The organism is Shewanella gaetbuli (assembly GCF_023284065.1).
Lineage (GTDB): Bacteria > Pseudomonadota > Gammaproteobacteria > Enterobacterales > Shewanellaceae > Shewanella > Shewanella gaetbuli.
Genome location: NZ_JAKIKP010000001.1, coordinates 230,687 through 346,029 on the forward strand (window position 1 = coordinate 230,687; position 115,343 = coordinate 346,029).

The following is a 115,343-nucleotide window of genomic DNA, read 5'->3' on the forward strand; positions in this document are numbered from 1 at the left end:
GCCATTCTTCGGCAATGGTGACGCCGTCAGCTTCTCGGTCTTCACCCTTAGTTAACTCGGTAAAAATAAATGCTGAAGTGCGAGAGTTTAATGCCACAAAGCTGTGTTTTACCACGCCTGTGCCGTACTCTTTTTCCATTACTGCATCCATTTTATATAAGGCATCTTCTATTTGCTGCACAGCAGTTAGCGTGTTGATTTCAGAGCTGCCTTCATCCATTTCAAGTTGCACTTGAATAAAGTCTGATGGAATATCTGGGAAAAATACCCAGCGAACCTTACCACTGGTCACTAAAGTGACTGATAAAATTAATACTCCAACAAACAGCGCGACTACGTTATATCGATGCTTAATACACTTCTGCAAGAAGTGGCGGTAGTGGTTGTGAATGAAAAATTGCAGTTTGTCATTTAACGCGACTTTAAAGCGAGAAAATACATTGGTTGGAGCCCGTTTTTTACGGACCTTCATGTGAGCCAAATGTGCAGGCAAAATCAGTTTTGACTCAACTAATGAGAAGGCTAGGCATAAAATCACAATCATGCCGATAGACTTCCAAATAATTCCCATCGGGCCTGATACCATAATCATCGGCGTGAACGCTGCAATGGTGGTTAACACGCCAAAGGTTGCCGGCATGGCGACTTTTTTGACCCCAGTTATTACATTATTAAGCGAGTGACCTTGCTCTTCTACCTCTGTGTAGGCGCTTTCACCAATAACAATGGCATCATCGACCACAATACCTAGTACCAGTATGAAGGCGAATAACGTCAACATGTTGATTGACATACCCACGGTCGGCATAAGCAACATGGCACCTAAAAAGCAAACGGGTAGACCCATCATGACCCAAAAGGCCAGTTTTAAATCTAAAAACAATGCCAAGATGATGAATACCAATAAAGCGCCGTAAAACATGTTTGACAGCATCATGTTAAGTCGGCCTTGTAGGTAATGGGTTAAATCTCCCCATGTATCTAATTCGACATTGGCTGGAAGGGTCGTTTTACGTTCAGCAATATAGTTTTTAACTTGCTCAGAAATAGCCAATGCATTTTGGTCATCAATACTGGTGACTTCAATAATCGCGGCAGGTTTGCCATTAAAGCGGGTGTACTCTAAACGTTCTTCAAAGCCATCTTTAATTTCGGCAACTTCAGACAGTAAAATACGGCTACCATCAGCACGAGTTGATACCACGATTTTGGCAAAATCATCGCCAGTATAAGCTTGGCCTTTGGTTCTAAGAAGAATGTCGCCATCTTGGGCTCTAATTGAACCACCGGGTAAATCGAATGATGAGTTTTGTACTGCTTGAGCTACTTGGGTAAAGCTTAATCCGTACTCGCGTAACTTATCTTCAGAGACTTCAATGCCAATTTCGTAGTCGCGAACACCATTCAATTTAGCTCGAGTGACTCCAGGTAAGTCAGTGATATCATCACGTATAACTTTAGCTAGCTCTTTCATGTCATGTAATGACATATCACCATAAACTGACACCCAAATTACATTGTTCTCAGGTTTTATCTGGAAAATATTGGGCTTTTCAATGTTATCAGGAAAGGTTGATATGGCATCAATGCGCAGTTTTGCTTCATCAAGAACATCTTGAACATCATAATCATCGTCAACCTCAATGGTGACAGAGCCGACGCTATCACTGGCTACAGAGGTGATTTTTTTAATCCCTGACACATCCTCAATGGCTTCTTCAATTTTGATGTTAATGCCTTCTTCAATTTCTTGAGGGGCAGCGCCAGGATAAGCAACGTTGATATTAATCAGGTTTAAGGTAAAGCTTGGAAAGACCTCTTTGTTAATCAGTAAGGCACTGAATAACCCGCCTCCAATGAGTACCAGCATTAATAGATTTGCCGCAACATTGTTGCGAGCAAACCAAGCAATAATTCCAGAATGACTTTGCATTACAGTTCTCCTGTTCCGCTATGAGTCTCTTGAGTTGCTTTGGTGCTGACGGCGTCATTTGAAATGTCATTTTCAGGTGTCGCTTCATCGCTTTCACCTAATATTTTAACTTTTTGTTTATCAGATAAGTTGGCAACGTTGGTAACTGATATACGTTCACCAGCAGTGAAACTGTCTTTAATGTAGACATGGTCGATGTCTGTTTTGACTATTTTCACTTTGCGCATCTCAATGGTGTTGTCATCTTTGACTACTGCAACCTGGTCATTACGGACTACGTGACGAGGCAGTTTAACGATACCATCGACGGTGCGTCCCTTAATAACCGCGTTGACAAAGCTGCCATATTTTAACGGCAGTTGATCGGTTGTTTGTTGCTTAATTAAGTACGGATCAACCACTTCTGCGACTAAATAAACCATGCGGTTTTGTTCATCAATCATATTTTCACTACGAATGATTTTGCCTTGCCAAGATATGTCTTTACCTGCTAGTGAGGCACTTAAAGTGACATGAGTGTCGGGGTTGTCTACGGACTCTAAATAAGCGAGATCATTATTCGTTAGCGGTAAGCGAATTTCGGCGGTGTTTACATCATATAACTCACCTAAAATGGTGCCGAGGGTGACATATTGACCAAGATCGACAATACGTTCTTTAATAATGCCGTCAAAAGGAGCGCGAATGACGGTACGCTCTAAGTTACGCTGCGCTCTAGCCAGAGCCGCTTGGGCAGATTTAACATTAGCTTGTTCTTTTTTGAGTTGAGGAATACGCAGTCCTAACTCAGGTGCAACGCCATTTTCAAAGTCTTTGAATTCAATTTTTGCCACTTCACCACGGGCAATCTCTTCATCAAGCATCGCCTTTGCCTGCGCTAGTGCCGCTTCAGCTTGCATAAGATCCGCTTCATAATCCGATGGTTCTATGACAGCCAATTTTTCACCCGCTGTTACCATTCCGCCGGCAACAAAGTGATCAGAAATACTTTGTAAACGGCCTTTTACTTCAGTGACTAATTGCGTTTTGTATTTGGGGTTAACCACTCCATAAGATGGGAGGTTTAAGGATACGGTTTGAGGTTTAACCGTCATGACATCGACAATCGTTAATACTTCCGTATCTTCTTTTTGTTCTGGAGTTTCTTTAGTACTCATTAGCAACATTGCTAAGCCAATAAATACTATCAATATGAAAAGAGGAGCGAGTCTTCTTAAAATTGTTTTTATCATTCTATATGCGTATCCATGCTGAATTTATTGTCTTATTTTTAAGCGTTAAGCACTTAACTGAATTATTATTTTTATTAAGCTTATCAATATTTAACTACGTTATCAGATTCTGTCTATATTCGAAATACCTTTGTGTAAAGCATGGGTTAAAAAATGTTAAATTATTGTTTATTTTTGAGGCTTTGAAGATTGATCGCATTTGTTGTACGAAATAAAAGGGCGAGGTGATCATTCAATATTGAATTGAGCAAAGCGGTTTATCATTAACTAAAAAGCGAACCTTTGATAGGTTCGCTTTTAAATAAGCATGCACAATATAGGCTAGCAACTCATCATTAACGTTTTGAGCACTGAGTTACTTTTTCTTAGACTTTTTGGAGCCTTTTTTAGCATCTTGCTTAGACTTATCTTTTTTCTTACCTGGAGGCTTAGCTTCTTTATGCTTAGGGCGTAACTCTTCAATCACTCTGCGCTTTAGTGGTTGTTGAATATAACGCTCAATTTTACCCACAATACGAATATCATGTGCTTCAACTAAAGAAATTGCAGTGCCTTTTGCACCAGCACGTCCGGTTCGACCTATGCGATGCACATAAGTATCGGCTGAGCGAGGCATATCAAAATTGATAACATGAGTGATATCGTCAATATCGATGCCGCGTGCAGCAACATCGGTTGCTAACAATACGTTGACTTCACCTTTAATAAAGCGGCCTAACGCTTGAAAACGTTTCTTTTGCTCCATGTCTCCGCGCATAAAGGCACAAGGTATCTCGGCTTTTAATAGTTGGCCTTCTAAGCTGGCAACCACATCGCGGGTTTTAACAAATACAATGGCGCGTTTTACTTGTTCTTGCCTTAAAATATTACATAGCAGTGCAAACTTATGATCTTTGTCATCCGCTAAATGTACCCATTGATGAATTTTGGCTTTTTCACTGCGTGGTGAATCAACATCAATATGAATGGGGTCGGTCAGAAGATCTCTGGCGAAACGGTCTACGCCACCGCCTTCTAAAGTTGCTGAAAACAGCATGTTTTGTTTGCGACCTTGAGCTTCAATGGCAATTGCTTGAACCACTGAAGAGAACCCCATGTCTAACATGCGATCGGCTTCATCAATAACCAGTAAGTCGACTTCTGTTGCGTCAAACTTTTTCTTATCTAAGTATTCCATCAAGCGGCCAGGTGTGGCGATTAAAATATCGACATTACCCGCTAATGCTTCTTCTTGTGGTGCGTAAGGTACACCACCAGTAATAATGGCAATATCTAGCTCTAAATCGGTGGCTAAATGGCAAGCATAGCGATGAATTTGGCTAGCTAATTCACGAGTTGGCGTGAGTACCAATACTCTGGCTTGACCATTAAATCGACGTGGGAAGTCTATTAAGTGTTGCAGTGCAGGTAGCAAAAAGCTGGCAGTTTTACCTGTACCCGTTGGTGCACGTGCAAGAATGTCCCGCTGTTCCATTGCCATTGGAATCGCTTCTTGTTGAACCGTGGTTGGGCTTTTATGGCCCATGGCTTTGAGTGAATCTAATAGCCTTGGGTCTAAATCAAAATCTTCAAATAACATGCACGTGGGTCTCACTTAAAAGTAGCCGAACATTATAGCTGACGAATTCATTTGGCTAAAGTTTTAAGTAAAATTCTTGGCATAAATTTATCATTTCTGCTGAGTACTGGCCTTGTTTGTCTCGAATATACAGCGAGCCAGTGATAACAGCCTTGTTATGATTTGCATGGGTTAGTGCGAGCAAGAGTCGGTTAGGCGGCTTTCCTTGTACACTGCTTACGGCAATGTTGTGCGAAACCTGAAGCCCCGCTTGTGATAATGCTTGCATAAACTCTGCTTCACTGGTGTGTGGAATAATAATACTTGCAAGCCCAAGTGGGGCTAAACATTGTTTGATTGCATTGAGTAATTCTTTAAAAGTTAAAGTATTGGTGTGTCTGGCATTGGCTCTGGCGGTGTGGGTTGTTTGAGGGCCATGATTGAAAAACGGTGGGTTGCATATGATGTGATCAAATTGATTGTGTGCAGGAGCCGTTAAACAATATTGCTGGATGCTGGTATTGAGCAGGGTGATTTTTTGCGGCCAAGGACTATTTGCAATGTTCTTTTGACTATCCTCATAAGCTTTAGCATCGAGTTCTATTGCCGTAATCGTTGTAGATGCCTTAGTGCGCTGCGCCGCCATTAACGTTAATACTCCACTACCGGAGCCAATATCTAAAATGGTGTTAGCCGTTGATAATTGAGCCCAAGCGCCCAGTAAAACCGCATCTGTACTAACTAACATGCCGCAATGGCTGTCATCTATATGGAATTGTTTGAAGGTAAATGGCATATCAATAACAAGGGGTAAAATTTGCAGTAGATTATAACCTGATTCAATAAAATGAATGGCATTTTTAAGGCTGACTTAATGGCCTATATTGGCTACTTTAAGAAAGTTGTTGTGTTGTCGGGTTTTTGTTGCGCATTTTGCAAGGTTGTTTTTGGCTTGTATCAGACTATGGGGGTATGTTTTTGTTGATAAATCTATTTTTGCTAATGTTCCTCTGAGTTCTTGTTTAATCGCTTGGTGTTTGTTATTAGTTCCCTTGTCTTTAGTGACTAAATACATCTCGATTAATCAATTTCATATTGTGTTTGATAAACATCGTTGATAGATGGGATTAATCCGGTTGTTTTTTACACGAAAAAGATGTTTTTTGTCTCTTCTTACCTGTAATTAAAAGTTTACGATTTAGGTGGTGGTGGCAAAATTAGCAGTAGCTTAATTTAATTTGATCACTTAAGTTGGTTAAATAACAAATAAAACAAAATGAGACTTCAACGTGCAAACAACTAAAATATCAATTGGCGATACCTTTGGCTTAGGTTTTATGACTTTCGCATTCTTTTTGGGTGCGGGTAACCTAATTTTTCCTCCATTTGCTGGCTTCTTAGCGGGCGAAAACATGTCACTAGCGATGGTAGGCTTTCTGTTAACTGCTGTAGGTATGCCGTTGATTGGTCTTGTAGCCGTCGCGAAAGCTAACGGTAAAATTATGTCTTATTTGCCAGCATTTGCGGCAACCAGTTTAGCGGTGGCAATTTACATTATTATTGGGCCTGCTTTTGCGGCTCCAAGAACCGGATTAGTGGCATTTGAAATTGGTGCTAAACCTTTTATTGAAAATGCTGATGCGGTTTGGGTTATTGCGGGACAGTCCATTAATATTGCTCAGTTAATGTTTACGTTATTCTTCTTTGGCATCGTGATGGTGATGTGTCTTTATCCTGGAAAGTTATTAGATAATGTCGGAAAAGTATTAACGCCAGTGCTACTTATTTTATTAGTTGCGTTAGCATTAAGTGTGATGTTTATTCCGGGGTCAACCATTGGCGCGCCTCAACAAGGTTATATTGAAGATGCCTTATCAACTGGCATTATCGACGGCTACAATACAATGGATACCTTAGCGTCAATCATGTTCGGTATGTTGATTATTGATATTTTACGTCGCAAAGGGGTTAATGATGCTGCTGATCAAACCAAGTATTTAATCCGCGCGGCTATTATAGCGGCCTCTGGTTTGGCATTTGTTTATATTTCATTATTTTTCTTAGGTATGACTGCTGGCGAGTTAGCTGAAGGCGCTTCTAACGGCGGTGCTATCTTAACTAATTATGTTGAACATCACTTTGGTACATTAGGCATTGTAATGTTGTCTACTGTAGTAGGGTTAGCTTGTTTAACTACGGCTATTGGTTTGGTGACAGCATGTGCGGAGTTCTTTAATGAGTTATTGCCGTCTATTTCTTACAAACGCTTTGTGGTTATTTTCAGTGTGGCTTGTGCCACGGTAGCTAATGTAGGTTTAGCCCAGTTAATTTCAATTAGTATTCCAGTGTTAATGACCATCTACCCAGTAGCTATTGCCTTAGTGTTGGTTACCTTTATTACCGGACGTTTTGCAAGACCTGAGTTTTCTCAGCGCCTGATATTATCTGTCGCATTGGTATTCGGTATTTTAGATGGTTTAAATGCTGCAGGTGTTGATATGTCAGTGTTTAACTTCTTGCCATTATTCTCTCAAGGTATGGCCTGGTTATTACCTAGTGCTATAGCTGCTGGTATCTGTTTGTTTTTGCCAAAAAGTAATCAAACCGCTAGCTAAGAAAGCTAATTAATCTTGATGTTAGATATGCTATCGTGACGGTGGCATATCTAACGCATTAATTGGTAATCCCTTGAAATCAAAATCATATAAACCTTCAGCAATTATTGAACAATTTTTAGATGACTTATGGTCTACCAAAGGCCTGAGCGATAATACATTGTCATCTTATCGCACTGACCTTTGTCATTTTGAACGATTTGTTTTGTCACAGTCATCCACTCTGCTTGATGTTAATGATGCACTGATCAAAGCGTACTTAGCCGAGCGGTTTGAGCAACAGTTTGCTAAAAGTAGTACCGCCAGATTATTAAGTAGCCTTAGACGTTTTTATGGTTATCTTGTGTTGTATAACCACATTCAAAAAGATCCCACCAGTTTAATAGAATCACCTAAATTAAATCGTGCGTTACCAGATGCATTGTCTGAAGCTCAAATTGATGCCTTATTATCGGAGCCTGACGTCGATGACCCTATCGAAAGTCGCGATAAAGCCATGTTAGAGCTGTTATATGCGACTGGTTTAAGGGTTACTGAGCTAGTGAGCTTAACCATGGATCAAATTAGTTTAAGGCAAGGCGTAGTAAGAGTAACGGGCAAAGGCGGCAAAGAGCGCTTAGTGCCTCTGGGAGAGTTAGCCGTTGAAGAAGTTGAGCACTATATAAAGTCTGCTCGGCCTGCATTATTGAACATGAAGCAGTCAGATGTATTGTTTCCCTCCAAACGAGGGCAAATGATGACAAGGCAAACCTTTTGGCACCGAATCAAGCTGTATGCAGTAAGAGCGGGCATTACGACACACTTGTCACCGCACACGTTACGTCATGCCTTTGCTACCCATTTACTGAATCATGGTGCGGATCTGCGTGTGGTGCAATTGCTATTAGGTCACAGCGATTTATCGACCACCCAAATTTATACTCATGTTGCAAAAGCTAGATTGCAACAATTACATCAGCAACATCACCCAAGAGGGTAGAGTTTGTTACATAAAACTCAATTAAGCTTCATTCAGCATAGTTGCGTTTAAACAATTTAATCTGTAAGTTTTGCAGGTAAAGTCGGGTCTAGTTTAGGTGTACCCGTATAATTAGGAAATTTCATGAAATTATCTACAGCCTTATTACTTGTCGCCAGCATGGTGGCTCCCGCATTGGCCTCTGCCGCATCGACAACCGAAGGCAGCAATGCACAATTAACATCAGAACTATCAAATAAATTGGGTGTACAAATTCATAGTGTTCAGCCTTCTCCCGTAGCAGGTTTGCTGCAGGTGATGACTGACCGTGGCGTGTTATATATTACTGAAGATGGATCTAAACTGTTTCACGGTAATATTTATGATATGAATGACCGGATGAAAAATCTCACTGAAGCGTCATTGGCTGGCCCGCGTTTAGAAATGATCAAACCATTAGTACCTGACATGCTGGTTTATAAAGCTAAAAATGAAAAGCATGTGGTGACGGTATTTACCGATGTTGATTGTGGTTACTGCCGTAAATTACATAATCAAATGAGCGATTATAATGATCTAGGCATTACGATTCGTTATCTTGCATATCCTCGTGCAGGTATTCCTTCTGCAAATGCTGATGAAATGCAAGCCGTTTGGTGTGCTAAAGACCCATTGAAAGCAATGACCGAGGCTAAGTCTGGTGGTAACGTAAAGGCGGCTAGTTGTGATATTGATATCAGTAAACAATACAACGCAGGTCGTGCAATTGGGATTAATGGTACACCAGCATTAATATTAGAGGATGGCACTATGATCCCTGGCTACCAACCCCCTGAAGATTTAATCAAGACATTAGATTAAGCCATCAAATAATATATTAAGGTGAGCCAATGCTCACCTTTTTCTCAACGGTTATTCAACTCATCAACCTGAATTCTGGGACCATTTATTAATCAGAGTTTGGGTTAATAAACCTAGGGATCTATTTTGTCTCACAAGATTATTCGACGCGCTCATGTTGATGACAGTCATTTACCTGCAAATCTCCCGTCACTATTAAAACAACTTTATGCTCGTCGTGGCGTTGGCCAAGATGAATGTGAACTTGTACTCGCTAAATTGCTGCGCCCAAATACCATGAAAGGTTTAGATGTCGGCGCCCGTTTAATTGCAGATGCCATTCAAGCGGAACAAAAACTATTAATTGTGGGTGACTTTGATGCCGACGGTGCTACATCAACTAGTGTGTGCATGTTGGCGTTAAAGATGATGGGCGCTCAGCATGTTGATTATTTGATTCCCAACCGTTTTGATTATGGTTATGGCCTAAGCCCTGAAATTGTTTCTGTGGCACGTTCAAAAGGCGCAGAAGTGCTTATTACCGTCGACAATGGCATTTCATCCATTGCGGGGGTCAAAGCGGCTAAGCAATGTGGCATGACGGTTATTGTTACCGACCACCATTTACCTGGCTCAGAATTACCCAAGGCAGATGCCATTGTTAACCCAAACCAGCCTGATTGTCAGTTTGCCAGTAAATCTATTGCCGGTGTTGGGGTCGCATTTTATTTAATGACCGCCATTCGTGCAGAGCTTCGCCAGCGTAACTGGTATCAACAACGTTCTATTATTGAGCCCAACTTAGCTGAGTTATTAGATATTGTGGCCTTGGGAACGGTAGCCGATGTGGTTTCGCTTGACCCCAATAATCGTATTTTGGTTCAAGCTGGTTTACAAAGGGTTAGAGCAGGGCGCTGTCGTCCAGGCATTACCGCATTACTTGAAGTGGCCAAGCGTGACCCCAGTAAAATTGTTGCAGCTGACTTTGGTTTTGCTGTTGGGCCAAGGTTAAATGCAGCAGGTCGTCTTGATGAAATGGCGCTAGGGGTAGAAACACTGCTGTGTGATGATATTTTACGTGCCAGAAGAATGGCCCATGAGCTTGATGCACTTAACCAAGACCGCCGTGATATTGAAGCCGGAATGCAACAAGAGGCGTTAAAAAGTCTGCAAAGTTTTAATTTAGATGAAGCGAGCTTACCTTGGGGCGTTGCCTTGTTTCAGCCTGATTGGCACCAAGGGGTTATTGGCATTTTAGCTTCAAGAATTAAAGACCGATATCATCGACCCGTGATTGCATTTGCTGATGCTGGAAATGGTGAAATAAAAGGGTCTGCTCGTTCAATTAAAGGCTTGCACATGCGGGACTTATTAGAGCGAATTAATTCTCAACACCCAGGGATGATTATTAAGTTTGGTGGCCATGCTATGGCCGCAGGGTTATCACTTAAAGCCGATGCTTTTGAGCTGTTTAAGCAAGCTTACGATGATGCTGTGAAAGAAGTATTAAACTATGAGCAGTTAACCGGCGAGCTTCTGTCTGACGGTGAGTTGCCTGTAGATGATATGACCCTCGACACAGCGTTTATGTTACGCAATGCAGGGCCTTGGGGACAATCATTTGAAGAGCCTTTATTTGACGGCTTTTTTAACGTTATTCAGCAACGCATAGTGGGCGAGAAGCATTTAAAACTGTTACTTGAAACCGAATGCGGCAAAATCATGTTAGATGGCATTGCATTCAACATTGATTTACAGACATGGCCAGATGCCACAATTAAGCATGCCCGTGTAGTGTATAAGCTTGATGTGAATGAGTTTAGGGGTAATCAAACTGTGCAATTAATGGTTGAGCACATTGAGCCCATGTAGGCCATTTAGCTTATTCTGCATGGTGTTTCGCTGACCTCAGTTTAAATGGAAACTTTGAGGTATACAGACTTAAATGCTTTATATTTTTAGTGACGAGTATGGTCAAATCGAAGAGACAATAATCAAGGTGTAGATGAGCCAGCGAGTATCCAAAACATGGATGTTTTGGTTAAGCCCACAGGGAAGTGCTTGCGGCGTCTCGCTGGATTATCTACACGATAGGGGCGCTCTTTCACATCTGACCCATAGGGATATGGGAAATGTCAGTGTGATGTATGGAACATCACTGACCATGTGATCGCGACATTCCGTTCATCCTGAACATCCCAGCGGCAGGCAATTGGTTAAATTGAAGCTATGGTTTTCTATGCCTGAACAGAGATAAATGAATTAAAAACTGGGTTCCTGAAAAAATAAGGGGCCAGTGTTAATTAAACAAGTTGAGATAGTTCTTTCATCTGAATGACAATTGATGATAATACGCCAGATACAAAAAAGCCTCGCATTGCGAGGCTTTTTTGTGAGATGTCGACTAAGTCAGCACCTATAATATGGTGCCCGAACCCGGAATCGAACCAGGGACACGAGGATTTTCAATCCTCTGCTCTACCGACTGAGCTATTCGGGCGACGGGCGCTATTAAACGGTTTTTATGGCCTAGAGTCAAATTATTTTTTGAAATAAACGTGATTTTAGGTTTGTTTGTACAAGATTGCTGCAAATGGATTAAAACATAGCCGAAATAAGTTATTGAACGGCAGATACAAAAATGGCCTCAATTAAGAGGCCATTTTTTTGGGGTACTGAAAATTAGTTTAATAACTCATTATCAGGAAAGTTAGCCTGCATAACCGATAAGGCATTTTGTTTCAGTTTTTCTTGGCCTAACTCATCGTAAGCTGTGGCCATAATTTCTAAAGCAGACTCTGCTTCTGGTGTATTAGGGAATTTTTCTAATACGGTTTGCGCTCGAACCGCTGCAGCACTCCACGCATTCATTTTGATATAGTAACGAGCAACATTAATAGAGTAACGCGCTAAACGGTTTTTTAAATACTGCATACGTTGTTGAGCATCGGCAGCATATTTACTGTTTGGGTAGCTTTTAATGAGGCGATCAAAGTCTTTAAATGCGTCTTCAGCGTTCTTTGGATCACGATCTGTACGATCAATGTTCATCATATCGTGAAATAAATAACTATCTGCCTGCATATTTGTTAAACCACGCATATAATACACGTAGTCAATATCTGGGTGAGTTGGGTTCAAACGAAGAAAGCGATCAATATTCGCTAATCCTGACGCCACATCATCCATTTTGTAATAGGCAAAAATAAGGTCTAATTGCACCTGGGTCTTATGGGGGCCAAAAGGATAACGAGAATCTAATGCTTCTAACGTTCTAACGGCTTTAGAATAGTTACCTAGCTCCATAGAGGTTCTTGATTGTGAATAAAGCACCTCAGGAGAGGCTTTGTTGCTTATCTCAAGATCTTCTGGACTACTACTACAAGCGGTAATGGCGATAGAAAATAATGCTAAGGCGGCGCTTTTGGCTAATTTATGCATACTTGAATTCAATTCTTTTATAAGTTGTTGTTAAGAATTTTTCCATTTCACGGTAAAATAGAAAACATCCGATTGTAACAGATACTACATTTACTTTGGACCCCATAAATGGGGTACGGTTCCTATGACACAAGAGATTAATCTAAAAAGCGAGATCACATCAACCCAAACAGGACAAAGAATCGACCAAGCATTGGCGACACTTTTTCCTGATTACTCGCGCACACGCATCAAAGAATGGATTTTATCCGGTGCAGTTACCGTAGACGGTATCATAGTAGACAAGCCTCGGGAAAAGGTTTTTGAATTACAGTTAATTGAAATTAACGCCACTTTGCAAGAAGAAGTCAAAGCAGAGGCACAAGCAATTGACTTAAATATCGTTTATGAAGACGACGATATAATTGTTATTAACAAACAAGCTGGCTTAGTGGTTCATCCTGGTGCTGGTAATGCCGATGGCACATTAATGAATGCATTATTGCATCATTGCCCTGATATTGAGCATGTACCCAGAGCCGGTATTATCCATCGTTTAGATAAAGACACCACAGGCTTAATGGTGGTGGCTAAAACCGTGGAAGCACAAACACACCTTGTGGCTGCACTTCAGGCCAGAGACATTGTCCGTGAATATGAGGCCATTGTTATTGGCACCATGACTGCGGGTGGTATGGTTGACGAGCCTATTGATCGTCATCCTACTAAACGAGTACAAATGGCGGTAGTGAATGGCGGTCGTCCGTCGGTGACTCATTATCGTGTTGCGGAAAAATTCCGTGCCCATACTCGTTTGCGTTTGCGTCTTGAAACGGGTCGTACTCACCAAATTCGTGTCCATATGGCGCATATTGGCCATGTATTAGTGGGCGATCCTGTGTACGGCGGTCGTCCTCGTCCACCTAAGGCCGCTAGCCCAGAGTTTTTTGAGCAATTAAAAAGTTTCAATCGTCAGGCGTTACACGCTGTAAGACTAGAATTAGCTCATCCTGTTACTTGTGAAATCATGAGCTGGCAAGCGCCAATTCCTGAAGACATGGTGCAGTTAACTAAAGCATTGCGTAAAGATACTGAATTAAACCCAGTCGAGTATTTATAAATGCATACTCCTGATTGGCCCTTACCTTGCAATGTTGGTTTTGCGTTTACCGACCGACATGGCGGCGTTAGCAATGCACCCTATAACAGCTTAAATTTAGGGTTACATGTTGATGATGCTCCGCAACAGGTATTGGCTAATCGGCGCATTTTAGTTGAAAAACTGCAACTGCCTAATGAGCCTATTTGGCTTGAGCAGGTTCATGGTATTGATATTCTGCCTTTGGATGACTATTCGATAGAACATCAAGCAGCTAAACATAGTGCAATTCCTATTGCCGATGGCAGTTACACCCGCCAAGTGGGTCAAGTTTGTGCTGTAATGACCGCAGACTGTTTGCCAGTGTTGTTATGTGACAAACAAGGCACACAAGTGGCGGCAGTACATGCTGGCTGGCGAGGGTTATGTGCTGGTGTTATCGAACAAGCGGTGAAACAATTTACTACTTCTGCAGATAATATCATTGCCTGTTTTGGGCCCGCAATTGGGCCTAAAAGCTTTGAAGTGGGCCTTGAAGTGCGCCAAGCGTTTATCGACCAACATCCACACGCGGCAACCTGCTTCACCGAGGTAGCGCAACAACCCAATAAGTTTTTAGCCGATATGAAAGGCTTAGCGGGTATTCGGTTATCCGCACTGGGTATTTCAACCCTTTATAATCTCGATGAATGTACCGTGTTAAACCCAAACTACTTTTCTTACCGCCGCGACCAACAAACTGGCCGTATGGCCTCGCTCATCTGGCTTAAAGCTTAAAACGCTAAATACCTAGCAGTAAAAATTTATCTACCCAGTGGTTAAAAATGTGTAAATAATCGACAAGTTTTTGTCGGTTATTGCATCACTTGTCTTGAAATTGTTTTTAGTTGTCCCCATCTTTTAAGTAACAACATATCTTTATCGATATTCAATTTTTTGTATCAGATGTAGGAGGTTATATGAGACTCGATCGTATGACTAACAAGTTTCAAATTGCCATTTCTGATGCGCAGTCATTAGCATTAGGGCGCGACCATCAGTTTATTGAACCTATTCATTTAATGATGGCATTACTCAATCAAGACTCTGGCTCAATCCATCCTTTACTCACGCAGGCTGGCATGCGAGTCAGCGCGTTACGTTCATCATTAAGCCAAGAGTTAGAGCGCTTGCCGCAAGTTGAAGGCACTGGGGGAGACGTACAATTATCCCAAGGGTTAATTCGTCTGTTAAATCTATGCGATAAATTAGCGCAAAAGCGTAAAGATAAATACATTTCATCAGAGCTGTTTATTTTAGCGGCCTTAGAAGGCAATGACACTTTAGCAAAATCACTTAAAGATGCCGGAGCCACCAAAGAGTTATTGGAAAAAACCATTGAACAGGTGCGTGGCGGCCAAAAGGTTGATGATCCCAATGCTGAAGACCAACGCCAAGCCTTGAAAAAATTCACCATTGATTTAACCGAGCGGGCAGAACAAGGCAAACTTGACCCAGTTATTGGCCGTGACGATGAAATTCGTCGCACCATTCAAGTACTTCAACGTCGCAGTAAAAATAACCCAGTGTTAATTGGTGAACCCGGTGTGGGTAAAACCGCAATTGTGGAAGGGCTAGCGCAACGAATCGTCAATGGCGAAGTACCCGAAGGCATTAAAAATAAGCGGGTATTGTCGTTAGACATGGGGTCGTTAATTGCTGGGGCTAAATACCGTGGTGAATTTGAAGAACGTTTAAAAGCTGTGCTCAACGAACTTTCGCAAGAAGAAGGCCAAGTAATTTTATTTATTGATGAATTACATACCATGGTTGGTGCTGGTAAGGGCGAAGGTTCAATGGATGCAGGCAATATGCTAAAGCCTGCATTAGCCAGAGGCGAGCTACATTGTGTTGGTGCTACAACCTTAGATGAATACCGCCAATATATTGAAAAAGACGCTGCATTAGAACGTCGTTTTCAAAAAGTGATTGTAGACGAGCCAAGTGTTACTGACACCATTGCCATTTTACGCGGCTTAAAAGAGCGTTACGAGTTACACCATCATGTAGAAATCACTGACCCAGCAATTGTGGCTGCGGCCAGTATGTCTCATCGCTATGTTTCAGACCGCCAACTGCCAGATAAAGCCATCGACTTAATTGATGAAGCGGCATCCAGTATTCGCATGCAAATTGACTCTAAACCTGAAGCACTGGATAAATTAGAGCGCAGAGCCATTCAGTTAAAACTGGAAGAACAGGCCTTAATCAAAGAGTCAGATGATGCCAGCCGGAAACGGTTAGACCATCTGCAATTTGAATTAAAAGATGTTGAGTTTAAAGCCGCTGAACTGAATGAGATTTGGCATACCGAAAAAGCCGCATTAGCGGGAACCCAACATATTAAAGCAGATTTAGAGCAAGCTCGAATGGATATGGATGTTGCCAGACGGGCAGGTGATTTAACGCGTATGTCTGAATTGCAATATGGCCGTATTCCAGAGTTAGAAAAGCAATTGGATCTTGCTTCACAGGCTGAAATGCAAGATATGACTTTGTTACGCAATAAGGTCACTGATATTGAAATTGCCGAGGTACTTTCAAAAGCCACCGGCATTCCGGTGTCAAAAATGCTTGAGGGCGAGCGAGAAAAATTACTCCATATGGAAGAGGCCTTGCATGAGCGGGTTATTGGCCAAAACGAAGCTGTAGATGCAGTGGCAAACGCCATTCGAAGAAGCAGAGCAGGGCTTGCCGATCCGCAGCGTCCAATTGGCTCATTCCTGTTTTTAGGGCCAACAGGTGTCGGTAAAACCGAGTTGTGTAAATCATTAGCTAAGTTTTTATTTGATACCGAATCGGCATTAGTGCGCATCGACATGTCTGAGTTTATGGAAAAACACACGGTATCTCGATTAGTGGGCGCGCCTCCGGGCTATGTTGGTTATGAAGAGGGTGGATATTTAACTGAAGCCGTTCGTCGTAAACCTTACTCGGTTATCTTATTAGATGAAGTAGAAAAGGCTCATCCAGATGTGTTTAATATCTTATTACAGGTGTTAGATGATGGCCGTTTAACTGACGGGCAAGGCCGCACGGTAGACTTTAAAAATACCGTTATCATTATGACATCAAACTTGGGATCTGACCGCATTCAAGAAAGCTTTGGCCAAGCCAGTTATGATGAAATGAAACGTAGCGTCATGGACGTGGTGATGCAAAACTTCCGCCCCGAGTTTTTAAACCGTGTTGATGAATCAGTGGTGTTCCACCCATTGAACGCTGAAAACATTAAACACATTGCTAAAATTCAAATTGAATTACTGCAACAAAGGCTAGCGGAAAAAGATTTTGAGCTGCAAATAGCAGATGAAGCCTTGTCATTAATTGCAGAAGCAGGGTTTGATCCGGTTTATGGCGCAAGGCCGTTAAAACGAGCATTGCAGCAAGAAGTGGAAAACCCATTGGCGCAACAGCTATTACGGGGTGATCTTGTTCCAGGCAAAGTGATCCGTGCAGAAGTGATAGATGGCCAACTCGTGTTTAATCAATAACATGTTCTAAATTAAAAAGGGGCTCAGCGCAGTTTATCGCTGAAGCCCCTTTTTTAATGGCAAACTTTTGCTTAATCGCAGCTTACTTTTGCGGTTTTTCTGAAATCCACAGTTTAATATGCCCCTGAACTACCACAACACCGTTAGTGTCATAGGCTTTAACATCCACTAGCATGTCACCCACTTGCCATTGTTCAGGCGATACTTGGGCAACACATAAAATATCGCTTCCGGCTTTGGCAGTGTAGTCTACGCTCATCCCCTTAGGTATCCAGCGCAAATGCTTTGGAATAGAGGCCTCAGCCATTGTGCCCATCGCCATTTCTAAGCCATTACAAATAGCAATAACATGCACAGTACCAATATGGTTTTGTACTCCTTTGCGTTTTTTAATGAGGCATTCGCAGCGGTTTGGCTCAAGTGACTTAATGAGCGGGTGAATAGTGCCAAAATAAGGTGCCATACGGGCGACCATTTTTGAGAAAATGTTGTGGCCAAAAGGATAGCTGGTGACCTTTTGATATAACGCCATGACTTTATTTGGTTTATTGTTATTCATAATCCGTTACGGGTTGTGGTTGTCTGGTCGGATGAGATTAACATTATTGTTACTTATGTTCTAGTCGACTCGCAAATTGACGAGAGCTTGGCTTTAGTTATCGCCAGTTAACTATTGGCAGAATATGAATAAAACTAGTGATTTCCAGCATCTTGATTGATAGGTATAATCCATAGAATTAACCATATAAGGATCGAAAGTGAATTCATTGATAACGTATTTAAAGGGCATGGCAATGGGCGCTGCTGATGTTGTGCCAGGGGTGTCAGGAGGCACAATTGCTTTTATAACCGGTATTTTAGATCCGTTATTAGAGGGGATAAAAAAAATAAACCCCAGTTTGTTTACCATTATTCGAACTCAAGGCATTAAAGCGGCATTTTTACACATTAATGGCCCGTTTTTACTGTGTGTTTTTGGCGGTATTTTAACCAGTATTTTTACCCTTGCTAAACTGATTTCGTGGTTACTGGTAACGCACCCCATTCCAGTATGGTCATTCTTTTTTGGTCTGATTTTATATTCCGTGATTCATATGCTTAAACAGGTTAGCCAGATGACGATTCTGCGAGGCATATTGTTTTTGATAGGGGCGATTTTTGCCTGGAGCATTACCATGCTTAGCCCTGTTTCAATGGACGCAACGTATATCAACTTTTTCATTGCTGGCTGTATTGCCATATGTGCGATGATTTTACCGGGTATTTCAGGTAGTTTTATTTTGTTATTACTGGGCATGTATCCTGCCGTTTTAGCCGCAGCTAAAGGCTTTGAGGTGAGTTATTTAATGTGTTTTGCTGCAGGTTGCGCAGTAGGGTTGTTAAGCTTCAGCCATGTGTTATCAGCCTTATTACGTAAGTTTCATGACGCCACCTTATTGTTTTTAACTGGTTTGATGCTGGGAACGTTAGGTAAAATTTGGCCATGGAAAGAGGTGATAACATGGCGCGAAAATTCTAGCGGTGAGCAAGTTCCATTGCTTGAGCAAAATTTAAGTCCATTTACATATCAAGCCCAAACGGGTGAAGCGCATTTACTCGGGTTAGCGGTTATTTTTGCCATTATCGGAATTGGGTTAGTTTGGTCACTAGAGTATTGGGGCAAAAAGCATCAAGGCTCAGAATAAACTAACTAACATCATCAAGTGATAGCATTTTACTTAATATTTAAACAGATCTTCGGATCTGTTTTTTTTATCGAATAAATGAACTAATGTTAAGTTTTAAACGTAATAAATAACCACAGCTGCACATAACAGATTAGCTAACCAGTTAATCTGCAAGACAGATTTATAAAAATAAAAAATATAGTAGTTTACATCGCCACAGGAGTGCGACCATGAGCGACAATCAAACATTTGTACCAGAGAAAATTCAAATAGGTATCAGCAGTTGTTTATTGGGGAGTCAAGTTAGGTTTGACGGAGGACATAAAAACTCATACTACTGCAGCACAGAAATAACCCCGTTTTTTGAATACACCAGTATCTGCCCTGAAATGGCCATTGGTATGGGGGCGCCGCGCAAAAGTATTCGCCAAGTTAAAGATGGTGACGTTTTACTTATTCAAAGTGCAGACGGCAGCCTTGATGTCACCAAAGAACTGACACAATTCAGCACCCAAAAAGTTGCAGAGTTAGATTATTTAGGCGGCTACATTTTATGTGCTAAGTCGCCCACTTGCGGTATGGAAAGAGTTTTAGAATATAAAATTGGCACCAATAACAGCACTAAAACTGGTGTAGGAGTGTTTGCCAAAGCGTTAATGGACAAATACCCTAACTTGCCAGTTGAAGAAGAAGGCCGTTTGAATGACATGGTGATCAGAGAAAACTTTTTTACTCGGGTTTATGCCTATGATGATTGGCGAAAAATGATCGCTTCAGGGTTAACTAAGCACAAGTTGATTCAATTTCATTCACGTTATAAGTATTTATTAATGGCCCATAGCCCTAAATGGTATCGCGATCTTGGCCCTATGCTGGCCGATATTAAAGATGTAGAACAAACTGCAGAAGAGTATTTTTCGGGCTTTATGACGGCGTTAAAAATTAAAGCCACTCGTAAAAACCACACCAGTACCTTGCAGCACATTCAGGGGTATTTTAAAAAGCATTTAAATGCGCGCCAAAAAGAAGAGTTAGCTGAATCGATTTTGAAGTATCGTCAAGGCTTGTTGCCATTATTGGTTCCTATGACGTTGTTCAATCACTATTTGCGAGAATTTGAAGTGCCATATATTGCAGATCAAGTGTATTTAAACCCTCACCCTGAAGCATTAAAACTGCGTTACGCCTATTAACCGAAAAGATCAGACTGACTTAGCGGTTAAGTCTCGTTAGCCGTTAAGTCCCGTTAACGGCTAAGTTGTATTTGATTTTTTGGCCAAATTCCTCAGTAAACTCAACAGCACTAGAGCAAAGTGAACATGCAAAATAGTTTGATATGGTTTAGACAAGATCTACGTATTCATGACCATCCTGCATTAGTTGCAGCTTGTGACTACGCCAAACAGCATAACTCACGGGTTTATGCTGTGTATTTTGTGACGCCTAAGCAGTGGAAACTCCATGATGTAGCAGCCATTCAAATTGATTTTATTGAACGCCATATTCAAGCGTTAAGTACACAACTTGCGGCAATTGGTATTCCATTACAAGTGGTTAATTTAGCTGACTTTGACGATATTTTACCTTGGCTAAACCACTATTGCGCTAAACAAGATATAGAGGCTATTTTTGCTGCAGTCGAGCCAGAGTTTAATGAACGACAACGGGATAAAAAGCTTATTGAGGCCAAATTACCGTTAACACTTATTGAGCAAGACTGCCTATTCCCATACGGCAGCGTGCTTAATCAATCTGGGCAAATGTATAAAGTGTTTACCCCTTTTTCTAAAGAGTGGAAAAAGCAAGCCGCGTCAAAAGCGATTACCCCGTTAAAAGCTGCAACGTTTGATAAGCCTATCTCTGAACCTTCAATAGATGCTTTTGTTTATGACCATGTTTATCAAAACAAAGTGAGCAGCGAGCATTGGCCTGTAGGAGAAGATGCTGCGCGTAAACGATTGAAAGATTTTGCCGAGTTTTTGATGGCTGACTATGGCGCCAAGCGAGACTTTCCGGCGCTTGATGCCACCAGTAAATTGTCGCCATATTTGGCAATTGGGGTACTCAGTGCCAGACAATGTGTTACCGCCATTTTGTTTTATTTTCCAGATGCGCTTATTAATGACGCTAGCCCGGCTAAAACTTGGCTCAATGAAATAATTTGGCGAGAGTTTTATCGTCATTTGCTGGTGGCCTTTGAGCATTTATCGAAAGCGCAGAATTTTAATCCATTAGGACAAGCCATTGCCTGGCGAAATAATCAACATGAGTTTGAACAGTGGTGCCAAGGGCAAACAGGTTATCCTATTGTTGATGCTGCCATGCGCCAGCTTAACCAAACCGGTTGGATGCATAATCGTTTACGTATGGTGGTGGCGAGTTTTCTCACTAAACATTTATTGATTGATTGGCGCTGGGGAGAGCAGTATTTCAGACAGCAATTAATTGATGGAGACTTAGCGGCAAATAACGGCGGCTGGCAGTGGTCGGCGGGTACCGGGTGTGATGCTCAGCCCTACTTTAGAGTGTTTAACCCTATGACTCAAAGCAGTAAGTTTGATGCCGACGCACACTTTATCAAGCAATACGTTCCTGAGGTGGCTAACTGGCCTATTAAGCATATTCACCAACCGCATTTGCATTGGCAAAGTAACAATGACGCTTCAACAGGTTTATTTAGTCAAAATGAGTCAATACTTTACCCAAAACCCATTGTGGAACATAGTGCCGCTAGGTTGCGTGCCATTGAAGTTTTATCAGCGTTGAAAAAATCGTAACTGAGCGTAGATCACATTTTTGTTAGCTATTTGTGAGTCAGTCACTATTATCATTGTACAAACATCAAATTAGGCTTAAAATCCTTAACATGTATTTTGTATGCTTGTTTTGTTTGCAAGATAATATAAGGCGCTAACAGATGCTAAATATTGATGATCCGGTCGACGTTGAAAAAACTCCTGCTATTTGGCGTTTAGGTTTTAGGCCATTTTTCTTAGGCGGAGCCGTTGTTTCTGCATTGTATATCCCATTATGGTTGATGGGGTGGTTTACCCCACAATACAGTTTATTTAATGGTGAGTTTTGGGCGAATGTTGTGCCGCTTTGGTGGCATCCACATGAAATGCTATTTGGCTTTGCTTTAGCCATAGTGTGTGGTTTTTTGCTAACAGCAGCGCAAACTTGGACCAATCAACCCACCATGAAAGGAGGCAAGTTAGCCATAACCTTTTGTTGCTGGTTAGCAGCTAGGCTGTTGTTATTACTTCCCTTTAATATTCCTCTGTGGTTACCTGCATTATTCGACAGTTTGTTTTTAGGGATCAGCGCATGGACATTATGGCGTTGCATTTATACCGTCAGGCAATGGCGTAATATTGGTTTTCCGTTATTACTTACAGTGGCGTTAATTGTTAACTTAATCAGTTATTATGCCTTGTACGAAAGAAACTTTTCGTTGTCAACGCAAGTGTGGCAAGCCATGATTTGGTGGTTAGCACTGGTTATTACAGTGGTAGGTGGTCGAGTGATTCCATTTTTCACCGCCATGAAGTTACAACATTCAAAGCCTGAACCCATTAACATATTAGAAATACTGATATTATTACTAATGGCAGCCTTGTTTATTCAATCCATGTTTCATTTATTCCCTCGAGCAATAGAACAAGGGTTATTATTTTCAGCAGGGATATTACAGTTAATTAGGGTGTCACGTTGGAAAGGCCATAAAACCTTTAAAGAGCCCATGTTATGGTCTTTGCATGTTTCATACTGGGCATTACCTGTCACTTTGTTAGCGATGGCATGGCAAATAAATAATGAGTTTGCCTATAAAACCTTACTGCATTTATTTGCTGTAGGTGGAATTGCGTCTTTATGTTTATCCATGATCACCCGGGTATCATTGGGTCACACTAGCCGAAATATTTATCAAGGCCCGAATATGCTGTTGGCTTTTATATGTTTACCTCTGGCAGGCATGTTGCGAGCCGTTATGCCGTTAGTCTGGCCACAATACACCTCAACTTGGTTATGGTTAGCGGGTGCATGTTGGTTTATCGGCTTTGGTATGTTTGTCTGGTATTTTGCACCAATTTTGACTAAACCTAGAGTAGATGGCCGCCCCGGTTAGTTTCTAAGACGATTTTTAAATGAGAGAGCAATGTTGTTACTTAAAGATATAAAACAAACAAGTTTAGCGTTATCAATGGGCCTTTTGGTGTCATTTTCTGCATTGGCAGACAATACCGTAGATGAGCAAAACCGCGCTAAGTTTGCTAATCAATATCAGTCTTGGTTGGCCACTGAAGAGCAATCTGAACGGGAAGATATGTTAGCCGCGTATCCTGCAAGTATTATTTTATGGGCAGGCTCTGCTTATGCTAAGGAATACAATAGTCCCAGAGGTCATCAATTTGCAGTTGCAGATGTAACTCATATTCTACGTACTGGTGTGTCAGTTGAAGAGGGGAAAAAGGGCTTATCAGCCAGCTGCTGGACTTGTAAAACCCCTGATGCTCCAAGATTGATGAATGAAATGGGCGTTGAAGGTTTTTCTGATGCTAATTTTGCTGATTTAGGTACTGAAATAAAATCAGTAGTGTATTGCAGTGATTGTCATCAAGAGGGGAGTGAAAAGTTAGCCCTGCCAAGGCCTCATGCACAAGATGCTATGGCTAAAATCAAACTGCCATTTGATAAACAAAATACCACAATGCAAGGTGCGCAGGTGTGTGGGCAATGCCATGTCACTTATTATTTCCAACCTGAACGTCATGATAAAGTGAATATTCCATGGATATTTGGCAGTACTGCTGACGACATTGAAAAATACTACGATACTCGTCGATTTTATGAGTGGATTCATCCTATTTCACGTACACCAATATTAAAGGCTAGGCATCCAGAGTTTGAGCATTGGAGTCGCTCTGAACACGCTGAAGCTGGGGTGACCTGTATTACCTGCCATATGCCGCCAGCAACCGATGCCAAAGGGGCTGAGTTTACTAATCATAAGGTGGGCAATGCGTTAGATAGCTTTGATAGTACCTGTAAAGCTTGTCACAGTAGTCAAAAGACCATAGAGAAAACCTTACAAAACCATAAAAAATCCATTGATGCTAAAGCCAGAGAAGTCGAAAACCTCCTGGTTAAAGCCCACTTTGAAGCAAAAGCGGCATGGGATGCCGGTGCAACTTGGCCATTAATGAATGATGCAATAATGGGGATTCGTCATTCGCAGTGGCGTTGGGATTTTGCCATGTCTTCACATGGACTTTATGCCCATAACCCGCAAGAAGGTCATGAGTTACTGGATAGAGCCATAAAACAAGTCACTATGGCGCGTCAATTATTGGCAATGGTGCTCAAGCAACTTGATGTTGAGAAAGTGGACTATCCCGATGTTAGTACTAAACAAAAAGCCCAAGCGGCTATAGGTTTTGATGAAGCCGCAGCTAAAAAAGATAAACAAGCGTTTATTAAGCAGCAAGTGGATAAGTATTGGGACCCTGTATCCAAGATTGGGTATAACAACTAGCCTGCCTACATTACTGTTTTAAACAAACTATCATTAAAAAGCGCTTAATTTATTAAGCGTTTTTTTTGATCTTTTTTAAGCAAATTAGCGTAAAAGATACCAGAAGCAAAGTGAAACAGTCACAACGGCAGTAAATTAGTCTATGTTATTGTTCTTAAAAGCTTTGTGAATTTAATTAATCCAGCTATGTTTATATAAAAACCTTTTGGGAGTCTTGTATGCAAAAAGCGTTTAATGTTGCTGAATTGCCTTTGGCCAACAAAAACACTCAGCATCCTGAAATAATAGATAAGTTTATTTCAGTTTATCAAATGCTTAATAAAGATAACTTGCATCTGTTAGAGGATATTTATCGTCCTAACATTCAGTTTCAAGATCCTCTTCATCTGGTCAATGGTTTACATGCGCTAACGGGTTATTTTGCCGATTTATATCAAAACGTCACTCATATTGATTTCGATATTCATGCTGTCAATTTAAGCCAAGATGGGCAACAGGCATCTTTGTTTTGGGTGATGAGCTACTGCCACCCGAAACTGAATAAAGGCAAAATTATTAAAGTTGATGGCACAAGTTTACTCAAGTTTGATGAAAAAATTTTTTACCATCGTGACTATTTTGATGCTGGGCAGATGCTTTATCAGCATGTGCCTCTTTTGGGTAGTTTAATTAATTTACTCAAAAAAAGGCTGGGCTAATCAATGCCGTCATCTCATCAAATAAAACAAGCCGTGTTAATTACCGGTGCCACATCTGGGATAGGTTTAGCCTGCGCTGAATATTACACCGCTAAAGGCTTTAATGTGATTGCCTGTGGTCGCAATCAGTCAGTGCTTAACTCTTTAAATGTGTCCCATACCTTAGGGTTTGATATTACTAATGCACAGCAAGTTAAACAGGCCGCAGCTGAATTACAGCAATATTTGGCCAGTGAACAACTGACCCTGCAACAAGTTATTCTTAATGCGGGTACTTGTGAGTATGTTGATGATGTTATGCATTTTGACGCCAGCTTATTCAGCCGTGTAATTGAAACTAACTTAGTGGCCGTTGGATATTGTATTGAATCCTTTTTACCTTTGATTACCGCCAAAGGTCAATTAGGGTTAATGAGCTCAAGTGCCATATATTTGCCGTTTTCAAGGGCACAAGCCTATGGAGCATCTAAAGCGGCAATTGATTATTTGGGACGTAGTTTGCGACTTGATTTAACCTTAAACCCAGCCACAAAAATTGGGGTCAGTGTTATTTGTCCGGGCTTTGTGGCAACACCGCTAACGGATAAAAATGATTTTGATATGCCCATGAGAATATCCAGTGAGCAAGCCGCGGTAGAAATTTTTAATGGCATGGCAAAAAAACAATTCGAGATACATTTCCCCAAAAAGTTTACTCGGCTATTAAAGTTTTTATCTTGGCTGCCAGAAAATTTACAACTGAAGATACTGGCTAAGATAAGCCACTAAACAGACCCTTAATGATTCAATACCCTAAAAATTATCCGTTACAGGAAGTAAAATGAAAAAAATAGCAGTGATCGGAACCGGCATTTCAGGGCTAACATGTGCTCATTTATTAAGTCAAAAACATGATGTGACTGTTTTTGAGGCGAATGATTATATTGGCGGACATACGGCCACCGTTGATGTTGAAGTGAATAATAAACAGTACGCCATTGACACTGGTTTTATTGTTTTTAATGACCGTACTTATCCTCGGTTTGAGCGATTAATGGAAAAAATTGGCGTAGAGTCACTGCCGACGGAAATGAGTTTTAGTGTTCATAATGCTTTTACTGGGCTTGAATATAACGGCCATACACTTTTTAGTTTGTTTGCTCAAAAACGCAATATTCTAAAGCCAAGTTTTTATCAATTTCTAGCGGAAATTGTTCGCTTTAATAACAGTTGTAAAGCCATTTATGAAGCCGACAATTATCCCGACATCACCTTAGGTGACTACTTAGACCAAAACCAATTTAGCGCATTTTTCTGTGAGCATTATATTTTGCCAATGGGGGCTGCTATTTGGTCTTCTAGCATTAATGATATGCGCGCATTTGCACTGCGATTTTTTATTCGTTTCTTCCAACATCACGGCTTACTGAATATTAGTGACCGGCCGCAATGGTCAGTGATTAAAGGCGGTTCGCGCAATTATATACCTAAATTAATCGCGCCTTTTAAAGATAAGATTTTATTGAATAGCCCAATAACTGGCGTAAAGCGTGAAGAAGGTGGGGTGATTATTCAGGTGGCCAATGGCGACTGGCAATTTTTTGATGAGGTTATTTTAAGCTGCCATAGTGACCAAGCTTTGGCGATGTTGCAGGATGCCAGTCAACAAGAAACCGATATTTTAGCCGCCATGGCTTACCAAAATAATGAGGTAGTACTGCACACTGATATTAACTTATTGCCTAAGCGTCGTGCAGCCTGGGCCAGTTGGAACTACAGGCTTGATGGTGAAAGCGAAGCCGCGGTTGCTGATAAACCAGCAAGTGTCACCTATAACATGAATATTTTACAGCGCCTGCCCAAAGGCACCCCCACATTTTGTGTCACGTTAAACCAAACAGACTTAATTGATGAAAGTAAGATTTTAAGGAAGTTTAACTACGCTCACCCAGTATTTAATGAAGCAAGCATGAAAGCGCAATCTAAAAGGGCATTAATTTCCGGCAAAAATCATACTTACTTCGCAGGTGCATATTGGTACAACGGCTTTCATGAAGATGGCGTAAGAAGCGCGGTTGATGTTTGCGAACAATTTGGCATTAAATTATGACCCTTGTTAATGACGGGCAAAAGTTAACACACAGCGGTTTATATTATGGTTACGTAAGCCATCGTCGCCATGTGCCTAAACGACATGCTTTTGGCTATAACATTGCCATGATGGCTATAGACTTAGATGAAGCCGCAGAGTTACTACAATATAGTGCCTTGTTCGGGGTGAAAAATAGCTTACTTACCTTTAATCCAACGGATTATTTGAATAATTTAACCCACCAATTTAACGAGCCCTTTGCCCCCATAACGCCGCTGAAAAAGTATAACCCTCAGCAATCTATTGATGAACTGAAACAGCGAGCTTTAAAAGCCATAACCTTGCTAGGAGCAACTACAAGTTGTGACCGAGTGGTTTTTTGTGGCCAAATCCGCCACTTTGGTCTTTACTTTAGTCCAGTAAATTTCTTTTTTTGTTATCAGGGAGATAGCCCCAAATATATGCTAGCAGAGGTGAGTAATACTCCGTGGAATGAGCGCCATTGTTATTTGGTCGACCTAGAAAACACCGCTCATACCGATAAGGTGTTTCACGTCTCACCTTTTATGACCTTAGATATGCATTATTTATGGCGCATCACTCCGCCTAAAAACACCCTGAAAGTGGGTATTGAAAACAGGAATGATAATAACGACAAATTATTTGATGCCACCATAACCTTAAAAAGGCAGCCCATATCAAACGCAGCAATTAAGCGCTTTTTGGTTAATTATCCGGTGATGACGTTGAAAATAATGGCTGGCATTTATTGGCAAGCGTTGAAGTTATTTATTAAGCGGGTGCCTTTTGTTAATAAACCATCGACAACATAATTTTTTCAATTAATTGAACTAAAAACCTGCAACAAACGTATTGGGTCAATAACAAAAATATATTGTAAAGAGAGTGGAGCACCAACATGGATAATACCGCAACGGGTACAAGTATTGCTCAGGCTAGTCTTTCAGACAGTTTCGCCAAAAATATACTGTTAAAAGCCTTGAAACACATGGAACACGGTCAGTTAACGATTGTTGACGCTGAACAATCATTAGTATTTGGTGACAGCAAAAGTGATTTACATGCCACGATGCAGGTGCTGCAACCCAGTTTCTATCGTCAGGTAGTCTTTGGCGGTTCTATCGGCGCAGGTGAGGCTTATATTCAAGGCCATTGGTCTAGTCCTGATTTAACCAAAGTCGTGCAAGTTTTTGCTAAAAATCTGCCATTATTGGACAAAATTGAAGGGCATTTTTCTTGGATCAGTAACACGATTAATCGGGTTAAGCACGTATTTAATCGTAATTCTCAGGCTGGTTCTAAACGTAATATTCTTGCTCATTATGATCTGGGCAATAGCATGTATCAATCATTCTTAGACCCAGAAATGCTGTATTCCAGCGCCATTTATCCCGCTAAGGATGCCAGCCTTAATGAAGCGCAGCTCCATAAATTATCGCTTATTTGTCAGCGACTCGATTTAAAACCAGGGCAAACTTTACTTGAGGTAGGTACTGGATGGGGCGCTTTAGCGATATATGCGGCTAAACATTATGATGTACATGTCACGACAACAACCATATCAGATGCACAGTACGCTTATGCTAAGGAGCGCGTAGAAGTTGAAGGGGTGGCCGATAAAGTGACGCTATTGAAACAAGACTACCGAGAATTAACAGGTGTATTCGACAGAGTTGTCTCCATTGAAATGATTGAAGCCGTGGGGCATGAATACCTCGGTGGTTTTTTTGAAAAATTACAACACTTACTAAAGCCTGAAGGTAAGTTGTTGATTCAAGCAATCACTATTGCTGATCAACGTTACGACAGCTACCGTAAGGGTGTGGACTTTATTCAACGTTATATTTTCCCCGGTGGCTGTTTACCTTCGGTTAGTGAGATGGCCCGTCATATTAGTCAAAAAACCGATATGGTGATTCATTCACTTGATGATATTGGCCAAGATTACGCTAGAACGCTTAAGCACTGGCATGAGAATTTTGATAACGCAAAGTCTGAAATTAGCCAGTTAGGCTATGGTGAAGACTTCATTCGAATGTGGAAGTTTTATCTGAGTTATTGTGAGGGTGGTTTTTTAGAAAGAACCACCAGTACCGTTCATCTTACCGCGATTAGACCCAACTACCGTTAAATTAATTGAGTGATTAATCCTGTGGGGGATTCTTTGATGGAAAATACCCTAATAAGTCGTTTCAAAGCTTGCCCCACAACATTGAAAGTTATTATTAATGCCATTAGCTTTCAATGTATTTGGTGGCTTGGGGTGTTGTACCAAAATCAATTTATTGCCCTAAGTATCGCCTTTATTGGGCTTCATTTTTTACTCACATCTCATCCCAAACGCGATTTTCAGCAGATGTTGTTAATTGGTCTAATGGGGATTTGTACTGATTTCTGCTTGATCTATTTTGACTTATTTCAGTTTAGCCAAACGCCATGGTGGTTAATGGTGTTGTGGGTGTTTTTTGCCCTAACACTTAATAGCAGCCTTAAATTTGCTCAGCAATTACCGGTGACAATTCAAGCTGTTTTAGGTGGGGTCTTTGGTAGTTTGAGTTATTTTTCTGGTTTTAAACTGGGTGCTGTGTCGTTGCCTTTAGGGACAATGTTTTCAACGGTGGCCTTGATTGTGATCTGGTCAGTGCTTTTTCCCGTATTACTCTACATTGCAAAGCATAAGTAACCTGAACCCTGACTAACAAGTTTTAAACAGGTTAAGGTTAATAAGTTTTTAACTTCGGGAGTGATGAAAATGGCGACTTACAAGCAATTTTTGACGGCACTGGCACTTACAGTTATAACACCATTGGCCATTGCAGATAACTTGGAAAACGCCCAAAATTCCGACTCTTATATTACACCAACGACTACTGTAAATACGACATCTTACCCTGTGTATCAACGTCTGGCTTTAACTCAAGTGGGTGAGGCTGATATGGACTTTTTATGGTTAGATATCTACTTAGCCAAGCTGTATTCAGCTAGCGGACAATACCAACCTGAACAGTATCCTTTGATGTTAGAAATTGAATATCACCGTGATATCAGTTCACAAGAGTTAATGTCTGCTACGGTTGAGCAGTGGCAGAAAATAGGTGTACCTGAAGAGGTTATCAACAGCATTCGTTTTCACCTTGATAAAGCGTGGCCAGATGTGAATGAAAATGATCGCTTAAGTTTTGTTATTCATGATGAGTCCAAAGCAGAATTTTTATTTAACGATCAAAGCTTTTATCAATTAAATGATCACCAGTTTAGCCAGGCTTTTGTCGGCATTTGGCTTTCTGAAAAAACCACTCGCCCTGAACTTCGTCAGCAACTGATTGGAGCGATAAAACAATGATGCTAACACCTTATAAAACGTTCTTCGCAATACTCGCTTGTTTAAGCCTTTTTTCTTGCTCATCGGCTTCAATTGATGATTACGATCAAACAACCCCTAAGCTCAACCTAGTGACATTTTTTGATGGCGAGTTAACCGCAGCAGGCATAGTGCAGGATTTTTCTGGCAAAGTGACTCGTAAGTTTACCGTCACAATGACTGGAGAATGGCAAGACTCTCCTGAAGGAAAAAAAGGCGTACTTAAAGAGTGGTTTGTATATGACGACGGTGAAAAACAAACCCGTATTTGGTACTTAACAGACCTAGGTAATGGCCAATATGAAGGCCGTGCAGACGATATATTAGGTGTAGCGGAAGGCCAAGCTAACGGCAGCGCCCTGCGTTGGCGGTATGACATGAAGTTGCCTGTAGAGGGGAGTGAGTATGAAGTTGAATTTGATGATTGGATGTTTTTAGTGGATGAGAACACCATTATTAATAAAAGTGACATTATTAAATTTGGGGTGACAGTCGCTCAAGTGACTTTAGTTATTCAAAAAAGTTAACTAACTTGTACTATGGAAACCCTATTAACAATATTAAGCCAAGCGACTTAAAGACGCTTGGCTTAATTTTTTACCCTTGCAATTTACTATGGTCGACTTGTTTGCGGTCATAGTATTCGAAAGGAAAAATGTTTCTGATCTGCTGGGTTAAGTTATCGCCAACATTGGCTGAAACATGCAATCTAACCTGGTTATTCTTCTCAGCTCTAACTGTACAGGTTAATTTATGCTTTTTGGCAATGGCTCGGCAATCTCGTTCAAATTTTTCAGGGATTTTACCTTTATGTCGGTTTAATCGGCCCTGTTTAAAATGCATTTCAAATAAGGTTAATCCTCTTTTCCCTGAAAAAATAAGCTTATAAGCGATAATGAAAATCACTAAAACAAACAATACCTTGAATACCGTTTCCGTCATTGTATATGTCCTTCTATTACCAAACCCAATGTTAGTTTTTGTCATTTTTATAGGTAGCTAAATATGACAATTTAAAGATACGCTTCTGCTGTTGCTACGCAATCAATTTTTATCAAAAAACGGTGACAAATCTAATTTTTTAAGGTTGAACATGGCGAACTATGGATTTGTGTATTACATTTTTATGACAGTCAAAAATTGATTGCAGCAGGCTCTATGGTCATTTAATAGAGCTACAGCCTAACAAACAATGGCACTTTCATTAAGGATGATGTGATGGCAACTATTTCAAATGCTAAACGCTGGAATGAGCTTTGTGAGCTACAAATTCAAGTGATGTCTAATATGGCTGAGCAGTTTCCACAACGACGAGAAAGCCTTGCTCAAATTTGCGAAGGTTGGCGCAACGTCACTGAACAATTGAAACTAGATAAAATACCCATAATAAAATAAAACTCTGATTTAATCAGTTTTTACCCACTGTTATGGGCGAGAATTGATTAACTACTGAGTAAATTATTTAAAATTACTTGGGTAAACTCTACATCAGGGTTGCTGAAATGTTGGTATTTGATGTACAGCCAGACGCAGAAAAAGCACAGCAGCATGATTAATGACACAATTCTAAACGCTTGTGCATATTCCATGACATGGGTGAAAAATCGCTGTTGTATTTTATTGGTTAAAAAGCAGGCCAATATAGCGAATATCGCTAAATACATTGCAGCATATTGTGATGAACTTGAGCCATAAAATTTTTCGTAGCATAAAATAATCATCGCAATTGCTAAAATGATGCTACGAAACCGACGCTCCGCTTTATCTGAAATATTCCATCTAGGCAATCCCATTGCCTTCCTCCCTTATTAAACTCCATGTCTAACGATACAAAATAAAAGTATCCCTTCATTTATAGAGTTAAATGGTCGGGTTTGCTACTTATAGAGACATTTTTTTATCAACTTTGTTATTCATTTTGGGCATAAGCTTTTGAATCGCTAGACCACAAAGAATAAAACACAGTCCTATGTAAGTTGAGTTTTGAATGTCTTCTTGCAAAATCCAAGAGATAAATCCAACCGATAATACCGGGGTTAAAAAGACCATGGTGCTCATATTAGCGGCTTTATCAGTGTGTTTTAACGCCATTAGCCATAACACGAAAGTAATGCCCATCTCGAATAACCCAACATACATACCGGCTAACAGGCCGTTTAAGTTTAAGGAGGGGAGGCTATCAGTAAAAAGTAAGGTGATGACAACTAAGGGGAGGCCGATGATAAAGCTCAGTAGCAAGCTAACGATAGGGTTGCCTGTATCTTTGGTGTTAATTATCCAATATAAACACCATAACACGGTGCTGAATAACCCAAGAGTAATCCCTAACGGACTATCAAAGCTCATATTGGTGATATTGCCTCCAGTGGCAATAATAAATACCCCAAGGTACGCAATAACCGCAGCTACTATGTCTGTTTTGGTCAGCTTATGCCCCAGAAGAGGCACTGATAATATTGGTAATAAAATAGCCCAAGTGTAATTAAGTGATAACGCTTGTTGCGCCGGTAATAAATCATAGGCGGCAAATAGCACGTAATAATATAGAAACGGGTTGAGTATGCCGCTCATCAAGTAAAATTGAGGGCGAGACAAAAACTGCCTACGCAACAAATTTAACTTACCTTGATAAATTAATATGCCTGAAAGTGCGATAATTGAGGTCACAACCGCTACGAATACGAGTTGTAATGGGCTAAAAAAGCCTAATGCGACTTTAAACGCCGTCGCAACAGTTGACCACAGTAAAACGGCACCTAAACCATAGATGTAAGCTAATTGATTTGATTTCAAAGGGGATTCCTTAATGATGATCACTTTGCTTTATCTTAAAAGCGTCCATCAATATATACAGTTAAGTTGTATACAATATTCAATAAGTAATGTGTGGTGCTATTTTGCCATAAGGCATATTAGCAAAACAGCATAATTTTTAATGTTAGCCCTTGTAAATGAAATTCCCGCCCCTATATAGAGTGTTAAGAGATATTCGGGGGCTTAAAAACCGCTAAGTAGATAAAGCAAATTAATGCTTGAAAAACACTTTGCCGACCCCCATATCGAAACCAGATAACAAATTTTATGGCGAATATCGTCAATTTTCGGAGGACCTCATGGGTAAAATTATTGGTATCGACTTAGGCACAACAAATTCATGTGTGGCAGTCCTTGATGGCGGTAAAGCGCGTGTACTTGAAAATGCAGAGGGTGATCGTACAACTCCTTCTATCGTTGCTTATACCGATGATGAAACAATTGTTGGCTCACCGGCAAAACGCCAAGCAGTGACCAACCCAGCAAATACTTTCTTTGCTATTAAGCGTTTAATCGGTCGTCGTTTTAAAGATGACGAAGTTCAACGTGATGTTGACATCATGCCGTACAAAATCATTGCGGCTGACAATGGCGATGCATGGGTTGAGCAACGTGGTAACAAAATGGCACCACCACAAGTTTCTGCTGAAATTTTGAAAAAAATGAAGAAAACAGCAGAAGATTTCTTAGGTGAAACAGTAACTGAAGCGGTTATTACTGTTCCTGCTTACTTCAACGATTCACAACGTCAAGCAACTAAAGATGCTGGCCGTATTGCTGGTCTTGAAGTTAAACGTATTATCAACGAGCCAACGGCTGCTGCTTTAGCTTACGGTATTGATAAGAAGCAAGGCGACAACATTGTTGCGGTATACGATTTAGGTGGTGGTACATTTGATATCTCTATCATTGAAATCGACAGCAATGACGGTGACCAAACTTTCGAAGTATTAGCAACCAACGGTGACACTCACTTAGGTGGTGAAGATTTCGATACTCGCTTAATCAACTACTTAGCAGACGAATTCAAAAAAGACCAAGGCTTAGATCTACGTAATGATCCTTTAGCGATGCAGCGTCTGAAAGAAGCGGCTGAAAAAGCGAAAATTGAATTATCAAGCACAACTTCAACTGAAGTAAACCTACCTTACATCACTGCTGATGCAACAGGTCCTAAGCATTTAGTGGTTAAAATCACTCGTGCTAAATTAGAGTCTTTAGTTGAAGATTTAATTACTCGTTCATTAGAACCGTTAAAAGTAGCCTTAGCAGACGCTGACTTATCAGTATCTGACATCAACGAAGTTATCTTAGTTGGTGGTCAAACACGTATGCCTAAGGTACAAGAAGCAGTAACAAACTTCTTCGGCAAAGAGCCACGTAAAGACGTTAACCCAGATGAAGCTGTTGCAGTAGGTGCGGCAATTCAAGGTGGTGTATTAGCGGGTGACGTTAAAGACGTTCTACTACTTGACGTAACTCCACTATCATTTGGTATCGAAACCATGGGTAGTGTAATGACTAAGCTTATCGAGAAGAACACCACTATCCCGACTAAAGCAAGTCAAACGTTCTCAACAGCTGAAGACAACCAAAGTGCGGTAACTATTCACGTACTTCAAGGTGAGCGTAAGCAAGCTAGCTACAACAAATCTTTAGGTCAATTTAACCTAGAAGGTATTGAGCCAGCACCACGTGGCATGCCACAAATTGAAGTTTCTTTCGACATCGACGCTGACGGTATCTTAAAAGTGTCTGCGACCGATAAGAAAACAGGTAAAGCACAAAACATTACCATTAAAGCGAACTCTGGTTTAAGCGACGAAGAAGTTGAGCAAATGGTTCGTGATGCTGAAGCAAACGCTGATGAAGATGCGAAGTTTGAAGAATTAGTTCAAGCGCGTAACCAAGCTGACGGTTTAGTACATGCAACCAAAAAGCAAGTGACTGAAGCGGGTGATGACTTACCAAGCGAAGACAAAGAGAAAATTGAAGCGGCAATGACTGAAGTTGAAACTGCAGTTAAAGGCAACGATAAAGAAGCGATTGAGAAATCAACTCAAGCACTTATCGAAGCTTCAGCTAAGTTAATGGAAATTGCTCAAGCTAAGGCGCAAGCTCAAGGTGGTGCTGCAGGTGCAGAACAAGCTACTGATGCTGGCCAACAGCAAGCCAACCCTGCTGATGATGTTGTTGACGCTGAGTTTGAAGAAGTGAAAGACGACAAAAAATAATTAGCCATTTGCTAATGATTTTTGACGCGGGCGTTGAGGTTCACCTTTAACGCCCGTTTGCACAATTTTAGATTATTAAATTTACGCAAACCTTCGAGAAGCAAAACACTATGTCAAAGCGTGATTATTATGAAGTTCTTGGTGTTGGACGTGACGCCAGTGAACGTGAAATCAAAAAAGCCTATAAGCGTTTGGCTATGAAGTTTCACCCGGATAGAAATCCAGGTGATAAAGAAGCTGAAAAAAACTTTAAAGATGCCAAAGAAGCTTACGAAATTTTAACTGATAGCGACAAAAAAGCCGCTTATGATCAATTCGGTCATGCCGGTGTTGATCCTAATCGCGGTGGCGGCGGCTTTGGTGGTGGTCAAGGTGATTTTGGCGATATTTTTGGTGATGTATTCGGTGATATTTTTGGTGGTGGCCGTCGTGGTGGTCAACGCCAGGCTGCACGTGGCAGTGACCTAAGATACAACTTAGAACTGTCTCTTGAAGAAGCTGTTCGTGGTTTAACCAAAGAGCTCCGTATTCCAACACTGGCATCTTGTGATAGCTGTGATGGTAGCGGTGCTAAAAAAGGCACTCAAGCAACAACGTGTGGAACTTGTCATGGCCAAGGCCAAGTACAAATGCGTCAAGGTTTCTTCGCTGTTCAGCAAGCGTGTCCAACCTGTCATGGTCGTGGCAAAATCATTAAAGACCCTTGTAACAAGTGTCATGGTGAAGGCCGCGTAGAAAAAAGCAAAACCTTATCGGTTAAAATTCCTGCTGGTGTTGATACTGGTGACAGAATTCGTTTATCTGGTGAAGGTGAAGCAGGCGAGTTTGGTGCTCCTCCAGGTGATTTATATGTTCAGGTTAGCGTACGTGAACATAGTATCTTCACTCGTGATGGCAATAACCTTTACTGTGAAGTGCCTATCTCGTTCAGCAAAGCGGCATTAGGTGGTGAAATTGAAGTGCCCACTTTAGATGGTAAAGTGAACCTGAAAATACCTACAGAAACCCAAACCGGCCGTATGTTCCGTTTACGAGGTAAAGGGGTTAAGTCAGTTCGCAGCCACGCAGTAGGTGACTTACTGTGTAAAGTGGTTATGGAAACTCCAGTTAATTTGAACGAAAAGCAAAAAGAATTATTGCGTGAGTTTGAAGCCACTTTAACGGGACAGTCAAAAAAGCATAGCCCTAAAGCAGAAGGCTTTTTCGATGGTGTGAAGAAGTTTTTTCAAGACTTAAACAGTTAATTGAAATTTTTCTAACAAAAATGCCTCGCTTATGCGGGGCATTTTGTTATTAAATAACCCTTAACTTAAAAGTTCATCTCAAGGTTTATATCAAGGAGAGTTAGATGAAAAAGTCATTATTGCTAAGTGCCATTGTTGCGGTTATTTGTTCTGGGTGTGTCAGTACGTCACCTACAGGGCGAACGCAAGCGTTGCTGTATTCCGATTCTGAAATGCAACAGATGGGGGCTCAGTCATTTGAGGCCATGAAGCAACAACAAAAAATTTCTCAAGACAAGGCTAAAACACAATATGTGAATTGTATTGCCGACAGAATTACCGCAGTTTTGCCTGATCAAAGTCAAAAATGGGAAGTGGTGTTATTTGACTCTGATCAAGTGAATGCTTTTGCTCTTCCTGGTGGACATATTGGTGTATATACCGGGCTATTAAACGTGGCGATTAATCAAGATCAATTAGCTACCGTAATGGGGCATGAAGTGGCTCACGTATTAGCGCAACATGGGAATGAACAAGTCTCACGCTCTCAGATTACCGGAATTGGTATGCAGGCTGCTGATGTGGCGTTAGGTGCCAGTGGCGTTGCTAATAAAGATTTATACATGGCTGGGTTAGGTTTAGGGGCACAAGTGGGTATTATTTTACCTTTTGGTCGCGACCAAGAAAGTGAAGCCGATATTTTAGGATTAGAGTTGATGGCAAAAGCGGGCTTTAACCCCGCACAAAGTGTCGAACTTTGGAAAAACATGGCCAAAGCGGGTGGAGAACAAGGGCCTGAACTACTGTCTACCCATCCATCTCATGGTAATCGAATTAACGAATTACAAAATGCTCAAGCCAAAGTTATGCCGTTATATACTCAAGCAAGAAAACAGTCTTTGACTGAATGTAAAATTAACGGCTGAAAATAGTGTTAATCAAGGCTATTTGAGCAGCATGGACGGAGAAATTGTGATAGACTCCGTGCAAATTTTAATTGTTAATTGAGAGAAAGAAATTATGTCAGATGTATTCAGCACAATGGAACAGCATGCAAGTTATGGTGTAGGTCGTCAAATGGGTGAGCAATTAGCCGCTAATCCTTTTGAAGGAATTGATATTCCTGCTGTTCAAGCTGGTTTAGCTGATGCATTTTCAGGTAAAGAAAGCCAAGTTTCTATGGAAGACTTACAAACGGCTTTCACTGAAATTAGCCGTCGTTTACAAGCTGCTCAAGAAGCCGCTGCAGAAGCCGCTACAGCTGAAGCTGATGCATTTTTAGCAGAAAATGCTAAACGTGACGAAGTAACCGTAACTGAATCAGGCCTTCAATATGAAGTACTTGTTCAAGGTGACGGTGAAAAGCCAACGGTTGATTCAACTGTACGTACTCACTACCACGGTACTTTCTTAAACGGCGAAGTATTTGACAGTTCTGTTACTCGTGGTCAGCCTGCTGAGTTCCCTGTTTCTGGTGTTATTGCTGGTTGGACTGAAGCGCTACAGTTAATGCCTGTAGGTACTAAGCTTAAATTATATGTTCCACATCACTTAGCTTATGGCGAGCGTGGTGCTGGTGCATCAATTCCTCCTTATACTGCATTAGTATTTGAAGTTGAATTATTAGACATCATCTAAGTTTGTCACAAACGCCTAAGTTATCTTAGGCGTTTTTGTATTAAGCTAGTTTAGTTAAATTGTAAGTTAATTCTTAGTAACTAAGATAAAACTTTCACTGGGAGAACATATGACTGCAAAAGTAAGAGTCGCCGTTGTGGGTGCCAGTGGCCGTATGGGGCGTACCTTAATTGAAGCGGCTAAACATCAAGATGTTATATATCTTGGTGCGGCAATTGAACGCTCTGGCTCTACACTAATAGGTGTTGATGCAGGTGAGCTTGCTGGTGTTGGCTCAATGAATGTTGCCATTACTGACTCACTAGATAATGTCGTAAATGATTTTGATGTGTTAATCGACTTTACCTCACCTGAAGCCTCAATTGTGCATTTAGACTGGTGTGCTCGTAATGGCAAAGCCATTGTGATTGGTACAACAGGCTTTAACCATGCTCAAAAAGAACAGATTGGCGCTTATTCTGAGCAAACACCGGTTGTGTTTGCGCCTAACATGTCAGTGGGTGTCAACTTGATGTGGAAGTTATTAGAACTTGCCGCAGAAGTGATGGGTGACTATACCGACATTGAAATTATTGAAGGTCACCACCGTTTTAAGAAAGACGCACCGTCAGGTACTGCGCTTAAAATGGGTGAAGTGATTGCAGAAACCTTAGGACGAGATCTTGAAAAGTGCGCAGTATATGGCCGTGAAGGCATTACTGGTGAACGTGACCGAGACACCATTGGTTTTGCCACCATTCGCGCTGGTGATTTAGTGGGTGAACACACCGCAATGTTTGCCGATATTGGCGAGCGTTTAGAAATAACCCATAAGGCGTCGAGTCGAATGACTTTTGCTAACGGTGCAATGCGTGCCGCTTATTGGTTATTTGATCAAAACCCAGGGCTGTATGATATGCAGCAAGTCCTTGGGCTAAATGATTAAATGAATAAACCACCATTGATTTGGTGGTTTTTTTTGAAACTTACTTTTCTGAAATTAGCATTATTGCATATAGACGAAGTGGAGATTGTCTTGTATGATCGCCCGAATTTGTCAAAATTTCGTATTTTAGCGGAAATTGGTATCTTAGTGCAAAATAAATCTAATTAATTTCAGTGGCTTGGCTCTTTTTGGAGGTCGCGTTGACACAGTCTGCCTTACTCGTACTCGAAGATGGAAGCGTTTTTTCTGGCACAGCAATTGGTGCTACCGGTGTTTCTGTTGGTGAAGTTGTTTTTAATACTTCAATGACAGGTTACCAAGAAATCTTAACGGATCCGTCATATTCACGCCAAATAGTAACTTTAACTTATCCTCATATCGGTAATACCGGTACCAATAATGAAGACACAGAGTCTGATTCAGTTCATGCTTGTGGCCTTATTATTCGAGATTTGCCTTTAGTTGCTAGTAACTTCCGCAATCAACAATCTTTAAGTGATTACTTAAAAGCAAACAACGTTGTTGGTATCGCCGATATTGATACCCGTAAGTTAACTCGCATTCTGCGTGAAAAAGGTGCCCAAGCCGGTTGTATTATGGTGGGTGACCTTGACGAAGCAAAAGCCCTAGCGGAAGCCAAAGCTTTCCCAGGCTTAAAAGGCATGGATTTAGCCAAAGAAGTGACTACCGAAAAGCCATACCAATGGCGTAATGGTAGCTGGAAATTAGTCGGTGGTTTACCGTCTGATACCCCAGAATCAGAATTAAAATATAAAGTGGTTGCATATGACTATGGCGTTAAGCGTAACATTTTACGTATGCTAGTAGACCGTGGTTGTGATGTAACTGTTGTTCCTGCTAAAACACCTGCAGCAGAGGTTTTAGCTATGAACCCAGATGGTATATTTTTATCAAATGGTCCTGGAGATCCAGAGCCATGTGATTATGCCATCGAGGCGATTCAACAAATTCTAAAAACTGATATTCCGGTATTTGGTATTTGTTTAGGTCACCAATTATTAGCGTTAGCCTCAGGTGCTAAAACGTTAAAAATGAAGTTTGGTCACCACGGTGCAAACCACCCAGTCAGTAATATTGAGCAAGGTAATGTGATGATCACCAGCCAAAACCACGGTTTTGCTGCAGATGAAGCTTCATTGCCCGCTAATATCAAAGTGACCCACAAGTCATTATTTGATGGCTCATTACAAGGTATCCATTTAACTGATAAGCCTGCGTTTAGTTTCCAGGGACACCCTGAAGCTAGCCCTGGGCCAACCGATGCCGCACCACTGTTCGATCATTTCATCGAGCTTATTGAACAATACCGTCAGCACGCTAAGTAGTTATCTGGGAGAAGACAGAAGCAATGCCAAAACGTACCGATATAAAAAGTATTCTTATCCTAGGTGCCGGTCCAATTGTAATTGGTCAGGCGTGTGAGTTTGACTATTCAGGCGCTCAAGCCTGTAAAGCACTTCGTGAAGAAGGTTATCGCGTTATTCTGGTGAACTCTAATCCAGCAACCATTATGACCGATCCTGAAATGGCCGATGCGACATACATTGAGCCGATTCACTGGGAAGTGGTTCGCAATATTATTGCCAAAGAACGTCCAGACGCTATCTTGCCAACAATGGGTGGTCAAACAGCCCTTAACTGTGCATTGAAGCTAGAAGAAAAAGGCGTTTTAAAAGAATTTAACGTTGAAATGATTGGCGCAACAGCTGATGCAATTGATAAAGCTGAAGACCGTAGCCGTTTTGACACTGCAATGAAATCCATTGGTCTAGAATGTCCTCGTGCGGGTATCGCCCACACAATGGAAGAAGCTTATGGTGTACTAGACCAAGTTGGGTTCCCTTGTATTATTCGTCCTTCTTTCACCATGGGTGGCAGTGGCGGTGGTATCGCCTACAACAAAGAAGAGTTCGAAGAGATTTGTTCTCAAGGTTTAGACCTTTCACCTACTAACGAATTATTGATTGATGAATCATTAATTGGTTGGAAAGAGTATGAAATGGAAGTGGTTCGTGACCGCAACGATAACTGTATTATCGTGTGTTCAATTGAAAACTTCGACCCAATGGGTGTTCATACTGGTGACTCTATTACCGTTGCTCCAGCGCAAACACTAACAGATAAAGAATACCAATTAATGCGTAACGCTTCTTTAGCGGTATTACGTGAAATTGGTGTTGAAACTGGTGGTTCAAACGTACAGTTTGGTATTTGCCCTAACACTGGCCGTATGGTGATTATTGAGATGAACCCGCGTGTATCGCGTTCATCTGCACTTGCTTCTAAAGCAACCGGTTTCCCGATTGCAAAAATTGCCGCTAAGTTAGCCGTAGGTTTCACATTAGATGAGCTAAGCAACGACATTACTGGCGGTAAAACACCGGCGTCATTCGAGCCATCAATTGACTACGTTGTAACTAAAGTACCGCGCTTTAACTTTGAAAAATTTGCCGGTTCAAATGACCGTCTAACCACGCAAATGAAGTCTGTTGGTGAGGTGATGGCCATTGGCCGTACTTTCCAAGAGTCACTTCATAAAGCATTACGTGGCTTAGAAGTGAGCCGTAACGGTTTCGATTCAATTGTTGATTTACAGTCAACTGAAGCCTTACAACGTATTCGCCACGAGTTAAAAGAGCCAGGTTGTGACCGTATTTGGTACATTGCTGATGCATTCCGTGCCGGTTTAAGCCGTGACGATATTTTTGCGTTAACTAACATTGATCACTGGTTCTTAATTCAAATTGAAGACTTAATTGCCCACGAAGCTAAAGTTGCTGAGTTAGGTATGTCAGGTCTTGACCAAAACTACTTACGCCAGTTAAAGCGTAAAGGTTTCTCTGATGCACGTTTAGCTGATGTATTAGGTGTGAATGAAGGCGAAGTACGCAAATTACGTCAACGCCACGATATTTACCCTGTTTACAAACGTGTTGATACCTGTGCTGCTGAATTCTCAACAGATACAGCTTACATGTACTCTACTTATGAAGAAGAGTGTGAAGCTAACCCATCTGACCGTGAAAAAATCATGGTATTAGGTGGTGGTCCTAACCGTATTGGTCAAGGTATTGAGTTTGACTATTGTTGTGTACATGCGGCGTTAGCATTACGTGAAGACGGTTATGAAACCATTATGGTGAACTGTAACCCTGAAACCGTATCAACCGACTATGACACATCAGACCGTTTATACTTTGAGCCAGTAACCCTAGAAGACGTACTTGAAATTGTACGTATTGAAAAACCAAAAGGGGTTATTGTTCAATACGGTGGTCAAACGCCACTTAAACTAGCACGTGCGCTAGAAGCTGCTGGTGTACCAATTATTGGTACTAGCCCAGATGCAATTGACCGTGCAGAAGACCGTGAACGTTTCCAACAAGCTATTGAGCGTTTAGGCATGAAACAGCCTGAAAACGCCACTGTAACCACCGTTGAAAGTGCAGTTATTGAAGCTGAAAACATTGGTTATCCGTTAGTGGTTCGTCCATCTTATGTTCTAGGTGGCCGTGCAATGGAAATCGTATACGATAAGCCAGACTTACTACGCTACTTTAATGAAGCGGTAAGTGTGTCTAACTCATCACCAGTATTACTTGATCACTTCTTAGATGACGCGATTGAAGTGGACATTGATGCAGTATGTGACGGCGAAACAGTAGTGGTTGGCGCCATTATGGAGCACATTGAGCAAGCGGGTGTTCACTCAGGTGACTCAGGCTGTTCATTACCGCCATATAGCTTAAGTGCTGATATTCAAGCGCAAATGCGTGAGCAAGTTAAAAAGCTGGCTTTCGAATTAGGCGTTGTAGGCTTAATGAACGTGCAGTTTGCGGTTAAAGACAACGTCATTTACATGATTGAAGTTAACCCACGTGCAGCACGTACAGTACCTTTTGTGTCTAAAGCCACTGGCGTGCCTTTAGCTAAAATTGCTGCACGAGTGATGGCCGGTCAAAGCTTGAAAGATCAAAACTTTACTGAAGAAGTGATTCCACCATTTTACTCTGTAAAAGAAGTGGTATTACCGTTCAATAAGTTCCCAGGTGTTGACCCACTATTAGGCCCAGAAATGCGCTCTACTGGTGAGGTTATGGGCGTAGGTGAAACCTTCGCTGAAGCTTATGCAAAAGCACAGCTTGGTGCAACGTCAGAAGTGCCTAAGTCTGGCCGTGCATTAATTTCTGTACGTAATAGCGATAAAAAACGTGTTGCCGCATTAGCAGCACAGTTAATTGAGCTAGGTTATGAAATCGATGCAACTCACGGTACAGCGGTAGTATTAGGTGAAGCAGGCATTAACCCTCGTTTGGTGAATAAAGTGCATGAAGGTCGTCCTCATATTCTTGACCGTATCAAGAATGATGAATATACCTACATCATTAACACCACAGAAGGTCGTCAGGCGATTGAAGATTCACGTCAAATTCGTCGCGGTGCACTGCGTTATAAAGTGAACTACACCACGACCTTAAATGCTGCATTTGCTACTTGTTTAGCACATTCAGCAGATGACCGTAGCAATGTAAATTCAGTACAAGAATTACATAAACGCATTACTGGCTAAGCAGTTAAGTGAGTTAATGTGAATAAAAAGCCTTCATTTAGAAGGCTTTTTTTATACCTAAAGATTTATTTATCTGAGTTATTATAGTTACAAACCTAAGTTGTAATGATAATGATTATTAATAGTATATTGTTGAAATATAAAGAAATTTTGCAATCCGGCTCCACATGTACTATCCTGTCTTAAATTGATCCAGATCAAGTTTTTATATCAAGGACATCATTATGAAAGGTCATCCAAAAGTCATTAGTCAGTTAAATCGAGTGTTAACTTTCGAACTGACCGCAATTAACCAGTACTTCTTGCATGCGCGTATGTTCAAACATTGGGGTTTAGAAAAACTCAATGAAAAAGAGTACAAAAAATCCATTCAAGACATGAAGCATGCTGATAAGTTAATTGAACGTGTGTTGTTTCTTGAAGGGCTACCAAACTTACAACAGCTCGATAAATTACGTATTGGCGAAGATGCTGAAGAAATGCTCAGCTGTGATATGCAAGCCGTCACTGAACAAATTGCTGTGCTACGTGATGTCATCAAACTGTGCGAAGCAGAGCAAGATTACGTTAGCCGTGACTTATTAGAAGACTTGCTTGAAGACGAAGAAGAACATTTAGACTGGATTGAATCTCAGCAAGAATTAATCAGTCAAACAGGTATTCAAAATTACCTTCAATCACAAATTAAAGATTAATAGGACAAGATTATGAAAGGCAATCAAGAAGTTATTGACGCACTAAACAGCTTACTCACTGGCGAGCTGTCTGCTATGGATCAATATTTCGTCCATGCTCACATGTATGAAGATTGGGGATTTGACGAATTATATACCCGTATTTTACATGAATCTGATGATGAGAAAGTTCATGCGGCTAAATTAGTTCAGCGCATTTTATTTTTAGAAGGCACACCAGATGTTGCAAGTCGTGAAGCACTTAACATTGGTAAAGATGTTAAAGAAATGCTTGAGAACGACTTAAACTACGAATACAAAGTCGCTGATGACTTACGTAAAGTGATTAAGCTTTGTGAAGAAAAAGGCGATTATCAAACTCGTGAAATTTTAGAAGTGTTATTAGATGATACAGAGTCTGATCACATGTACTGGTTAGAAAAACAACTACGTTTAATTGAACGTGTTGGTCTACAAAACTACTTACAAACAAAAATGTAAGCTAGCATTTTACCCAGTAAAAAACCCAAGCTCGAAAGAGCTTGGGTTTTTTTTAACTTATAGTTTGATAGCCATAGTTTCCATTACTCTCTTGATTGACTTATCTTTGCCTTATGAGCAGAAGCTAGAATTTTCGAATTTAAAGTATTTATTTCAATCTCCAGTTTATTTATGTTGGCTAATAGTTGCGGTGTGAGCCAATTTAGTTATCTGTTATAAAAGTATCCACTAGGAAAACATTCATTGAGTATCGGTTACAGATAAAGCAAGCCTGATATCAGGCTGTATTTCTAATGAGTAATGAACGATATGGATTAGTAGTCAAAATTTGTTGGAGTTATTGAAAATAAAACTTCTCAGGCGATACAACATAAAAGAGATAGGGCATAGATGACTCGATTATTAACATGGACACCGGCGTTATATAGCCTGTTTATTCTATTAAGCTTTTCGCTTTCTGCTCAACAAATTAATTTGGAAAAACCAGCGAACCCCTCGCAACTTTCTGCTGACTTTGTTGGAAGCCAAGTGTGTGTAACATGTCATCAGCAACAAGTTGCCGATTGGCAAGGCTCACACCATGATATGGCGATGAAGCATGCTACTGAAGATTTTGTATTAGGTAACTTTGACAATGGCAGCCTTACTTCAAAGGGGAAAATAAATCGTTTTTACCGCAAAGGTGAACAATACTGGGTTAATATTCAAGGGCCTGACGGCAACTGGAAAGACTATAAAATTAGTTATACTTTGGGCTGGGAACCATTACAGCAATACATGATTGAGTTTGAAGATGGTAGAGTGCAACTTATTCCATTTGCATGGGACTCCAGAACAAAAGCACAAGGGGGGCAACGCTGGTTTAATCTGTACCCCGATATGACTCCAACGGATGAATTTTATTGGACAAATACCGGCCAAAATTGGAACTTTATGTGTGCAGACTGCCACTCAACCAATTTAAAGAAGAATTATAATGCTGACACCAATACTTACTCGACAACCTTCTCTGAAATAAATGTGGGTTGTGAGGCATGCCATGGGTCAGCAAATCAGCATATTACATTGGCTGCAAAAGCCGAAGAATCTAACAGCACTTTCGAAAAAGTAGCACACTTTGGTTTTGACCGAGACTTATCTAAAGCCGTGTCAGAATGGAGCGGTGAACAAAACCGTCGTATTTTACAGCCAAAACAAATTAACAAAACAGATCAACTGCAAACCTGTGCTCAATGCCATAGTCGTCGAGCACAATTAAATGATACCGCAGACCATGTTAAAGGCTCGTTTTTTGATAAGTATAGGTTAAGCCTAATTACCCCAGAATTGTATTATGACGACGGGAAAATTTATGACGAAGTTTATGTATACGGCTCTTTTCTACAATCAACCATGGCAGAAAAAGGGCTAACTTGCACTAATTGCCATGACCCCCATTCAGCAAAACTGATAATGCCGGTTGAGTCATTATGCTTGCAGTGTCATGTTGCGTCGGAATATACCGCAGACAAGCATACGTTCCATGCAGCGGATTCAGAGGCTTCACTATGCGTGACTTGCCATATGCCTGAAACCACGTATATGGAAATAGATCCCCGCCGCGATCATAGTTGGCATGTTCCTCGTCCTGATTTGAGTCAACATATTGGTACACCAAATGTGTGTACTTCATGTCATAAAGATAAAGATGCGAAATGGGCAAGCGAGCAACTAGCACAATGGTTTCCGCAGTCAAAGTACCGTAATAGTCAGCATTTTTCAGTGGCATTTTATGCTGATTCCATCGGCCATAAAGAGGCGGCGAATGCGCTGGCTTATTCATCACAAAATGTGGCTTTGAAAGATATTATCCGTGGTTCTGCATTACACCGCATGGGGGGCAAGAATAATAAAAATACCACGGTAGCATTAGCTAGAGCAGTGAAAAGTGACAGTGTAATGATCCGTATTGGCGCTATTGAAGGTTCATCAGGTTATGAGTTTGCTGATCGTTGGAACATTTTAATTGCGTTATTGAGCGATCCCGTTCTGGCTGTTAGAACTGAAACTGCTGTCGCATTAGTAAGCCATTATGCCGAAATGAGCCCTAAGCAAAAAGCGCTGTTACAGCCTGCCTTGGATGAGTATATAGATATTCAAAAGTTCAATTCAGATAGAGGCTTTGGACGAACCAATTTGGCTAATGTTTATTTAAGCTTAGGCGAAACCAGCAAAGCCATTGAACAGTACCAACAAGCTATTGAAATTGAGCCAAATTATGAAGTGAGTTATGTCAATTTGGCTGATTTATATCGTAGTTTAGATAAAGAAGACCGTGCATTTACAGTGTTGAAAGTCGGAATGGCAGCACAGCCAAATTCCAGCTCAATTGCCTTTAGTGCAGGGTTATCGTTATTAAGACAAGGCCAGAATAAAGCCGCTCAGGGGTATTTAAAACAGGCTGCAGAAATCGGCAAAACTATTGCCCATTATTGGTATGTGTATGGACTCTCGTTAGAAAAAGATAATTTAATGGCAGCCAGCAAAGCCCTCAATCATGCTTTTGAAGTCAGTGGTAACTCGCAGCATAAATATGCTCAATGTGAAATATTAGCCAGAAATTACCAAAAAGGGGCAGTCGCTTTTGCCTTTGAACAATGTATAAATCAATTGGGTGAATTTGTGCCACAACAAACAGTACAGCAACTAAAATCCATTATTGATTAATAAGTCTAGTCTGAGTTTGACAGTAAAACACAAGGTTGGATATTTGTTGATATGAACAAGACTGCAATACAGTATTTAAAGACCCGCTGAAAAAGTAAATTACTTATTCTATTATTCAAAATAGGCACCAGCTACCCTGACATAGTAGTGACTAATGGTGCCTAACTTCTCTTGTTATTTTTATTCAAGCTTCATTTCTGAATATAAAATTACTTAGCTAGGGTGCAATACAATATAAAATTGTTATACTGTATAAATGAACAGTGCTTGGTGTGATTGCTGATTGAGTCAGTGTAATCCAAAACTAGCCTCAACAGCATTTAATACCTTAAAGGTGAATGCCCTTGAAGGATTTTTTAGCTTGAGAATGATATGACAAGAAAAATTATTCATATCGACATGGACTGTTATTTTGCAGCGGTTGAAATGCGTGATTTTCCTGAGCTGCAAGATAAGCCCATTGCCGTCGGAGGCAGAAGTGATCGCCGTGGGGTGATCAGCACCTGTAATTATGCTGCCAGAAAATTTGGTGTTAGGTCGGCTATGTCGAGCTATCAGGCGTTGAAATTATGTCCTCAGCTCGTATTAGTGCCTGGCCGCATGCACGTGTATAAAACGGTTTCTACGCAAATTCAGCAAATTTTTCAGCGTTATAGTGACTTAATTGAACCGTTATCATTAGATGAAGCGTTTATTGATGTCACTGACTGCCAGCAACATCATGGCAGTGCGACCTTAATTGCACAGGCAATTCGTGCAGATATTTATAACGAAACAGGGCTCACTGCTTCAGCTGGTGTCGCACCCATTAAGTTTTTGGCCAAAATAGCGTCTGATTTAAATAAGCCCAATGGCCAATATGTTATTACTCCCGAGGATATCCCGACGTTTATCAAAACACTTCCCCTTAAAAAAATACCCGGAGTGGGTAAAGTGACTGCTGAAAAGCTGTCTGCATTAGGCTTAGAGACTTGTGAAGATGTCCAACAATATCCGTCACATAAGTTATTGGCTGCATTTGGTAAGTTTGGCTCAGTGCTACTCGAGCGTGCTAATGGTATTGATCCCAGAGAGATCAGTAATAATCGCGTTAGAAAGTCAGTGGGTGTAGAAACCACCCTAGCAAAAGACATTTTTACTTTAGCCCAATGTCATCAGGTGTTGCCGCAATTAATTCAAGAGTTAGATAATCGAATTAATCGCAGTGCTAAAGATAGGGGCATTCATAAACAGGTGGTTAAACTGAAGTTTAATGATTTTAAGCAAACCACCATTGAACAACGCAGTGATGAGATTTCAGTTAATGTGTTTTATCAGTTACTTGAGCAAGCACTTACCCGAAGCCACGGACGTGGAATAAGATTAATTGGGGTCAGTGTTGGTTTAGCAGAACAAAGCGAAAAAAAACTGCAAACAAAGTCAGTTACCCAACTCGATTTGCAGTTTTAAGATTCATTTTCGCCTGACTATATAAGCCGTGGTAAATTAGGCTTTAGCAGGAATACGTTCTAATACGGCTAATAGAAGTTGCCAGTATTGTCCAACGGTTTCAATATTAACCATCTCATCAGGACTATGTGGATAACGAATAGTTGGGCCAATAGACACCATGTCCATGTGTGGATACGGCTCTTTAAATAAGCCACACTCTAATCCAGCATGAATAACCATAATGGTTGGGTCTTTTTTATAAATATCATTATAAGTATCACGCACAATAGCCATAACTGGAGAGCTATTATCAGGCTTCCAGCCCGGGTATGCACCACTGAATTCAATACCCGCGCCCGCTAGATTTGCTAATGCATTTAACATGCCTTCAACTTCATCACGGCCAGAATCGATTAATGACCGGATTAAACAAAGAATTTCAACACTTTCTTGTTCGGTATTAATCACACCCACATTTAACGAAGTTTCAGTAACGCCTTCTACTTCATCACTCATGCGTAGCACACCATTAGGGCAAGCATGTAGTAAATCAATTAAGCTGTTTTGCGCATCTTCACCCATCACTTTAGCTGGGGCCTCAATGGCTTCAAGGGTAAGCAGCATCGCTGGGTCAGCAATGGCTAACTCTTCACGTACCATCGCTTGAAACTCTGCAATAGCAGTGTTTAATGCGTCAACATTTTCAGCCGGTAGCATAAAGCTAATGTTGGCTTCACGTGGAATTGCATTACGTAGTGAGCCACCAGTGAACTCAACCAGCTCAATGGCTAAAGTGTCACTGTATTTAAACAAAAAGCGTGCTAATAATTTGTTGGCGTTACCGCGCCCTAGATGAATATTCACCCCAGAGTGACCGCCTTTTAAGCCAGACATGGTTAGCTTGAATGACTTATTGCTTAGCTCTGGTGCTTGCCAAGATAACGGCACAGAAATTTGCGCATCTACACCGCCTGCACAGCCCATGTAGATCTCACCTTCTTGTTCAGAGTCAGTGTTAATTAAGATTTCAGCGTCTAAGTAGCCTTCCTCTAAACCAAAAGCACCGGTCATGCCAGCTTCTTCGTCAATGGTTAACAACACTTCTAATGGGCCGTGTTTAATGTCGTCACTGGCTAATACCGCTAATGCAGAGGCCATACCAATACCATTATCAGAACCTAAGGTGGTTCCTTTGGCTTTTACCCATTCACCGTCAACATAGGCTTCAATAGGATCTTTTTCAAAATCATGTACTTTATCGGCATTTTTTTGCGGCACCATATCAATATGGGCTTGCAAAGCAACAACTTTGCAATTTTCCATGCCAGCGGTTGCAGGCTTACGAATAATAAGATTGCCGACTTTATCTTCAACAACACTGAGGCCTTTTTCTTTTGCCCATTGTTGGATATGACTTGAAAGAGCTTGTTCATGTTTTGAAGGGTGGGGAATTGAACAAATTTGCTCGAACCATTGCCAAAGCGTTTGCGGATATAATTGATTTAAAGCAGTCACGAAGCGTCCTCAATCTAAAAAATATGGCATTATTCTACCATAGGCTGTTTAAATGCCATTGTGACACAGCCTTTTTTTATTAGAACGATAAAGGCTGCAATGTAAATAAAAATTAACTGTCCATTTCATGTAACCCATGAATTTTTTGAAAAGGAAGAATCATGTTTCAAGTGCCCGTAATTGATGTAACCAATGAACAAGCTATTTTTGAAGGTGAGGGGTTTGATGCAGTTGTTGTGGTGACACCTAAATTAGCTGATGTTGCTCAACAAGAAATCAGTTTACTCGCGGCTCATGCACAGCAAATTGATAAGCGAGTGGGTCAACAAGCTACATTATTATTTGCTCCGGGGCTTGCTGGTGGCCGATTAGTTATCGCGCCCGTTAAAAATATTGGCGATTATACTGACGTAAGAGTGTATGCCACTGCGGCAAAAGAAGGTATTAATATCGCAAAGGAAGCGGGTGCCAATAAACCATTATTGGTGGTTGCCCATTCTCAAGAGGAGCGCTTCAAGTTCGCTTCACAAGTGGCAGCGCTAGCCTGTGGTCAAGCATTATGGCAACCATTAGAAACCCGTGAAGCGAAGCAGTTAACGGCTCCTTTAACCGGCATTGGCTTATTAGTCAGCGATCCACAAGCTGATTTAATTAATGCATTAGAAGCAGGGCGTTTATTAGCTAGAGATTTATGCGGCACTGACCCTGAACGAATGAGCGCCATTAATTTTGCTGAGTATTGTGTTGAATCATTTAAAGACAGTGGTTTAGAGGTTGAAGTTGTTGACGATAAACAAACACTATTGACTGAATACCCGTTATTGAGTGCGGTTGGCAGAAGTTCGTTTGATGTAGAAAGACATCACCCAAGAGTGGTTAAACTGGCTTATACCGGCGAGGGAGAAATTACCCGTACTTTACTATTTGCAGGTAAAGGTGTGGTTTACGACACAGGAGGTGCAGATATTAAAATTGCCGGTGGAATGGCAGGTATGAGCCGCGATAAAGGCGGAGCAGCTGCCGTTGCAGGATTAATGAAAACATTAGCGCTGCTGAAGCCTAAAGGCATAAAGGTGATTGCTCAACTAGGGCTAGTGCGCAACAGTATTGGTAGTGAAGCGTTTGTCACCGACGAAATTATTACCAGCCACGCAGGAACAAGAGTGCGCATTGGCAATACCGATGCGGAAGGACGTTTAGTGTTAACTGATTTATTATCTCACTTACGAGAGCAAGCGATAAATGCTACTGCACCGTCATTATTTAGTGTGGCAACGTTAACGGGCCATGTGGTTCGTGCTTACGGTGGCTACACTGCGTTAGTTGAAAATGTTGTTGCTAAGCAACAAAAGGTTGCAGAAAAATTGTATCAAGCTGGTCAGCAGTGGGCAGAGCCTTTTGAAGTGTCGCATTTACGTCCTGAAGACTTTGAAAAAGTGGCTGATAAAAATGGCGCCGCAGATGTGATCTCATCCAATAATGCCCCATCATCTATCACTGCTCGTGGCCATCAATATCCTGCAGCATTCTTATTGAAAGCGTCGGGGTTAGATAAACATGGGTTAAATCACAATATACCATTGAGTTTTACTCATATTGATATTGCAGGTAGTGCGACAGAAGGTGACCCGTTATACGGAAAGCCAACCGCTCAACCTTTGGTTGCTTTATTACAGTTTGCGGTGAGTTAAGTTTTTATTATTTAGATCTCTGTTAATCAATGGCTTAGCTGCCTGTTAATCAATTGTTTAAAAGATGTTAAAACCTTTATTTTGTAATGATATTACAAAATAAAGGTTTTTTATGATTTAACGCAAATTTTACTTGTAATTTAATTACAGTTTCGTATAATTGTCTTCGTTGGCTGGCGTGATGCCGTCAATGCTAGTAAATCCAGGATGGATGTTATCTCCAAGGAGTCGAGTGTAAGAAAGTTGTCTTAAAGGATTAAGAAGAGTTAGTTCCATGGACCAGAGCCACTACTAGGGTTAACAACTTTTAATCAGGAGAAATCACATGTCTTATTCAGGCGATGGTATGATTTTTTGGCAAAACACTTGGTTCAACCCAGAGGTTTTGCGTGGCGGTTTATTCGCCATGAAGTTTTAAAATAGTTTAACTTATTTCCGTTAACTATTTTCACCTTTTTCGTCTTATTGACGTTTAGACACGGGTAACGAATTTATTGATTCTTTCCCATATCACTCCCCCAAGTGATACATGCTTTCCCTTTCCCCAAATGGGATGCTTGAAACATGTCTGCCTACTCTATTGAGTAGGCTTTTTTTTTGCCTGAAATTCCACATTTATTTTGTTGCCCTATAGCAGTGGCTATTAGCCTATTTCGAAAAGTCAGTTTTCTCTATTTAGGGCGTTAAAACAGGTTAAATCTAACATTTCTAGACCCAATACAAGATATAATTCCGCGCTTAACCCCCGGGGTCAAAAAATCGGGTGGCTTGTACATAATAAATTCATTTAATTAATCATCCAAGGGAACCTAGTTCCATGTTAGAAAAACTATTTAAACTAGAACAAAATAATACCTCATTAAAGCAAGAGGTTATTGCTGGTGTTACCACATTTTTAACCATGGCATACATTATATTTGTGAATCCCATGATGTTAGCCGATGCCGGTATGGACCATGGCGCAGTATTTGTTGCTACCTGTTTAGCCGCGGCCATTGGCTGTTTAATTATGGGTTTAGTGGCAAATTATCCAATTGCGTTAGCACCTGGAATGGGGCTAAACGCTTTCTTCACATATACCGTAGTTGGCGAAATGGGCTATAGCTGGGAAACCGCGTTAGGTGCGGTGTTTATGTCAGGTATTTGCTTTTTAATTTTGTCGTTAGTCAAAATTCGCGAGTGGATTGTTAATAGCATTCCAATGTCATTACGCTTAGGTATTGCCGCCGGTATTGGTTTATTCCTCGCGTTAATTGGCCTTAAAAGTGCCGGAATTGTTGTGGCAAGTCCTGCAACTTTAGTCACCATGGGAGATATCACCTCTTTTCCTGCTGTGATGGCTGCATTAGGTTTTTTCTTAATCATTGCTATGGTTCAACGTGGGTGGAAAGCAGCGGTTATTCTCAGCATTATGACCATTACCCTATTGGGGCTACTGTTTGGTGAAGTGCAATATAATGGCCTAGTGTCTACTCCACCTTCAATCGCGCCAACATTTATGCAAATGGACCTATCTGCTGTGCTTGAGATCAGCATGATATCGGTTATTTTTGCGTTCTTGTTTGTTGATTTATTTGATACTTCAGGCACCTTAGTTGCCGTGGCCCAACGCGGTGGATTTTTGGATGACAAAGGTCGATTACCTCGCGTTAAGCGTGCACTAAGTGCCGACAGTGTTGCTACTATTACAGGTGCCGCTTTAGGGACATCAACCACCACAAGTTACATTGAAAGTACTGCGGGTGTGAGTGCGGGTGGCCGTACAGGTTTAACAGCAGTTGTAGTCGGTTTACTGTTTTTAGCGGCTTTATTTGTGTCTCCTCTTGCTGGAATGGTCCCTGCATATGCTACTTCTGGAGCATTATTTTATGTGGCTATTTTAATGATGTCTGGCTTGATTAATGTTGACTGGGAAGACTTAACCGAAGCTGCGCCTGTTGTGGTTACTTGCTTATTAATGCCACTAACATTCTCAATTGCTAACGCTATTGGTTTTGGTTTTATTTCGTACTTAGTGATTAAAGTCTTAACGGGTCGCTTTAAAGACTTAAACGCTGGTGTGGTATTTATTGCGGTACTATTTTTGATCAAATTTATCTACGGATAATATGCTCAAATTTACCTTGCGCTAAAAGCGTGTGATACGCAGTTGATTAAGGGTTATGCAATGCATAGCCCTTTTTTATGGCATATCTCAAATAATATTCATTTATAGGCAGACATTGGCAGCTTTAAGTATGAATTTAGTGAGGAATTGGGTATAAAAATAGCTCGGATAATTTGGCTAAAAATTTTGAGAGTGAGTTAAATGGGCTATCGCCGTGTAGTGGTTAAATTAGGAACCAGTGTGCTGACTTCGGGCAGTAAAAAATTAGACAAAGCCCATATGGTTGAACTTGCCAGGCAGATGGCAAGTTTAATGAAAGCCGGTGTGGAAGTGGTACTTTGTACTTCTGGTGCAATAGCGGCTGGCCGCGAACATTTAAATTACCCCATATTACCCGACACGATGGCCAACAAACAGTTATTGGCTGCTGTAGGCCAAAGCCAGTTAATTTTAGCGTGGTCGCAATTATTTGGCTTATATGGTTTGCATGTTGGGCAGTTATTATTAACCCGAGCAGACTTACAAGATCGCGAGCGTTATTTGAATGCCAGAGACTCACTTAATGCATTGTTAGCGAATAACATTATTCCAATTATTAATGAAAATGATGCCGTGGCAACCAACGAAATTAAAGTGGGTGATAACGATAATTTATCCGCTCGAGCCGCGTTGTTGTGTGATGCTGATTTACTGATTTTACTGACAGATCAAACTGGCTTGTTTGACGCAGATCCTCGTACTAACCCCAATGCTCAACTAATTAAGCAAGTATCTAATATTGATGACAGTTTACGTTTATTAGCGGGCGGCTCAGTATCAGGATTAGGAACAGGCGGCATGGCCACTAAACTAGAAGCGGCAGACATTGCAAGACGGGCAGGGGTTGAAGTGGTGATTGCTTCAGGGCATCACCCTGATGTGATTGATAAAATAGCCAATCGTGAAGCCGTGGGCACCTTATTTAGTGCCATTGACTCGCCCTTGGAAAGCCGCAAACAATGGATTTTGGCGGGCCCCGCTAGCCAAGGCAAGCTTCAGGTTGATTCTGGTGCAGCAAAGGCGGTTATTGAAAATGGTCGAAGTTTGTTGTCAAAAGGCATGGTTAATATTGAGGGTGACTTTGAGCGAGGCACCACTGTGTTGATTGTTAATCAACCAGGGAAAGTGTTAGCCAAAGGCATTACTCGGTATTGTGCTGCGGATTTACGTAAAATAGTCGGTATGCATTCCGATCAAATAGAACACATTTTAGGTTATGACTATGGTGATGCCGTTATTCATCGCAATGATATGGTTGTACTAGAAAACAAGGAGAATTAAGGTGTCAGCGAGTGAGACTTCAGCGCAGAGCGCTCAAATACAAGCTTATTTAAACCAGTTAGGTCAACAAGCTAAAGCGGCAAGTTTTCAACTTGCTAGCTTATCTTCACAGCAAAAAAATACCTTATTACAAACCATTAGCGCACGTTTATCTGCCAATGTGGCCAACATTCTCGCGGCCAATGCGAAAGATGTTGCTGCCGCTAAAGATAACGGTCTTACAGATGCCATGATAGATCGCCTGCTATTAGACGAGTCTCGTTTAGCAGGCATTATTGGTGATATTGATAATGTGATAAGTCTAGCTGACCCAGTAGGCAAAGAGGCCGCTAGCCAGCTTTTAGATAATGGATTACGCCTAACTCAGCGTAGCGTGCCATTAGGTGTGGTGGGGGTTATTTATGAAGCCAGACCTAACGTAACCGTTGATATTGCAGTACTCGCGTTAAAAACCGGTAACGCAGTTATTTTGCGTGGTGGTAAAGAAACTATTGAATCTAATAAAGTACTCAGTCAAGTGATACGCGATGCGCTGGCCAGCCTAGATTTACCTGAAGATGCGGTACAATTAATTGATTCTCCAGACCGAGCAATTGTGAGTGGTTTACTGCGGTTAGACAATTACGTGGATATGATTATTCCTCGCGGCGGTCAAAATTTACAGCGTTTATGCGCCGAGCAATCTAGCATTCCTGTTATTTTAGGTGGCATTGGTATTTGCCATTTATTTGTTGATAAAAAAGCTGATTTAAACCGAGCTATTGATGTTATTGCCAATGCAAAAGTGCAGCGTCCAACAGTGTGTAATGCACTTGATACTTTGTTAGTTGATCAATCTATTGCCGCTGATTTTTTACCCCACGTGGTCAGCCAGTTACATGATTTAGGGGTCAAGTTTTATGGCTGTGAACAATCACAAGCTTTAATTGCTTCCCAAGGTGCTGACGTCACAGCGGCTGATGATGAGTCATTTTCAACTGAGTGGTTATCGTTAACTTTAGGGGTAAAAGTGGTCGCAGATATTGATGAAGCCATTGGCCATATTCGTCAATTTTCAAGTGGGCACTCTGAAGCGATTTTAACTGACGATATTCATGCTGCAAGCTACTTTATGAACCAAGTGGACTCTGCTGCAGTTTATGTTAATGCCAGTACCCGTTTTACTGACGGCTCGCAGTTTGGCTTAGGTGCTGAGGTCGCGGTAAGTACTCAAAAACTTCATGCCCGAGGCCCAATGGCGTTAGATGCATTAACGACCTATAAGTGGTTAGCATGGGGCGACTACACCAGCCGTCCGTAATGTAAACTAGCACGCTAACTAAGCGTTAAGCTAGTGCTTAGTTAGTGCAGCAGTAGTGAGAATTGAGCTAGGTTTTAAAGTCAGTCATGTTGTGCTTTAAAATCTAGCCAAAGCTACGTAAGTATGATGAAAGCTTTAGGAGTACATTAAAGTTCGAAACTCACTTTTGGACATTTTTGAGTTAAATTATCGAATCGATTACCAGTAGCTTAGATGAAAAAAGTATCTCAACTGGTTAAATTAACTCTGACCCCATATCCTGACCCCATATCCCATGACCACTACAATCCCACTATGTTAATCCAAACGGAGTTTGGGAAACTTATTTTGGGGCATGAGCGTTTTTCAAAGCTTAGCTCTAAGCACCTTCAGTTTTGACTCTGCATGTCGGTAACTTAGTTGGTAATCAGCTGCTGCTTTTCGACATGCCTCAGCAAAGCTATCCCCTAAATTTTTATTGTTATCGTATTTAGTAAACTCATCACGATAACGTTCAACGAAGTGGTCATAATCTTTTTGATGGATTGCTATTTCATTTATGATGTTTGCTCGCTTAGATTCTGTCCACGTTTTGTAGGCAAACCATGCTGAACAAAGTGCAATAGATACTGCTAGTAAGGCTATCCAATCAGAACTTTCCATTCATGCCTCAATTAGTGGGTTGTTAATATTTTAAATTATTTGCATACTGTACTAGCTTGAGAAAAACTAAGTCAAATCCAGTCCAAGAAAGTTAGTGTAATCTATATTAAACACGTTCAGGGGTATAACTTCTTTACGGGTACTCACTTTATTAATTCATTTATCTCTGCTAAGGCACAGAAGATCATAGCTTCAATTTAACCAATTGCCTGCCGCAGGCTATCGTGCAGATAATCCAGCGAGACGCCGCAAGCACTTCCCTGTGGGCTTAGCCAAAACATCCATGTTTTGGATACTCGCTGGCTCATCTGCACCTTGATTATTGTCTCTTCGATTTGACCTTGTTTTTGACTACCAATCTAAAAATCAAAAGCATGAAGTTTATATATTGATGACTTAATTTGAATTGAGGGCATCGAGAAAAGGTCGTGAGCTTGGCATGGATGCCAAGCTAGCTTACGTTAGGCCAGGGTCACTCCTTGGCATCCCTGCCAGCGTGACATTTGTAAATCCATTTACTTCAGACGCCTATCGGAAGCGTTAGAGATATTTTGTATTAGCCGACAATGGCCGAATACGGATAAAGATGAGGTTAAAAGCTGGATCAATCCCCATCGAAAATTATGCGCTTTCTAGCCTTTTTCGTCTGGGGCGGCAGGGTGATCCAAGAGGGGATTGCTGTTGATACCCTTTTGGCCGGTGCAGGATGGAATTCTGCGATGTTAATCCAAACGGAGTTTGGAAAACTTGTATTCTATTTAGTACGAGTGAAGCGCCAAGACGTTAGTAGCGATAAGCTATATTCCAAACTCATTTTGGGGCAAAACCTTCTCAGAGCAAAAGCAAACTACGACTAAAAGCATCGAAAAGCTTCGAACTTTAAAATCATCGTTCTCGTCTTTATTGCCGAATTTCAACGTTAATTTTCAACTTTAGTTCTCAGCTTTAATTCTCAACTTTAATTCTCTACTTCAAAAGTTAAGCGTCTCTTGGCAAGCCTTTTTGAATACTGCGTACCACACGTTGGGTTTTGCGTGACAATGACACTTCATCATCTTTGGTGATAGACAGCTTAGTTTGTTGAGCCTTTATCGCCCACAAAATATGTTCTAACACCATGTTATCAATATCTTCAGCTTGCGCTTTTTGTTCAAGCGCTTGAAGTATTGCTTCATTAGCTGGGGCATTACCTAATGCCACTGCAATATTGCGCAACCAGCGTTTGTGACCCAGACGACGAATCGCACTGCCTTCTGTTTTTGATAAAAACTCGGTTTCAGTCCAGGAAAATAAGCTTAATAACTCTGGTTGTATCAAGGGCGAGCGGGTATGAAAATCTGTCTCTTGAGTGAGCGGGGCTTGGCTATTAAAGGGGCATACTAGTTGGCAGTCATCACAGCCATAAATTCGGTTGCCTATTAATGGCCTAAATTCTTCTGGTATCGCACCTTGCAGTTCGATAGTCAGGTAAGAAATACAGCGTCTAGCATCCACAATATACGGCTCGACTATGGCATCAGTAGGGCATGATTTTATGCAGGCAACACAAGTATTACAGCCTTCCTCAATAGGCACATCTGTAGGAAGTGGCAGGTTGATAAGTAGTTCCCCTAAAAAAAACCAGCTACCGGCTTCAGGGTGCAATAATAATGAATGCTTGCCTGTCCAACCTAGGCCTGCTTTGTCTGCTAGCGGCCTTTCTAGAATTGGAGCTGAGTCAACAAAGGGACGAAAATCCACATTGTCTGCTGTGAGCTCCTGACAGTGTTGAGCTATCTTGTCGCCCAGTTTTTTTAAACGTTGGCGCATGAGCTTATGGTAGTCTCGACCGCCAGCGTAACGGGAAATATAAGCTAAATTTGGGTTAGATAAATTACTGGCAAACCCCGCTTCTGGGGGGAGGTAATCCATTCTGGCACTGATCACTCTAATGCTGCCAGGGTGTAACTCGCTAGGCCGAGCACGCATCATTCCGTGGCTTGCCATGTAGTTCATGTCGCCATGAAAGTCTTTGTCTAGCCATTGTTGTAATGGTTTTTCATGTTCAGTTAAATCAACATCTGTAATGCCAATATGCGCAAAACCAAGCGCTTTTCCCCATTGCTTAATTTCTCGAGCAAGTTGAGAAAGTTGAGTTACACTTAATGTAGGCATTGAGTGTTCCTGTTTATGCTGATTGTGAACATGAATTGTCATCAATTAAGTCGTGTTGAGAAATGGACCTCGGTTATTATACGCAATCTTACCACAAGGCAAATGTCTATTCGCTCTGTGTTACGCTAGATTTGGTGATATTGGTTTGAGGTTTAAATGAAAAAACGTTGGTGGTGTTTGTTAAGCTACGTTATTAGCATTAATTCTTTGGCGAATGTGGCTGATGATTCATTAATGATACTTGCTGAAGAATGGGCTCCCATTAGTTATCAACATGAGGGAGTGCCCACCGGTTATGCGGTCGAGTTAGTGTCAAAACTGCAACAACAACTGGCTAAATCAAAGGTTGAGCTAGCCAGTTCAGTATCATTTTTACCTTGGGCTAGGGCGAATCAAATTGGCTTATCACGCAAAAATGTATTACTGATTGCGATGTCAAAAAGTGCGGATCGACAAAGCCAGTTTTCATTTGTAGGCCCAATTGCCCAAGGAAGCATGGGTATTTTTGTTAACCGTGCTGATGACATTAATATCAGTCAATTGAGTGATTTAACTAATCAAGGAAATATTGGCGTATATAGAGACGGTGGGTGTGAACAAGAACTGTCTAAGAATTATCAACAACAACTGTCAATAGCTAGCTACCCTCAACAAACCGCAAAACAATTATTGCTATCTAGAGTGAGATTTTGGTGTCAGGCAGATTTCGGTGTCCCTCATACATTAAAGCAAATAGGCAAACAAAAGTCTGATGTGAGAATGGCTTATAAAATTAAGCCGCTTGCTCTTTACTTTGCATTTTCTCAAGGGACGGAAGCTGAAGTGATTGAGCAATGGCACTTAGCGCTTGCTGAATATATGCAAACGCCCGAGTATACTGCTTTGTATCAAAAGTGGTTTGAGTCAGACTCTCATCCGAATGAACCTAAATTGTTCGCGGTTAATCAACAAGAACCCGCCAGCTAGTTAGCCGTTTTAACACAGTTTCTGCCGCTATGCTTCGCTTCGTATAAGGCATGGTCAGCTTTGAGCAATAAGGGGGATAATGTTTCTTCATCTGTTAAAGTGACGACCCCCGCGCTAACAGTTTGATGAAGTTCAGCGGATATTCCACTCCAATTATACTGGGCAATATTGTCAACTAAACGTTGTGCTATTTCTACTGCACTATTGTGAGATACGCCGGGCAGTAAGACTAAAAACTCTTCTCCCCCAACACGTCCAACCACATCAGTGTCACGCATTAACCCCACTGTTAAGGCAGCTAATTTAACCAGTACTTTATCGCCAATATCATGACCCCATTTATCATTTACTTGTTTAAAATGATCCGCGTCAAACGAAATGATCGAGAAGGGTTTGTGGGTTTGTTTAGCCTGAGCGATAAACTGTGTTGCTTGATGGTAAGTATCTCGACGGTTTGACAAGCCGGTTAGTTCGTCAGTTAATGCCAAGGTTCTAAATTTGTGCTTTCTTTTGACTTGATTATAAGCAAAGACTGACACTATCACTAAAATAATGGCAACCAGTAACATGATCACTATTTGCAAGTTTTCATTACGTTGCATAATTCGTAATTGTTGTTCTTTTTCTTGGCTGTTCTTGAGCAATAATTCATTTTCTGAGGCAATTTTATTGGTGTTAAATCTTGCTTTCATCTCGGCATTTCTGTCAGCCATTGTTTGCTTATCGAGGGCTAAATGCTTTTGGTTGTATAGGGTAAACACTTTGAATGCCTGTTGAAAATTACCCATGGCGGCATAAGTATCAGCTTGTAATTTCAAACTTTCATTTTGACTACGTTGATTACCGTTTCGGTCAAAGTCTTTAATGGCTGTTTGGGTGTAACTGATGGCTTTTTCATACTCTTGTTTTGCAAAGTAAGCTTGTGCAAGATAAAGGTTCATATAGCCGTGGACGCTATCAAATTCAGGGGTTACGATGGGTTCGACAGCCTCCAGAATGCGTAATGCCTGATCGGTTTTGTTCATTTTGAGCAAATTGCCCGCAATGCTGATTTTAGCGTCGGCAACGTAGACTTCATCTTGTTGCTCTTGCCAAAACGTTACTGAGTCTTGTAAGCGTTGATTAGATTCTTCAAATTTGTTTAACTCGGCCAAAGAATAAGCGATTTGAGTATTGATCGTATTCGCTTCAAATTTCATGGCTGATTTTTTATATGCTTGTTCTAATTTAATTTGATATTTTAAGGCCGTTTCAGGGTCGCCAAAACGGCGGTAAGTTGTGGCTAGTTGACTTAAATTTTCATTGGCCCAATAGTCCATGCCAATGTTTTCATATAATTGCTGTGCGATAATTAAGTCTTCAAGGGCCGTAGCGTAGTTTCCTTGATATGACAGCATAGCCCCACGCATATTCCGCCCGAAAGCGATTAATCGCGGATCATCTAATTCATAAGCATGTTTAATTGCCTGTTCAAAATCGCTTAATGCCTGCTCACTTTGTCCTGCAAATTGCTTGTAATATCCAGCGCAGAGTCGTAATTCGGTATTAATCTCTGAGGGAATAGGGTTTGAATGGAGTAATAACTGTCTTTCAGCATATTCAACCGCTTCATTTAGCTGTTCATTTGACTCACTGGGTACAAACCAACATTGCATAGCAGTATATTGATTTTGGCGCTGAGTATCATCTGCAGCAATGATCGATTTAAATTCACTTAGTAAGGCTCGTCCTTCTGCTTCATCTTTATATTCTGAAAAATCAATCTTACGGAAAATTTCATCTGCTCTTGGGTTGTCATAATTTGCGGCACTCACCATAAAAGACTGAGCAAAAAAGATCAGCAGGATGAATTTTTTAAGCATAGAGGTAAGTATGTTCAATGTGTGTTGACTCAGTTTAAGGTCGTGGAAATGAAGCCATCTTGCAATAATCTTAGTTGGTAAACCTAGATGATACAACTTTGATTATGTTTATTAATAGACTTAAAAAGTGTCGGTTAAGTTGCAATCTTTATCGCTGAACAGTATAAAGTCGCCATTGCTGTAGGAGACTAAAAATTTAAGGGAAATAAAATGCGTTTGTTAAAGCATAAATGGATAGCTGGATTGCTGTTATTAATGTGTGTTGCACGCCCATGTGTCGCAAAAAGTGATTTAGAAACCTCTGGTGATATTTTACATATTGCTTTGCCAGCAGCGGCATTGGCGTCAACGTTAGTGATTGAAGATGATTACCAAGGTGTGTGGCAACTTGCCAAAGCGGGGGTATCGAGCCGTTTAGTGGTTGAAGCATTAAAAGCGGGGGTTGATAAACAACGCCCAGATGGCAGCGGTGATGATTCTTTTCCGTCAGGGCACACTGCCGATAGTTTTGCTGCTGCGACTTATATTAATCAACGATACGGTTGGGAATATGGCGTGCCGTCTTATTTGGTGGCTTCTTACGTGGCTTATACTCGAGTAGCCAGTGACAAACATCATGTTGAAGATGTGCTAGCAGGTGCGGCAATTGGTATATTGGCAGGCTGGTATTTTACCGACCCTTACGAAGATATTAGTATTATTCCCATTGCTTATGATGGCACTTATGGTGTGTTTATTAGTGGAAGATTTTAAAAGGTTTTTATAATGATTGATCAAGATTACAAAGATATCGCTAAAAAAGTTAGCTTTAACGTGGCCAACAAAGTATTACCCATGAATGAACTACCCGATAGCTTGAAACAAGCTTACGACGGGATGTTCGAAGAGTTAATAGCAGATAAAGCAGGCGCGTTTGCTCAAGGGTGGGATAAGCTACCTGCCAGTGCGCAAAGGCTGATTACTCAAGCTGAGTTTCATGGTTTTTATATTGCCAATGCGTGGATGCAACTGAGTCGTGTTGCCCAAGAAATTGCCGACAGTAATGACACCGAAGAAGAAATGAGCGACAAAGAATACGATGGTGTATTTGGTCGTCTAGCAGAGCAATCATTAAAAGAGTGTTTTCGTAAGCTAAAGAAAGCCCGTACCGACAGAGTGATGCTTAATAGCTTAAATAAGGTGATGGCCGACTAACTTTTTATAAGTTGAAGTCATCCGATATTCAATGACTTAATTAAGCTAATAAAAAACCAGCAATATGTTTGCTGGTTTTTTTATGGTTAACGGCTATTACAATTTTTTAAAATTAGAATGCCGTTCTTCTGTAGCGGCGATATTCAGGTTGCCAGAAGTTATCTTCAATAGCTTGCTGCAATAATTCGTCGGTACAAGGTAGTGCAAGGCCTTGTTCTATTGCGACTTTAGCAACAGCAAAGGCAATGTATTTACTGACTTTATGAATATCTTCCAGTTTTGGCAGTAAAGAGCCTTCACCAGTTGTCCCTAGGGGGGAGCACTCAGACAAAGCACGACTTGATGCCATTAACATTTCATTGGAAACGCGATTTGCCCCACAAGACAATACCCCAAGGCCAATACCTGGGAAAATAAAGCTGTTGTTACATTGGGCTATTTCAAAGGTTTTATCACCAATCACTACAGGCTCGAATGGGCTACCTGTTGCCACAAGCGCTTGGCCAGATGTCCAATGTAAAATGTCTTTGGGTGTCGCTTCCACACGGCTTGTAGGGTTTGATAGTGGGAATACAATTGGGCGAGGGCAGTGACTGTGCATCGCTTTAATCACATCTTCAGTGAATAATCCCGGTGCTCCCGATACGCCAATTAATACGGTAGGCTTAGCGCTATTAATCACATTCAATAATGAAATATTGTCGCTATAGTTTTCCCACTGTTCAATGGTTGAAAGCTTTTGAGCCAGCTTAGTTTGGAATGGCAGTAAGTTAGGCATGTTGTCTAGCAGTAAGCCCCAACGGTCTACCATAAACACTTGTGAACGAGCTTGCTCGTCACTGATACCTTCCGATACCATTTGCGCAATAATTGCTTCTGCAATACCACAACCAGCGCTCCCCGCACCTAAAAAGGCAATACGTTGTTCACTAAGTTGAGTGTTTGCAGCTTTACAAGCCGCAAGTAACGAGCCTACGGTTACCGCTGCAGTGCCTTGAATATCATCATTAAAACAGCAGAATTTGTCTTTATAACGCTCAAGTAATGGCATAGCATTTTTTTGCGCAAAATCTTCAAATTGAATCAAGGCGTCAGGCCAGCGACGGCTTACCGCTTGCATAAACTCTTCAACAAATTCTTGGTATTCTTCGCCACCAATGCGTTGATGACGCCAGCCCATGTACATTGGATCTTCTAATAGTTGTGGGTTATCGGTTCCCACATCTAGCGTAATCGCTAAACAATAAGCCGGGCTGATACCGCCACAACTGGTATACAAAGACAATTTACCAATGGGAATCCCCATGCCACCGATACCTTGGTCGCCTAAACCTAAAATGCGTTCACCATCGGTTACCACAATGACTTTTACTTTATGACGGGTAGAGTTGTTTAAAATATCGTCAATGCGGTCTTTGTTCGGGTATGAAATAAATAAACCCCGATTACGGCGGTAGTTTTTAGAAAAACGCTCACACGCTAACCCAACAGTTGGAGTGTAGATAATGGGCATCATTTCAGAAATGTTATTACTGACTAGCGAGTAAAAAAGCGTTTCATTGGTGTCTTGAATATTGCGAAGATAAATATGTTTATCTAAATCATTATTAAAGTTTGTAAACTGCTCGTAAGCTCGGGCAACTTGCTCTTCAATGGTTTCAATTACCCAAGGCAGTAAGCCTTCTAAATTGAACGAGATACGTTCATCTTCAGTAAATGCAGTACCTTTGTTAAGCAGTGGAGATTCTAGAATGGCTGGGCCAGCAAAAGGAAGATAGAGGGGGCGTTTAATATCGTCCATGGGTAACCTTTTTTATAATTGTTTAGTTGACCTAGGCTGTAATCAAATAAATTTTCATCAAAAAGTGGTATCAAAAATTCACTTTTACAGCAGAGATGAGCGTTTAGTTTGTATAAGCCGATAGATTAACATGAGTAACAATTATTGTGGTCTGTTAAGTGATGAATTTCACGTTTTTTTTATCTTTGTGCGCCAGTAAAAATAATGGCCTGAGAATATTGGCGGTTACTCAACAAAAATGCACAGCTAAGGCTGTGCATTTTAGATGAAACATTTTATTTAAAAGGTTACTTACCGCGAAGTTTAATCGACATGCCTTTTAAGAAGTTTCTTAATACTTGATCACCACAGGCTTTATAGTTTTTATGATCAGGGTTTCTAAATAGTGCACCTAACTCAGATTTGCCCATATTGAAATCAGCCAACGCTAACGCTTCAATAATATCTTCTTCACGAAGGGTAAAAGCAATGCGTAACTTTTTGAACATTAAATTGTTAGTTAAGTTTTTAACTGGCTTAGGGATTTCTGCGCCTTCTTTTAACCCGCGATGAGTAATGATCAGCCCATCTAGAAATTGACACATTAAAGAATCATTAACGGCTTTATAGCCTTCCTCTTGTTCTTTTTTAAGGATGGCGATCACGGTATCAGTGCTAACTTCGGCATCAGCTTTAGCAAAAATAGCGCTCATTTGTGCATTAGAGTAATCGAAAATGAATCGAATACGGCGAAGAATATCGTTGTTTATCATATGGCTCTCGGGCGCGGCTGCGCATAGTTATGGATGCAATAATTTGCCGTTACAGTATAACCTAATTTACTCAGCTTGCTGCTGTATTAGTTCACGAATACGGGTTCTTATCTCGTCATGTAGGCCAAATACCCGAGACATGTCATCCAGCTCCCATGAGGTATTTTCTAAAATTACCACTGACAATTGTTGTTTTGGGTAGTAAATCATGGTGCTGATATAACCTTGTATGTACCCAGAGTGACTATATTCCGTTAGCTGTTGTTGATTGTTTATCTGTAATCCAAAACCATATCCTGTTGGGCCCCAACGGTGGTTACGCGTGCCATATGCTGTGGTCATTTTTTGGTAAAGCGCAGGGGTAAATAGTTTTTGTGAGTGTAACAAGTGCTGTAGTTTATTAATGCTTTTGGCATCAGCTTGCAGTGCCCCAAATGCGAGCATGCCAGTATCAATATCCAGCTCAGATAATTGTCGCTGTCTGTCTTGTTCATTATAGCCTTGAACTAATTTGCCTTGTTGTGCCAGTTGCGCTGTACTGCCTGTATTTGCCGATAACGCTAATTGCTGTTGCTGTGCGAATTCAGATACCAACTCTTCATAGGGCTTATTATTGATTTTAGCTAATATTTTCCCCAGCAGATGGTAACCGTAATTAGAGTAAGAAAACTGGCTTCCTGCAGGAAACTGTAATTGCGGGTCATTATTTTTCAGTGGCTGGATACCTGAAGTATGACTGAGCAAATGCGCAATGGTGACACTATTATCTATGTGAGTTTCAAGATAAACATTAGCAGGGTCATCAAGGGCGATTTTTTTATGCTCGACAGCCTGAAGCATTAAAATAGCGGTAACGGTTTTGCTTAGAGAGCCTAAAACATATTGATTATTAATTTGGTGTTTATTGCTTTTTTCGGGTTGGGAACGATTAAGTTGATAAACAAAATCTTGTGGACGATCAATTAGAATAACCCCTTCAAAAGGGCGTTTTTGCGCAGTTTCCGCGTGTTGAATATGCTGTTCTATTTGCTGATGCAATTGGTTAATGGGCGTTTTACTGTTGGGGTGCATATTAATTTCAACTTGCAGGTTGTCAGCTTCAGCGAACGCTTGAGTGCAAAAGCTTACTAAGCAAACCAGTAATAGCGTTTGCACTGTTGCCATTATATTAAACATATCTATCCTTGTATTTTTAGGGCTATTCCAATGGAACCGATTCCAATAGTACCGTTGCTAATAGTACTGTTGCTAATAGTATCATGACCTTAGCCTTGTTATTTAGTGAGATACCAGACTAAAAATAACAGCGCGAAGCCAACTAAGTAGCATAGGCCTACCCAAGATAACAGCTGCATTTTAAAGCCATACCTGTGGTGTTGTGGGATATGTTTACTGGTCATTAGGGTTAAATTAAGCCAAGCAAAAATGACTGTAGTCATAAAGGCTAGAATCATCACAAACTCGAGTAGCGGCAACAGTGCACCTTTGAAAAATAAAATTAACCCAAGGCCTAAGCTTGAAATAGTTAACATAATCAAGGTTAAGTGACTGCTGGCTAAGTTATCTTGTTTGGCGTTTAATAAGCGCCATGCCATATCTAATGTTCTGCTATACCCGTCAATGACCGTTACCGTGGTACTAAAAATACACAGTAATGCGACTAGGGCAATTAAATAGCGGCTTTTTTCTCCCATCACATTGCTATATAAATCAATTAATTGTGAAGCGAATAATGCCCCTGATTGAGAAAACTGCTCGCCAGAGCCATACATGACTAAGGCGCCTAAGGCTAAAAACACCACTGCAAGTATGGCGGTAGTGAGATAACCAAGATTAAAATCAAATACCGCTTGTTTAGCCGATATGGTTTGAGTTTTTTGTTTCTCTAATAGCCATACTGAGTTCCAGCAACTTACTTCAATAGGCGCAGGCATCCAACCCATCATTGCCACTAAAAAACCAATATTGGCCCATTGCCATGCATCAGCATTGGTCGTGACGGTTGGTGCTCCCCATTGTTGGCTTAGGGCTAAACTGACCGCAACGAGGGTGCTAATTGTTAATATCAGCATAATGACTTTGGTAATGTTATCTAGCCATCGATAATGACCTAAAATAAGTAATAACAAACAGCTGAGTAGAACTATTAGTGCCAAAATATCAATCGTTAAAGGGATGAATTGAGTAAGTAGTGCCGCAGTTAGCATACATACTCCAGCCGTACTTGCTATGGCGGCAATGGTGTTTAAGCCGGTGAATAAGAGTAAATAGCCTCTACCTTGGTTTAAGTAACCTTGCAGTAAGCTATTGTTTGTTGCTGCCGTGTAGCGAGCACCTGCGGCAAAGAAGGGGTACTTAACGATGTTAACCGCAATCACTAACCACACTAGCTGCCAACCAAACTCTGCGCCCGCTCGGGTTGCCGCCACCAAGTGTGAAGCCCCAATTGCGGCGGCTGCCATCAAAATACCAGGGCCTAAACTGGCCAGACTGACAGATTTGAGAATATTTTTCGGCATGTAGGTTTGCTCGTTGAGTTATTTTTATTATTACTATTAATCAGGTTGCCATAAGTTGCGTCACAGTAAAACTGAGATTTTTTACAACTAAGCTACTTGTAGGTGAAAGGTGTATTTAAAGGGTAATGAACATCAGAACTAAAAATCGCTGGATAATATTGGCTATTTACCCCTAAGATTAAGGGTGTTGATATTAGTGTTTCATAGCAAAGGGAAGTTATATGATTACGTTATACGGTACCCCAAGAAGTCGCGCTTTACGTGTGTCTTGGTTGTTGGAAGAGTTAGCAGTCGAGTGGCAGTTTTCATTTTTAAACTTTGCTAAAGGTGATAACCGCAGTGAAGCCTTTTTAGCGCTTAATCCTAGTGGCAAAATGCCAGTAATTGAAGATGATGGCTTGGTGGTGACGGAGTCTGCCGCCATTCAACGTTACTTGGCTGAGCGTTATGGTAACGGCAAGTTTCTTCCCACCGCAGGCACAGCTGAATCGGCAACGCATGAGCAATGGGTTAGCTTTATTATTTGTGAGTTGGAGCAACCATTATGGAGCATGGGGAAACATAAGTTTGCTTTACCTGAAGAGCAGCGATTAGCAGCAATGCTTCCTGTGGCTAAATTTGAGTTTGATAAAGCGGCAAAAATTGCTGAGTCGTGGGTGCCTGAATCGGGTTATTTATTGGGTGATAAGTTTACCATTGCAGATATTTTATTAACCCAAACTTTACTGTGGGCGCGTGCATTTGAACAAGATATTCCACCTAAACTGAGTGATTATCTTGAGCGATTATCTACTCGGCCAGCGCTCGTTTCTGTATTGGCCAAAACAGAGGCAATAGCTAAAGCAGCACAAGAATCAGAGTAACCCGCATAAGGCTCATTTAGCCACAAAAAAGGGCAAGTCACTTAGCGTGTCTTGCCCTTTATGGTTTTTAATACCAATGTGCAGCTCAGTTAACGATTAAAGCTGAGTGGCTGCCCATTTTGCACGGCTTTCACGACTCTCGCTTAAGCCATTATCTGCGCGATATGCTTTATAAGCTTCAGCGTCTAAAGGCACTAGGCTTACATCGACTTCTAGCACAAGTTTACACTCTTTTTTAATCCGCCAAGCCGCAGTATTGTATAGCTCAGTTAATGGTAAAGAGCTTAAAAACTCAGGGTTGTACATGTTGTACACCGCTTGAGTCGGGTAGACCACAAACGCTAAGCGGCGTTTAGGTTCTTTTTTGAATAACTCTTCAATACCATCTGTGGTATTAAGCACTTGCATTTCAATAATATCATCAATTTCAAGTAGCTTTTTTTGTACTGGCACAGGCGCTTCAGTTTCACCTGATTCCCATGCATTAACGGCTTCTTCAGTGGTGTTGGTGATACTGGCAACTTGAGCTACAGTTAAGCCGAATGATTGGCGTAAACACTGCATTTCAATGGCGTTTAAGCCTGTTGATTTAGACATGATTTTTCCTAGACAATAATAGTAAGCGGTATTGTTACCTGCTCACCTTTTTAATGAATCTGAGTTTTTAATGAATATGATAAGTTAGTAGGCTAGCCAAACTTCTTCAACCCAATCCCAAAATGACTCCCATACTTCATCGGTAAAGTCACCGTCTTCCCAGAACTGCACTTGGCCATTTTCTTCAATACAGTAAAAACTATCGCCAACCTGACAAATAGGGATTTGCTCTCTAGGTAAACCGATAGACCAAGCATAGCTTGCCACTTCTGGTAAATAAGTGTGGCTGTATGGATCGGCTGCGGTGACCGGTTCAAAGCTTCCGTGAATGACATTGCTAGCATGGAGCAGAAACTCTTTCAGATCAGTTGGCAGGCCAATAAGTATTTGTTCTTCAACTTCCACTAACTGTTCAAAGGTAGGCAGTTCTAGTGGAACGGGAACGGTTTCACTTATTTCTTGGAGCTGGTCGATAATTTCGTGCATGAAAATTCCTTAAGTCACAATGGTTGTCACTGCGATAATGTCGGGATTATAACAGAGATGATTTCAAATTTGCGGTTAACAAAAAAAAAGCGCTCATGTGAGCGCTAAAAGGGTGGATAGGGAACTGGGAGGTTACGCTGCTTGAGTGAAACTCGCTTCAACTGTTTGGCGTTTATAGGCCAACCAAGCTTTGTGATATTGCTTATGTGATTGTTGGCGAATACGGGTAATTTGTTGCATTTCAATATCATTTAAAGGTCGTCGAGCGGCGTAAGCCGTTGCCTCAATTTGCTGAATTTGTTCATAGTTAGCATGGTCAACACCACTTTTAATTTCAGCAATGCTATGCAGATGTAATTGCACTTCAACAATCATTTGTGATTGCGGTAATTTCACCAACACGTTTAAGTCTCTATATCCGCTAGCTTTAGGTGTAGCGAAACGGTTTTTAACTTGTATTATTTCAGTGGTTTCAGTTAACTTTTGATAGCTGGTCATCAAGTCTACAACGTTGTTTGCCACTAAACTGCCACGAGCTAAATCAGTTATACGGCTGGCATCACCGTCAAATTTATTCATCACTTTCTGGGCTGCTCTTTGTGGGCTTTTAGGCTCAGGTAAAATGGCTTCAATATTTTGTTGAATGCTTATGTTGTCTAAAATAGTGCCTAATTCTTGTTGAGCTAGATGAGCCAGTTGAATTAATTCATCTAAATTGTCACTTGTTTGCTTGGGTGGATAAGCTTGAAAGTCAGCAATCCCATTGAGTTTATCTACCGCACTTTCATTTCTGTAAGACAACCCATAAGGGGTTTTATTTACAGGATACACCACCATTGAAGCGGGTTGTGCTGTCACTTGCCTTGAGGTAAGTAAGATGACAAAAACAAACAGGGTTCTAAAAAACTTATTCAAATTTTATACTCCAAGCTGAAATCCAATACCGTTGAGCATTAATCTGTAATCATCCCTCTTAGTGCGAGGGAGTACCTCAAAATGTATAGTAAGTTTGCTGTACCCAAGCTGAACCAAACGACTGAGTTAAATAAATATTTGTTCATTTTGCAGTAGGTGTGTGTGAGTGGAAATGTTAATGACGTTGCTTGATGGGCATAAAAAAGGCGCCATAAGGCGCCTTGTTTAATGACGTAGTTTCTTACCAAATTTTGACGCGTTTTTCAGGGGCAATATACATTTTATCGCCTTCTTTTACGTCATAAGTTGAATAGAACTCTGGCATGTTTGATAACGCACCTAAGGCACGGAAGTGGCCTGGTGAGTGTGGATCAGTCGCTACACGATTACGTAGTGCTTCTTCTTTCATTTTGACTCGCCAAATTTGGCTAAAGCCCATAAAGAAGCGTTCGTCGCCAGTTAAACCATCAATAACCGGCGCTTCTTTGCCATTTAATGACATTTTATAAGCTTTATAGGCAATGGTAACACCTGATAAATCACCAATGTTTTCACCTAAAGTAAGCTCACCATTAACATGTAGGTCGTCAAATACTTGGTAACCATCATACTGAGCGACTAGCGCTTTACCTTTCGCTTCAAAGGCTGTTAAGTCTGACTCAGTCCACCAGTCACGTAGGTTGCCTTCGCCATCAAATTTTGCGCCTTGGTCGTCAAAACCATGGCCCATTTCATGACCAATAACAGCACCAATACCACCGTAGTTTACCGCGTCGTCAGCAGCTAGGTTGAAAAATGGCGGTTGTAAAATAGCCGCAGGGAACACAATTTCATTCATGGTTGGGTTGTAATACGCATTCACGGTTTGCGGTGTCATGTGCCATTCGTCTTTGTCGATTGGCTGTCCTAACTTATCGACATTACGGTTGTGTTCTACAATGGCCGCACGAGTCAAGTTACCTAGTAAGTCATCACCTTTAATCGTCAGCTTACTGTAGTCAGCCCACTTTTTAGGGTAACCAATTTTAGGATTGAACTTGGCCAATTTGTCTTGGGCGGCTACTTTAGTATCCGCACTCATCCAGTCTAAAGACTCAATACTTGAACCATAAGCTGAACGAAGGTTTTCAACCAAGTGCTCCATACGCTCTTTAGCTTCAGGAACAAAGTGACGCTTAACGTAAACCTTGCCAACCACTTCACCTAAAGTACCACTTACGGTGCTAACACCGCGCTTCCAGCGAGGTTCTTGTTCAGCTTGACCGTTTAGTGTTTTAGCAAAAAACTCAAAATTTTCTTGGTCTAATGCTTCTGACAAGTTGCTGGCTGCATGAGTCAGCGCTTGCCATGTCATGTAGGTTTTCCATGTTGCTAAATCATTTGCTTTAAGGACGTCGTTTAATCCTTGGATGTAACTTGGCTGGTTAATAATGATATCGGTTTGTTTGTCACCGCCTAATGCCGCTAAATAACCTGTCCAGTTAATGTCTGGAGCTAAAGTGGCTAGCTCGCTAACTTGATACTTATTGTAGGTTTTAGTGCTGTCCCGTGTTTCAACCACATCCCAATGCTTTTCAGCAATAGCCGTTTCAAGGGCTAATACTGTTGCTGCGGCTTCTTTACCGTTTGGCAGGCCTGCAAGGTTAAACATTTTTTCAATGTGCTCAACATAGGCTTTGCGAATGTTGACGAAACGCTCAGCTTCATTAAAGTAATAATCTTTTTCAGGTAGGCTTAAACCATATTGCCAAATATGAGTGGCATAACGGCTTGAATCTTTAGCGTCAACATTGATGTAAAACGCTAAAGGCGTTCCGCCACCGTTAACTTGGTTTTCACCAAAAAATGCCACTAATTCATTTTTATCTTTTAGTGCGGCAATTTTATCAAATGTAGCTTGTAAGGGAGTAACACCTAATTTATTTAAGGTTTCTACATCCATAAATGAACGGTATAAGTCAGCCACTTTTTGCTCGTCACTGCCTTGTTCTAGTTTTTCTGCAGCGCTGAGATCTTCAATAATAGCTTTAACATCTTCACGGGCGTTTTCACGTAAATCGTAAAATGCGCCAATACTAGTGCGATCACCTGGAATTTCTGCTGACTTCATCCAGCCACCATTAACGTAAAGGTAGAAATCGTCTTGTGGGCGAACGCTTTTGTCCATATGGTCAAAACTCACACCCGATGTTAATGCTTTTTCTACTGCGGCGGCAGTGGCTGTTTTGGTTGTTTCAGCTTTCTCAGCGGTTTGGCTTGCAGGTTTTGGATCGTCATTACAAGCTGATAAGCCCGCAATTAGTGAGGCACAAAGCCCGCTAATGAGAAGTTTTTTCATGTTGTTTCCTTTGCAGTAAATAAGCCCATCAATGGAGGGGAAATGTTGTCATTATTATTTGCTGATTAACGTCTGTTTTCAGCATACTTCTATTTTTTGTGAAGGTCATGTTAATGGTTTGCTGCATAAAAACACAAGTCATGGATAAGTTTTTGTGGTTATTTTTTGTGACGGAGTATGACATTTAAGCCATTTTGATTAGCTGTTATTTCTATTTAGAGTATTAGGCCGCATAATGTCGCTAAATTTGTGTTGTTGGTGATAACTGTGCGGTTAGATAAATTTATCTGTGAAAGTACTGAATTGACGCGTTCTATGGCAAAGAAAGCCTTGCATAGAAGTGAAGTAACCTGTGATGGGGTGGTGATTAAAGACCCCGGTTTTAAAGTATCAGAAAAGACGGAGGTCTACTTAGATGGTCAGTTGATCTCCGTTATCGGCCATCGTTATATCATGATGCACAAACCAGTGGATACTATTTGTTCGACTATTGATGAGGTGTATCCATCTGTTTTAAGCCTGATGGATATTGAAAAGCCAGACACATTACACATTGCTGGCAGGTTAGACGCTGATACAACCGGCTTGGTACTTATTACCAGTGATGGCCAATGGTCACATAAAATTACCTCACCTAAAAAAGATTGTGGTAAAACTTATTTAGTTGAATTAGCTGACCCAATTTCAGCAGAATTAATAAGCGTATTTGCCAATGGAATTGAACTGCGTAATGAAGATGGGCTAACTAAACCTGCCATATTGAACATTATTGATAGTCATAATGCGCAGCTCACCATCAGTGAAGGTAAATATCATCAGGTAAAACGAATGTTTGCTGCTGTGGGTAATAAAGTGGTTAATTTACACCGTCAAGCGGTAGGTGAAATACAATTGGATTCAGAGTTAATGCCAGGTGAATGGCGCCATTTAACCCAAGAAGAAATAGATTCAATTGATTAATTATTCCTAAACTCTGTGTAATACTGACTTGAGTTATTTTTGTTTAGTGATAAATTATACAAAATGTTGCATTCATGTTGTTATGCTGATATTTGATGGTTTGGAAGTTTAAAATTTTGAAGTTGTTAGCATTTTTAAACTATAATTTTGAAATCTCACTTTAATTAGTAGTTAATGTACATAATAAACGAGTGCAGTGAAGATTGAGCTTTGGAACGCATAATACTGACCTGCGCCTAAATTTCTTAGGAGTATATATGAAATATTCAATCTTATTTGCTGCACTATTTTTCGCTGGCTCTGCAATGGCTGTAGATTGTGTTGATTGTCACGAAAACGTTGATGTTGCAATGCACACTGAAAACGAAGCTACTTTAGCTGTATGTACTGATTGTCACGCAATTGGTGATGCACATGAAATCGACATGGAAATGCATGACGAGTCATTAACTATCCAAGAGTGTACTGACTGTCACGCTTTAGAGCAGTAATGACTGGATAGTACGATAAGCGGCAGATTTTCTTATTTGAATTTATAGCCGATTAATTATCGTAATCTGCTAAAAGGGTCTTCTTCGGAAGGCCTTTTTTGTGGGCGTTGTTTGGGGGTTTTAATAAAAAAGGCCTTCGTTATGAAGGCCTTTGAGTCACTAACAGTTTAGCGTTAGCTATTTTATTGCATTGTTACTTACCTAGATGTTTACGGCGTGATGCGCCAACTAAACTCAGTAACAATAAGCTGATGAAGCCAAGGCTACCACCTGAGCTTGTGTCTGCTTCTGGCTCTGGTGTAGGTGCTGGTGGAGTAGGTTCAACACCGTCAGAGTTAACCGTTAGCATAAAGCTTGTTGAAGCTTGGTCGCTAGGGTAGGCCATATCGTGAACGGTAACCGTTACCATGGTTTCGCCATGCCAATCAGTGGCAGGGGTGATGGTGATATTATTACCGTCAACAACGGCGCTGATGTTGTCACCTTCAACCATAATACCGTTAACAGTATTCTTTTGGTCAGCATACTGAACTGTTAACTCAAGTGTGTTGTTTTCTTCGATCATTTGATCGTTTAACGCAATCACCTGAATATTACTTGGCGCACTGACTTCAGTAGAAACAGATACTGATTCAGAATCTTCATACTGGCTTGTTACTGTTACTGCATTATCTAATCCAACTGCAGCAGCAGACACTCTGGCTGAGAAGTTAACTTTTAAGGCAGAACTTTCAGGGCCTTGATAGTTAGCACATACCATTAAGCCTTCAGAAACTTTTTCATCAACATTGTTGTAAGCAAAGCCATCATTTAACCAGCCATTTACTGGTGCAAATGTGGCACGCTCTCCCCAATAACCATGGGTACCAATTGAGCCGAAGTGGGCATTTGCACTTTCAATGGATTTATAAGCGTACATGATTTCATGTTGGCCTGGAGCAAAATCAATGTTGGTTGATATAATTGTTTCAACATCAAAGTATGCATCAGGATCTGGATTTAGGTTACCGGTAAAGAAGTGACGTAACTCTTGGCCACCTTTCCATTGGAATACATAGTAATCACCTAAAATGGCACCATATACATTATTGATAACCTCACCACGATCGTAATCAAAAGTTGCTTCAGGCATCATAACGTCACCACGCCATAATGGGGCTACAACCGTATCAGGGAAGGTTTGGAATGCGTCATTGAACTCAAAGTGATAACTATAGAACTCTGGCATTTCATCAAACTTCACATAACCAAATGGCGAGATTTCCAAGATGTCATGTAACATCTCTTTTTCTGCACCATACAGAGGTACATGCGGTAAACCGCTGCTTGACATAGGTAATGACAAGTATTGGTTTGAATAGCCCGTAATCCCCATTGCAGAGCTTGCAAGGTGCTTACTTAAGTCAACGTAATGGTCATCATCAAATTGAATTGAGCTTGGCACACGACAAGTTGCATCTTCAAGGCTAGTCGTAAACACATAGTGGCGTTTAGTGTCAGCAGATGAAGGCTGAGTGGAGTTGAAACTAATAGTGTTACCTTCAACCAACATGTCTTCTGCATAATGAGTAAGACCAGCAACTTGAATTGAATCTTCAATTAACTGGAATCCAGCAGCTAACTCAGTGTTTAAGGTAAATTGACGTTCACCACCTAACAAATTAGGTGCAACAGAGACTTCAAAGTCTACAATGTCACCAGCTTTAGCGCTGGTTTGACTCGCAGTTACTTCAGTGTCTGCGCCATTATGAACTAACTGAACAGGGATATAACCTAGGTTGGCATCATTATATGCATCGCTACCTAGCCCAACATAACCGTAGTAAATATCACCTTCTTGCGCGTCAGGTAAATCATAGTCAAGTTTGACACGATAAGGGTCCATACCGTTACTGGTGTCTGGGCCTGTAGCGGTTAAATTACCAAAATCTTGGTCACCAATAATGGCTAGCGCAAGAGTAAAGTTATCTGCTAGGTTGTCAACATCTTCACTTTCGTATTTGTAGTTTGAAGCGTATGCCCAGTAGGTACCAGGAGTTGGATTATTAATGGCACAGAAGTCATTATTGTCGATTCGAGAATAACAAATGGCTTCGTCAAACCATTGAATATCGCCATCATTATTAACGTCTTTACCTAAATCAAGTGATGCATATGCATTGTAATCAGCGTCAATGACTTCCCAAATAATACGTTTAGTGCCTTCAGGAACTTCAAAGAAGCGTACCACTTGGCCATCGGCTTCACGTGCCTCACGTCCTGCATAGTCTCTGGCGTCACTGCGATGCATTTGAACATCAATGCGTTCAGCTTTTACTAGACCATTCGCTTGGAAGTTAAATTGCTGAATTTCATCAGTGTAGATTTCAGGAGTTAATAAATGCCCTTGTTGACGATGGATATTACCCATAACATTTTCAGGCATATTGTTAGTGCTATAACGAATACTGACAGGTAAATGCTGTTCAGGCATATTCGTGTCGCTTGGAGTCAGTACCACATCGCCCAATAATCGTAGCGATGATGAGTCTACATTGGGCGCTTGTACCTCTAGTACTTTAGCGGTCAGCATAATGGTTTGAGTTTCACCAGCGGCTAAGCTAAAGCTTCTTGGTTCAACCTCAAGTGACAGCATATCTGCACCTTCCATTGACAATGTTTGCGCATCTACCGTCCAACTACCATCTGCTGTCGCGGTGAAGGTACGCATCATTGTACAAGTGCCATTGCAATCTTCGTTATAGAAGTAAGGTAAGTTTAGCGTGTTAACCGTACCACCATTTTTAGGGTTAGCTGCGCGATAGTTTTCGGCAGTTTCATCCATAATCAGGCCAGCTTTATAGGCTCTAGCAACATTAATTACCCCGCTACCCGCATCACTAAATTGCGCAGGCTCTGAGCCATCATATGGATAGGTTTCGGTCGCGCGATTAACGCCTTCTAAACTTGCCGTTGTCATTAAGGCAGACTGAATTTGTGCAGGAGTCCAGCTTGGTTGAGCTTGCTTTAATAACGCCATTGCACCAGCAACGTGTGGTGCAGCCATAGAGGTACCACTAATTGCGTGAAAATCAGTTGGAGTGCCTACGGCTGTAAATGGCATGTCATCAGCAAAGGCTGCATATACGTCAACCCCAGGTGCAGCTAAGTTTGGTGACATCACTTCAGGGTTGTCAAAGTTATGACCACGAGATGAGAAATCTGCTACGTAGTTTGCTTCACGTTCTTTGGTAACAACTTCTGAGGCGGTGATGGTTAATTGATGATCGCTACCATTAGCTAACCACTTAGATAAACCATACCAATTATTTGATGAGTCACCATTATATGCGGCATATGAAATTTGAATGCCAGGAATAACAAATGGGTCATTGCTAATGCTTTCAGACGAACGAGCATTGCGAAGAATGATTGCGCCAGCACCACCAGCGGCAACATTAATGGCTTTTTCTACACGTGGAATATCACCACGCTTACAGACTACAATTGGTGCTGTATCAAAGGCATTACCGTCTGGGTCTAAGTCAAAGAAACCTTCAGGGAAGGGTTCGTTACACTTTTCATATTCCCAACCATAGGCTTTAGCATCTACCACTGGGCCAGTGTATTCGTCTGTAATACCACCACCTTCAATGTCTGCTAAGTCTTGTTCACCACCCATAGAGTTGGTTAACATTTTACCTTCTACCCCAAACTCACGGGTATGGGTAGTTGCGGCAACAGAAGTTAGCCAAGGTGATAAATGATCAATTGCCCCGCGACGAATTTTGGCTTGAATAGGATTAAATGAGTTACCTGCTGATGCGGCAACAGAAATACCTGCTTCGCGCGCAGCTAGAAATGCCATTTCCATTGGGTCTTCCCAAGGGAATGCACCATAAGTTGTGCCGATGGAATAGTTAATAACGTCAACATTATCAGCAATGGCATCTTCAATACCGGCCAGTAAAGCAGAACCAGGACAGCCACTATACTGGTTTAATGAGCCGTCACCAGGGTGACAAACTTGATACATAATAACGTTTGCGTGAGGGGCTACACCTGAAATGCGGGGTAATTTTAGGCCGGTTTTTTTACCATCGCTGGTTTCGCCTACGTCAGGGACGGTATATTCAGTATCAAGTAAAATATTACCCGCTACGGTTGAGGCGGTATGAGAACCGTGACCATTGTAATCTTCACCATTGGTAGGTCTAAGTGGGTCGGTAATTTCCCACCAATTTTTATCTGGTTGGAAAGATGCATCTGAATAAGTGTCAGTAATGACAGGGTAAGAACGAATACCGATGAGTTTGTCATTACACATTGACTCAAACTCTTCTAGTTCACAGTCACCTAAGTAACCATCATAACGAGCAGGTAATTGATGAACGTAGCCGTCATCACCTTGAGCAGCAAACGAAACATGGTCACTGTTAATACCTGTGTCTAATACGCCAACCACAATGCCTTTACCTGTAAAGGCTTCACCAGTGACTTCACCGGTCCAAAATTTATCTGCACCAATATGCTGTGGCCCAACATCTGTATGTAGCTCGTACATTTTCTCGCGAGTAACATTAACGACATTAGGCAATAATGCTACTTGTGCCGCTTGTTCTTGGGTCATTTTCATTGCCATACCGTTGAATGCTAATTGGTATTGCGCAATGGTTTCAGCTGAACCAACCGTGCTTGTTATTTCAGAAATAACAGACTCTTGTTGTTCTAAAAGGTGGGTTCTATAGGCTTTAACTGCTGAGTTTTTAACGTCTATTTTATTATGTAAATCAGGACTTAAACTTGCAGGAATGTTGTTTACTCTTGCCGTGGTAGCTTGTAGACCGTTAACGCCACCATTATAAAGCGATACCGGTTTATCTGATAATTCAATAATATAGGTTTGTTCGCCCTCTATATTATCTTCATATTTAAACGGGACTTTACGGTTAGTGTCGCTTACTGCACGATGCATATTGCGACCGTTGGTTACGGTAGCACTACTATTAGTTATTGCTCGATCTTTATAGCGATTCTCATTGAATTCAATAACGGCATCATTGACTTCAATTGGCCTCATTTCAGCACCATTAGGCGTTGTTAATGAGCTAGTAACAGCACTAGCACCAACAGCTCCAGCATATATAGCTGTAAGCGTCATTATGCTTATTTGTTTTAGTTTCATTATTATTATGTTCCCTTTGTTGTTTGCACAGACGTTAACCTCGTCTGTTCACCTTCCTTTTTATCGTTTGGTGATCAAGACATCCAATATCCATTACCTATAGCTAGATGCCTTTAGAGAATGGAAATGCATCATGTGAATCAGCTCTGTTCAAATAATTAGTGTGTTACCCCTTTGTAAACATATGGTTGGCCTTACGTTGGTCTTATATTGGTTTGTGTTTGGCTGGTTATTGTGGTGGTAGTGGGATTAAATTGAGGGGGTTTAAAGGTGTTATTGATACAAAAAGTCACAACATTGTAACATTTCGTGCCTTCGGCTCAGCTTAGCTTCTGTTAGAATTGTGCTAATGATTTACTTTCTGTTGCTATTGTTCTAAGCAAAAAATCTAAAAATAATAAGGAAATAGTGTGGAAATTCGACATTTAAAACATTTTGTAGTGTTAGCTGAGTTAAGACACTTTTACCGTGCGGCTGAAAAACTGGATATATCTCAACCGTCATTATCGAAAAGTATTAAGCGATTTGAGCAACTGATTGGTGGGCAGTTATTTTATAGGAATACCAAAGACTTACAGATAACGTCGTTAGGGTTACTGGTTTTAGAGCACAGTCAAAAAATTCTCCGTGAATATGATTGTTTACAACAAGAAATTAGTAAATTGAATGGGCTAGACGTTAGAGAACTCTTTATTGGTGCCAGCCCTATTCCTTCTAACAGCCTTGTTGGCCCTATTATTGGACAGTATTTACAAGAACATCCTGATATGACAGTTGAGCTTAAAGTGGCCAGCTGGGATGATTTATATAAACAGTTGTTAAATAGGCAAATAGACTTTTTTGTTGCAGAAACCAAGCTGACTGAAATTGAGCAAAGTGAATTGGTTGAAATGATCGATTTACCGCCGTTTCCAGTCATTTTTTGCTGTCGTCCCCAGCACCCACTTTTATCTTTGCCTAGAGTTTTCATGCCAACACTTAGGGATTTCCCGCTGGCAATTCCCCGTCATTTACCGCAAAAAGTCGCTGATGCATTTGAAGACTTATTTGCCATTAAGCGCGATGACTTTGCCGGTTTAGTGCGTTTTGAGCAGTTTCATCCTATAAAAGAAGCCGTTATGACCGGAGATATTGTGGCATTAACCCCTGAAATTGCGGTAAGAACAGAAATCAATAACGGCATGCTAACTCGCTTAATGCCGACAATGATGCCTGAGTTATCTGCGCGTTACAGCGTGGTTTATTTAAAAGAAAAAAGCCAAAGTGCTAATGAAAAAGCCTTTATCGATTTTTTAAAAAAGCGTGCGGTTAACGTAAAGAATCAACCTGTAGTAGAACCGTTATCGGCTTAAATATAAAAAAGCAACACGCTCATTTATAGCCCAATACACTGGGCGACTTATGAGGTGTTGCTTAGTTGTATTAGTGTGTGCGGGTTACTTATTTTCTAACTCTACATCGCCGCTAATTGTGGTGATTTCAATTCTGCCATCAGCTGAGCCTGTGCTAAAAGTTAATGATTTAGCTGGTGAGTATTTTTCTTTAACGGGTTTGTCTGTGGTCAGCCTGTTGTCAATATCTCCACCGGGGCCGCCATCTATATCAAATGTCACGTTTGGAGTTGCAGCGAATGATAACTTAATATCACCGCTAACAGAGTCAAACAGTCCTTTTGAAACAGCCTCGGATAATTTAAGATCCATATCTCCGCTGACGGTGACTGCTTTTATTTTTTGAGCAAGTAAAAATTTACCTTCAATATCGCCTGAAACGCTGTCGATGTTAAGCTCTGATACTTGGCTATTTTCAGACTCTAATTCGCCACTGACTAAACGGTATTCAATCGTACCTTGGGTGTTTTTATCTTTAATGTCGCCAGACACCGTTTCTAAAGTGATTTTGCCATTAAGTTGCTCTGTTTCAATTTCGCCTGACACGGTATTCAGGCTTATCTCGCCAGTCATGTTTTCAGCTTCAATACTGCCACTCACCACCGATATTAAGGTTTTGCCGTTGAGGTTTGCAGCTTCGTAATCAGCTGAAATGCCAGAGGCTTCTAGGTTAATGTGTGTCGGTACATAAATGACCAGATCTGAGCCTTGTTCATTATTACCGTTATAACTTTTAGGCAGTTTATCTTCAATGACGATTTCATTGCCTTTTTGTTCAAAAATAAAGGCTTGTGAGCGCTCATCGAGGGTGCCTGTTACCCGAATAATACCTTTATCCCAGCCTAGAATTTCAACTTCGCCACGCTGCACATTTAAATCAACTAGTACAGGTGAGGTGACGGTCATTTGCTCATCAATTGACGTGACGGCATTGGCAAATGTTGATGCCAGTAATACTGTTGAAGCAATAACGCTTTTACTTAAAAGATGAGCGGTCGTGTTGTTCATATTTGATTTCCTTCAATAGCATGATTTTGATTAATTGGTGATTTCTGTTGGCGTTGTAACAAGGTCATTTCTCGTTGCATGATCCATTGCCACATATCCCACATTGACTTGTTATTGGGATCTGCTTTTAACGCTTGCTGAATTTGTAGTGAAGCAGCTTGTAGTTCTTGTAACCCTTGGTTGAATGGACTTACTTGGCTGCTACTGCTCAAGGTCACTAAGGTGGCATTACTTTGCAACCCCTCAAGTTGTTGCTGGTGGGTAAGGGCTATGGTATCGATTAGGGCTAACAAATCTGTTGTAGATTGTCTTTGTAACGCACTTTCAACCGTCACCTGAGCCGTATCAATATTGGGGTCAGAGTTAATATTTGACCAAGACAATAGCATTACCATGACCACACTGGCGGCTAAAGCAATCGGCTTCCATTTTTGTAGTCGGTTAGCTGGTTTTACGCTGCTATTTGGTTTATTTATTTGGACTTCAATGCCTTGCCATAAGTCTTTATTGGGCTCGATTTCTTTAGGTAAAGTAGATAACAGCGCTTGTAAGTTTGCGCTTTTATCTATTTCATTTTGTTGGATGTTTTTCATTTCAACATCTCCTGTAACATCTGTTTGGCGCGATGAAATTGGGCTTTGCTTGTGCCCACAGCAATATTTAATAATTGGCCAACTTCTTCATGTTGGTAGCCTTCAATGGCACACAATACAAATACAATTTTTGTGCGTTGTGGCAACTGTGCAATCAGTTTGTCTAGTTGATGACATTCTATTTCAGGCATCGAGCACTGAGCGGTTGCGTCATGCTGGTTATCAATTGGAATAAAACGCTGCCAAAAACGTTGCTGTGCTTTTAAATCATTAATGGCTTGGCGAACACAAAGCTGGTGTAACCAAGTGCTGAATAAACTTTCGCCTTTGAACGTTGCCAGTTTGTCCCATAAGCGCACAAAACAGTTTTGGGTAATTTCTTGTGCTTGGTCATGATTACTACTAAGGCGAAAACATATGCCGTACACCCGACGATGGTGTTGCAAATAAAGCTGCTGGAATGCCTTTTGACAGCCTTCACTTGCTTTTGCAATGTAATAGGCTTCATCAAAAGCAGTCGCTTTATCTGTATCGCTTATGTTGGGCACATTATTTTGTGTCACATGGGTTCCTAAATTTGAGATTTATTAATTAGACAGTTAGAAGAGCAGAAAAGGTTTACAACAATTTTAAATATTTCTTCAGAAGCGTAATCAATCGCCGATAAAAGAGCTAGGTATCATGAAACGATGACATGAATTTATTAATAAAAGTTAGCCAATATCGCTACTAGCGGCTATATATTAATAAAACAAATATAAGGACAGTTTATGTTAATTCGCTCCAAGTTATTGTTGAGTGCGGCAATCTCAATTTTTGCTTTAGTGTTAATGTTTGTTTTGAAACAATATTCTACTAACCTGCAACAACAGTTAGCTGTTGCAAGTGCTAGTGTGATTGAGATTGAGAAAGAAATTTTCGAGTTGCGGAAAGAGGAAAAAGACTTTTTAACGCGCCTTGATGTGAAGTACTTAGATAAGCATAACAAAAACTTTGAAGACTTAGCGCGACTGTTTGATGACGTTGAAACCGTTTTAGATGACCGGGGCATTCAAACATCAGCGTTGATGGGACTAAAAAGTAGCATTCAAACATATCAAAAAATCTTTAATGAAATTGTCGTATTACAAAAAGAAATAGGCTTAACCCCAAAAACTGGCTTGTACGGTAATTTAAGAGCCGCAGTACATAATGTTGAAACCATATTAGACGCCAATGACGAAGATGCGTTATTGGTGGTGATGCTGCAACTTCGCCGCAATGAAAAAGACTTCATGTTACGTCGTTTACCCAAATATATTGATACTTTTACTGCCAATATAGCCTTGTTCAAAGACAAAGTGAGCCAAACGTATTTACCCGCGAATGTAAAATCAGAATTATTAGCCAATATTGAACAGTACCACAATGATTTTAAGGCTTTAGTTAACAAAGAGAAAGAGTTTGGCTTGACCGAGTCAGACGGAAAAATGAAGCAATTGCGTGATGTCATTCATCAAACGGATGAAAATCGATTAGTGTTGCATGACCAAACGTTAGCTGAAATTCATTCCGCTGAACAAAGTAGTGTTTACTTTGGAATTGGTATTTTTATCTTTATTACCTTGGCATTGCTAATTTTCACTTACTTTATCATTAAAAGCATTATCACTCCGGTGAATAATATTACCGATGTCATTGCTAAAATTGAAAAATCAAAAGACTTAACCTTACGCTGTGACGATTCTGGCGAAGATGAATTGTCAAGAATAGCTAAAAGCTTCAACAGTATGGTGATGTCATTCCAAGCCGTAATTGAGCAAGTTAATGAAGCCGTTGATGCTATGAACCACTCATGTCATGAGCTTTCCAAAAACGCCACAACCGCCTCAGAAGGCGTGTTACGACAGCTTAATGAAACTGACATGGTCGCAACAGCGATAACCGAAATGGGTGCGACGATTGATGAAATTGCTAAAAATACTGAGCTAGCGGCATTAAAAGCCGGCCAAACTCATGATAATGCTCAGCATGGTCAAGTGGGTGTTGAAGAAACCATTGCAAAAATTCAGTTATTGGCCAGCCAATTAAATGACTCCTCTAAGGTGGTGTCTGAATTAGAGCAAGACAGTAAAACCATTGGTAGCGTGTTAGATGTTATCCGTGGCATTGCAGAACAAACTAATTTATTGGCGTTAAATGCAGCCATTGAGGCCGCAAGGGCAGGGGAACAAGGCCGAGGTTTTGCGGTGGTTGCCGATGAGGTCAGAAGTCTAGCTATGCGCACTCAAGAGTCGACAGAAGAAATTGCCAATATTATTTCCACATTACAAACACGCACCCGTGCCATTGTGCAATTAATGGAAGTGAGCCAAAAACAAGGCGGTGAAAGTGCTGAGCAAGCGGCAAGTTCAGGTGAGTTGCTGCGTAAAATTAATGATGATGTTACCAACATTATGGACATGAGTACCCAAATTGCTGCAGCGATTGAAGAGCAAAGTATGGTTGCGGCTGAGGTGAATAAAAACGTGGTGGTTATTCGTGATATTGCCGATGAAACTTCTCATGCTTCAGAAGAAAATGCTGCGTCATCGGAAGATTTAAGGTTACGCGCCAGTGCATTACACCAATCAGTGAGTATGTTTAAAGTGTAATACCAATCGTGATTGGTATAATTGGTTATTTTCTTTCAATAAAAATGCCTGTTGGTGCTAACTAACAGGCATTTTTTATAGCGTATTGCTAATACCAATTAAAGGGTTACAGTGTTAACCCCATCAGGCGTACCCACTAACAGTACATCGGCACCACGGTTAGCAAATAAGCCATTAGTGACAACACCCACAATGGCATTAATTTGGGTTTCTAATGTTTTAGGATCTAATATTTTCATATTATGCACATCAAGAATGACGTTACCGTTGTCGGTAACTACGCCAGTACGATATTCAGGATCACCGCCTAACTTAACTAGCTCACGGGCAACATATGAACGTGCCATTGGAATAACTTCAACCGGCAAAGGGAAGTTACCTAAAATAGGGACTTGCTTAGTGTTATCCACAATACAAATGAATTTTTTAGCCACCGCAGCAACAATTTTTTCACGAGTCAGAGCTGCACCACCGCCTTTGATCATATCCATGCGATCGTTAATTTCATCTGCGCCATCAACATAAACCGCTAATTCACCTACATCATTTAAATCAAACACTTCAATGCCAAGCTGTTTCATTTTTTCGGTAGACGCTTCTGAGCTAGACACCGCACCTTTAATGTCATCCTTCATTGTGGCAAGCGCATCAATGAAGTGATTCACGGTTGAGCCGGTTCCTACCCCAACAATGGTATTAGGTTCAACGTATTTGAGTGCAGCCCAACCTGCGGCTTTTTTCATTTCATCTTGTGTCATTTGGCAATTCCATAGGTCACTTATAAATTAGCTTTATTATAACGTAAGTCGTTTACTCAGCATCATAAAATTGTGCATTTTTAAATGCATCTAATACTCTGACGTTGATATCGCTGATAAATTTTTTCTCTAATCTGACGTCCATCACGTAGGCTTTAATTGTGATGGTTTGTAAGTGTTGTCCAAAATTAAAGTGGGTTCCTAAAATGACATTAATGGGCTTATTTAAAAAGGTATAAGGTGAGCATTGAGTGGCTTCTTTTGCTAGTGCCATGGCTTTTTTATGGTCAACACTTACGGGCAGATTAAAACTAATGGCGACCATTTCATCTAAGGCGCCACTATTGGCATTGGATATGGCGGTACTTAACGCTTCTGCGTTGGGGATCATCACAGTGTTGTCGTCAAAGGTGCGCAGCCAAGTGACACTCCATTCTAATTTGGTTACTTCACCATAGTGTCCTGCTAGTGTCACCATATCGCCAACTCGATAGGGGGGATTGAGCATTATAATAAACCCAGCAATCATATTTTTAGCGGGCTCTTGAGTGGCAAGGCCGATAACAATACTAATAGAGCCTATCATGGCTAAAACGACATTTTGGTGGGGAGCAATAATCCCCACAGTGGTGTAAATAATGACCCCAGCCCAAATAAATAACCGAATAAATGGGTATAAGCGACCCCACAGTAAGCGGTATTTAGGTAGCTTAACCTTTAACTTTCCTAAACTAAGCTGAATAATAAATAACAGTACCCAAGCGAAAGCACATATCATCATAATCAGCAGTATTTTCTCCAGTGAAATAATACTGATTAAGTCATGTAATGCATTTGAGGTGGATTCCATCAAAGCCTCCTAAACACTAAAAAGTTTATTGTGATTAACAAGGTGTAGCGCCACTAAATTACTGATCACCGGAGTGATTTGGTAAAAATGACGGCCAAAGTCACTGTCACAATATTGGGTGATAAGGAGCCCTTGGCGGCTTAAAAACTCCAGCGTGAGAGAGCTTTTCTCCATGGAGATATTAAAAATATGACTCAAGTTCTCTACGGTTAATCCACCATGCACATAGATTTCTGCTAATGCAAATAATGACTCTTCATCCAGTTGGTAAAGGGTACTGGCATCAAGGTTTAATAATGTTTTTGAAGATAACTTGCTCAAATGGTTAACTTGTTGAGCGAGTATTGATTGTTTTAATAAAAATAACGCCAGCTTTGGGTGACCTAAACTGGTTTGCATAAGCACTTTAGCGTGGGGCTCAAGTAAAGCTTGTTGTGCTAATGCTATTTGCTCTGGGGGAGGCGTGTTGGTTTCAACCTCTGTTTCAGTTTCTATCTCAATATCGGTAGCAATATTCAAACAAGGCAATTGAGACCATAAAAACTGCTGTAATTCAGTAGCTGAAAAATGATCTATATGCACAACGGTTTTAAAAAAATGCGTGATTTGATATTGCGAGCGAAGTCGTTGCCAAACATACTTTTCACACCCAATAATCCAACAATGCTGTTGGCGAGTTTCCATTAAAATGGTGGCTATAGTGACCAGTGCTTGATAGTTACCCATGCGTCTTAGCATCAGTTTATGGATATCATCAATTAATATTATTTGCCTCGGTTGTGCATTAATTAGGCGTATGGCCTCTGTAATAGAGCTAGGTTCATCATTAATGCCAAAACAAGCATACAGCTGGTTGATGGCTTCTTTTGATGACAGCGGCGCATGGTAAAAGCTTAACCAAAGCAATGTATGATTGTTCTGATTTTGAAGGTAAACCGCTTGCATTAATGTGCTTAATCCACTGGCAAATGGCCCCACAATAGCATTGAGTTCTCCTACATTGTTTTGCCATTGGCTAATAGCCCGTTGAATATCTTCAAGCGCATCTTCTCGTCCAATCGGCATCATCACATGTTCAGAAGTAACCGAAGCGCTCACCGCTTGAAGCTGAGCTCTTTGTCCATGTTGTCGATACGTTTGCGCAATCGCTTTCAGCGACAATTGATCGATTTGATTATCGTCATCATTGACTTGCGGTGGCTGGGTTAACTTACTTATTAACGACTGCGATCTTGCTAACAAGTTATTAAAAGAGAATGCCATAAGAATATCCGTTTGATGAAATGCATCAATGCAATTGACTTTAAGCTTATCAAACTTATTAAGTTTTGGTTGAAGAATAACCCATAACCATGGTTTTCCACGGTATTTGTTGTCGTGTAATGATTCAATATCATGATGGGTCGCGAGCCAATATTAAGGCTTATATAGGTAAGAAGTGATCTAAAAATTAGGACTATTCTTACTTTAGTCAGTCTTTATTATGAGCTAAGTTCATTGAAATGATCGGTTTTGACGTATACTTTAGGGCTACAGAGTCGAAATTTATTTATTTTTATTGATTATGCTATTAAAAAATATTCTTGCTCCACTTTTTATTGCCGCAGTTGTAGTCGGCTCAAGTTGTTATTCTTTTTCGGCTAATGCCGAGACCAAAAAAATTCAAGAGCTTGCTTCTGGCAGCGCAATGTTAGTCGATTTAAACACTGATGAAGTGTTATATGCCACCAATATTGACCAACAAGTGCCTATCGCTTCAGTCACTAAATTGATGACAGCCATGGTTGTGTTAGATGCCAAACAGCCTTTAGATGAGCGAATTACGGTTGATGTGAGTGATGCCGCCATTATGCGGAATGTTCATTCTCGTATTCGCATAGGCAGTGAAGTGACTCGCCGAAACATGATGTTGATGACCTTGATGTCATCAGAAAACCGCGCGGCAACCTCTTTAGCTCATCATTACCCAGGTGGTTACTTTGCCTTTGTTGCCGCTATGAATGCGAAAGCCAAAGCCCTTGGAATGACGCAAACCTATTATGCAGAGCCTACAGGATTGTCTGAGCAAAACGTTTCCAGCGCCAAAGACTTAATTACCTTGTTAAAAGCTAGTCAAGATTATCCTGTGTTAGGTGAGCTGAGTGCCAAAGAAAAAAAGCATATTATTTTTAGCAAGCCACGCTATAAGCTGGATTTTCATAATACCAACAAACTGGTTTTTAAAGATAATTGGAATATTAGTTTGTCTAAAACTGGATACACCAGTAAGGCCGGTCATTGTTTGATAATGCTAACAGAAATGGATAAACGTGAGGTGGCATTTGTCGTACTTGATGCGTTTGGTAAATATACCCATATGGCTGATGCGAATCGATTGAAAAAGTGGTTAGAAACAGGAATAACCAGTCCGGTTCCGGCTTCAGCCAAAGCCTATAAACGCCAAAAACAATCTGAAAAATCTTAATCAATTGACGTGCGTTATCGATTAAGCCTGCTTTTTGCAGGCTTTTTTACTGTTTTTTAAGATTGATTTAGTCCTGAATCGCGCTAAGTCAGCGTTACATCTGTTTAATATATAGTAGATATGTTGATGTTAAGCTAAGAGGTTATTGTTTTACTCGAATAGTTCATTTTACTGTAATTACTTTTATCGATAACCTAGCATTTTAAATAAAAAATACAGTGACTTAGGTATCATAAACGTCATCTAAAACCACGATAGTCGCAATCGATTTTTAACCCTAGTCAAACGTTTTAAAATCAGTAACATGCCTATTAATCCATACAAATAACAAGGTTAATTGAGCACTATGATTGCAAAAATATCTACCCTATCGTTACTGATTGCATCGGTAATGTTAACAGCCACTGCTAAGGCAGAAGAACCCATTGAAATTATTAAACCCGCAGTGATTACTGAACCTGAAAAAGTTGAGTTGGGTAAAATGTTGTTCTTTGAACCACGTTTATCTATGTCTGGGTTTATTTCATGTAATTCATGCCACAATTTATCCTTAGGAGGCGTGGATGCACTACCCACCTCAATTGGCCATGAGTGGCAAGAAGGGCCAATTAATTCTCCTACCGTATTAAATGCTGATTATATGCTGGCTCAATTTTGGGATGGACGAGCGCCAGACTTAAAAGCGCAAGCCGCTGGCCCTATTGATAACCCTAAGGAGATGGGCTATACCCATGAATTAGCGGTAGATACCATCGCTTCAATGCCTGCATATGTTGCCCGTTTTAAAGACATTTACGGTTCAGACGAAGTTAATATTGACCGTATTACCGATGCCATTGCGACCTTTGAAAAAACCTTAGTTACGCCTAATAGCCCGTTTGATCAGTACCTAAGCGGTGATAAAGACGCTATTAGTGCCAACGCTAAGCAAGGTTATCAACTATTCAAAGATAAAGGTTGTGTCAGTTGTCATAATGGCCCAGCTGTTGGCGGTACTATGTACATGAAAATGGGTTTAGTTAAGCCATTCCACACCGACAACCCGGCAGAAGGCCGTAAAGCGGTTACGGGTAAAGAGGCCGACAAATTTGTATTTAAAGTGCCTACTTTACGCAATATTGAACTCACCTATCCATATTTCCATGACGGCAGTGTATGGTCGTTAGCTGAAGCGGCTAATACTATGGCTGATATTCAGTTGGGTCAAAAGCTCACTGAAACAGAAACCGAACAAATGGTTGAGTTTTTGAAGAGCCTAACGGGTGAGCAACCCCAAATTATGTTGCCTATTCTGCCGCCATCTAATGAAAACACGCCAAGACCAGTGCCATTTAAAAAGTAGATAAGGGTCTAGTGCTCGTAAACATAAACCAACTTGCCGTATTGAGGGTAAGTTGGTTTTTTTATGTAAAGATGGAAAATGACTTCAGGTCAGTAAAATGTTGATCTTTACCAAAGCAATCTTTATGGTTATCAACACGTTGAACTAACCCATTAGATTGTTACTATGTCTCTTTCTTTAAACGAATTTATCCAATCACTTGATAATGGCTCTGTTGAGCAATTTGATACCTCATTAGCCGTATTTGATGCTTATTACGACTATGTGCCAAGCACTTTTACAAATGGTGAAGTCGTTAACCAGGCGGGTGAAAATGGCGGCTCTTGTAAGGTGTTTTCATTCGCAAAAATACATAATTTGTCAGAGCAAGCGACGCTAAACTTATTTGGTCAACATTATCGTGATGTTGTTGCTAACCCTCGCGGTAGCGACCATCAAAATATTCGTCAGTTTATGCAACATGGCTGGCAAGGTATTAAGTTCGACACCATTGCTTTAACAGCAAAAGCTTAATCAATCAGGTGGATTAAAGCTCAAGTTATAGATTAAATTTCTGTTTTGTGAACTCTACACCTGTCTTTCAGCTAACACTTGTACGCATAATGCGGTTATTAATAATGACTGTTGGAGTTTGCTATGAAAACCGTGTTTTGTTCGCAATGCAGCCATACTATAAATGTGTCCAATGAAGTGTGCTCACAATGCCAAACCATTCAAGGTTTAGAGGCGTTAGCTGGTGTTGATCCCAATATTAAAATTAAAAACCAAAAGTTAGCCGTGCTATTTGGGTTTATGTTCGGTGGAGTGGGATTACATAAGTTTTACTTAGGTCAGCACCTAAAAGGTTGTCTTTACTTGTGCTTCTGCTGGACTCTAGTGCCAATGGTTGTTGGTTGGATTGATGCAGTTAAAACCTTAAAAATGAGTGCGTATAAATTTCAGCAGCGATATAGCCAAAAAGCTAAAAACTCGCCCTATGTCATTGCATAACCCTTTTGATGAGTTACAAAAAAACGCCTATTTAGGCGTTTTTTTCGAGCATGACTTAAGTTAGTTAATTTCAAATAACTCAACATCAAAAATCAGTACAGATCCGCCTTGAATTTTACCTGTGCTGCGGTTGCCATAAGCTAATTGACTGGGAATATAAAAGCGAAATTTATCACCTACGCTCATTAATTGTAGGCCTTCTGTCCAGCCAGGAATGACTTGGTTAAGCCCGAATGAAATAGTTTGCCCACGCTCGACTGAACTATCGAAAACAGTGCCATCAATTAAGGTGCCATGATAATGAACCGTGACACTACTTTTGGCACTAGGGTGCTCGGTATTTTCCCCTTTAGAAAGCACTTCGTATTGTAAGCCAGATAAGGTTTGTACTACTTCTTCACGTTTGGCATTTTCGGCTAAAAACTGGTTCCCTTTTTCAATATTCTCTTTGGCAGCTTTTTGGTTGTTCATTTGATTGAAAAAATAAAAAATCACTAAAGCAATTACGGCTACAGCAAGTACCATGCGCATGGACAAGTCTCTCTTAAAATAAAAATAAAGGGTAAGTTTAACACTAGTTTGCAGTGCTGTTTAGTGGCGCAGGCCCAGCACATTAACTTGAGGATGAAATAACAAAATAGAGGATGCTGGAACCTGCAATAAGGTTGGTGAGGCTGCTGAGCCAAAACCATACTTTAAAGCGTGTTTTTTGGGTTTTATGCCTAAACTGTTGTTGGGCTATCACTGCGGCTGGCCAGCCACCTAGTAAGGCAAATATATATAAGGTTTGTTCGCTAATACGTTGTTTGGTTTTACCGGTTTTTGCGTTGTTTACCGCAATGTATTTGTCATAAGCGGTTACGGCATAGCTTATGAGGTTAATGCCTAGTAATGTCATCAAAATATAAGCATTAATATTGAACACCAAGTACCCTAGGGCGACAAAAATTAATAAAGTGATAACAGGTAGCCAAGTTAATAAGCTCATTGTTTTAAAAACTCCGCGTAAATCTCTAATTCAATTTCATCGCCTACCATAGGAATATAGCTGCTCATTTCAAAGTCGGAACGGTTTATTTTACCTTTTGCACTAAAACCTAAGGTGTATTTTCCGGTCATCCAGTTGTCTGCACCGCCATGAAATGTGGCACTAAAGGTAACAGGCTTAGTTACGCCTCTTAGCGTAAGTTGGCCATTAAAGTTAAATTGGTTTTCGGAGATGGGGGTAACGGTTTCACTAATAAAGTGGGCTTGGGGGAATTGCTCACTATTAAACCAGGTGGTATTTTGCAGCGTTTTTTCAAGCTTAGAATTATTGACATCAATTGAGTTGATTTCAACAATCGCTTCTAATTTCGCATCAGTCATATTCTTGGGTGAGAAATTCAAGCTGGCATCAAATTGATTAAATTGCCCCACATAGGTTGAAAGCCCTAGATGCTCAATTTTGAAAATTAATGCCGCATGGTTAGGGTCGAGTTTATATTCGCCGTCTTTAAGGTCTGTAATGCTAGATTCAACGTTTGGGGTTACCCAACTAATGCAGCCACTTAGGCTCATTGTGGCCAACAATAATAAACACGGAGTAAGGTAAGGTCTTATCATATAACGCCTTGTTGAAATGGAGTTATTCATTGCTCAGGTATTGTTAGTTTAAACACAAATGAGCTGTTTACAACGTTGTTAAGGCGAGTGTTTTAATTCAAGTTAAATATATCAAGGCCTGAGTGTTCTACTCAGGCCTTGATAGCATGTTATTAGTATCGTTTTAAAGAGCTAATATTAACGGTTATTGATTAAAAGCTGTAACTTAGCGCGAGTAACGCCGTTGCTTTAGTTTTGTAAACACCGTCTTCAACTTCTTGGTCACCGCTTAAATCGGTATCTAAATAAGCCAGAGAAATGCCAAATCCGTTGAATTCGGTAGAGATGCCGACTGAGTAGTCTGAATAGCTATCAAAACCTTCACCATCATCTAACGCATCACCAAAGTTATAACCGTAATGGAAATCTAGGCTCCAGTTTTCAGCGAATCCCCAGCTATAGTTTAGGTCAACATAATGAAGGTCTAGGTCGGTGCCACTATAATCATTGGTGTACCAATAAGCGGCTCTAGCGCCATAAAAGTCAAAACCGACAGAGGCTTCTAAGTAGTCTAAGTCGCTATCACCAGGGTAGTTATAACGGTATAGGGTCACATCCCAACTTGCGTCATCACTTATTTCACCCCAGTAGCCAACATAAACATCAATTTCAAGCTCAGGACCTTCATAACCTTCTTCATCAAAGTCGACGTTACTGCCCCAAGCACCAACAAAAAAGCCATTATCAGCGCTCCAATCAACTCCGGCCTGTAATGCTACATCACCAGCGGTTTGTGACACACCACGAAAGCGATAGTCATTGGTAAGTGAGACTTCCCCTGAAAATTCTGCAAATGCAGCGCTAGATAACAATGATGCAGATAGTGTTAAGCCAGTTAGCAGTGCGAGTCTTGTTTTTTTGAATGTTTTTGTCACGATATATCTCCAATTATAATTATATTTCCCTGATGTAGGTCAGGGTTTTGCCAACTTAACCAAATGGCTATTTGGTCATACTCCTTGGCGGTTGAACACGTACAACGTCAATCAAAAGTTTTATAAAGCTAATACTATTGTTGTCTCTTTTATGAAATTTTCAAGCCCAAGCCTGTTACAAATTGTTGTTTGTGATGAAAAAAAGCTGTAGTTGCATCACAAGTGTTAACAAGCTTGAGCTAAATCAATCGTATTGATTTAGGCAATTACTTCATTGTTGGCATAATAAAGGCCGATTCTGTACTGGTGCCTTTTGGCCATCTTGCGGTGATTGCTTTGCGTTTAGTGTAAAAACGCACTCCATCAGGCCCATGCATGTGTAATGGGCCAAATAAAGAGCGTTTCCAACCACCAAAACTATGGAAAGCCATAGGGACTGGAATAGGCACATTTACCCCTACCATGCCCACTTCAACATGATGACAAAAGTGTCTTGCGGCTTCACCATTCTGGGTGAAAATGGCGGTGCCATTACCAAACTCATGCTTATTGATCAGTTCAAGGGCCTCTGCATAGTCTTTAACTCGCACAATGGATAGTACTGGGCCAAAAATTTCTTGTTGGTAAATCGACATTTCAGGAGTGACATGATCGAATAAACAGGCCCCTAAAAAATAACCTTGTTGTTGGTCTTTTAGCGATAGGGTTCTACCATCTGCAACTAAGGTGGCTCCTTCAGTTACACCTGCATCAACAAAGTCTCGCACCTTTTGTAAATGCTGAGCCGATACTAATGGCCCCATATCCATATCTGGAGTCAGGCCGTTGCCAATTTTAAGCTGGTTAATTTGTGGTAAAAGTGCATCAATCAGTTTATCACCGCTATCACCTACCGCTAATACCACAGATATAGCCATACAACGTTCACCGGCACTACCATATGCAGCACCCATTAGGGCTTTTACCGCTTGGTCTAAATCAGCATCGGGCATCAGTAACATATGGTTTTTAGCGCCGCCTAAAGCTTGTACCCGTTTACCGTGTGCTGATGCTGTGGAGTATATATATTCAGCAATAGGAGTCGAACCGACAAAGCTGACCGCTTGAATATCTGCATGAGTTAATAAGGTATCTACCGCTTCTTTATCACCATTAACCACGTTAAACACCCCGTCAGGTAAGCCGGCTTCGGTGAGTAATTCTGCCATGCGTAATACTGAGCTAGGGTCTTTTTCAGACGGTTTCATAATGAAGGTGTTGCCACATGCAATGGCAATAGGGAACATCCACATTGGCACCATTACCGGAAAATTAAACGGTGCGATTCCTGCTACAACTCCTAATGGTTGATTAACAGACCAAGCATCAACTCCACCGCCGACTTGTTGGGTGTGTTCGCCTTTTAATAAGTGGGGAATGCCACAGGCGAATTCAACCACTTCAAGCCCTCTAATTAACTCGCCTTTGGCATCTTCTAATACTTTGCCGTGTTCTTGGGTGATCAGTTGCGCTAATTCGTCTATATGCTGTTCCACTAAGGCTTTGAATTTAAATAGCACTCTTGCTCTATTAAGTGGTGTCACCTGTGACCACGTTTTAAAAGCCTCTTTAGCAACGTCAATGGCTTGGCTTACTTCATTTTCACTAGCAAGTGATACATGGCCGCGAAGCTCACCGGTTGCAGGCTCGTAAATGGCGTGTTGGCGTTGGCTAGATTGAGTATGCTGGCCATTGATATAGTGAGAAAGATTAAGCATATAAAACCTTTTGCAATAAAATTAATAAATGGATTTTTGGGGTTAGCCTACGCTGCAAATCGCATCAGATAAGCTGTTTATCATGTCGTCTATTTGAGACTTTTCGACAATAAGAGGTGGTGATAATGCCAAAATGTCGCCTGTTGCTCGGATTAAGGTGCCTTGCCTAAAGCAGCGATCAAAAATTTCGTATCCTCGCTTACCCACGCCCTCTTTACTTGGCGCAAATTGAATACCTGCGACTAAGCCGATGTTTCGGATATCAATAATATTGGGTAAACCTTTGAGGCTGTGGACGGCATCTTCAAAATATTGGCTTAAAGAACTTGCACGCTCGAATAATTGTTCATTTTGGTAAATGTTTAATGTCGCGAGCGCTGATGCGGCGGCAACAGGGTGGCCTGAATAAGTATATCCATGAAAAAACTCAATCATGTTTTCAGGGCCTTGCATGCAGGTATCATGAATATGATTACTCACAAATACGGCACCCATTGGAATAGCGCCATTATTAATGGCTTTTGCCGTGGTGATGATATCTGGGGTAACCTGCCAAAAATTACTGGCAAATGCACTGCCTAATCGCCCAAAACCGGTGATCACTTCATCAAAAATTAACAATATGCCATGCTTTTTAGTGATTTCACGTAGTCGAGCAAGATAGCCTTCTGGCGGTAAAATAACTCCTGCAGAGCCAGACATGGGTTCAACAATAACGGCGGCAATGTTTTCTGCCCCATGGAGAGTAATGAGTTGCTCTAGTGCTTCTGCTTTTTCAATTCCTTCTTTTGGAAGTCCTCTGGTAAAGGCATTTTTTTCAATATCTAAAGTATGGGGTAGGTGATCAACTCCTTGTAACAGTTGGCCACTAAATGTTTTACGGTTATTACCAATACCGCCAACGGATATGCCACCAAAACCCACACCATGATACCCCAGCTCACGACCGATAAAACGAGTACGAGAAGGCTGACCATTAGCACGATGATAACACAAGGCCATTTTTAATGCGGTATCTACCGACTCAGAACCTGAGTTAGTAAAAAAAACTTTATCAAGGCCTTCTGGGCTGATTTGAGCCAGTTTATTGGCCAGTTCAAACGCAATAGGGTGGCCAAGTTGAAATGAAGGTGCATAGTCCATGTGTGCAATTTGTTGGCTTACTGCTTGGGATATTTCACTCCGCCCATGTCCAGCGTTACAGCACCATAAGCCAGCTGTTGCATCAAGCACAGGTTGGCCTTTGTCATCGGTGTAATACATTCCTTCTGCTTGGGTTAGCAATCTTGGGTTCGCTTTAAATTGTTTGTTAGCCGTAAAAGGCATCCAGTAATTGCCCAAGTTAGGCGATGGGGTTTGTTGCGTTTCTAGCATGGCCAAATCCTTGTTAATCAAGCTAGCAAAAATTCAATTTATAGCTTGAATCAATGTGCAATAATTGCGCTATGGGTGATTGATATTTGCTACGCTATATCAAAAATAATTAACATGGAAGAGGTTTTGATAAAAAATTAAAGTAAATTGGACATTTTTGTAAAATATATTGAAATTTATGCAAGTAAGGCTTAGCTTGTATGACAAGTTTATTGTTAGGTTGAACTTGAGGTAATCTTGTTTAAAACTAGCATATTACATGGTTAATAAACACAGGACGTTTAAAGGTTAATGTTAGCCTTTAAATTTGTATATATAGGATGTCGAGGTAGCAATGAGCTCTCCAACAAGCCGAAGCGAATGGGAACAACTCGCTGAATCAATTACCATTAATGGTCAAGCAATGATTAATGGTCAATATCAACCTGCAGAATCTGGTGACACATTTGATTGTATAAGCCCTATTGACGGTAGGTTGCTTGCACAAGTCGCAAGTTGTGATTACCTTGATGCCAATAAAGCCGTTGCCAATGCCAAAGCGGTTTTTGAACAAGGAACATGGTCGCAGCTTCCCCCAGTAAAACGTAAACAAGTGATGATTCGTTTTGCTGACTTATTAGAACAACATGCTGATGAGCTAGCCTTGCTAGAAACCTTAGACATGGGTAAGCCTATTAAGTTTGCTAAAGCGGTAGACGTTGCCGGTGCCGCTAGAGCCATTAGATGGTCTGGCGAAGCTATTGATAAAATTTACGATGAAGTTGCGCCAACCGCCCATGACGAAATAGGCATGATCACTCGCGAGCCAGTGGGTGTTGTGGCGGCCATTGTGCCGTGGAACTTCCCAATGATCATGGCATGTTGGAAATTAGGCCCAGCGCTAGCTACAGGCAATAGCGTGGTGTTGAAACCCTCTGAAAAGTCGCCACTTACTGCCATTAGAATGGCACAAATTGCACTTGATGCCGGTATTCCACCAGGGGTATTAAACGTACTTCCAGGTTTTGGTGATGCCGTAGGTGCTGCACTAGCATTGCATATGGATGTCGATACATTGGTGTTTACAGGCTCAACTAAAATTGCCAAACAATTAATGGTTTATGCTGGTCAATCAAACATGAAACGAGTGTGGCTAGAGGCGGGGGGTAAGAGCCCTAACATCGTCTTTAATGACGCGCCTTGTTTAAAAGCAGCAGCAATTGCAGCTGCATCGGCGATTGCATTTAACCAAGGCGAAGTCTGCACCGCAGGTTCGCGTTTATTAGTAGAGTCGGGCGTTAAAGATGAGTTAATTCAGCTTATTGCTCAAGAGTTAAAGTCATGGCAGCCGGGGCATCCGCTTGACCCTGACACGGTAACGGGCGCAATGGTCGATGAGCGTCAATTAGAAAATGTATTAGATTACATTAAAGCTGGTTCAGATGAAGGGGCAACACTGGTTCAAGGTGGCGAGCGCGTTATGGAAGAAACGGGAGGGGCATTTGTGCAACCGACTATTTTTTCAGACGTGAATAACAAAATGACCATTGCCAGCGAAGAAATTTTTGGCCCAGTATTATCTGTTATCGAGTTTGACGGTATGGAGCAAGCCATTGAAATTGCTAACGACACCATTTATGGCTTAGCGGCTGGGGTGTGGACTTCTAATTTATCTAAAGCCCACAAAACGGCTAAAGCATTAAGAAGCGGTATGGTGTGGATTAACCATTATGATGGTGGTGATATGACCGCGCCATTTGGTGGTTATAAACAGTCAGGGAATGGCCGTGATAAATCTTTACATGCTTTTGATAAGTATACTGAAATTAAAGCGACTTGGATTGCCCTTTAGTGTGCTTCTAATCCGATAACACAAAGTATTTGCCTAAAGCCCTAAGATTAATCTCTTAGGGCTTTTTAATTTTACCTTTAAGCTTATTATGGCTATTCTAAAGTAAATTGTTGTAATCACGCTGGATGTGCTGTTTGGTGAAATCAAATATCCGCTTGTTCTCTTCTGTTATCGCAGTAAGCTTTTTAAGTTTTATACTGTGGATTATTTATTTAGCCAATACAGGGGGGCAAAGTGTGTTTTTTGAGTTAATTAAACACCTTCCTTATGGCGACAAAATTGGTCACTTCTTGTTATTTGGCACCCTCACTTACCTTGCTAACATTGCCTTAAAATTCAAAACGATAAATTGTGGCACTCAATCATTTTATTGGGGCACTATTACGGTGTCGCTATTTGTATTAATTGAAGAAGGTAGCCAAGCTTTTATTGCAACTCGCACCTTTGATTTAGCAGATTTATGGGCTGATGCTGCGGGTATTAGCTTTTTTAGTTTTTTAACTTGGTTAACTCAGCGGTATTACTTTCGTCCGTCTGGTAAGGAGGATTCATGACCAGTGAATTAGTTTCAACAGCATGGTTAGTCGAGCATTTAGAAGATGAAAATGTTGTGCTATTAGATGCCAGTATGAACACGGTTTTGGGTAAAGAACCTATCATTTATGATGGTGTTCATTGTATTCCTAATGCGTTAAATATGAGTTTAGAAGAAAGCTTTTTTGATCTTCAAAGTGCCATGAGTCATGCAATGCCAACAGAAGCCCAATTTACCGTAGCGGCACAAAATTTAGGTATTGATCACGATAGTATAGTGGTGATTTACGATGACCAAGGGATTTATTCTGCTCCCAGAGCTTGGTGGACGTTTAAGGTGATGGGGTTTGAGAATGTATTTGTATTAGACGGTGGATTGCCCCAGTGGATGGCTGAAAACTTACCTGTAGCTAATGAATTTGCTTCACCCAGTAAAAGAGGCAATATTGTTGGTCATAAGCAGTCGAATTTAATAGCAGATGTGATTGAGGTAGCTGAAAGTATCAATAAAAAATCTATTAGTATTTTTGATGCACGAGGCGTAGCTCGTTTCAATGGTTCAGCAAGAGAGCCAAGAGCTGGCGTTAGAAGTGGACACATACCCAAGTCAATTAATGTGCCTTTTTTGCAAGTGCTAAATGGTTTTAAACTCAAGTCACGTGAACAACTAAAGCCGCTATTTGAAACGACGACATCAGCAGAAGAACAGCAACGAATTTTTAGCTGTGGTTCTGGAATTACTGCTTGTATATTAATTTTGGCCTCTAAAGAAGCCGAGCATACGAGAAATAAGCTTTATGATGGTTCATGGGCCGAGTGGGGCGCAAATGCTCAATTACCGATAATGCTAGCTAGTTAATCTATGATTTGACAACCAAAACTGCCATTTTAGCAATGATTTGGGAGTTAAAATCTTTGTGGAGTTTTGAAGAAAGGTTGACCCTCGATAGAATATCGAGGGTGACTGTGTGAGGTACTTTTTACGGTTTTGATGGCATTCAATGTTGAGAGTATCAAGAGTTCAATACTTGGAGTATAGACTTTATTTGTCGTGGGATATTCTGTGTAGTGCACACAGTTTATTGCCATCTGGATCTCGAAGGTAAGCAAGGTATAAATCGAACCCCGGTCCTTTACGAATTCCGGGAGCATCTTCGCAAGGTGTTCCGCCACTTTCAGCTCCAACAGCATGCCAAGTATCTGCTAATTCAGGTGACTCTGCATGAAAGCCGATTGTTGTGCCATTACCGTGGGTTGCTGGCTCACCATTAATGGGTTTTGATAATGCAAAAATACCTGTTGGTGTGAAATAAAAGCAGCGACCCTTATCATCAACTTTGCCCGGAGCATGACCTAAAGCTCCTAAAATAGCATCATAAAACGTTTTTGATTTTTCTATATCATTGACACCAATCATGATGTGACTAAACATGTTAACGCTCCTTGTATGAGAGTAAAACACTCATTTTGTGTGGGTGTTTAACAACTAAACATTAGCTGTCGAACATTAATGTTGTTGCTGATTTTGATGCTGCTCAATCAGTTCGATAGTGTGGTTGAGTAGCGACATATCTCCAACCTTGCCATGGCCAGGTACCACCATTTCAGCATCCGAAAATTGATGCATAACTTGTTTAACTGTTAGCGGCCAAGCCTGCATGTCAGACTCTACTGTATAGCCCATAGTCTTGGTCTCTAATGATTTCACCAAACAGCCGCCAAAAAGAATTTTCTGTTGTGGTAACCATACAACTAAATTATCGCGGGTATGACCTGCACCAATATCAAATACCTCAACAAGTCCTGGTACTAATGAATATTCATGAGTATCGAACGTTTCTTGAGCGGCTTTCAAATCGGCTAATATTAAAATATGCTGAGTGGTTTCTGAAACGACGGTTTTGACTCCATGTTGATTTAAATAACCTATTCCCCCAGTACGGTCTTGATGGGAATGGGTTGAAATACTGGCAATCGCTTCAAAGCCTTGTTGGTTAATCCAATCTAATAGTTGAGCAGTATCGGTGTCGGTCCAAGGAGTATCGACAATATAAGCTTGCTTATTTTGAACAACCACTAAGCCGTTAGATTCGACTAAACCGAAATTACCCACATTCATGTAAGATTGATGCAAATAAACATTGTCAGCCAGTTTTGACATAACTAACTCGCCTTGTTGACGCTCACTTTCATGTGAATGTTGATGAACGGTTGGCGTAATATCTTCTGCAGCCATGATGGTACTGCTAAATAGAATGAAACTTAAAAATATTAAGCCAGCCATTAGGTTGTGGGTGATTTTACCGTTCATTTATAAGCCTAAAATGTAAGTGTGACAGTTATTATAACTAACCTTGATGAATGCACCACGATTACCGGCAACATATTTGGATAGAGGCTAATTGATGCTAATGATCTTGATGGTCGGTAAACAATGCCGTCACATCAACTTTGGCATTCAACTTTGCTGCGAGTAAATAAATACCTGCCAACTTACGGTGTACAAAAATGGCATCCATTGGTGGAGTATGCCAATGCTCCTGTTGTGTACTCATTACTTTAGCTGCTTGAGTGACTCTTTTAGCGAGTTGACTTGCGGCAAAATCATACGCTCCGTTATACCTAAGGGGTTCACAAGCTAACATGAATATGTCAGCAATTGCGGCTTGTTGTGTAGGGGATATGTTATCTTGAAAAAAGCCTATTTTTTCAGCGGCATTAATAATTTGAGCGCGATCATTTTGCTGTGCAGCGTTCATTAAAGCCTTGTAGCCAGCAGACATGTTATTGGAAATGGCACGGGTGGCACCGAAATCCAATAGCACAATACGCTTGTGGTCAGCTTGATATAGAAAATTACCGTAATTGGGATCAGTTTGAACCAGTTTGTAAGTCAATAATTCATCTAAAAATAACCGTAAAAGTTCCGTCGCCACAAAATCACGATCGGCTTGTGGCAACAGGGCGACAGACTCTATTGGTTGGCCTGCCAAATATTCCATACACAAAATATTGTCATTACTTAAATGGGTATAGACTTTAGGGACAACCAAGTGTGGTTGTTCGGCAATCCAGTGTTGATATTGATGCAGTAATTGCGCCTCATAAACATAGTCAGCCTCATGATGGAGTTGCTTTTTGGCTTGAGCTAACAGATTGTCCAGTTTGACATTATCTGGAATCAGCCCAGACATTTTTAGTAGCAATGCAACGTTATCAATATCGCTGTCGATACTATTTTTGATCCCTGGATATTGAATTTTTACGGCTAACTTTTCTCCGGTATCTAAGTACGCTAAATGTACCTGCCCGATAGATGCTGCGGCAAAAGGACGAAGTTCAAATTGAGCAAAATGGTCTAGCCAGCTATCCCCCCAATTATGCTTGAGTACAGTTAACAATTGCTTATGGGGCATAAAGTTGGCGTCTGAACGTAATCTTGCAAGGACATCAGATAACTCAGGTGGCAGCAGCTCACCCGCATCCATTGATAACATTTGTCCCACTTTCATTGCCGCGCCTCTTAATTTTGCAAGCTTTTCGGCTAGTTGAGCGATGTTATTAGGGGTCATTGCCAGTTGTTTTAGATTGGGAGATTGGCCTCGACTGTATTGCTTAACACCTTCTTTAATCATGTTGCCCGCTAGCCTTGATGCTAATCCACCAAATGTAGTCAGTCTAGACAGACGGCCAGAAGGGACTTTACTGGCTGTGGCATTATCTAATGATTTATTCATCTAGACCTTCATGTATGTTGACTATGGGGCGGGGCATTTAGCCACACGGGGTTCATTAATAATACGTTATTCTCAATAATTAGATCAGCTTAATCATGCAATAGGATTTATTAATTGATTATCGTCCTGAGATAGTGGCTCAGTGTGAAAACTGATACATTATTGGCAACTTAATCTGGTGATTTAGCGAGTGTGCGTTATTGTTTCGATAATTTGCGTGAATACGCCCATATAAACCAATGGTAAAGTGACCGCTTTAAGTTTATTGATTTTATTTAACAAAAAGGAATGCCCTTGTTTAGCCAAATACGTTTCATGTTTCTAGTTATTGTCAGTGTGCTTAGCGGGGGGAAATTGCTGATGGCAGAGGAACTGCCATCAACGTTAAATAACACTTCGCTACCTCGAGCAAATTTTAAAATTATAGCCTTGTCACCGCATAGTGTAGAAAGTCTATATGCCATCGGTGCTGGCCAGCATATTGTGGCAACAACGGATCATGCAGACTACCCCGATGCCGCTAAAAATATCCCAAGAATTGGTGGTTATTACGGTGTTCAAATGGAGCGAGTAATAGAGCTTAATCCTGATTTAGTCGTGGTGTGGAAAAGTGGTAATAAGGCGGAGGACATTGCCCAAATTCAATCTTTAGGGTTTAAGGTTTTTAATAGCGATCCTAAGTCGTTAGATGATGTGGCTACCGAGTTAGAAAAACTAGGCGAGTTGACGGGGTATGCTCAACAAGCTAATGGTGTTGCTAAGCAATACCGTGACCAACTTGCAATGATAAGAAAAGATAATCATGCTAAGCCCGCCGTGGAGGTGTTTTATCAACTTTGGTCAACACCCTTAATGACCGTTTCAGATGGCAGTTGGATTGAACATATTATTAGTGCCTGCAATGGGCAGAATGTATTTTTAGATGCCGACAGTGAATACCCGCAAGTGAGTATTGAAAATGTGTTGGTTAAGCAACCTGAGGTGATTTTACAAAGCTTAGATGAGGGCAATATATTAGGTGTTAACTGGCAACAATGGCCAGAACTACCGGCGGTAAAGAATAAACATATTTATCAGCTTAATGCGGATTTATTACACCGAGCCTCTCCACGAGCTTTACTCGGCGTCAACGCCTTATGTGCAGCATTAGATAAAGCCCGTTAGTGTTTTACTTCGGGTTATTGGTCAGAATAGGTTGTCAATTCAAGCCTAATCTTGCAACATTAAGGCTGGCGAGGAGACTCTTCTAGCGCTTCAATCAAAGATTTTTCTGATTCAGAGGGAACGTCTGTTTCTTCAAATGCTGGGATACCGTCTAAAAACTCGATTCTTTGATAGCCTCGTTCAGTGAGTTGATCATTCACACAGTCAAGCAAAAAAGTACTCACTTCATTCTGCGGCAGTAAATCTTCTTGTGCTATTTGTAAGCAGGCAGATTTAAGCAGAGCAATATCTTTTTCAGGTGCAACAGGTAACGCATGGCTCGTATTTGAGGCCATTAGCAGTCCTGCTGCACAACATAAAGTAAGTGGGTATTTCATACAACTATCCTATTTTGTTATTTTTGTCGGCGTTATTTTGGTTATTATATTGCGCTAATTCCGACTAAATATTCAAATACTTTATTGCTGTAAGTTAATTTTTTTGTCTAATAAAATCCATTGCTGCTTCAGAAAGCCCTTGTTTGCTTAAATAGCTTTTGCCTTTGGCCAGAGTGATTAAAAAGCCGCTTTCAGATTCAGTAATGCGATACATATCAGTCCAACGGATTTGATGATTTACATAGGCTGATTTTGTGGCAATGCCATCATCGTCAATAGTAATGGTGGCGGGGTTATTTGCCGCCTTACTCATCATTTGTCGCCACAACCACCAAGTGCGTTTAAACTTTATACTCAGTGCTTCAACCACCGCTAAACCGACAAAAAAGTAGCCTAAATAGTACATATTCTTGTTAGCCAGTTGTTCATCACCGGTGCTAGTTAATAGCAAAATAGCGATACCGGCCAGCGCAAATAATCCTGCCTTAATAAAGTCTTTAGGCTTGACACTGCTATCGACTGAAGCGTCATAAGTCTCAGCAAAGTAGGCTTTATTTAAGGTAAATTCATGGCTAAAAGTGAACGAAGAGGTCATGTAGGTAAACTCATAATACGAAAGACGTGGGGATTATGGCATATTTTATATCAATCGTAATACATAACTGATCACCTTCGCTTGTTAAAATACTCAATAACGGTATTAGATTTTTTGAGTGTAGAAGCACGACTTATCGAAATAACTGCCTTGCTATCAAGCATTTTCCCTACGTTATTTTAGAACACTGATTTATTGTGATTATTATCAATTGTGGGTAAAAACAAAGGGAGCAATAAATGCTTCCTTTTGCCGGAGGACATTAAAGTTTGAGACTTATTTTTGGACAAAAGGGAGTTAAATTATTGAATCGATTACCAGTAGCTTAGATGAAAAAAGTATCTCAACTGGTTAAATTAACTCAACCCCTTTTTCTCAGTTACAGTGAGTTGCTATGTGTTGACAAAGGAGAGTCTATGTAGCAATCAAATTTGACCGGAGTGAAAATATACAAACTGTATACTTAAACTCTCCTTTTTAATGAGTTTATTATGCTATGAACTACACTTACCTTTAATAGCCATATCTAGTTTTGAAACGTGCTGTTTTCCTTTACTTTCGTCAACAAGTTCTACACCAGCACCACCAACCAAAACCCCCATTTTTATATACTGACTTATAAAATAGTTTTTACCGCTTTCAGTTGTAACTATTAAATCATTTGGTGAGAACTCAGACTCTGTTGAAATTTTATGTTCCTTATTGCCTTCTACAGCTTCATAAAAGAACATGTTAGGCGCTGTTTCACCGATACAATCACCATCGAGCCAAACATCTTTTTTCAAGGCGCCACCAAAACTTCCTGACCTGTATATATATAATCCAGCTTTGCCCTCAGGAGGTGAATTGAACTGTTTAGCCATTTCACTTTTTTCTTTCGTTTCCATCGGTACACTTGTACAGCCAGTTGTTAATACGGCTGCAATTGCAACAGTGACTAGAAGTTTATTCATTTTTTTCCCTTTTATTATTTATGAGCTTCAAATGCTCGTATGTTTGAAATAGCATAATCATAGTCGCTGGAGTGCCGATAAAATCTCTTAGGCACTCTTCGATATTATATTTGCAAAACATTTTTCTGCTAATACAGCCGAAACTTAACATCTTGATTTTATTAGGTCAATTAAGTTTTTATCAACATTGGCCTGAGGGTTTGCCTGCGTAGCGAGTCATCCGTGTATAGGCTAATATGATTTAGCTACTACATTAGAGCCTAATTCGTTTATTTTGGTGGATATATGTGTTGCAGGTACTCACTTTGTTAATTTATTTATCTTTTCTTAAGTATAGAAACCCATAAAACACAACTTAGTACTTTTAGACTTAATTTTAATTGAGGGCATCGAGAAAAGGTCGTTAGAGCTTTTCGACAATGGCCAAAGACGGATAATGATGAGGTTAAAAGCTGGATTAATCCCCATCGAAAATTATGTGTTTTTCAGCATTTTTCGCCTGGGGCGTTGAGGATTTCCAAAGGGCTTCTTTTGTAAAAAAAAAGCGTGCGTTTTGCCCCTTCGGTCTGGTGTGGACGAAGCGCCACAATGTTAGTGGTCGCAGGCCATATTGCAAACTCCTTTGGGGCAAAACCTTTCTCAGAGCAAAATGCAAACTACGACACCTTTATGTCTTCGCTAAAGGTTACTTATTCGCTAAAGGCTATTATGCACTCGCTAAAGGCTAATTAATCATTACCTACAGACTCATTAAGTAAAGACGCTAATTGTTGTTGTTCTTGCTTATCGAGCTGTTGACCATGTTTATTGGATAACAAGAAAACGTTATCGGCACGTTCACCTACGGTACTAATGTTGGCGGAATGGATTGTCAGTTCTTGTTTAATGAAAGCATTCGATATCTGCTCCATAAACTCACTGGTATCTAGCGCTGATACATTCAATAGTGTACGGGTTGATTGGCGAGAATACAGGAACTCGACACTTAATTGGTTTTCAAAGTTTTTATGGGTACGTGGCTCGCGCACCTTAGGCAGCTGAGCATCATGATCCAAAACCTTATACAATTTTTGTAATACTTGAGTTCTGCGAGCATCGCTAAAAATGGGCATGTCATCAAAATCGAGAACTTTAAATGCCTCAACAACGTAGCCATCTTTGGTAATGGAAATTTGTGCTTGCTTAACCGATATTTTCAATCTGGCTAAAGCATTGAATAGTTTTACAAATAGCCCAGGTCTGTCTTTGCTATACACAAAAACATCGCTACAGCCTTTTACCGTCACATTGTCTATTAATATTAAGGTTTCAAATTGGCTTTCATGTTCAGGTTGTTTGGTGTGTGCTAGTAGCGCTTTACTGTAACGGGCTATATCGTTAGCTTCAGCATGGCTGAAAAATGATAAAGGCAACCGTTTCCACAGCGCTTTTATTTCTTCTAAATCAACGTTTTCTTGTTGTAATAACTGAATGGCGTCTTGCTTATGATCACGCACAATGACTCTGAGTTGTTGTACGTTTTCAAAGCCATTATGCAATGCTTTACGGGTCGCGAAATAAAGCTCTTTGAGTAATGCTGCTTTCCAGTTATTCCATAGGTCATCGTTGGTGGCTTGAATGTCGGCGATAGTTAAACAATACAATGCATCTAGACGAGTTTGGCTACCCACGGTTTTAGCAAAACGGTTAACCACGTCAGGGTCATGAATATCCATGCGCTGTGAGGTAATTGACATCAATAAATGATTTTCAACTAACCATGATATCAACCGTTCTTGTGATACTTTTAAGCCATGAAACTTAGCAAATAAACGTGCATCTACTGCACCAAGTTCACTGTGATCACCGCCACGCCCTTTAGCCAAGTCATGAAATAATGCCGCAAATAGCAAAGAGGACTTATTAGGCATTTTTTGGTAAAGGTCTGCGGCAAGTTGACGGTCTTTATCTATGGTGCCATTTTGCAAGTCTGCACCATAGTTATAGATATTTTTAATTAATTTATGAGTATGCTCATCTACGGTATAGGCATGAAACAAATCAAATTGCATTTGGCCTACCACTTCACGCCATTGGGGTAAGTATGAAGCTAAAATACCGTGCTGATGCATTAAGGTTATTGCCAGCCCCATGCCTTCAGGATGATTAAATAACTGCTTAAAAGACTCTCTACAGGCTTGAAAGTCTTGTAAGTCTCCCATTAAACGTCGTCTAACTTGACGCAGTAGCCTTAACGTTTCCGGAGAAATACCAATAATTTGATCATGGTGAGTGGCGATTAATAGAAACAACGCCATAATTTGCGAGCGATCAATAAACACATCTTCATCACGTACGTGGATATGTTGATCAACAATTTCAAACTTATCATTAATAGGGATCACATGAGAGTGTGCACTAGGTGATATTTCACGGGCAAAGTACGCCATTAATAACTGGTTTAATTCTCTGATACGCTTCATTGCTCTAAAGATCTGACGCATCATTTTTTCGATGGCAATATTACCACCTTCACCAAGTGGACTGCCTTCACCAAAGCCCATTAATTTTGCCACTTCAGCTTGGTATTGTAGCAGGAGTCTATTTTCAGGACGTTTGGCGGCTTGATGAAGCGCAAAGCGAACACGGAATAAAAAGTTTTGACACTCCATTAATTCAGCATATTCATCATTGGTGAAAAAGCCCCGTCGTCTTAGGGTTAGCATATCGCCAACACCAAAATGTTTGCGGGCGACCCATGTTAGGGTTTGTAGGTCTCGCATGCCACCGGGGCTGGTTTTTAAATTCGGTTCAATACTATAAGCCGTACCTTGGGCTTTAATATGGCGCTGTTTTTGTTCATCGAGTTTGGCTTCAAAAAAGCTATCACTGCGCCACAGTTCATCACCGTATAAGGCATCTAAAACTAGGGTTTCGTGTTGTTGGCTACCGGCGATATGACGAATTTCTAATAAGCTGGTGGCAATGGTGACATCATCTCTACAGGCTTGATAAGTGTCTTGTATGGTACGAACGCCATGGCCTAAATCGAGGTTTAAGTCCCATAGTTGAGTAAGGAATGCGCTGACTTTTGCTGATTCATCTTGATTAAGGGCTTGGTCATGAATAATGCAGATGTCGATATCGGAAAAAGGATGTAACGTTTGGCGGCCATAGCCTCCAACCGCATTGAGTGAAATGGTCTGTTCATCTAACTCATGTGCTTGCCACAGGATACTGAGAAGTTGGTCGAAAAATGTCGCTCGTAGTTTAAGCGTATCATTGATTGAGCAATGAAGAATATTGTCTTCTAAAAATTTACCCAGTGCTGAAATAGAGGCTTTTAGCTCTGAAATACTCATTCCAGCGCGCAATTCTGTACAAGCAGGTTGCGAAATCATGTTACTCCTTGTTAGTTTTTTCCAATGACAGGGTAAGGTATTATGCTAGCTAACTCAACTGACAAAAAAGCATAAGCTATGATTTCAAAACGGGGCAGAATTGACACCTTTATTGCCAAGCGCCTACAAATCCCTAAAAAAGCGGTCAAAGAGTTAATTGCCAATAATCAAGTTCTTGTGGATGAGGTTGTGGTAACTCAGGCGGATTTGCAGATTAACGAATTCAGTTTTATTGTGTGCCAAGACCAAATATTACAGCAGCGTACCCGACAATATTGGATGTTGAATAAACCTAAAGGCGTGGTCAGTGCCACGGTTGATAAACAGCATCCAACTGCGGTTGATTTGTTAACTGGGGTTGATAAAGAGTTATTACATATTGCGGGTCGGTTGGATGTTAATTCAACTGGATTATTGCTCATCACCAATGATGCTAAATGGTCACAAGCGTTGATGTCGCCTGAGGCGAAAGTGACTAAAAGCTACCAAGTGACCTTGGCTAATGCCATTGATGAACAGTACATTGAAGCATTTGCGCAAGGGATGTGGTTTGAATACGAAGGGATTACCACTCAACCAGCAACCTTATTACCTATCACTAGCCATCAAGCAATTGTTGAATTAAAAGAAGGCAAATACCACCAAATTAAGCGGATGTTTGGCCGTTTCCGCAATCCCGTTATTGGGCTGCATCGTCAGTCTATAGGGAAGATTATATTAGATGAAAATTTACCAGCCGGAGAGTTTAGGGCGCTGACAGCAGATGAAGTTAATTGGGTGAAAATGTAAAGCCGAAGATAAAAAAGGGAGCATCTTGATGCTCCCTTTGTTCATTGTTGTGTACGTAGATTAAGCACTAGCGGCTTGTTGGTTGCGCTGCATTTGCAGTAACCATTTACCGTAAATGAAAATACCTACCGCAGAAATAATACCGATGGCCGCAATGATGTACCATGCCATCCCAATATTATTGGCTTCGTATAACATATGGGTAAGCTGTTGTGCTTCCATACCGGTAAAGTCGACTAAACGCATAAAGGCTTCACCTTGAGGAATGGCGTCAACATCGGCTTGGCTCATACCTTGGGTGACTAATTCATTTCGTGAAATCACTTCTTTAGAAGCATAAATTTGATACAGTTTTGGCGCAAAATAGCCTTCTAGTGTCCAACCTATACCTTGAGGCAGCATAACAAAACCTAAGTACATGGCTTTTTTGCCTTCTGGGGCAATATTCCCCATAAACTCGTTCTTTTTCGGGCTGATCATCATCTCACCCAAAGAGAACATGGCAATTGCTAGCACTATCATCCATGCGGCGTTAAATACTCCCACAAGCATGATGGCGGCAATACTTAAAATACAACCGATAAGCATGGCTGTGGTAATACGGTATTTTGCTGTGAACGCGGCCACTAAAAAGCAAGTGGTCATGATCATACCGGCATTTAAGTTCAGCATGCCCTCTGGCATGACTTTTGTGCCTTCGTTATTTAAGCCCAGCCAGAATTGTAAAATACCACTACTGGTGCCTTCAGGGCCAAATAGTGAGGTAACAATAATACTGGTATCAACCCACTCAGCAATATGAATAGGTAGTACATCAAATAACGAATTATATAAAAACCAGAAACCGGCAAATACCAGCATGTAATAAATCACTACTGGTTTTTTCAGCTCGTGTAGCGCATCTTTCCATAGCGCTTCTTGATGAATTTCACCTGACTTAACTTTACGGGCACGTTCAACACGTTCTTCTTTACCTGGTTCTTTATAAGCTAATAAGAATAGGAAGTTTAAAGAAATAATAGCCGCACACGCATAAAACACATTATCCCATGAAAGTTGACGCATATGTACGGCAACTAACGGGCCTAAAAAGCCACCAATATTAACGACTTGATAAAATATACCCCAAGCCATTGAAGTGTTTTCTCGCCGAGTAGATAGTACTAACGTGCCTTGAATGCCGGGTTTGAATATCCCTGTACCTGCCGCTAACAACATGGCTCCGGCTAAAAATCCCCAAAAACTTGGGAAAAGAGCCATCATCAAATAACCCATTATTTTTATAATGGTTGAAACAAAAATGGTTTCTTTGTAGCCCACTCGGTCAGAGATACCGCCGGTAAACACGGGGATAAAGGTTTGTAACATTGCCCATACAGCAATAATGATACCGTAGTCATGAAGGTCAATCCCTAAACCGCCTTCTGATACCGGTGATTTTGCATATAAACCCGCACTGGCTTTTACACCGTAATAGGCGATACGCTCGACCAGCTCCATACCGCCAACAAGCCAAAATATATAGCCTAAACTGGTGATGGAAGCCCACATGCCAAGCTGTTTTACTTCACTGAGGTCGTTACCTGAGTGTGAATTTTCACTCATAAGTTACCCTTTTTTATGGTTCTTATAACAATAGGTGGCAACACTTTACCCAATTTAAGCAAATTATCCAAAACAACCGTGACTATTTAACGGTGAGTGGCGGTAAATTGCTCAGTTTATGCTGAGGTGTGATTGAAGTTTGACTGAAAAGGGGGAATGAAAAAACGAGCTTAATAAGCTCGTTTTAAATAGGGAAGTTTAATAGCTTAAATTAGCCACAACACTTTTTATATTTTTTACCACTGCCGCAGGTGCATGGGTCATTACGGTTAATTTTTTCGCTTGCGGTAACCGCTTTAGGTTTATTCAGAATCCCATTTAACTCAACAATATCTTCCGCGCCGTCAGTCACAACACTAATGTTGGCAGCAAGGTTATTGTCATCAACCAGCTTTTGTACTTGCTGCAGACGTTCAGTTGAAGTTACCGTTAATGTCAGTGGGTTTTGCAAGGTCCCCAGCTTGGTTTGTCGCTTAGTGTTATAGCCACTTTCACCATAGGCGGGTTTAGGGGTTTTACGCCCTTTGAAGAAAAATTTGTCTGACATACTGTGTACCTTAATGACTCTTGAATCGGCTTTTGTTGCGTTGATGAAATCAGTTGCTAAAGTCGGTTGATTAAAATTGATGATAACTTGGCGCAGCTTATACAGTAATTGTCTGGTTTTGACTAATATAATTTACCTGTGAGAGTAAATAAAAATGCAGACTTGAGGATACAAGTCTGCATTTTGTATGTGCTATGAAAAATTAAAAGAATAACTGCATGATAATCAACATGATTAATACTGGGCAGATGAATTTCACATAAACCGGCCAAATACGCCAGAACACAGTATTGGTATTCACGCCTTCTTGAGCGGCAATGACGCTAATTAATTGGTTTCTATTCCATACCCAACCTAAGAAGATAGCGATGCCTAACGCGATAAGTGGCTGCGCTCGCTCAGTTGTTAAGGTGATGATTAAGCCAAATAGAGCCTCAAAGTTAAACACAATCACACTGGCCAATATTGCAATGGTTGCTCCAACCAGTAAGGTGGCGCGCTCACGGCTGATAGTTGTTTTTTCGACAATGTAGCTGGTGGGGACTTCAACAATAGAAATCGCTGAGGTTAAACCTGCTATGGTCATTAAGCTGAAAAACACGATGGCTAAAATATAATGACTTGCACCGCTAAAGGTATCAAACAGTGCAGGTAACACCGTGAATACTAAGGTGTCTGCGTTAAGTAGGCTGCCGTCTTCTGCAAAAATTTGCACGCCATTATGTTGGGCAACGTACATGGCAGGAATAATCATTAATGCCGCAAAAAAAGCTACAGAAGTATCGGTTAAAGTGACATAAGCGGTTAATTTACTTAAATCTTCTTTTTGGCTTAAGTACGCACCGTAAACCATCATTGCGCCAGTACCGACCGATAACGAGAAGAAGGTTTGTCCTAGCGCACCAATTAACACGTCTGTATCAAATACCATTGAAAAGTCTGGGGTAAACAACGCCTTTAAACCTTGCATTGCCCCAGGCTGAGTTAAAATGTAACCCGAACCACCAATTAACATTAGGATCAACATGGGCATTAATCGCTTTGACCAACGCTCAATACCTTGTTGTACCCCTTGTCTAATGACCAAGATGACCAATGCGATAAAGATTAAAGTGAAAACTAAATTACGAGATGCTGAAAACTCAGTTAACCAACTTGTTGCAGTAGGCAAGTTGGCCGCCTCGGTGATTGGTGAAATAGCAAAACTGATAAACCAACCAGACAATATGCTGTAAA

General features: G+C 40.8%; 97 protein-coding genes and 1 tRNA gene (2 of these 98 running past the window's edge). 53 read left to right on the forward strand and 45 right to left on the reverse strand.

All coding sequences use genetic code 11. The features are described 5' to 3' along the window. From L2672_RS00995 to L2672_RS01010, 4 genes are all read right to left on the reverse strand, one after another. A protein-coding gene (locus L2672_RS00995) for an efflux RND transporter permease subunit (RefSeq protein WP_248993966.1) crosses the window boundary here: on the reverse strand, window positions 1-1,933 show its 5' portion. It extends 1,199 nt beyond the left edge of the window; only the first 1,933 of its 3,132 coding nucleotides appear in the window; it begins with the start codon at window positions 1,931-1,933; its stop codon lies off the left edge, out of view. Continuing rightward, window positions 1,933-3,165, reverse strand: coding sequence for an efflux RND transporter periplasmic adaptor subunit (locus tag L2672_RS01000; protein ID WP_248993967.1), 1,233 nt, complete (start codon window positions 3,163-3,165; stop codon window positions 1,933-1,935). Before L2672_RS01000 ends, L2672_RS00995 begins: the two co-directional genes overlap by 1 nt. A gap of 355 nt (window positions 3,166-3,520) precedes the next feature. Next, window positions 3,521-4,744, reverse strand: coding sequence for an ATP-dependent RNA helicase SrmB (gene srmB / locus L2672_RS01005; protein WP_248993968.1), 1,224 nt, complete (start codon window positions 4,742-4,744; stop codon window positions 3,521-3,523). A gap of 55 nt (window positions 4,745-4,799) precedes the next feature. Then, a complete protein-coding gene (locus tag L2672_RS01010; RefSeq protein WP_248993969.1) occupies window positions 4,800-5,519 on the reverse strand; it encodes a tRNA1(Val) (adenine(37)-N6)-methyltransferase in 720 nt (239 codons plus the stop codon). Window positions 5,520-6,012: 493 nt separating this feature from the next. Between L2672_RS01010 and brnQ the strand changes: the two genes are divergently transcribed. The 4 genes from brnQ (at window position 6,013) to recJ (ending at window position 11,008) form a co-directional block, all read left to right on the forward strand. After that, a complete protein-coding gene (brnQ, locus tag L2672_RS01015) occupies window positions 6,013-7,338 on the forward strand; it encodes a branched-chain amino acid transport system II carrier protein (RefSeq protein WP_248993970.1) in 1,326 nt (441 codons plus the stop codon). A 73-nt stretch (window positions 7,339-7,411) separates the two neighbouring features. Next, on the forward strand, window positions 7,412-8,317 hold the full coding sequence (xerD, locus tag L2672_RS01020) for a site-specific tyrosine recombinase XerD (protein ID WP_248993971.1): 906 nt from the start codon (window positions 7,412-7,414) through the stop codon (window positions 8,315-8,317). A gap of 123 nt (window positions 8,318-8,440) precedes the next feature. Next, on the forward strand, window positions 8,441-9,157 hold the full coding sequence (gene dsbC, locus L2672_RS01025; protein WP_248993972.1) for a bifunctional protein-disulfide isomerase/oxidoreductase DsbC: 717 nt from the start codon (window positions 8,441-8,443) through the stop codon (window positions 9,155-9,157). A gap of 126 nt (window positions 9,158-9,283) precedes the next feature. Further along, the gene (gene recJ, locus L2672_RS01030) at window positions 9,284-11,008 is read left to right on the forward strand and encodes a single-stranded-DNA-specific exonuclease RecJ (RefSeq protein ID WP_248993973.1); all 1,725 of its coding nucleotides are present in this window, start codon (window positions 9,284-9,286) and stop codon (window positions 11,006-11,008) included. A gap of 552 nt (window positions 11,009-11,560) precedes the next feature. On the opposite strand, the gene L2672_RS01035 is transcribed toward recJ, so the two are convergent. Both L2672_RS01035 and L2672_RS01040 read right to left on the reverse strand, forming a co-directional pair. Then, a tRNA-Phe gene (locus tag L2672_RS01035) sits at window positions 11,561-11,636 on the reverse strand. A gap of 182 nt (window positions 11,637-11,818) precedes the next feature. Beyond that, window positions 11,819-12,577 (reverse strand): outer membrane protein assembly factor BamD, encoded by a 759-nt coding sequence (locus L2672_RS01040; RefSeq protein WP_248993974.1) that lies wholly within the window; start codon window positions 12,575-12,577, stop codon window positions 11,819-11,821. A gap of 124 nt (window positions 12,578-12,701) precedes the next feature. On the opposite strand from L2672_RS01040, the gene rluD reads away from it, so the two are divergent. From rluD to clpB, 3 genes are all read left to right on the forward strand, one after another. Continuing rightward, window positions 12,702-13,676: a 23S rRNA pseudouridine(1911/1915/1917) synthase RluD gene (rluD, locus tag L2672_RS01045; protein ID WP_248993975.1), complete on the forward strand. Its 975-nt coding sequence runs from the start codon at window positions 12,702-12,704 to the stop codon at window positions 13,674-13,676. Then, window positions 13,677-14,432: a peptidoglycan editing factor PgeF gene (gene pgeF, locus L2672_RS01050; protein WP_248993976.1), complete on the forward strand. Its 756-nt coding sequence runs from the start codon at window positions 13,677-13,679 to the stop codon at window positions 14,430-14,432. It begins immediately after the preceding gene. 182 nt (window positions 14,433-14,614) lie between these two features. Beyond that, complete coding sequence (gene clpB / locus L2672_RS01055) at window positions 14,615-17,188, forward strand: ATP-dependent chaperone ClpB (RefSeq protein WP_248993977.1); 2,574 nt, start codon at window positions 14,615-14,617, stop codon at window positions 17,186-17,188. A gap of 82 nt (window positions 17,189-17,270) precedes the next feature. On the opposite strand, the gene L2672_RS01060 is transcribed toward clpB, so the two are convergent. After that, complete coding sequence (locus L2672_RS01060; RefSeq protein WP_248993978.1) at window positions 17,271-17,747, reverse strand: hotdog fold domain-containing protein; 477 nt, start codon at window positions 17,745-17,747, stop codon at window positions 17,271-17,273. A 199-nt stretch (window positions 17,748-17,946) separates the two neighbouring features. On the opposite strand from L2672_RS01060, the gene L2672_RS01065 reads away from it, so the two are divergent. The 13 genes from L2672_RS01065 (at window position 17,947) to L2672_RS01125 (ending at window position 31,069) form a co-directional block, all read left to right on the forward strand. Continuing rightward, window positions 17,947-18,873, forward strand: coding sequence for a polyprenyl-phosphate transporter (locus L2672_RS01065; protein ID WP_248993979.1), 927 nt, complete (start codon window positions 17,947-17,949; stop codon window positions 18,871-18,873). Between the two features lie 212 nt (window positions 18,874-19,085). Further along, on the forward strand, window positions 19,086-20,048 hold the full coding sequence (locus L2672_RS01070; protein WP_248993980.1) for a YbgA family protein: 963 nt from the start codon (window positions 19,086-19,088) through the stop codon (window positions 20,046-20,048). A 126-nt stretch (window positions 20,049-20,174) separates the two neighbouring features. Next, the gene (phrB, locus tag L2672_RS01075; protein ID WP_248993981.1) at window positions 20,175-21,632 is read left to right on the forward strand and encodes a deoxyribodipyrimidine photo-lyase; all 1,458 of its coding nucleotides are present in this window, start codon (window positions 20,175-20,177) and stop codon (window positions 21,630-21,632) included. Between the two features lie 140 nt (window positions 21,633-21,772). Further along, the gene (locus L2672_RS01080) at window positions 21,773-22,984 is read left to right on the forward strand and encodes an NnrS family protein (protein ID WP_248993982.1); all 1,212 of its coding nucleotides are present in this window, start codon (window positions 21,773-21,775) and stop codon (window positions 22,982-22,984) included. Window positions 22,985-23,014: 30 nt separating this feature from the next. Then, complete coding sequence (locus L2672_RS01085) at window positions 23,015-24,391, forward strand: ammonia-forming cytochrome c nitrite reductase subunit c552 (RefSeq protein ID WP_248993983.1); 1,377 nt, start codon at window positions 23,015-23,017, stop codon at window positions 24,389-24,391. Between the two features lie 218 nt (window positions 24,392-24,609). Beyond that, the gene (locus L2672_RS01090) at window positions 24,610-25,089 is read left to right on the forward strand and encodes a nuclear transport factor 2 family protein (protein WP_420833112.1); all 480 of its coding nucleotides are present in this window, start codon (window positions 24,610-24,612) and stop codon (window positions 25,087-25,089) included. 3 nt (window positions 25,090-25,092) lie between these two features. Beyond that, a complete protein-coding gene (locus tag L2672_RS01095) occupies window positions 25,093-25,857 on the forward strand; it encodes an SDR family NAD(P)-dependent oxidoreductase (protein ID WP_248993984.1) in 765 nt (254 codons plus the stop codon). A 52-nt stretch (window positions 25,858-25,909) separates the two neighbouring features. Beyond that, window positions 25,910-27,178 carry an NAD(P)/FAD-dependent oxidoreductase gene (locus L2672_RS01100; protein ID WP_248993985.1) on the forward strand — a complete coding sequence of 423 codons (1,269 nt, stop codon included), beginning with the start codon at window positions 25,910-25,912 and terminating at the stop codon, window positions 27,176-27,178. Next, window positions 27,175-27,993 carry a DUF1365 domain-containing protein gene (locus L2672_RS01105; RefSeq protein WP_248993986.1) on the forward strand — a complete coding sequence of 273 codons (819 nt, stop codon included), beginning with the start codon at window positions 27,175-27,177 and terminating at the stop codon, window positions 27,991-27,993. Before L2672_RS01100 ends, L2672_RS01105 begins: the two co-directional genes overlap by 4 nt. A gap of 86 nt (window positions 27,994-28,079) precedes the next feature. Next, window positions 28,080-29,312, forward strand: a complete 1,233-nt coding sequence (locus L2672_RS01110; RefSeq protein WP_248993987.1) for an SAM-dependent methyltransferase — start codon at window positions 28,080-28,082, stop codon at window positions 29,310-29,312. 36 nt (window positions 29,313-29,348) lie between these two features. Next, window positions 29,349-29,864, forward strand: a complete 516-nt coding sequence (locus tag L2672_RS01115) for a DUF2878 domain-containing protein (protein WP_248993988.1) — start codon at window positions 29,349-29,351, stop codon at window positions 29,862-29,864. 69 nt (window positions 29,865-29,933) lie between these two features. Continuing rightward, window positions 29,934-30,524, forward strand: a complete 591-nt coding sequence (locus L2672_RS01120; RefSeq protein WP_248993989.1) for a chalcone isomerase family protein — start codon at window positions 29,934-29,936, stop codon at window positions 30,522-30,524. Then, window positions 30,521-31,069: a DUF3833 domain-containing protein gene (locus L2672_RS01125; RefSeq protein WP_248993990.1), complete on the forward strand. Its 549-nt coding sequence runs from the start codon at window positions 30,521-30,523 to the stop codon at window positions 31,067-31,069. The genes L2672_RS01120 and L2672_RS01125 overlap by 4 nt, the downstream gene beginning before the upstream one ends. Before the next feature lie 70 nt (window positions 31,070-31,139). Here L2672_RS01125 and L2672_RS01130 read toward each other — a convergent pair whose 3' ends face one another. Next, complete coding sequence (locus tag L2672_RS01130) at window positions 31,140-31,484, reverse strand: DUF3634 family protein (RefSeq protein ID WP_248993991.1); 345 nt, start codon at window positions 31,482-31,484, stop codon at window positions 31,140-31,142. 276 nt (window positions 31,485-31,760) lie between these two features. Between L2672_RS01130 and L2672_RS01135 the strand changes: the two genes are divergently transcribed. After that, on the forward strand, window positions 31,761-31,937 hold the full coding sequence (locus L2672_RS01135) for a hypothetical protein (protein WP_248993992.1): 177 nt from the start codon (window positions 31,761-31,763) through the stop codon (window positions 31,935-31,937). Window positions 31,938-31,984: 47 nt separating this feature from the next. Here L2672_RS01135 and L2672_RS01140 read toward each other — a convergent pair whose 3' ends face one another. Both L2672_RS01140 and L2672_RS01145 read right to left on the reverse strand, forming a co-directional pair. After that, window positions 31,985-32,335: a hypothetical protein gene (locus tag L2672_RS01140; RefSeq protein WP_248993993.1), complete on the reverse strand. Its 351-nt coding sequence runs from the start codon at window positions 32,333-32,335 to the stop codon at window positions 31,985-31,987. Window positions 32,336-32,423: 88 nt separating this feature from the next. Then, window positions 32,424-33,335: a DMT family transporter gene (locus tag L2672_RS01145; RefSeq protein WP_248993994.1), complete on the reverse strand. Its 912-nt coding sequence runs from the start codon at window positions 33,333-33,335 to the stop codon at window positions 32,424-32,426. Window positions 33,336-33,655: 320 nt separating this feature from the next. Here L2672_RS01145 and dnaK point away from each other — a divergent pair, with 320 nt between their 5' ends. The 11 genes from dnaK to dinB all read left to right on the forward strand — a co-directional run bounded on the left by dnaK (window position 33,656) and on the right by dinB (window position 49,297). After that, a complete protein-coding gene (gene dnaK, locus L2672_RS01150) occupies window positions 33,656-35,590 on the forward strand; it encodes a molecular chaperone DnaK (protein WP_248993995.1) in 1,935 nt (644 codons plus the stop codon). Between the two features lie 110 nt (window positions 35,591-35,700). After that, the gene (gene dnaJ / locus L2672_RS01155) at window positions 35,701-36,834 is read left to right on the forward strand and encodes a molecular chaperone DnaJ (protein WP_248993996.1); all 1,134 of its coding nucleotides are present in this window, start codon (window positions 35,701-35,703) and stop codon (window positions 36,832-36,834) included. Window positions 36,835-36,938: 104 nt separating this feature from the next. Then, a complete protein-coding gene (locus tag L2672_RS01160) occupies window positions 36,939-37,739 on the forward strand; it encodes a M48 family metallopeptidase (RefSeq protein WP_248993997.1) in 801 nt (266 codons plus the stop codon). Between the two features lie 94 nt (window positions 37,740-37,833). Then, window positions 37,834-38,451: a BamJ family beta-barrel-assembly machinery protein gene (locus L2672_RS01165; protein WP_248993998.1), complete on the forward strand. Its 618-nt coding sequence runs from the start codon at window positions 37,834-37,836 to the stop codon at window positions 38,449-38,451. A 109-nt stretch (window positions 38,452-38,560) separates the two neighbouring features. Next, complete coding sequence (dapB, locus tag L2672_RS01170; protein WP_248993999.1) at window positions 38,561-39,376, forward strand: 4-hydroxy-tetrahydrodipicolinate reductase; 816 nt, start codon at window positions 38,561-38,563, stop codon at window positions 39,374-39,376. A 188-nt stretch (window positions 39,377-39,564) separates the two neighbouring features. Then, window positions 39,565-40,722: a glutamine-hydrolyzing carbamoyl-phosphate synthase small subunit gene (gene carA, locus L2672_RS01175; protein WP_248994000.1), complete on the forward strand. Its 1,158-nt coding sequence runs from the start codon at window positions 39,565-39,567 to the stop codon at window positions 40,720-40,722. A gap of 23 nt (window positions 40,723-40,745) precedes the next feature. After that, entirely contained in the window at window positions 40,746-43,967 is a 3,222-nt protein-coding gene (gene carB / locus L2672_RS01180) for a carbamoyl-phosphate synthase large subunit (protein WP_248994001.1), read from the forward strand. A gap of 224 nt (window positions 43,968-44,191) precedes the next feature. Beyond that, on the forward strand, window positions 44,192-44,662 hold the full coding sequence (gene bfr, locus L2672_RS01185) for a bacterioferritin (protein ID WP_248994002.1): 471 nt from the start codon (window positions 44,192-44,194) through the stop codon (window positions 44,660-44,662). 12 nt (window positions 44,663-44,674) lie between these two features. Further along, the gene (gene bfr, locus L2672_RS01190) at window positions 44,675-45,142 is read left to right on the forward strand and encodes a bacterioferritin (RefSeq protein WP_248994003.1); all 468 of its coding nucleotides are present in this window, start codon (window positions 44,675-44,677) and stop codon (window positions 45,140-45,142) included. Window positions 45,143-45,532: 390 nt separating this feature from the next. Then, entirely contained in the window at window positions 45,533-47,848 is a 2,316-nt protein-coding gene (locus L2672_RS01195; RefSeq protein WP_248994004.1) for a cytochrome c3 family protein, read from the forward strand. 372 nt (window positions 47,849-48,220) lie between these two features. After that, window positions 48,221-49,297 (forward strand): DNA polymerase IV, encoded by a 1,077-nt coding sequence (dinB, locus tag L2672_RS01200; protein ID WP_248994005.1) that lies wholly within the window; start codon window positions 48,221-48,223, stop codon window positions 49,295-49,297. A gap of 36 nt (window positions 49,298-49,333) precedes the next feature. Here the strand turns inward: dinB and L2672_RS01205 are convergent, their stop codons facing one another. Continuing rightward, complete coding sequence (locus L2672_RS01205) at window positions 49,334-50,794, reverse strand: aminoacyl-histidine dipeptidase (protein WP_248994006.1); 1,461 nt, start codon at window positions 50,792-50,794, stop codon at window positions 49,334-49,336. A 161-nt stretch (window positions 50,795-50,955) separates the two neighbouring features. Here L2672_RS01205 and L2672_RS01210 point away from each other — a divergent pair, with 161 nt between their 5' ends. The 4 genes from L2672_RS01210 to L2672_RS01225 all read left to right on the forward strand — a co-directional run bounded on the left by L2672_RS01210 (window position 50,956) and on the right by L2672_RS01225 (window position 57,212). Beyond that, window positions 50,956-52,485 (forward strand): M17 family metallopeptidase, encoded by a 1,530-nt coding sequence (locus L2672_RS01210; protein WP_248994007.1) that lies wholly within the window; start codon window positions 50,956-50,958, stop codon window positions 52,483-52,485. An 817-nt stretch (window positions 52,486-53,302) separates the two neighbouring features. Next, the gene (locus L2672_RS01215) at window positions 53,303-54,592 is read left to right on the forward strand and encodes an NCS2 family permease (protein WP_248994008.1); all 1,290 of its coding nucleotides are present in this window, start codon (window positions 53,303-53,305) and stop codon (window positions 54,590-54,592) included. A 201-nt stretch (window positions 54,593-54,793) separates the two neighbouring features. Next, window positions 54,794-55,912: a glutamate 5-kinase gene (proB, locus tag L2672_RS01220; RefSeq protein WP_248994009.1), complete on the forward strand. Its 1,119-nt coding sequence runs from the start codon at window positions 54,794-54,796 to the stop codon at window positions 55,910-55,912. A 1-nt stretch (window position 55,913) separates the two neighbouring features. After that, a complete protein-coding gene (locus tag L2672_RS01225; protein ID WP_248994010.1) occupies window positions 55,914-57,212 on the forward strand; it encodes a glutamate-5-semialdehyde dehydrogenase in 1,299 nt (432 codons plus the stop codon). A gap of 345 nt (window positions 57,213-57,557) precedes the next feature. Here the strand turns inward: L2672_RS01225 and L2672_RS01230 are convergent, their stop codons facing one another. After that, the gene (locus tag L2672_RS01230; RefSeq protein ID WP_248994011.1) at window positions 57,558-57,854 is read right to left on the reverse strand and encodes a hypothetical protein; all 297 of its coding nucleotides are present in this window, start codon (window positions 57,852-57,854) and stop codon (window positions 57,558-57,560) included. Between the two features lie 978 nt (window positions 57,855-58,832). After that, window positions 58,833-60,008, reverse strand: a complete 1,176-nt coding sequence (gene queG, locus L2672_RS01235; RefSeq protein WP_248994012.1) for a tRNA epoxyqueuosine(34) reductase QueG — start codon at window positions 60,006-60,008, stop codon at window positions 58,833-58,835. A gap of 156 nt (window positions 60,009-60,164) precedes the next feature. Between queG and L2672_RS01240 the strand changes: the two genes are divergently transcribed. Beyond that, a complete protein-coding gene (locus L2672_RS01240; RefSeq protein WP_248994013.1) occupies window positions 60,165-60,974 on the forward strand; it encodes a substrate-binding periplasmic protein in 810 nt (269 codons plus the stop codon). On the opposite strand, the gene L2672_RS01245 is transcribed toward L2672_RS01240, so the two are convergent. Then, window positions 60,971-62,836, reverse strand: coding sequence for a tetratricopeptide repeat-containing diguanylate cyclase (locus tag L2672_RS01245; RefSeq protein WP_248994014.1), 1,866 nt, complete (start codon window positions 62,834-62,836; stop codon window positions 60,971-60,973). The two genes, L2672_RS01240 and L2672_RS01245, sit on opposite strands and share 4 nt — an antisense overlap. Before the next feature lie 210 nt (window positions 62,837-63,046). Between L2672_RS01245 and L2672_RS01250 the strand changes: the two genes are divergently transcribed. Further along, on the forward strand, window positions 63,047-63,589 hold the full coding sequence (locus L2672_RS01250; RefSeq protein ID WP_420833113.1) for a phosphatase PAP2 family protein: 543 nt from the start codon (window positions 63,047-63,049) through the stop codon (window positions 63,587-63,589). A 12-nt stretch (window positions 63,590-63,601) separates the two neighbouring features. Further along, window positions 63,602-64,030 carry a DUF3069 domain-containing protein gene (locus L2672_RS01255; protein ID WP_248994015.1) on the forward strand — a complete coding sequence of 143 codons (429 nt, stop codon included), beginning with the start codon at window positions 63,602-63,604 and terminating at the stop codon, window positions 64,028-64,030. A 112-nt stretch (window positions 64,031-64,142) separates the two neighbouring features. On the opposite strand, the gene L2672_RS01260 is transcribed toward L2672_RS01255, so the two are convergent. The 4 genes from L2672_RS01260 to L2672_RS01275 form a co-directional block, all read right to left on the reverse strand. Continuing rightward, window positions 64,143-65,831 carry an NAD-dependent malic enzyme gene (locus L2672_RS01260; RefSeq protein ID WP_248994016.1) on the reverse strand — a complete coding sequence of 563 codons (1,689 nt, stop codon included), beginning with the start codon at window positions 65,829-65,831 and terminating at the stop codon, window positions 64,143-64,145. A 287-nt stretch (window positions 65,832-66,118) separates the two neighbouring features. Next, the gene (locus L2672_RS01265; protein ID WP_248994017.1) at window positions 66,119-66,583 is read right to left on the reverse strand and encodes a YehS family protein; all 465 of its coding nucleotides are present in this window, start codon (window positions 66,581-66,583) and stop codon (window positions 66,119-66,121) included. 66 nt (window positions 66,584-66,649) lie between these two features. Continuing rightward, window positions 66,650-67,759, reverse strand: a complete 1,110-nt coding sequence (locus tag L2672_RS01270; protein WP_248994018.1) for a serine hydrolase domain-containing protein — start codon at window positions 67,757-67,759, stop codon at window positions 66,650-66,652. A 98-nt stretch (window positions 67,760-67,857) separates the two neighbouring features. After that, window positions 67,858-69,102: an NRAMP family divalent metal transporter gene (locus L2672_RS01275; protein WP_248994019.1), complete on the reverse strand. Its 1,245-nt coding sequence runs from the start codon at window positions 69,100-69,102 to the stop codon at window positions 67,858-67,860. 221 nt (window positions 69,103-69,323) lie between these two features. Between L2672_RS01275 and L2672_RS01280 the strand changes: the two genes are divergently transcribed. Next, the gene (locus L2672_RS01280) at window positions 69,324-69,965 is read left to right on the forward strand and encodes a glutathione S-transferase family protein (protein ID WP_248994020.1); all 642 of its coding nucleotides are present in this window, start codon (window positions 69,324-69,326) and stop codon (window positions 69,963-69,965) included. A gap of 96 nt (window positions 69,966-70,061) precedes the next feature. Here the strand turns inward: L2672_RS01280 and L2672_RS01285 are convergent, their stop codons facing one another. The 4 genes from L2672_RS01285 to L2672_RS01300 all read right to left on the reverse strand — a co-directional run bounded on the left by L2672_RS01285 (window position 70,062) and on the right by L2672_RS01300 (window position 74,301). Continuing rightward, a complete protein-coding gene (locus L2672_RS01285; protein WP_248994021.1) occupies window positions 70,062-70,562 on the reverse strand; it encodes a DUF4447 family protein in 501 nt (166 codons plus the stop codon). Between the two features lie 84 nt (window positions 70,563-70,646). After that, window positions 70,647-71,048, reverse strand: coding sequence for an SMI1/KNR4 family protein (locus L2672_RS01290; protein ID WP_248994022.1), 402 nt, complete (start codon window positions 71,046-71,048; stop codon window positions 70,647-70,649). 132 nt (window positions 71,049-71,180) lie between these two features. After that, complete coding sequence (locus L2672_RS01295) at window positions 71,181-71,963, reverse strand: RelA/SpoT domain-containing protein (protein ID WP_248994023.1); 783 nt, start codon at window positions 71,961-71,963, stop codon at window positions 71,181-71,183. Window positions 71,964-72,204: 241 nt separating this feature from the next. Then, window positions 72,205-74,301 carry a M13 family metallopeptidase gene (locus tag L2672_RS01300; protein WP_248994024.1) on the reverse strand — a complete coding sequence of 699 codons (2,097 nt, stop codon included), beginning with the start codon at window positions 74,299-74,301 and terminating at the stop codon, window positions 72,205-72,207. A 267-nt stretch (window positions 74,302-74,568) separates the two neighbouring features. Here L2672_RS01300 and rsuA point away from each other — a divergent pair, with 267 nt between their 5' ends. Together rsuA and L2672_RS01310 are read left to right on the forward strand one after the other, a co-directional pair. Beyond that, on the forward strand, window positions 74,569-75,261 hold the full coding sequence (gene rsuA, locus L2672_RS01305; RefSeq protein ID WP_248994025.1) for a 16S rRNA pseudouridine(516) synthase RsuA: 693 nt from the start codon (window positions 74,569-74,571) through the stop codon (window positions 75,259-75,261). A gap of 257 nt (window positions 75,262-75,518) precedes the next feature. Continuing rightward, on the forward strand, window positions 75,519-75,752 hold the full coding sequence (locus L2672_RS01310) for a cytochrome c3 family protein (protein WP_248994026.1): 234 nt from the start codon (window positions 75,519-75,521) through the stop codon (window positions 75,750-75,752). 193 nt (window positions 75,753-75,945) lie between these two features. On the opposite strand, the gene L2672_RS17270 is transcribed toward L2672_RS01310, so the two are convergent. Beyond that, a complete protein-coding gene (locus L2672_RS17270) occupies window positions 75,946-80,916 on the reverse strand; it encodes a S8 family serine peptidase (RefSeq protein WP_275974903.1) in 4,971 nt (1,656 codons plus the stop codon). A gap of 410 nt (window positions 80,917-81,326) precedes the next feature. On the opposite strand from L2672_RS17270, the gene L2672_RS01325 reads away from it, so the two are divergent. After that, window positions 81,327-82,268, forward strand: a complete 942-nt coding sequence (locus tag L2672_RS01325) for a LysR family transcriptional regulator (RefSeq protein WP_248994027.1) — start codon at window positions 81,327-81,329, stop codon at window positions 82,266-82,268. Between the two features lie 84 nt (window positions 82,269-82,352). Here the strand turns inward: L2672_RS01325 and L2672_RS01330 are convergent, their stop codons facing one another. From L2672_RS01330 to L2672_RS01340, 3 genes are read right to left on the reverse strand one after another with little or no spacing between them, the layout of a single operon-like run. Then, a complete protein-coding gene (locus L2672_RS01330; RefSeq protein ID WP_248994028.1) occupies window positions 82,353-83,315 on the reverse strand; it encodes a DUF4097 family beta strand repeat-containing protein in 963 nt (320 codons plus the stop codon). Next, window positions 83,312-83,908, reverse strand: a complete 597-nt coding sequence (locus tag L2672_RS01335; protein WP_248994029.1) for a hypothetical protein — start codon at window positions 83,906-83,908, stop codon at window positions 83,312-83,314. The genes L2672_RS01330 and L2672_RS01335 overlap by 4 nt, the downstream gene beginning before the upstream one ends. Beyond that, window positions 83,905-84,447, reverse strand: a complete 543-nt coding sequence (locus tag L2672_RS01340; protein WP_248994293.1) for an RNA polymerase sigma factor — start codon at window positions 84,445-84,447, stop codon at window positions 83,905-83,907. Before L2672_RS01340 ends, L2672_RS01335 begins: the two co-directional genes overlap by 4 nt. 231 nt (window positions 84,448-84,678) lie before the next feature. On the opposite strand from L2672_RS01340, the gene L2672_RS01345 reads away from it, so the two are divergent. Beyond that, complete coding sequence (locus tag L2672_RS01345) at window positions 84,679-86,541, forward strand: methyl-accepting chemotaxis protein (protein WP_248994030.1); 1,863 nt, start codon at window positions 84,679-84,681, stop codon at window positions 86,539-86,541. A 98-nt stretch (window positions 86,542-86,639) separates the two neighbouring features. Here the strand turns inward: L2672_RS01345 and rpiA are convergent, their stop codons facing one another. The 3 genes from rpiA to L2672_RS01360 are packed head-to-tail and all read right to left on the reverse strand — an operon-like array spanning window position 86,640 to window position 89,412. Next, the gene (gene rpiA, locus L2672_RS01350) at window positions 86,640-87,299 is read right to left on the reverse strand and encodes a ribose-5-phosphate isomerase RpiA (protein WP_248994031.1); all 660 of its coding nucleotides are present in this window, start codon (window positions 87,297-87,299) and stop codon (window positions 86,640-86,642) included. A gap of 52 nt (window positions 87,300-87,351) precedes the next feature. Then, the gene (locus tag L2672_RS01355) at window positions 87,352-88,149 is read right to left on the reverse strand and encodes a mechanosensitive ion channel family protein (RefSeq protein ID WP_248994032.1); all 798 of its coding nucleotides are present in this window, start codon (window positions 88,147-88,149) and stop codon (window positions 87,352-87,354) included. Between the two features lie 9 nt (window positions 88,150-88,158). Next, entirely contained in the window at window positions 88,159-89,412 is a 1,254-nt protein-coding gene (locus L2672_RS01360) for a hypothetical protein (protein ID WP_248994033.1), read from the reverse strand. Between the two features lie 301 nt (window positions 89,413-89,713). On the opposite strand from L2672_RS01360, the gene pbpG reads away from it, so the two are divergent. From pbpG to L2672_RS01380, 4 genes are all read left to right on the forward strand, one after another. After that, window positions 89,714-90,613 (forward strand): D-alanyl-D-alanine endopeptidase, encoded by a 900-nt coding sequence (pbpG, locus tag L2672_RS01365; RefSeq protein WP_248994034.1) that lies wholly within the window; start codon window positions 89,714-89,716, stop codon window positions 90,611-90,613. A gap of 346 nt (window positions 90,614-90,959) precedes the next feature. Beyond that, window positions 90,960-91,955 (forward strand): cytochrome-c peroxidase, encoded by a 996-nt coding sequence (locus L2672_RS01370; protein WP_275974905.1) that lies wholly within the window; start codon window positions 90,960-90,962, stop codon window positions 91,953-91,955. 165 nt (window positions 91,956-92,120) lie between these two features. Beyond that, the gene (locus L2672_RS01375) at window positions 92,121-92,468 is read left to right on the forward strand and encodes a HopJ type III effector protein (RefSeq protein ID WP_248994035.1); all 348 of its coding nucleotides are present in this window, start codon (window positions 92,121-92,123) and stop codon (window positions 92,466-92,468) included. Between the two features lie 123 nt (window positions 92,469-92,591). After that, window positions 92,592-92,945 (forward strand): TM2 domain-containing protein, encoded by a 354-nt coding sequence (locus tag L2672_RS01380; RefSeq protein WP_248994036.1) that lies wholly within the window; start codon window positions 92,592-92,594, stop codon window positions 92,943-92,945. A gap of 60 nt (window positions 92,946-93,005) precedes the next feature. Here the strand turns inward: L2672_RS01380 and L2672_RS01385 are convergent, their stop codons facing one another. The 6 genes from L2672_RS01385 to aptA form a co-directional block, all read right to left on the reverse strand. Next, a complete protein-coding gene (locus L2672_RS01385; RefSeq protein WP_248994037.1) occupies window positions 93,006-93,476 on the reverse strand; it encodes a BamJ family beta-barrel-assembly machinery protein in 471 nt (156 codons plus the stop codon). A gap of 82 nt (window positions 93,477-93,558) precedes the next feature. Continuing rightward, entirely contained in the window at window positions 93,559-93,933 is a 375-nt protein-coding gene (locus tag L2672_RS01390) for a DUF1294 domain-containing protein (RefSeq protein WP_248994038.1), read from the reverse strand. After that, the gene (locus tag L2672_RS01395) at window positions 93,930-94,550 is read right to left on the reverse strand and encodes a YceI family protein (RefSeq protein WP_248994039.1); all 621 of its coding nucleotides are present in this window, start codon (window positions 94,548-94,550) and stop codon (window positions 93,930-93,932) included. Before L2672_RS01395 ends, L2672_RS01390 begins: the two co-directional genes overlap by 4 nt. 191 nt (window positions 94,551-94,741) lie before the next feature. Continuing rightward, complete coding sequence (locus tag L2672_RS01400; protein ID WP_248994040.1) at window positions 94,742-95,464, reverse strand: TorF family putative porin; 723 nt, start codon at window positions 95,462-95,464, stop codon at window positions 94,742-94,744. A gap of 266 nt (window positions 95,465-95,730) precedes the next feature. Then, window positions 95,731-97,221, reverse strand: coding sequence for a CoA-acylating methylmalonate-semialdehyde dehydrogenase (locus tag L2672_RS01405; RefSeq protein ID WP_248994041.1), 1,491 nt, complete (start codon window positions 97,219-97,221; stop codon window positions 95,731-95,733). 42 nt (window positions 97,222-97,263) lie between these two features. Continuing rightward, on the reverse strand, window positions 97,264-98,595 hold the full coding sequence (gene aptA / locus L2672_RS01410; protein ID WP_248994042.1) for an omega-aminotransferase AptA: 1,332 nt from the start codon (window positions 98,593-98,595) through the stop codon (window positions 97,264-97,266). A gap of 334 nt (window positions 98,596-98,929) precedes the next feature. Here aptA and L2672_RS01415 point away from each other — a divergent pair, with 334 nt between their 5' ends. The 3 genes from L2672_RS01415 (at window position 98,930) to L2672_RS01425 (ending at window position 101,819) form a co-directional block, all read left to right on the forward strand. Further along, window positions 98,930-100,426 (forward strand): aldehyde dehydrogenase, encoded by a 1,497-nt coding sequence (locus L2672_RS01415; protein WP_248994043.1) that lies wholly within the window; start codon window positions 98,930-98,932, stop codon window positions 100,424-100,426. A gap of 137 nt (window positions 100,427-100,563) precedes the next feature. Beyond that, on the forward strand, window positions 100,564-100,980 hold the full coding sequence (locus tag L2672_RS01420; protein WP_248994044.1) for a VanZ family protein: 417 nt from the start codon (window positions 100,564-100,566) through the stop codon (window positions 100,978-100,980). Continuing rightward, window positions 100,977-101,819, forward strand: coding sequence for a sulfurtransferase (locus L2672_RS01425; protein WP_248994045.1), 843 nt, complete (start codon window positions 100,977-100,979; stop codon window positions 101,817-101,819). Before L2672_RS01420 ends, L2672_RS01425 begins: the two co-directional genes overlap by 4 nt. Window positions 101,820-102,002: 183 nt before the next feature. Here the strand turns inward: L2672_RS01425 and L2672_RS01430 are convergent, their stop codons facing one another. The 3 genes from L2672_RS01430 to L2672_RS01440 all read right to left on the reverse strand — a co-directional run bounded on the left by L2672_RS01430 (window position 102,003) and on the right by L2672_RS01440 (window position 104,697). Then, window positions 102,003-102,392 carry a VOC family protein gene (locus L2672_RS01430; RefSeq protein WP_248994046.1) on the reverse strand — a complete coding sequence of 130 codons (390 nt, stop codon included), beginning with the start codon at window positions 102,390-102,392 and terminating at the stop codon, window positions 102,003-102,005. A 75-nt stretch (window positions 102,393-102,467) separates the two neighbouring features. Next, window positions 102,468-103,271 (reverse strand): DIM/SIM/IMP family subclass B1 metallo-beta-lactamase, encoded by an 804-nt coding sequence (gene blaDIM / locus L2672_RS01435; RefSeq protein ID WP_248994047.1) that lies wholly within the window; start codon window positions 103,269-103,271, stop codon window positions 102,468-102,470. A gap of 97 nt (window positions 103,272-103,368) precedes the next feature. Continuing rightward, the gene (locus tag L2672_RS01440; RefSeq protein WP_248994048.1) at window positions 103,369-104,697 is read right to left on the reverse strand and encodes an ABC1 kinase family protein; all 1,329 of its coding nucleotides are present in this window, start codon (window positions 104,695-104,697) and stop codon (window positions 103,369-103,371) included. A 360-nt stretch (window positions 104,698-105,057) separates the two neighbouring features. Here L2672_RS01440 and L2672_RS01445 point away from each other — a divergent pair, with 360 nt between their 5' ends. Then, window positions 105,058-105,861, forward strand: coding sequence for a cobalamin-binding protein (locus L2672_RS01445; protein WP_248994049.1), 804 nt, complete (start codon window positions 105,058-105,060; stop codon window positions 105,859-105,861). 59 nt (window positions 105,862-105,920) lie between these two features. On the opposite strand, the gene L2672_RS01450 is transcribed toward L2672_RS01445, so the two are convergent. The 4 genes from L2672_RS01450 to glnD all read right to left on the reverse strand — a co-directional run bounded on the left by L2672_RS01450 (window position 105,921) and on the right by glnD (window position 111,166). Continuing rightward, on the reverse strand, window positions 105,921-106,238 hold the full coding sequence (locus L2672_RS01450) for a hypothetical protein (protein WP_248994050.1): 318 nt from the start codon (window positions 106,236-106,238) through the stop codon (window positions 105,921-105,923). A gap of 94 nt (window positions 106,239-106,332) precedes the next feature. Continuing rightward, window positions 106,333-106,833, reverse strand: coding sequence for a YcxB family protein (locus L2672_RS01455; RefSeq protein WP_248994051.1), 501 nt, complete (start codon window positions 106,831-106,833; stop codon window positions 106,333-106,335). A gap of 494 nt (window positions 106,834-107,327) precedes the next feature. Continuing rightward, the gene (locus L2672_RS01460; RefSeq protein ID WP_248994052.1) at window positions 107,328-107,786 is read right to left on the reverse strand and encodes a DUF2846 domain-containing protein; all 459 of its coding nucleotides are present in this window, start codon (window positions 107,784-107,786) and stop codon (window positions 107,328-107,330) included. Window positions 107,787-108,514: 728 nt separating this feature from the next. After that, on the reverse strand, window positions 108,515-111,166 hold the full coding sequence (gene glnD / locus L2672_RS01465) for a [protein-PII] uridylyltransferase (RefSeq protein WP_248994053.1): 2,652 nt from the start codon (window positions 111,164-111,166) through the stop codon (window positions 108,515-108,517). A 78-nt stretch (window positions 111,167-111,244) separates the two neighbouring features. Between glnD and L2672_RS01470 the strand changes: the two genes are divergently transcribed. Further along, entirely contained in the window at window positions 111,245-111,955 is a 711-nt protein-coding gene (locus tag L2672_RS01470) for a 16S rRNA pseudouridine(516) synthase (RefSeq protein ID WP_248994054.1), read from the forward strand. A gap of 60 nt (window positions 111,956-112,015) precedes the next feature. On the opposite strand, the gene L2672_RS01475 is transcribed toward L2672_RS01470, so the two are convergent. The 3 genes from L2672_RS01475 to L2672_RS01485 all read right to left on the reverse strand — a co-directional run. Next, window positions 112,016-113,560, reverse strand: a complete 1,545-nt coding sequence (locus L2672_RS01475) for an MFS transporter (RefSeq protein ID WP_248994055.1) — start codon at window positions 113,558-113,560, stop codon at window positions 112,016-112,018. Between the two features lie 211 nt (window positions 113,561-113,771). Further along, complete coding sequence (locus L2672_RS01480) at window positions 113,772-114,107, reverse strand: PBPRA1643 family SWIM/SEC-C metal-binding motif protein (protein ID WP_248994056.1); 336 nt, start codon at window positions 114,105-114,107, stop codon at window positions 113,772-113,774. Between the two features lie 202 nt (window positions 114,108-114,309). Then, a protein-coding gene (locus tag L2672_RS01485) for a sodium-dependent transporter (RefSeq protein WP_248994057.1) crosses the window boundary here: on the reverse strand, window positions 114,310-115,343 show its 3' portion. The gene runs 322 nt beyond the window's last position; only the last 1,034 of its 1,356 coding nucleotides appear in the window; its start codon lies beyond the right edge, outside the window; it ends in the stop codon at window positions 114,310-114,312.

Excerpts from the sequence above, each read along its gene's own strand:
- L2672_RS01000 (WP_248993967.1), bottom strand. The coding sequence starts at position 3,165 with ATGATAAAAACAATTTTAAGAAGACTCGCTCCTCTTTTCATATTGATA.
- srmB (WP_248993968.1), bottom strand. The coding sequence starts at position 4,744 with ATGTTATTTGAAGATTTTGATTTAGACCCAAGGCTATTAGATTCACTC.
- L2672_RS01010 (WP_248993969.1), bottom strand. The coding sequence starts at position 5,519 with ATGCCATTTACCTTCAAACAATTCCATATAGATGACAGCCATTGCGGC.
- dsbC (WP_248993972.1), top strand. The coding sequence starts at position 8,441 with ATGAAATTATCTACAGCCTTATTACTTGTCGCCAGCATGGTGGCTCCC.
- L2672_RS01040 (WP_248993974.1), bottom strand. The coding sequence starts at position 12,577 with ATGCATAAATTAGCCAAAAGCGCCGCCTTAGCATTATTTTCTATCGCC.
- rluD (WP_248993975.1), top strand. The coding sequence starts at position 12,702 with ATGACACAAGAGATTAATCTAAAAAGCGAGATCACATCAACCCAAACA.
- pgeF (WP_248993976.1), top strand. The coding sequence starts at position 13,677 with ATGCATACTCCTGATTGGCCCTTACCTTGCAATGTTGGTTTTGCGTTT.
- clpB (WP_248993977.1), top strand. The coding sequence starts at position 14,615 with ATGAGACTCGATCGTATGACTAACAAGTTTCAAATTGCCATTTCTGAT.
- L2672_RS01060 (WP_248993978.1), bottom strand. The coding sequence starts at position 17,747 with ATGAATAACAATAAACCAAATAAAGTCATGGCGTTATATCAAAAGGTC.
- L2672_RS01070 (WP_248993980.1), top strand. The coding sequence starts at position 19,086 with ATGAGCGACAATCAAACATTTGTACCAGAGAAAATTCAAATAGGTATC.
- phrB (WP_248993981.1), top strand. The coding sequence starts at position 20,175 with ATGCAAAATAGTTTGATATGGTTTAGACAAGATCTACGTATTCATGAC.
- L2672_RS01080 (WP_248993982.1), top strand. The coding sequence starts at position 21,773 with ATGCTAAATATTGATGATCCGGTCGACGTTGAAAAAACTCCTGCTATT.
- L2672_RS01085 (WP_248993983.1), top strand. The coding sequence starts at position 23,015 with ATGTTGTTACTTAAAGATATAAAACAAACAAGTTTAGCGTTATCAATG.
- L2672_RS01090 (WP_420833112.1), top strand. The coding sequence starts at position 24,610 with ATGCAAAAAGCGTTTAATGTTGCTGAATTGCCTTTGGCCAACAAAAAC.
- L2672_RS01095 (WP_248993984.1), top strand. The coding sequence starts at position 25,093 with ATGCCGTCATCTCATCAAATAAAACAAGCCGTGTTAATTACCGGTGCC.
- L2672_RS01100 (WP_248993985.1), top strand. The coding sequence starts at position 25,910 with ATGAAAAAAATAGCAGTGATCGGAACCGGCATTTCAGGGCTAACATGT.
- L2672_RS01105 (WP_248993986.1), top strand. The coding sequence starts at position 27,175 with ATGACCCTTGTTAATGACGGGCAAAAGTTAACACACAGCGGTTTATAT.
- L2672_RS01110 (WP_248993987.1), top strand. The coding sequence starts at position 28,080 with ATGGATAATACCGCAACGGGTACAAGTATTGCTCAGGCTAGTCTTTCA.
- L2672_RS01115 (WP_248993988.1), top strand. The coding sequence starts at position 29,349 with ATGGAAAATACCCTAATAAGTCGTTTCAAAGCTTGCCCCACAACATTG.
- L2672_RS01120 (WP_248993989.1), top strand. The coding sequence starts at position 29,934 with ATGGCGACTTACAAGCAATTTTTGACGGCACTGGCACTTACAGTTATA.
- L2672_RS01125 (WP_248993990.1), top strand. The coding sequence starts at position 30,521 with ATGATGCTAACACCTTATAAAACGTTCTTCGCAATACTCGCTTGTTTA.
- L2672_RS01130 (WP_248993991.1), bottom strand. The coding sequence starts at position 31,484 with ATGACGGAAACGGTATTCAAGGTATTGTTTGTTTTAGTGATTTTCATT.
- L2672_RS01135 (WP_248993992.1), top strand. The coding sequence starts at position 31,761 with ATGGCAACTATTTCAAATGCTAAACGCTGGAATGAGCTTTGTGAGCTA.
- L2672_RS01140 (WP_248993993.1), bottom strand. The coding sequence starts at position 32,335 with ATGGGATTGCCTAGATGGAATATTTCAGATAAAGCGGAGCGTCGGTTT.
- dnaK (WP_248993995.1), top strand. The coding sequence starts at position 33,656 with ATGGGTAAAATTATTGGTATCGACTTAGGCACAACAAATTCATGTGTG.
- dnaJ (WP_248993996.1), top strand. The coding sequence starts at position 35,701 with ATGTCAAAGCGTGATTATTATGAAGTTCTTGGTGTTGGACGTGACGCC.
- L2672_RS01160 (WP_248993997.1), top strand. The coding sequence starts at position 36,939 with ATGAAAAAGTCATTATTGCTAAGTGCCATTGTTGCGGTTATTTGTTCT.
- L2672_RS01165 (WP_248993998.1), top strand. The coding sequence starts at position 37,834 with ATGTCAGATGTATTCAGCACAATGGAACAGCATGCAAGTTATGGTGTA.
- dapB (WP_248993999.1), top strand. The coding sequence starts at position 38,561 with ATGACTGCAAAAGTAAGAGTCGCCGTTGTGGGTGCCAGTGGCCGTATG.
- carB (WP_248994001.1), top strand. The coding sequence starts at position 40,746 with ATGCCAAAACGTACCGATATAAAAAGTATTCTTATCCTAGGTGCCGGT.
- bfr (WP_248994002.1), top strand. The coding sequence starts at position 44,192 with ATGAAAGGTCATCCAAAAGTCATTAGTCAGTTAAATCGAGTGTTAACT.
- bfr (WP_248994003.1), top strand. The coding sequence starts at position 44,675 with ATGAAAGGCAATCAAGAAGTTATTGACGCACTAAACAGCTTACTCACT.
- L2672_RS01195 (WP_248994004.1), top strand. The coding sequence starts at position 45,533 with ATGACTCGATTATTAACATGGACACCGGCGTTATATAGCCTGTTTATT.
- dinB (WP_248994005.1), top strand. The coding sequence starts at position 48,221 with ATGACAAGAAAAATTATTCATATCGACATGGACTGTTATTTTGCAGCG.
- L2672_RS01210 (WP_248994007.1), top strand. The coding sequence starts at position 50,956 with ATGTTTCAAGTGCCCGTAATTGATGTAACCAATGAACAAGCTATTTTT.
- L2672_RS01215 (WP_248994008.1), top strand. The coding sequence starts at position 53,303 with ATGTTAGAAAAACTATTTAAACTAGAACAAAATAATACCTCATTAAAG.
- proB (WP_248994009.1), top strand. The coding sequence starts at position 54,794 with ATGGGCTATCGCCGTGTAGTGGTTAAATTAGGAACCAGTGTGCTGACT.
- L2672_RS01230 (WP_248994011.1), bottom strand. The coding sequence starts at position 57,854 with ATGGAAAGTTCTGATTGGATAGCCTTACTAGCAGTATCTATTGCACTT.
- queG (WP_248994012.1), bottom strand. The coding sequence starts at position 60,008 with ATGCCTACATTAAGTGTAACTCAACTTTCTCAACTTGCTCGAGAAATT.
- L2672_RS01240 (WP_248994013.1), top strand. The coding sequence starts at position 60,165 with ATGAAAAAACGTTGGTGGTGTTTGTTAAGCTACGTTATTAGCATTAAT.
- L2672_RS01245 (WP_248994014.1), bottom strand. The coding sequence starts at position 62,836 with ATGCTTAAAAAATTCATCCTGCTGATCTTTTTTGCTCAGTCTTTTATG.
- L2672_RS01250 (WP_420833113.1), top strand. The coding sequence starts at position 63,047 with ATGCGTTTGTTAAAGCATAAATGGATAGCTGGATTGCTGTTATTAATG.
- L2672_RS01255 (WP_248994015.1), top strand. The coding sequence starts at position 63,602 with ATGATTGATCAAGATTACAAAGATATCGCTAAAAAAGTTAGCTTTAAC.
- L2672_RS01260 (WP_248994016.1), bottom strand. The coding sequence starts at position 65,831 with ATGGACGATATTAAACGCCCCCTCTATCTTCCTTTTGCTGGCCCAGCC.
- L2672_RS01265 (WP_248994017.1), bottom strand. The coding sequence starts at position 66,583 with ATGATAAACAACGATATTCTTCGCCGTATTCGATTCATTTTCGATTAC.
- L2672_RS01270 (WP_248994018.1), bottom strand. The coding sequence starts at position 67,759 with ATGTTTAATATAATGGCAACAGTGCAAACGCTATTACTGGTTTGCTTA.
- L2672_RS01275 (WP_248994019.1), bottom strand. The coding sequence starts at position 69,102 with ATGCCGAAAAATATTCTCAAATCTGTCAGTCTGGCCAGTTTAGGCCCT.
- L2672_RS01280 (WP_248994020.1), top strand. The coding sequence starts at position 69,324 with ATGATTACGTTATACGGTACCCCAAGAAGTCGCGCTTTACGTGTGTCT.
- L2672_RS01285 (WP_248994021.1), bottom strand. The coding sequence starts at position 70,562 with ATGTCTAAATCAACAGGCTTAAACGCCATTGAAATGCAGTGTTTACGC.
- L2672_RS01290 (WP_248994022.1), bottom strand. The coding sequence starts at position 71,048 with ATGCACGAAATTATCGACCAGCTCCAAGAAATAAGTGAAACCGTTCCC.
- L2672_RS01300 (WP_248994024.1), bottom strand. The coding sequence starts at position 74,301 with ATGAAAAAACTTCTCATTAGCGGGCTTTGTGCCTCACTAATTGCGGGC.
- L2672_RS01310 (WP_248994026.1), top strand. The coding sequence starts at position 75,519 with ATGAAATATTCAATCTTATTTGCTGCACTATTTTTCGCTGGCTCTGCA.
- L2672_RS17270 (WP_275974903.1), bottom strand. The coding sequence starts at position 80,916 with ATGAAACTAAAACAAATAAGCATAATGACGCTTACAGCTATATATGCT.
- L2672_RS01330 (WP_248994028.1), bottom strand. The coding sequence starts at position 83,315 with ATGAACAACACGACCGCTCATCTTTTAAGTAAAAGCGTTATTGCTTCA.
- L2672_RS01335 (WP_248994029.1), bottom strand. The coding sequence starts at position 83,908 with ATGAAAAACATCCAACAAAATGAAATAGATAAAAGCGCAAACTTACAA.
- L2672_RS01345 (WP_248994030.1), top strand. The coding sequence starts at position 84,679 with ATGTTAATTCGCTCCAAGTTATTGTTGAGTGCGGCAATCTCAATTTTT.
- rpiA (WP_248994031.1), bottom strand. The coding sequence starts at position 87,299 with ATGACACAAGATGAAATGAAAAAAGCCGCAGGTTGGGCTGCACTCAAA.
- L2672_RS01355 (WP_248994032.1), bottom strand. The coding sequence starts at position 88,149 with ATGGAATCCACCTCAAATGCATTACATGACTTAATCAGTATTATTTCA.
- L2672_RS01360 (WP_248994033.1), bottom strand. The coding sequence starts at position 89,412 with ATGGCATTCTCTTTTAATAACTTGTTAGCAAGATCGCAGTCGTTAATA.
- pbpG (WP_248994034.1), top strand. The coding sequence starts at position 89,714 with ATGCTATTAAAAAATATTCTTGCTCCACTTTTTATTGCCGCAGTTGTA.
- L2672_RS01370 (WP_275974905.1), top strand. The coding sequence starts at position 90,960 with ATGATTGCAAAAATATCTACCCTATCGTTACTGATTGCATCGGTAATG.
- L2672_RS01375 (WP_248994035.1), top strand. The coding sequence starts at position 92,121 with ATGTCTCTTTCTTTAAACGAATTTATCCAATCACTTGATAATGGCTCT.
- L2672_RS01380 (WP_248994036.1), top strand. The coding sequence starts at position 92,592 with ATGAAAACCGTGTTTTGTTCGCAATGCAGCCATACTATAAATGTGTCC.
- L2672_RS01385 (WP_248994037.1), bottom strand. The coding sequence starts at position 93,476 with ATGCGCATGGTACTTGCTGTAGCCGTAATTGCTTTAGTGATTTTTTAT.
- L2672_RS01390 (WP_248994038.1), bottom strand. The coding sequence starts at position 93,933 with ATGAGCTTATTAACTTGGCTACCTGTTATCACTTTATTAATTTTTGTC.
- L2672_RS01395 (WP_248994039.1), bottom strand. The coding sequence starts at position 94,550 with ATGATAAGACCTTACCTTACTCCGTGTTTATTATTGTTGGCCACAATG.
- L2672_RS01405 (WP_248994041.1), bottom strand. The coding sequence starts at position 97,221 with ATGCTTAATCTTTCTCACTATATCAATGGCCAGCATACTCAATCTAGC.
- aptA (WP_248994042.1), bottom strand. The coding sequence starts at position 98,595 with ATGCTAGAAACGCAACAAACCCCATCGCCTAACTTGGGCAATTACTGG.
- L2672_RS01415 (WP_248994043.1), top strand. The coding sequence starts at position 98,930 with ATGAGCTCTCCAACAAGCCGAAGCGAATGGGAACAACTCGCTGAATCA.
- L2672_RS01425 (WP_248994045.1), top strand. The coding sequence starts at position 100,977 with ATGACCAGTGAATTAGTTTCAACAGCATGGTTAGTCGAGCATTTAGAA.
- L2672_RS01430 (WP_248994046.1), bottom strand. The coding sequence starts at position 102,392 with ATGTTTAGTCACATCATGATTGGTGTCAATGATATAGAAAAATCAAAA.
- blaDIM (WP_248994047.1), bottom strand. The coding sequence starts at position 103,271 with ATGAACGGTAAAATCACCCACAACCTAATGGCTGGCTTAATATTTTTA.
- L2672_RS01440 (WP_248994048.1), bottom strand. The coding sequence starts at position 104,697 with ATGAATAAATCATTAGATAATGCCACAGCCAGTAAAGTCCCTTCTGGC.
- L2672_RS01445 (WP_248994049.1), top strand. The coding sequence starts at position 105,058 with ATGGCAGAGGAACTGCCATCAACGTTAAATAACACTTCGCTACCTCGA.
- L2672_RS01450 (WP_248994050.1), bottom strand. The coding sequence starts at position 106,238 with ATGAAATACCCACTTACTTTATGTTGTGCAGCAGGACTGCTAATGGCC.
- L2672_RS01455 (WP_248994051.1), bottom strand. The coding sequence starts at position 106,833 with ATGACCTCTTCGTTCACTTTTAGCCATGAATTTACCTTAAATAAAGCC.
- L2672_RS01460 (WP_248994052.1), bottom strand. The coding sequence starts at position 107,786 with ATGAATAAACTTCTAGTCACTGTTGCAATTGCAGCCGTATTAACAACT.
- glnD (WP_248994053.1), bottom strand. The coding sequence starts at position 111,166 with ATGATTTCGCAACCTGCTTGTACAGAATTGCGCGCTGGAATGAGTATT.
- L2672_RS01470 (WP_248994054.1), top strand. The coding sequence starts at position 111,245 with ATGATTTCAAAACGGGGCAGAATTGACACCTTTATTGCCAAGCGCCTA.
- L2672_RS01475 (WP_248994055.1), bottom strand. The coding sequence starts at position 113,560 with ATGAGTGAAAATTCACACTCAGGTAACGACCTCAGTGAAGTAAAACAG.
- L2672_RS01480 (WP_248994056.1), bottom strand. The coding sequence starts at position 114,107 with ATGTCAGACAAATTTTTCTTCAAAGGGCGTAAAACCCCTAAACCCGCC.